At 68.0% G+C, this 102,527-nt stretch carries 99 protein-coding genes (2 of these 99 only partly in view); 52 read left to right on the forward strand and 47 right to left on the reverse strand.

The genetic code is table 11. The annotated features are described in order from the left end of the window. Positions 1-713, forward strand: partial view of an ATP-binding protein gene (locus tag OVA13_RS14815; RefSeq protein ID WP_267791231.1) — the 3' portion only. It extends 556 nt beyond the left edge of the window; the window shows 713 of its 1,269 coding nt (coding positions 557-1,269); its start codon lies off the left edge, out of view; it ends in the stop codon at positions 711-713. 28 nt (positions 714-741) lie between these two features. Here the strand turns inward: OVA13_RS14815 and OVA13_RS14820 are convergent, their stop codons facing one another. The 3 genes from OVA13_RS14820 to OVA13_RS14830 form a co-directional block, all read right to left on the reverse strand. Next, complete coding sequence (locus OVA13_RS14820; protein WP_267791232.1) at positions 742-1,491, reverse strand: DUF3011 domain-containing protein; 750 nt, start codon at positions 1,489-1,491, stop codon at positions 742-744. 29 nt (positions 1,492-1,520) lie between these two features. Further along, the gene (locus OVA13_RS14825; RefSeq protein WP_267791233.1) at positions 1,521-2,744 is read right to left on the reverse strand and encodes a multifunctional CCA addition/repair protein; all 1,224 of its coding nucleotides are present in this window, start codon (positions 2,742-2,744) and stop codon (positions 1,521-1,523) included. A 196-nt stretch (positions 2,745-2,940) separates the two neighbouring features. Then, positions 2,941-4,899 carry a transglycosylase SLT domain-containing protein gene (locus OVA13_RS14830; protein WP_267791234.1) on the reverse strand — a complete coding sequence of 653 codons (1,959 nt, stop codon included), beginning with the start codon at positions 4,897-4,899 and terminating at the stop codon, positions 2,941-2,943. A 22-nt stretch (positions 4,900-4,921) separates the two neighbouring features. On the opposite strand from OVA13_RS14830, the gene OVA13_RS14835 reads away from it, so the two are divergent. Further along, positions 4,922-5,761, forward strand: a complete 840-nt coding sequence (locus OVA13_RS14835) for a sulfite exporter TauE/SafE family protein (protein WP_267791235.1) — start codon at positions 4,922-4,924, stop codon at positions 5,759-5,761. A gap of 242 nt (positions 5,762-6,003) precedes the next feature. Further along, positions 6,004-8,844, forward strand: coding sequence for a TonB-dependent receptor plug domain-containing protein (locus tag OVA13_RS14840; protein WP_267791236.1), 2,841 nt, complete (start codon positions 6,004-6,006; stop codon positions 8,842-8,844). A gap of 74 nt (positions 8,845-8,918) precedes the next feature. Here the strand turns inward: OVA13_RS14840 and OVA13_RS14845 are convergent, their stop codons facing one another. The 4 genes from OVA13_RS14845 to OVA13_RS14860 all read right to left on the reverse strand — a co-directional run bounded on the left by OVA13_RS14845 (position 8,919) and on the right by OVA13_RS14860 (position 12,214). Next, positions 8,919-9,689, reverse strand: a complete 771-nt coding sequence (locus OVA13_RS14845; RefSeq protein WP_267791237.1) for an endonuclease/exonuclease/phosphatase family protein — start codon at positions 9,687-9,689, stop codon at positions 8,919-8,921. A gap of 23 nt (positions 9,690-9,712) precedes the next feature. Continuing rightward, on the reverse strand, positions 9,713-10,552 hold the full coding sequence (locus OVA13_RS14850; protein ID WP_267791238.1) for a thiol:disulfide interchange protein DsbA/DsbL: 840 nt from the start codon (positions 10,550-10,552) through the stop codon (positions 9,713-9,715). Positions 10,553-10,658: 106 nt separating this feature from the next. Further along, a complete protein-coding gene (locus tag OVA13_RS14855; protein ID WP_267791239.1) occupies positions 10,659-11,309 on the reverse strand; it encodes a thiol:disulfide interchange protein DsbA/DsbL in 651 nt (216 codons plus the stop codon). Positions 11,310-11,428: 119 nt separating this feature from the next. Continuing rightward, on the reverse strand, positions 11,429-12,214 hold the full coding sequence (locus tag OVA13_RS14860) for a c-type cytochrome (protein WP_267791240.1): 786 nt from the start codon (positions 12,212-12,214) through the stop codon (positions 11,429-11,431). 140 nt (positions 12,215-12,354) lie between these two features. Here OVA13_RS14860 and yihA point away from each other — a divergent pair, with 140 nt between their 5' ends. The 10 genes from yihA to OVA13_RS14910 all read left to right on the forward strand — a co-directional run bounded on the left by yihA (position 12,355) and on the right by OVA13_RS14910 (position 21,550). Continuing rightward, entirely contained in the window at positions 12,355-12,954 is a 600-nt protein-coding gene (gene yihA / locus OVA13_RS14865; RefSeq protein ID WP_267791241.1) for a ribosome biogenesis GTP-binding protein YihA/YsxC, read from the forward strand. A gap of 143 nt (positions 12,955-13,097) precedes the next feature. Then, positions 13,098-14,462: a glutamate--cysteine ligase gene (locus tag OVA13_RS14870; RefSeq protein WP_267791242.1), complete on the forward strand. Its 1,365-nt coding sequence runs from the start codon at positions 13,098-13,100 to the stop codon at positions 14,460-14,462. 110 nt (positions 14,463-14,572) lie between these two features. Then, complete coding sequence (locus tag OVA13_RS14875) at positions 14,573-15,295, forward strand: DUF3348 domain-containing protein (RefSeq protein ID WP_267791243.1); 723 nt, start codon at positions 14,573-14,575, stop codon at positions 15,293-15,295. Then, a complete protein-coding gene (locus OVA13_RS14880; RefSeq protein WP_267791244.1) occupies positions 15,276-17,372 on the forward strand; it encodes a DUF802 domain-containing protein in 2,097 nt (698 codons plus the stop codon). Before OVA13_RS14875 ends, OVA13_RS14880 begins: the two co-directional genes overlap by 20 nt. Continuing rightward, entirely contained in the window at positions 17,369-18,031 is a 663-nt protein-coding gene (locus OVA13_RS14885; RefSeq protein WP_267791245.1) for an OmpA family protein, read from the forward strand. The genes OVA13_RS14880 and OVA13_RS14885 overlap by 4 nt, the downstream gene beginning before the upstream one ends. A gap of 4 nt (positions 18,032-18,035) precedes the next feature. Further along, positions 18,036-18,674, forward strand: coding sequence for a DUF2894 domain-containing protein (locus OVA13_RS14890; protein WP_267791246.1), 639 nt, complete (start codon positions 18,036-18,038; stop codon positions 18,672-18,674). 101 nt (positions 18,675-18,775) lie between these two features. Further along, positions 18,776-19,051, forward strand: coding sequence for a formaldehyde-responsive transcriptional repressor FrmR (gene frmR / locus OVA13_RS14895; protein WP_267791247.1), 276 nt, complete (start codon positions 18,776-18,778; stop codon positions 19,049-19,051). 52 nt (positions 19,052-19,103) lie between these two features. Beyond that, on the forward strand, positions 19,104-20,213 hold the full coding sequence (locus OVA13_RS14900; protein WP_267791248.1) for an S-(hydroxymethyl)glutathione dehydrogenase/class III alcohol dehydrogenase: 1,110 nt from the start codon (positions 19,104-19,106) through the stop codon (positions 20,211-20,213). Between the two features lie 147 nt (positions 20,214-20,360). Next, the gene (gene fghA, locus OVA13_RS14905) at positions 20,361-21,197 is read left to right on the forward strand and encodes an S-formylglutathione hydrolase (protein ID WP_267791249.1); all 837 of its coding nucleotides are present in this window, start codon (positions 20,361-20,363) and stop codon (positions 21,195-21,197) included. Further along, positions 21,194-21,550 (forward strand): putative quinol monooxygenase, encoded by a 357-nt coding sequence (locus OVA13_RS14910; protein WP_267791250.1) that lies wholly within the window; start codon positions 21,194-21,196, stop codon positions 21,548-21,550. Before fghA ends, OVA13_RS14910 begins: the two co-directional genes overlap by 4 nt. Here OVA13_RS14910 and OVA13_RS14915 read toward each other — a convergent pair. From OVA13_RS14915 to OVA13_RS14925, 3 genes are read right to left on the reverse strand one after another with little or no spacing between them, the layout of a single operon-like run. Beyond that, complete coding sequence (locus tag OVA13_RS14915) at positions 21,532-22,215, reverse strand: Dph6-related ATP pyrophosphatase (RefSeq protein ID WP_267791251.1); 684 nt, start codon at positions 22,213-22,215, stop codon at positions 21,532-21,534. The genes OVA13_RS14910 and OVA13_RS14915 overlap by 19 nt on opposite strands. A 33-nt stretch (positions 22,216-22,248) precedes the next feature. Further along, positions 22,249-22,593: a hypothetical protein gene (locus OVA13_RS14920; RefSeq protein ID WP_267791252.1), complete on the reverse strand. Its 345-nt coding sequence runs from the start codon at positions 22,591-22,593 to the stop codon at positions 22,249-22,251. Positions 22,594-22,648: 55 nt separating this feature from the next. Beyond that, a complete protein-coding gene (locus OVA13_RS14925; RefSeq protein WP_267791253.1) occupies positions 22,649-23,596 on the reverse strand; it encodes a DegV family protein in 948 nt (315 codons plus the stop codon). 258 nt (positions 23,597-23,854) lie between these two features. On the opposite strand from OVA13_RS14925, the gene OVA13_RS14930 reads away from it, so the two are divergent. Continuing rightward, positions 23,855-25,534 carry a sensor domain-containing diguanylate cyclase gene (locus OVA13_RS14930; protein WP_267791254.1) on the forward strand — a complete coding sequence of 560 codons (1,680 nt, stop codon included), beginning with the start codon at positions 23,855-23,857 and terminating at the stop codon, positions 25,532-25,534. Positions 25,535-25,550: 16 nt separating this feature from the next. Here the strand turns inward: OVA13_RS14930 and OVA13_RS14935 are convergent, their stop codons facing one another. Together OVA13_RS14935 and OVA13_RS14940 are read right to left on the reverse strand one after the other, a co-directional pair. Further along, positions 25,551-26,819, reverse strand: coding sequence for an amidohydrolase family protein (locus OVA13_RS14935; protein WP_267791255.1), 1,269 nt, complete (start codon positions 26,817-26,819; stop codon positions 25,551-25,553). Continuing rightward, on the reverse strand, positions 26,816-28,237 hold the full coding sequence (locus OVA13_RS14940; RefSeq protein WP_267791256.1) for an amidohydrolase: 1,422 nt from the start codon (positions 28,235-28,237) through the stop codon (positions 26,816-26,818). The genes OVA13_RS14935 and OVA13_RS14940 overlap by 4 nt, the downstream gene beginning before the upstream one ends. A 112-nt stretch (positions 28,238-28,349) precedes the next feature. Between OVA13_RS14940 and OVA13_RS14945 the strand changes: the two genes are divergently transcribed. The 6 genes from OVA13_RS14945 (at position 28,350) to OVA13_RS14970 (ending at position 35,527) form a co-directional block, all read left to right on the forward strand. Then, positions 28,350-29,126 carry an AMP nucleosidase gene (locus OVA13_RS14945; protein WP_267791257.1) on the forward strand — a complete coding sequence of 259 codons (777 nt, stop codon included), beginning with the start codon at positions 28,350-28,352 and terminating at the stop codon, positions 29,124-29,126. 15 nt (positions 29,127-29,141) lie between these two features. Then, positions 29,142-29,633, forward strand: coding sequence for a DUF695 domain-containing protein (locus OVA13_RS14950; protein WP_267791258.1), 492 nt, complete (start codon positions 29,142-29,144; stop codon positions 29,631-29,633). Between the two features lie 126 nt (positions 29,634-29,759). Beyond that, positions 29,760-30,077 (forward strand): hypothetical protein, encoded by a 318-nt coding sequence (locus tag OVA13_RS14955; protein ID WP_267791259.1) that lies wholly within the window; start codon positions 29,760-29,762, stop codon positions 30,075-30,077. Between the two features lie 58 nt (positions 30,078-30,135). Continuing rightward, positions 30,136-30,675: a DUF924 family protein gene (locus tag OVA13_RS14960; protein ID WP_267791260.1), complete on the forward strand. Its 540-nt coding sequence runs from the start codon at positions 30,136-30,138 to the stop codon at positions 30,673-30,675. Positions 30,676-30,891: 216 nt separating this feature from the next. Further along, positions 30,892-34,410, forward strand: coding sequence for a LodA/GoxA family CTQ-dependent oxidase (locus OVA13_RS14965; RefSeq protein ID WP_267791261.1), 3,519 nt, complete (start codon positions 30,892-30,894; stop codon positions 34,408-34,410). Next, the gene (locus OVA13_RS14970) at positions 34,400-35,527 is read left to right on the forward strand and encodes an FAD-dependent monooxygenase (RefSeq protein WP_267791262.1); all 1,128 of its coding nucleotides are present in this window, start codon (positions 34,400-34,402) and stop codon (positions 35,525-35,527) included. The genes OVA13_RS14965 and OVA13_RS14970 overlap by 11 nt, the downstream gene beginning before the upstream one ends. Positions 35,528-35,605: 78 nt before the next feature. Here the strand turns inward: OVA13_RS14970 and grxD are convergent, their stop codons facing one another. Next, positions 35,606-36,535 (reverse strand): Grx4 family monothiol glutaredoxin, encoded by a 930-nt coding sequence (gene grxD / locus OVA13_RS14975; protein WP_267791263.1) that lies wholly within the window; start codon positions 36,533-36,535, stop codon positions 35,606-35,608. Between the two features lie 54 nt (positions 36,536-36,589). Here grxD and OVA13_RS14980 point away from each other — a divergent pair, with 54 nt between their 5' ends. Next, positions 36,590-37,402 carry a polysaccharide deacetylase family protein gene (locus OVA13_RS14980; protein ID WP_267791264.1) on the forward strand — a complete coding sequence of 271 codons (813 nt, stop codon included), beginning with the start codon at positions 36,590-36,592 and terminating at the stop codon, positions 37,400-37,402. Between the two features lie 199 nt (positions 37,403-37,601). Here OVA13_RS14980 and OVA13_RS14985 read toward each other — a convergent pair whose 3' ends face one another. The 3 genes from OVA13_RS14985 to OVA13_RS14995 form a co-directional block, all read right to left on the reverse strand. Continuing rightward, on the reverse strand, positions 37,602-38,249 hold the full coding sequence (locus tag OVA13_RS14985; RefSeq protein WP_267791265.1) for an SGNH/GDSL hydrolase family protein: 648 nt from the start codon (positions 38,247-38,249) through the stop codon (positions 37,602-37,604). A 165-nt stretch (positions 38,250-38,414) separates the two neighbouring features. Beyond that, positions 38,415-38,669 carry a DUF4926 domain-containing protein gene (locus OVA13_RS14990; RefSeq protein WP_267791266.1) on the reverse strand — a complete coding sequence of 85 codons (255 nt, stop codon included), beginning with the start codon at positions 38,667-38,669 and terminating at the stop codon, positions 38,415-38,417. 124 nt (positions 38,670-38,793) lie between these two features. Further along, positions 38,794-40,074, reverse strand: coding sequence for a pyridoxal phosphate-dependent aminotransferase (locus OVA13_RS14995; protein ID WP_267791267.1), 1,281 nt, complete (start codon positions 40,072-40,074; stop codon positions 38,794-38,796). Positions 40,075-40,189: 115 nt separating this feature from the next. On the opposite strand from OVA13_RS14995, the gene rsgA reads away from it, so the two are divergent. Further along, on the forward strand, positions 40,190-41,320 hold the full coding sequence (gene rsgA / locus OVA13_RS15000; RefSeq protein ID WP_267793546.1) for a ribosome small subunit-dependent GTPase A: 1,131 nt from the start codon (positions 40,190-40,192) through the stop codon (positions 41,318-41,320). A gap of 33 nt (positions 41,321-41,353) precedes the next feature. Here rsgA and OVA13_RS15005 read toward each other — a convergent pair whose 3' ends face one another. Together OVA13_RS15005 and gltS are read right to left on the reverse strand one after the other, a co-directional pair. Beyond that, positions 41,354-41,641, reverse strand: coding sequence for a DUF7684 family protein (locus OVA13_RS15005; RefSeq protein WP_267791268.1), 288 nt, complete (start codon positions 41,639-41,641; stop codon positions 41,354-41,356). 39 nt (positions 41,642-41,680) lie between these two features. Continuing rightward, positions 41,681-42,883: a sodium/glutamate symporter gene (gene gltS / locus OVA13_RS15010; RefSeq protein WP_267791269.1), complete on the reverse strand. Its 1,203-nt coding sequence runs from the start codon at positions 42,881-42,883 to the stop codon at positions 41,681-41,683. Between the two features lie 104 nt (positions 42,884-42,987). Between gltS and OVA13_RS15015 the strand changes: the two genes are divergently transcribed. Together OVA13_RS15015 and OVA13_RS15020 are read left to right on the forward strand one after the other, a co-directional pair. Then, positions 42,988-44,226 carry a flavohemoglobin expression-modulating QEGLA motif protein gene (locus tag OVA13_RS15015; RefSeq protein WP_267791270.1) on the forward strand — a complete coding sequence of 413 codons (1,239 nt, stop codon included), beginning with the start codon at positions 42,988-42,990 and terminating at the stop codon, positions 44,224-44,226. A gap of 94 nt (positions 44,227-44,320) precedes the next feature. After that, positions 44,321-46,618, forward strand: coding sequence for an NADP-dependent malic enzyme (locus OVA13_RS15020; protein ID WP_267791271.1), 2,298 nt, complete (start codon positions 44,321-44,323; stop codon positions 46,616-46,618). A gap of 154 nt (positions 46,619-46,772) precedes the next feature. Here the strand turns inward: OVA13_RS15020 and OVA13_RS15025 are convergent, their stop codons facing one another. The 4 genes from OVA13_RS15025 to OVA13_RS15040 form a co-directional block, all read right to left on the reverse strand. Beyond that, the gene (locus tag OVA13_RS15025) at positions 46,773-47,156 is read right to left on the reverse strand and encodes an STAS domain-containing protein (RefSeq protein WP_267791272.1); all 384 of its coding nucleotides are present in this window, start codon (positions 47,154-47,156) and stop codon (positions 46,773-46,775) included. 118 nt (positions 47,157-47,274) lie between these two features. Next, positions 47,275-47,661: an STAS domain-containing protein gene (locus OVA13_RS15030; RefSeq protein ID WP_267791273.1), complete on the reverse strand. Its 387-nt coding sequence runs from the start codon at positions 47,659-47,661 to the stop codon at positions 47,275-47,277. Continuing rightward, on the reverse strand, positions 47,658-48,092 hold the full coding sequence (locus OVA13_RS15035) for an ATP-binding protein (RefSeq protein ID WP_267791274.1): 435 nt from the start codon (positions 48,090-48,092) through the stop codon (positions 47,658-47,660). Before OVA13_RS15035 ends, OVA13_RS15030 begins: the two co-directional genes overlap by 4 nt. After that, complete coding sequence (locus tag OVA13_RS15040) at positions 48,064-50,064, reverse strand: SpoIIE family protein phosphatase (protein WP_267791275.1); 2,001 nt, start codon at positions 50,062-50,064, stop codon at positions 48,064-48,066. The genes OVA13_RS15035 and OVA13_RS15040 overlap by 29 nt, the downstream gene beginning before the upstream one ends. 248 nt (positions 50,065-50,312) lie before the next feature. Between OVA13_RS15040 and aceE the strand changes: the two genes are divergently transcribed. From aceE to OVA13_RS15055, 3 genes are all read left to right on the forward strand, one after another. Continuing rightward, positions 50,313-53,006 (forward strand): pyruvate dehydrogenase (acetyl-transferring), homodimeric type, encoded by a 2,694-nt coding sequence (gene aceE / locus OVA13_RS15045; protein WP_267791276.1) that lies wholly within the window; start codon positions 50,313-50,315, stop codon positions 53,004-53,006. Between the two features lie 88 nt (positions 53,007-53,094). Beyond that, positions 53,095-53,289 carry a type II toxin-antitoxin system HicA family toxin gene (locus OVA13_RS15050; protein ID WP_267791277.1) on the forward strand — a complete coding sequence of 65 codons (195 nt, stop codon included), beginning with the start codon at positions 53,095-53,097 and terminating at the stop codon, positions 53,287-53,289. A gap of 5 nt (positions 53,290-53,294) precedes the next feature. Then, on the forward strand, positions 53,295-53,507 hold the full coding sequence (locus OVA13_RS15055) for a type II toxin-antitoxin system HicB family antitoxin (RefSeq protein WP_267791278.1): 213 nt from the start codon (positions 53,295-53,297) through the stop codon (positions 53,505-53,507). An 83-nt stretch (positions 53,508-53,590) separates the two neighbouring features. On the opposite strand, the gene OVA13_RS15060 is transcribed toward OVA13_RS15055, so the two are convergent. Next, positions 53,591-54,460: a protein NO VEIN domain-containing protein gene (locus OVA13_RS15060; protein WP_267791279.1), complete on the reverse strand. Its 870-nt coding sequence runs from the start codon at positions 54,458-54,460 to the stop codon at positions 53,591-53,593. A gap of 379 nt (positions 54,461-54,839) precedes the next feature. Between OVA13_RS15060 and OVA13_RS15065 the strand changes: the two genes are divergently transcribed. Further along, positions 54,840-55,793 (forward strand): HPP family protein, encoded by a 954-nt coding sequence (locus OVA13_RS15065; RefSeq protein WP_267791280.1) that lies wholly within the window; start codon positions 54,840-54,842, stop codon positions 55,791-55,793. Between the two features lie 3 nt (positions 55,794-55,796). On the opposite strand, the gene OVA13_RS15070 is transcribed toward OVA13_RS15065, so the two are convergent. Further along, a complete protein-coding gene (locus OVA13_RS15070) occupies positions 55,797-56,177 on the reverse strand; it encodes a hypothetical protein (protein ID WP_267791281.1) in 381 nt (126 codons plus the stop codon). A gap of 400 nt (positions 56,178-56,577) precedes the next feature. Here OVA13_RS15070 and OVA13_RS15075 point away from each other — a divergent pair, with 400 nt between their 5' ends. Together OVA13_RS15075 and OVA13_RS15080 are read left to right on the forward strand one after the other, a co-directional pair. Next, positions 56,578-56,943, forward strand: a complete 366-nt coding sequence (locus OVA13_RS15075; protein WP_267791282.1) for a cupin domain-containing protein — start codon at positions 56,578-56,580, stop codon at positions 56,941-56,943. Positions 56,944-57,070: 127 nt separating this feature from the next. Next, a complete protein-coding gene (locus tag OVA13_RS15080; RefSeq protein WP_267793547.1) occupies positions 57,071-57,391 on the forward strand; it encodes a DUF3817 domain-containing protein in 321 nt (106 codons plus the stop codon). A gap of 1 nt (position 57,392) precedes the next feature. Here the strand turns inward: OVA13_RS15080 and OVA13_RS15085 are convergent, their stop codons facing one another. Continuing rightward, positions 57,393-57,896: a hypothetical protein gene (locus OVA13_RS15085; protein ID WP_267791283.1), complete on the reverse strand. Its 504-nt coding sequence runs from the start codon at positions 57,894-57,896 to the stop codon at positions 57,393-57,395. 105 nt (positions 57,897-58,001) lie between these two features. Further along, positions 58,002-59,021: a DUF2272 domain-containing protein gene (locus tag OVA13_RS15090; RefSeq protein ID WP_267791284.1), complete on the reverse strand. Its 1,020-nt coding sequence runs from the start codon at positions 59,019-59,021 to the stop codon at positions 58,002-58,004. 332 nt (positions 59,022-59,353) lie between these two features. Between OVA13_RS15090 and OVA13_RS15095 the strand changes: the two genes are divergently transcribed. From OVA13_RS15095 to OVA13_RS15105, 3 genes are all read left to right on the forward strand, one after another. Further along, positions 59,354-59,560 (forward strand): hypothetical protein, encoded by a 207-nt coding sequence (locus OVA13_RS15095; RefSeq protein WP_267791285.1) that lies wholly within the window; start codon positions 59,354-59,356, stop codon positions 59,558-59,560. 67 nt (positions 59,561-59,627) lie between these two features. Then, a complete protein-coding gene (locus tag OVA13_RS15100) occupies positions 59,628-60,596 on the forward strand; it encodes a polysaccharide deacetylase family protein (protein ID WP_267791286.1) in 969 nt (322 codons plus the stop codon). A gap of 43 nt (positions 60,597-60,639) precedes the next feature. Continuing rightward, a complete protein-coding gene (locus OVA13_RS15105) occupies positions 60,640-60,900 on the forward strand; it encodes a hypothetical protein (protein WP_267791287.1) in 261 nt (86 codons plus the stop codon). 9 nt (positions 60,901-60,909) lie between these two features. Here the strand turns inward: OVA13_RS15105 and OVA13_RS15110 are convergent, their stop codons facing one another. Beyond that, a complete protein-coding gene (locus OVA13_RS15110) occupies positions 60,910-61,689 on the reverse strand; it encodes a LytR/AlgR family response regulator transcription factor (protein WP_267791288.1) in 780 nt (259 codons plus the stop codon). Then, positions 61,686-62,795 carry a sensor histidine kinase gene (locus OVA13_RS15115; protein WP_267791289.1) on the reverse strand — a complete coding sequence of 370 codons (1,110 nt, stop codon included), beginning with the start codon at positions 62,793-62,795 and terminating at the stop codon, positions 61,686-61,688. Before OVA13_RS15115 ends, OVA13_RS15110 begins: the two co-directional genes overlap by 4 nt. Before the next feature lie 205 nt (positions 62,796-63,000). On the opposite strand from OVA13_RS15115, the gene OVA13_RS15120 reads away from it, so the two are divergent. From OVA13_RS15120 to OVA13_RS15130, 3 genes are all read left to right on the forward strand, one after another. Next, the gene (locus tag OVA13_RS15120; RefSeq protein WP_267791290.1) at positions 63,001-63,393 is read left to right on the forward strand and encodes a hypothetical protein; all 393 of its coding nucleotides are present in this window, start codon (positions 63,001-63,003) and stop codon (positions 63,391-63,393) included. A gap of 73 nt (positions 63,394-63,466) precedes the next feature. After that, positions 63,467-63,862: a DUF1801 domain-containing protein gene (locus OVA13_RS15125; RefSeq protein ID WP_267791291.1), complete on the forward strand. Its 396-nt coding sequence runs from the start codon at positions 63,467-63,469 to the stop codon at positions 63,860-63,862. Between the two features lie 135 nt (positions 63,863-63,997). Continuing rightward, positions 63,998-65,113: an alpha/beta fold hydrolase gene (locus OVA13_RS15130; RefSeq protein WP_267791292.1), complete on the forward strand. Its 1,116-nt coding sequence runs from the start codon at positions 63,998-64,000 to the stop codon at positions 65,111-65,113. Positions 65,114-65,126: 13 nt separating this feature from the next. Here the strand turns inward: OVA13_RS15130 and OVA13_RS15135 are convergent, their stop codons facing one another. Both OVA13_RS15135 and OVA13_RS15140 read right to left on the reverse strand, forming a co-directional pair. After that, positions 65,127-67,808: a bifunctional diguanylate cyclase/phosphodiesterase gene (locus OVA13_RS15135; RefSeq protein WP_267791293.1), complete on the reverse strand. Its 2,682-nt coding sequence runs from the start codon at positions 67,806-67,808 to the stop codon at positions 65,127-65,129. A 237-nt stretch (positions 67,809-68,045) separates the two neighbouring features. Next, on the reverse strand, positions 68,046-68,870 hold the full coding sequence (locus OVA13_RS15140) for a CHAD domain-containing protein (protein WP_267791294.1): 825 nt from the start codon (positions 68,868-68,870) through the stop codon (positions 68,046-68,048). A gap of 156 nt (positions 68,871-69,026) precedes the next feature. Between OVA13_RS15140 and OVA13_RS15145 the strand changes: the two genes are divergently transcribed. Next, positions 69,027-69,302, forward strand: a complete 276-nt coding sequence (locus OVA13_RS15145) for a hypothetical protein (RefSeq protein WP_267791295.1) — start codon at positions 69,027-69,029, stop codon at positions 69,300-69,302. Between the two features lie 113 nt (positions 69,303-69,415). After that, the gene (locus OVA13_RS15150) at positions 69,416-70,411 is read left to right on the forward strand and encodes an alpha/beta hydrolase family protein (protein WP_267791296.1); all 996 of its coding nucleotides are present in this window, start codon (positions 69,416-69,418) and stop codon (positions 70,409-70,411) included. Between the two features lies 1 nt (position 70,412). Here OVA13_RS15150 and OVA13_RS15155 read toward each other — a convergent pair whose 3' ends face one another. The 3 genes from OVA13_RS15155 to OVA13_RS15165 all read right to left on the reverse strand — a co-directional run bounded on the left by OVA13_RS15155 (position 70,413) and on the right by OVA13_RS15165 (position 72,523). After that, positions 70,413-70,763: a VOC family protein gene (locus tag OVA13_RS15155; protein WP_267791297.1), complete on the reverse strand. Its 351-nt coding sequence runs from the start codon at positions 70,761-70,763 to the stop codon at positions 70,413-70,415. A gap of 70 nt (positions 70,764-70,833) precedes the next feature. After that, complete coding sequence (locus OVA13_RS15160; protein ID WP_267791298.1) at positions 70,834-71,544, reverse strand: AraC family transcriptional regulator; 711 nt, start codon at positions 71,542-71,544, stop codon at positions 70,834-70,836. Positions 71,545-71,554: 10 nt separating this feature from the next. Beyond that, the gene (locus tag OVA13_RS15165) at positions 71,555-72,523 is read right to left on the reverse strand and encodes a LysR family transcriptional regulator (protein WP_267791299.1); all 969 of its coding nucleotides are present in this window, start codon (positions 72,521-72,523) and stop codon (positions 71,555-71,557) included. A gap of 111 nt (positions 72,524-72,634) precedes the next feature. Here OVA13_RS15165 and aceB point away from each other — a divergent pair, with 111 nt between their 5' ends. The 3 genes from aceB (at position 72,635) to OVA13_RS15180 (ending at position 76,212) form a co-directional block, all read left to right on the forward strand. Beyond that, on the forward strand, positions 72,635-74,281 hold the full coding sequence (gene aceB, locus OVA13_RS15170; RefSeq protein WP_267791300.1) for a malate synthase A: 1,647 nt from the start codon (positions 72,635-72,637) through the stop codon (positions 74,279-74,281). A gap of 54 nt (positions 74,282-74,335) precedes the next feature. Beyond that, positions 74,336-75,628, forward strand: coding sequence for an isocitrate lyase (gene aceA, locus OVA13_RS15175; RefSeq protein WP_267791301.1), 1,293 nt, complete (start codon positions 74,336-74,338; stop codon positions 75,626-75,628). Positions 75,629-75,744: 116 nt separating this feature from the next. Next, positions 75,745-76,212 carry a hypothetical protein gene (locus OVA13_RS15180; protein ID WP_267791302.1) on the forward strand — a complete coding sequence of 156 codons (468 nt, stop codon included), beginning with the start codon at positions 75,745-75,747 and terminating at the stop codon, positions 76,210-76,212. A gap of 7 nt (positions 76,213-76,219) precedes the next feature. Here the strand turns inward: OVA13_RS15180 and OVA13_RS15185 are convergent, their stop codons facing one another. Both OVA13_RS15185 and OVA13_RS15190 read right to left on the reverse strand, forming a co-directional pair. After that, positions 76,220-76,639 (reverse strand): GFA family protein, encoded by a 420-nt coding sequence (locus tag OVA13_RS15185; protein ID WP_267791303.1) that lies wholly within the window; start codon positions 76,637-76,639, stop codon positions 76,220-76,222. Between the two features lie 72 nt (positions 76,640-76,711). After that, on the reverse strand, positions 76,712-78,778 hold the full coding sequence (locus OVA13_RS15190) for an alpha/beta hydrolase family protein (protein WP_267791304.1): 2,067 nt from the start codon (positions 78,776-78,778) through the stop codon (positions 76,712-76,714). 213 nt (positions 78,779-78,991) lie between these two features. On the opposite strand from OVA13_RS15190, the gene OVA13_RS15195 reads away from it, so the two are divergent. Beyond that, a complete protein-coding gene (locus OVA13_RS15195; RefSeq protein ID WP_267791305.1) occupies positions 78,992-79,459 on the forward strand; it encodes a hypothetical protein in 468 nt (155 codons plus the stop codon). Between the two features lie 46 nt (positions 79,460-79,505). On the opposite strand, the gene OVA13_RS15200 is transcribed toward OVA13_RS15195, so the two are convergent. Both OVA13_RS15200 and OVA13_RS15205 read right to left on the reverse strand, forming a co-directional pair. Further along, positions 79,506-81,023 carry a YifB family Mg chelatase-like AAA ATPase gene (locus OVA13_RS15200; protein ID WP_267791306.1) on the reverse strand — a complete coding sequence of 506 codons (1,518 nt, stop codon included), beginning with the start codon at positions 81,021-81,023 and terminating at the stop codon, positions 79,506-79,508. A gap of 9 nt (positions 81,024-81,032) precedes the next feature. Further along, entirely contained in the window at positions 81,033-81,296 is a 264-nt protein-coding gene (locus OVA13_RS15205; RefSeq protein WP_267791307.1) for a ubiquinone biosynthesis accessory factor UbiK, read from the reverse strand. Between the two features lie 189 nt (positions 81,297-81,485). Here OVA13_RS15205 and OVA13_RS15210 point away from each other — a divergent pair, with 189 nt between their 5' ends. Further along, on the forward strand, positions 81,486-81,824 hold the full coding sequence (locus OVA13_RS15210; RefSeq protein WP_267791308.1) for a P-II family nitrogen regulator: 339 nt from the start codon (positions 81,486-81,488) through the stop codon (positions 81,822-81,824). Positions 81,825-81,836: 12 nt separating this feature from the next. Continuing rightward, positions 81,837-82,211 (forward strand): DUF6404 family protein, encoded by a 375-nt coding sequence (locus OVA13_RS15215; RefSeq protein ID WP_267791309.1) that lies wholly within the window; start codon positions 81,837-81,839, stop codon positions 82,209-82,211. Positions 82,212-82,258: 47 nt separating this feature from the next. Here the strand turns inward: OVA13_RS15215 and speE are convergent, their stop codons facing one another. After that, positions 82,259-83,107: a polyamine aminopropyltransferase gene (gene speE, locus OVA13_RS15220; protein ID WP_267791310.1), complete on the reverse strand. Its 849-nt coding sequence runs from the start codon at positions 83,105-83,107 to the stop codon at positions 82,259-82,261. Positions 83,108-83,209: 102 nt separating this feature from the next. Here speE and OVA13_RS15225 point away from each other — a divergent pair, with 102 nt between their 5' ends. Together OVA13_RS15225 and speA are read left to right on the forward strand one after the other, a co-directional pair. Next, entirely contained in the window at positions 83,210-85,057 is a 1,848-nt protein-coding gene (locus OVA13_RS15225) for a M48 family metalloprotease (RefSeq protein WP_267791311.1), read from the forward strand. Positions 85,058-85,117: 60 nt separating this feature from the next. Continuing rightward, a complete protein-coding gene (speA, locus tag OVA13_RS15230; RefSeq protein WP_267791312.1) occupies positions 85,118-87,010 on the forward strand; it encodes an arginine decarboxylase in 1,893 nt (630 codons plus the stop codon). 79 nt (positions 87,011-87,089) lie between these two features. On the opposite strand, the gene OVA13_RS15235 is transcribed toward speA, so the two are convergent. From OVA13_RS15235 to radC, 5 genes are all read right to left on the reverse strand, one after another. Next, positions 87,090-87,839, reverse strand: coding sequence for an SDR family NAD(P)-dependent oxidoreductase (locus tag OVA13_RS15235; RefSeq protein WP_267791313.1), 750 nt, complete (start codon positions 87,837-87,839; stop codon positions 87,090-87,092). A gap of 28 nt (positions 87,840-87,867) precedes the next feature. Further along, complete coding sequence (locus tag OVA13_RS15240) at positions 87,868-88,422, reverse strand: hypothetical protein (protein WP_267791314.1); 555 nt, start codon at positions 88,420-88,422, stop codon at positions 87,868-87,870. Further along, positions 88,419-89,231, reverse strand: a complete 813-nt coding sequence (locus tag OVA13_RS15245) for an SPOR domain-containing protein (RefSeq protein ID WP_267791315.1) — start codon at positions 89,229-89,231, stop codon at positions 88,419-88,421. The genes OVA13_RS15240 and OVA13_RS15245 overlap by 4 nt, the downstream gene beginning before the upstream one ends. Before the next feature lie 15 nt (positions 89,232-89,246). Continuing rightward, positions 89,247-90,935, reverse strand: a complete 1,689-nt coding sequence (gene argS, locus OVA13_RS15250) for an arginine--tRNA ligase (RefSeq protein ID WP_267791316.1) — start codon at positions 90,933-90,935, stop codon at positions 89,247-89,249. Between the two features lie 87 nt (positions 90,936-91,022). Beyond that, positions 91,023-91,697, reverse strand: a complete 675-nt coding sequence (gene radC / locus OVA13_RS15255; RefSeq protein ID WP_267791317.1) for a RadC family protein — start codon at positions 91,695-91,697, stop codon at positions 91,023-91,025. Between the two features lie 96 nt (positions 91,698-91,793). On the opposite strand from radC, the gene coaBC reads away from it, so the two are divergent. Genes coaBC through OVA13_RS15270 form a run of 3 tightly spaced genes read left to right on the forward strand, consistent with a single transcriptional unit; the run spans position 91,794 to position 95,855 of the window. After that, positions 91,794-93,047, forward strand: a complete 1,254-nt coding sequence (gene coaBC, locus OVA13_RS15260; RefSeq protein WP_267791318.1) for a bifunctional phosphopantothenoylcysteine decarboxylase/phosphopantothenate--cysteine ligase CoaBC — start codon at positions 91,794-91,796, stop codon at positions 93,045-93,047. After that, positions 93,044-93,508 (forward strand): dUTP diphosphatase, encoded by a 465-nt coding sequence (gene dut / locus OVA13_RS15265; RefSeq protein ID WP_267791319.1) that lies wholly within the window; start codon positions 93,044-93,046, stop codon positions 93,506-93,508. The genes coaBC and dut overlap by 4 nt, the downstream gene beginning before the upstream one ends. 13 nt (positions 93,509-93,521) lie before the next feature. Next, positions 93,522-95,855 (forward strand): phosphomannomutase/phosphoglucomutase, encoded by a 2,334-nt coding sequence (locus OVA13_RS15270; protein ID WP_267791320.1) that lies wholly within the window; start codon positions 93,522-93,524, stop codon positions 95,853-95,855. A 135-nt stretch (positions 95,856-95,990) separates the two neighbouring features. On the opposite strand, the gene OVA13_RS15275 is transcribed toward OVA13_RS15270, so the two are convergent. Then, entirely contained in the window at positions 95,991-96,722 is a 732-nt protein-coding gene (locus tag OVA13_RS15275) for a hypothetical protein (protein WP_267791321.1), read from the reverse strand. Positions 96,723-96,740: 18 nt separating this feature from the next. Beyond that, a complete protein-coding gene (gene pyrE, locus OVA13_RS15280) occupies positions 96,741-97,424 on the reverse strand; it encodes an orotate phosphoribosyltransferase (RefSeq protein ID WP_267791322.1) in 684 nt (227 codons plus the stop codon). Between the two features lie 110 nt (positions 97,425-97,534). Between pyrE and OVA13_RS15285 the strand changes: the two genes are divergently transcribed. The 3 genes from OVA13_RS15285 to OVA13_RS15295 all read left to right on the forward strand — a co-directional run bounded on the left by OVA13_RS15285 (position 97,535) and on the right by OVA13_RS15295 (position 100,006). Next, entirely contained in the window at positions 97,535-98,305 is a 771-nt protein-coding gene (locus OVA13_RS15285) for an exodeoxyribonuclease III (RefSeq protein WP_267791323.1), read from the forward strand. After that, positions 98,305-99,693: an AmpG family muropeptide MFS transporter gene (locus tag OVA13_RS15290; protein WP_267791324.1), complete on the forward strand. Its 1,389-nt coding sequence runs from the start codon at positions 98,305-98,307 to the stop codon at positions 99,691-99,693. The genes OVA13_RS15285 and OVA13_RS15290 overlap by 1 nt, the downstream gene beginning before the upstream one ends. Positions 99,694-99,778: 85 nt before the next feature. After that, on the forward strand, positions 99,779-100,006 hold the full coding sequence (locus OVA13_RS15295; protein WP_267791325.1) for a hypothetical protein: 228 nt from the start codon (positions 99,779-99,781) through the stop codon (positions 100,004-100,006). Positions 100,007-100,012: 6 nt separating this feature from the next. Here OVA13_RS15295 and OVA13_RS15300 read toward each other — a convergent pair whose 3' ends face one another. Beyond that, on the reverse strand, positions 100,013-101,152 hold the full coding sequence (locus tag OVA13_RS15300; protein ID WP_267791326.1) for an anhydro-N-acetylmuramic acid kinase: 1,140 nt from the start codon (positions 101,150-101,152) through the stop codon (positions 100,013-100,015). Between the two features lie 68 nt (positions 101,153-101,220). Then, positions 101,221-102,527 carry the 3' portion of a M23 family metallopeptidase gene (locus OVA13_RS15305; RefSeq protein WP_267791327.1) on the reverse strand. Its footprint extends 154 nt past the window's final position, so only the last 1,307 of its 1,461 coding nucleotides appear in the window; its start codon lies beyond the right edge, outside the window; its stop codon occupies positions 101,221-101,223.

A 102,527-nucleotide genomic window follows, 5' to 3' on the forward strand; every position in this document is an offset into this window, starting at 1 on the left:
CCGCCAGCTCCGAGCTGGCCGTCATCGCGGGTGCGTTGAACGACTACCTGCGACGGCACGAAGAGTTCGTCGAGCGCGAACGCGTCTTCATCGATACCGCCAGCCATGAGCTGCGTACCCCCATCGCCATCATCGCCGGCGCCAGCGAACTCGCGCTCGAGCAGCCGGAACTGTCAGCCAGCGCCCGCCACCAGATGCAGCGCGTCCTGCGCACGGCCCGCGACGTGGAGCGGCTGGTCGCTCTGCTGCTCACGCTGGCCAAGGATCCCGAGCGGCTTTCGCGCAGCAACGACATCGTGCCGCTGCACGAACTGCTGCCCGACATCATCGACGACCATCGCTACCTGATGCAGGGCAAGGACCTGACGATCGTTGCCGACGACCTGGCGCCTTGCCATGTGTCCGCGCCGCTGCACATCGTGCAGGCCGCGGTCGGCAACCTCCTGCGCAACGCCATCGAGAACAGCGACCAGGGCACCATCCATGTCCGCCTGGACCCCGACGCCACCGTCACCATCGAAGACCCCGGCCACGGCATGACACCGGAAGAGATCAGCCGCATCTACACGCAGATCGCACGCGGTGGCGGGCGCGAGGGGGGCGGGATCGGCCTGGACCTGCTGGGCCGGCTGTGCGACCACCTGGGGTGGACCCTGTCCATCCAGTCGGTGCCCGGACGCGGCACCATCAGCCGCCTGCGCCTGTCGCGTTGAACGCCCCGGCGTACGCGGGCGCGGTGGCTCAGCGCACCCGGCGGTAGCGCACCTCGTTGTCGCGATCGCCGAGCTGCGAGGTGACGAAGCCTTCGCGCGACTGGTCGATGTCGAACGTGGTATTGCCCACGTTGAGGCGTCCGTCGTTGATCCAGCCATTGACGGTCTGCCCGCGTGAACGCGCAGTCGCACGGCCATCCGATTCGATGGTCAGGGTGACGTCTGCGCCGTACAGCGAGTTGTAGCCCTCGAACGTCCCGACCATCCAGCCCGGAACGTACGAAGAGTGGCGCGCACCCTGATAGCCGTCGTCATCGTACTTGTGGTCCTTGTTGTCGGCGTTGTGCGCCATCGCGCCCAGGATCGCCGCACCGATCAGCACGCCGGCCGCCACCTTCGCATCGTGGTTGTCGCTGTCGTGGTGGCCGGAGGAACCGGTATGCACGCGGAACTGCGCCCGGCATCCGTCATCCACCCAGATCTGGTTGCGGTTGTAGTCCCACGTACGCCCCTGCTGGCACGACGTGCTGGACATCTGGCGCTCCAGGGTGACGTAGCCGGAGGTCGAGATCGGGCAGCTCTGGTAGCGGTCGTTGCGGCTCTCGCAGGTGATGTAGTCGTCGGCCAGTGCCGCGCCGCTCCACAAGGAAGCCGTGGAAACCAGCAGGCATTGCAATGCGGTCGTGCCCTTGTGCGTCATGACATGGACCTCGAGCGTGTTGGAAGGGGAACGCGAGCGCGCTGCGCTCGCCGCCGCATCTTCGCGCAGATGTGACATGGCAACAATCCCCTCAGGGGCGGCGACTTCTAGGTCTGGCGTGCGCGGTGGATCGCTTCGACGCGCGCCTTGCGCATGGCCTCGCCCACCTCCGGTCCGTTCAATCCTTCGCGCGCCACGTCGCGTGCGCTGACCGCGAGGGCGGCTTCGTGCAGACGCACCAGTTCGCGGCCCTGCGGATACTCGGCCTCGGTGCTGCCCAGCCGGCCGCGCTTGTCGGCCTCGCAGACGGTCGCCAGCTGGCTGATGCGCTCGGGCCGACGGAAGGCGTCGCAGCGCGTCAGCAGTTCCAGCACTGTGGCATCGCGCAGTTCCGGCAGGCGATGCACGTTGAGGTGCTCGCGACACGCCATTACCGCCAGCTCGCGATGCTCGGCCGGGACTTTCAGGCGTTCGCACAGCGCCAGCACGGGCTTCACGCCGGCATGCTCGTGGCCGATGTGCCTGGGCAGCACGTCGGCCGGCGTCAACGCCTTGCCCAGGTCATGCACCAGCGCGGCGAAACCGATGACGGCATCGCCCGTTGCCAGCCGCGCCGCCATGTCGCTGACCATCTGCTGGTGCAGGCCGGTATCCACCTCCGGATGGAACTCCGCGCGCTGCGGCACGCCATACAGCGCATCGACTTCCGGCAGCACCGTCGCCAGCGCACCGCATTCGTGCAGGGTGGACAGGAAGGCCGACGGCTGCGCCGAGCCCAGCGCGCGCCGCAGCTCCTGCCAGACCCGCTCCGGCACCAGCGTATCCAGTTCGCCACTGGCTACCATGGCCCGCATCAGTGCCATCGTGTCCGGCGCCACGGTGAAACCCAATGGGGCAAAGCGGGCCATGAAGCGGGCCGCACGCAGCACGCGCAACGGATCCTCGCTGAAGGCCGGGCCGACATGGCGCAGTACGCGCGCATGGGTGTCGGCCACGCCACCGTAGGGGTCGACCAGCGTCCCGTCCGGATCCTGTGCGATCGCATTGACGGTGAAGTCGCGCCGCTGCAGGTCCTCCTCCAGCGTCACCGACGGATCCGCATCCACGACGAAGCCGCGATAGCCGCGGCCGCTCTTGCGCTCGGTCCGTGCCAGCGCGTACTCCTCGTTGCTCTGCGGATGCAGGAACACGGGGAAGTCGCGGCCCACGGCGCGGAAGCCCTGCGCTTCCATCTCCGCCTGCGTGGCGCCGACCACGACCCAGTCGCGGTCACCGGGCGGCAGGCCCAGCAACCGGTCGCGTACCGCACCGCCGACGAGATAGGTCTTCATGCCGTCATGATGCCGGATCGGTGCGTCCGCCGTCTGCTTTCGTCCCCTGTAGGAGCGACGTCGGAAAGCGGAACGATGCAACGCCTCATCGGGCGACTGCCCCTGACTCGCAGCGGAGACGGCGCCATGCATCCGCATACGTCGATGCAGGGGTGGCAGTGCCGATTTACGTCGCTTCTACGGGGAGATCGTCGGGTCAGCTCTTCGGCATCTGCGCCGTGGGGCACGTGAAGGCTTTGCGCTTGGCCTGCACGCGGCCCAGCATGCGGTCGGTGACCGGCAGTGCATTGCCGTTGAGCCGCCAGTCGTAGATCACGCTGAAGGCCAGCACGCGGGCAACGTACTCGCGCGTTTCCTTGTAGCTGATCGTTTCGATCCAGACGTCCGGATCGTAGTTGGGCCGCTGCGCCTGCCAGCGTGCGGTGGGCGCGGGGCCGGCGTTATAGGCGGCGATGGCGACGTACGGCACGCCGTACTTGTCCTCCATCTCGCGCAGGTAGGCGGTACCGATGGCGATGTTGGTGTCCGAGTCGTACAGGCTGGCGGCGCCTGCGTAGGGAATGCCGAGGCGCTTGGCGACGCCGGCGCCCGTGCCCGGCAACACCTGCATCAGGCCCATCGCATTGGCGCCGGAACGTGCCTTCGGGTTGAAGATGCTCTCGGCGCGGATCTCGGCCGCGACCCAGGCCGGATCGATGCCGTGGCGGGCCGCCTCGCGCTGGATGGTGTCGCCGTGATGCAGCGGGAAGCGCAGTTCGTACAGGCGCTGTTCGTCCGGCTGCTTGCCCAGCGAGAACACGGCACGATCGAACCAGCCGTTGTCGCGCGCCACCTCCACGGCGAGGCGGCGCTGGGTGTCGTCGAATCTGGCCAGCGCTTCGTTCCACTCGCTGGTGGCCCAGCCCGGCCGATCCAGCTGCCACAGCTCCATCGCGCGGACGATGGCCGGGTCGCGTGCGACCGCCTGCCGGGCGGCAGCGCCGTCGTTCGGAATCCACGCACACAGTGCATACGGCTGCCCCAGCCTGTCGGCGGCGAGGAAGCCGTGGAAGGTGGCGGTCTTCGCGACTTCACGGAACAACCGCTGCGCGCCGGCCTCGTCCCCGGTCTTCTCGCTCATGCGCGCTTCGAAGTAACGCCAGCGCGAGTCCTCGCGCTGCTTGAGGGGCATCCTGCGCAGGGCGGCCAGCGCCGCCGGCCAGTCGCCGCGCGACATCGCTTCGCGCACGCGCCATTCGTGCAGGCGTTCGTCATAGGACACATCGGGAACGGCATTGAGCCGCCGCGCCGAATCCGGACCGTACGAGGCCACTGTCCACAGCGCGATCTGGTAGAGCACCTGGCCGCGATCCGTTTCCGTCATGCCGAGTGCGTCGGCGTACTGCGACAGTTGGCGCTCGGCGGCATCCGGATCTTTTTCGGCGAGCCGCGCCAGCCCGTGCGCCGCCATGCGGCGGCTGCGCTCGGTCTTCGGCCAGTTCAGCGCGCGCGGGTGCACGCCGTCGATGAAGGCGGCGTAGTCGTTGGCCAGCGTGGCTTCGTCCGCAGGCAGGCCACGTGCGGCACTGCGCATCACGCTGGTCTGGCGTTCGGTCGCGGCGTCGTCGATGCGTTCCCAGCGCAAGGCCGGCGTCAGCCCGCCCTGGCTGGACAGCAACGCGAACACCGGCTCGCAGCCATCAGGCAACGATTTCGCGCCCTTGCGCCAGATCTCCTGCGCCTGCTGCGTCCATTGCGCATCGGTCCTGCCGGTGGCCTGGCGTGCGTTGAGCTCGGCGCATTGCAATGCCGTGCTGGAGCTGGACTTCCATGCCGACAGGAACGTCGGCCAGTCCTGCCGGCGCGCGAGCGCGGGCAACCACAGCGCGCGGAAGCTTTCCGCCACGGCCTGGCCTTCGTAACGCTTGAGGAACGCCTGTGCCTGCGCGGTGGAAATCGCATCCGGGTCGCGGCGCAACGCGGCGAATTCCACCCAACCGTAAAGCGGGTGGCGCGACAGCGCGGCGGAGGGCGACGCAGTAAAACCGCCACTTTCGGCGGCCTGCAGTGCAGCGCGGATCTGCGGACGCTGTGCGTCCAGGGATTGGGCTTCCGCCACACCGGCATGCAGGCCGAAGGTGGCAACGAGTACGATGGCAAGGGGAAGACGGATCATGCCGGCAATATACCGAAGCCGGATGAACGTCCCTGTAGACATCATGGCCGGGAGAGCGCGTTTGGATGGGGTCTGGGTGTTTCCGCTGCTCGGCATCGTGGCCGGCATCCTCGCCGGCCTGTTGGGGATTGGCGGCGGGCTTGTGCTGGTCGCGGCACTGGCCTGGATACTGCCGCTGCATGGCATTCCGAAGGAAGCCGCAATGCACGCCGCGCTCGCGAGTTCGCTGGCGAGCATCGTGCTGACGGCGACGTCGTCGGCGTACGCGCACCACCGCCGTGGCAGCGTGCTGTGGCCGACCGTCAAGTGGATGGTGCCAGGCCTGTTGCTGGGAGGCTGGCTGGGCAGTGGACTGGCGGTCTACCTGGATGACGGCGTGCTGCGCTGGATCGTCGCCGGATACTGCTTCATCGCCGGTGCGCAGATGGCGTTCGGCGGCAATGGCGGACGCGGCGCGGAAGGCGAGGTGGCGCCACCTCGCGGCCCGTGGATGAGTGCGGCGGGTACGGTGGTCGGTGCGGTGTCCGCCGTGGTCGGCATCGGCGGCGGCAGCATGACCGTGCCCTTGCTGGTGTGGCGTGGCGTGCAGCCGGTGCGGGCCGTGGGCACGTCCAGCGCGTGCGGTGTCGCCATCGGCGTGGCCAGTGCCCTGGGCTATGCCCTACACGCGCCCGCGGGCGCATTGCCCGCGCATGCAGTGGGCTACATCTATCTCCCGGCTGCCATCGGGGTGGCGATCGCGTCGGTGCTTGCCGCGCCCTACGGCACGCGCTTGGCGCACCGCATCGGCGGCCCCGCGCTGAAGCGGGTGTTTGCGGTGTTCATGGTGGTGATGGGGACGGGCATCCTGGCGAGCGGGTGACAGGCACGGTGCCGCAAGGAGGTAGCCACATTATCTACATGCATTTACTTGTTAATGATGGTGACGGCTGTGTGTAGAAAGCATCAGGTATCCGTATTTACTCGTTGATAATGTTGGTTACGTTTCTTCGAAAGGTGACTTCCGTCTGTTGTTGCGCGTTTACGGATTCTTTACAAAGGAAGGCGAGGTCATGCCGGGTAAGCAAGGGCAAGATCCAATCCACCATCTTTTGGAGAGAGAAGATGCAAGCGCGTCGTCACAAACTGGCTTCCGCCATACAACTTGCAGTGCTGTGCGCATTACCCGTCCTGGCCGTGGCGCAGGAGGCCACCACGCTGGACACCGTCACCGTGACCGGCAGCCGCATCAAGCGGGCCGAGATGGAAGGCCGCGTGCCGGTGCAGACCCTGTCGCGCGAGGACATCGAGCGCACGGGCCTGACGTCCATCGGTGAAGTCCTGCAGGAGCTGACCGGTTCCGGTTCGGCCCTGAACACCAAGTTCAACTCCTCCGGCAACTTCGGCTTCTCGCCCAATGGCGATGGCGTGGGAGCGGGTTCGGCGCAGGTGGACCTGCGCAACCTGGGACCCAAGCGCGTGCTGGTCCTGGTGGATGGCATGCGCTGGGTCAACGAATCGTCGGCGTCGGGCGTCAGCGCGGCGGTGGACCTCAACACCATTCCGCTGGCGCTGGTGGAGCGCATCGAAGTGCTGGAAGACGGCGCGTCGTCGCTGTATGGCTCCGATGCCATCGCCGGCGTGGTCAACATCATCACCCGTCGCGACTTTGAAGGCGGCCAGGTCACGTTGAACTACGGGCAGTACGACGAAGGCGACGGCGAGATCACCGGCGCCGATGTCGCGTGGGGCTTCAAGACCGACCGCAGCAGCCTGTTCCTGAGCCTCAGCTACACCGATCAGCAGGAAGTGAGCTCGGCGGACCGTCCGATCTCCGCGATTCCCATCCAGGGCGGCAGTTCGCGCATCCTCGGCGGCCGCTATGCCTTCACGGATCCCAGCACCGTCTTCTACGACCTCTCGGTGAAGCCTGGGCAGACCAATCCGGTCTACACGCCCGGCCAGCCCGCCTGCGGCCCTGGCGTCACGCGCACCGACGGCTTCCAGTGCTTTGACTTCGGGCGCGACGCGTTCAACTACGCGCCGTACAACCTGCTCATCACGCCCTCCGAGCGCACGGGTGTGTTCGGCCAGTACCGCTTCGCGTTCACCGAGCAGCTGAGCTTCTACGCCAAGGCGTTGTACAACCGCCGCGAGTCGACCAACCAGGCCGCGCCGGAGCCGATCGATCTGGGTCCCGGCGCCGGCCCCACGTACACCGCGAATCTGGTGATCCCGGCCAACCATCCGTTCAATCCATTCGGCTTCACGCTGAGCGGTGGACCGGGCGGCAACATCACCACGATCCGTCGCCGTCCGATCGAAGGCGGTCCGCGCATCTTCGAACAGCAGGTCGATACGCAGTATTTCGCGGCCGGTCTGGAGGGTTCGTTCGGCGGTGAGCGCCAGTTCTTCTGGGACGTCAACGCGGCCTACGGCAAGAACGAAGCCGACCAGACCAACCACGGCAGCTACAACGCGCGCAACATCGCCATCGCGCTGGGCGATCCCGCCGTGTGCGCGGCCACCGCGGGCTGCACGCCGTTGGACATCTTCGGCTTCGACACCATCACGCCGGCGATGCTGGCTTACATCAGCCCGCTGTTCCGCGATCGCAGTGAGCAGGAGCTGACGCAGGTCACCGCCAACATCAGCGGCGGCCTGTTCCCGATGTGGGCGGGCGACGTGGAATTCGCGGCCGGCTACGAGTACCGCAAGTACGAAGGCAGCTACAACCCGGACCCGCAAACGATCGCGGGCGAGTACAACGGCGTGCCGTCGGGGGCCACCTCGGGTGACTACGACGTCAATGAAGCCTACGTGGAATTGAACGTGCCGCTGTACGCGCAGAAGGATGGCGCAGGCAAGATCGACCTGAGCCTGGCCGGTCGCTACTCGGACTACTCGACCTTCGGCGGCGAATTCACGCCCAAGTACGGCCTGCGCTGGCAGGTGGCCGAGGACCTGCTGCTGCGCGCGACGTATGCGGAAGGCTTCCGTGCACCGTCGATCGGCGAACTGTATGGCTCGCAGAGCCGCTTCGATGCACAACTGGTGGATCCCTGCCTGGTGCCGCCGGGCGCCCCGGCCGGCTCGGTTGCGCCCATCGCGTGCCCTGGCGTGCCGGTGGGCGCACGGCAGAACGATCCGCAGATCCCGGTCCTGACCGGCGGCAACCCGGAACTGCAACCGGAAACCGCCCGCAGCTTCAGTGCCGGACTCGTCTTCAGTCCGTCGTTTGCCGAAGCCGTGTCGTGGTCGGACAAGCTGGACTTCGAGGTCACGTACTACCGCCACAACCTGGAGGGACCGATCCAGGCGATCGATGCGCAGACACAGCTGGACCTGTGCGCGACCACGCAGGATCCGCAGTACTGCACCGGCATCACGCGCCTGGCGTCGGGCGAAATCGACACGTTCGCCAACTTCCTGGTCAACCTGGGTTCGATCAAGACCAGCGGCTGGGATGCGGACGTGTTCTGGACATTGCCGGAAAGCAATCTGGGCCGCTTCAAGTTCAGCTGGCAGAACACGTTCGTCACCCAGTACGAAGCCATCGGCGCAGGCGGGGTGGTACAGCCGCAGAGTCCCGGCATCGTGGTCAATGACAGCGCCATTCCGGAATGGACATCGACGGCGTCGTTGGACTGGAAGCTCGGCAACTGGAATGCGGCTTGGAGCATTCGCCACCTGTCTGAGATGGAGGAAGCCTGCGTGGCCGCCGATCCGTCCGAGTTCTGCAGCTCGCCGACACGCAACGTGCTGGAAGAGATCACCTACCACGACATCCAGCTGGGTTACGACTTCGACTGGCTGAAGGGGCTGCAGCTGACCGGTGGCGTCAACAACCTGTTCGACAAGGATCCGCCGGTGTGCACCTCGTGCTCGCTCAACGGCTATGAAGCCTCCACCTACGACATCCCGGGTGGCCGCTTCTTCTACGTGCGGGCGAACCTGCGCTTCTGAACCCCGCAGGCAGCTGAAAAGAAAAGCCGGCCTTCGGGCCGGCTTTTTCTTTGCCGATCATCCGGTGCGCCGGTTCAGCGCAGTGCCGCCATCGGCACGTCGATGTTCATGGCCAGCGCTAGATGGTCGGAATTGGCGGCGGGCATCGCGCGCGCATCGGCGGTGGCCATGTCTTCGCTGACGAGGATATGGTCAATGGCGCGCATGGGACGCCAGCTGGGGAACGTGGGCACGCAGAAGGCCGGCGGGCGCAGGCGCGTGTGCTTGTAGAGCACGTCCATTTCCGGCGTGTCGGGGACGCAATTGAAATCGCCCATCAGCACCGCATGCGGATGGTCGGACAGCAGCTCGGCGATGAAGGCCAGCTGCGCGCGGCGTGAGGCGGCGCCCAGCGACAGGTGCGCCACCGCCACGGTCAGGCCTTCCTTGCCATCGCCGAAGCGCGCCATCAGCACGCCGCGGCCGCTGATGCGGCCCGGCAGTGAATGATCGGAGACTTCCACCGGTTCCAGCCTGCTCAGCAGGCCGTTGGCGCTGCCGGCCACGCGCGCGACATTGCGGTTGGGCTGGTGGGTCCAGTAGTCGAACCCCGCGCGCTCGGCCAGGTAATGCGTCTGGTTGGTGAAACCCGAGCGCAGGCTGCCGGGATCGGCTTCCTGCAGGCCGACGATGTCATGCTCGCCGGCCAGCAGCGCGATCGTGTCCAGGCTGCCGCGCTTGTTGCCCGCAGGCAGCGCATGCGACCAGCTGCGAGTCACGTAGTCGCTGTAGCGGCGCGTGCTGGAGCCTGCCTGGATGTTGGCGCTCAGCACGCGCAGCCGCCGCGTGGCCGGAGTGTCGGTCATGGAAGTGGGGGCTTCCGTGGCGTTCAGCGCGAAGCGCGTTCCTGCGCGACCAGGTGGTCGACGATGCGCAGCACGTCAGCGTAGGTCTGGCCACCGGTCACGCGATACTTGCCGTTGACGATGATGGTCGGCGTGCCCTCCACGCCCGAACGCTGCGCGAACTGCATGCCGCGGCCGATCCTGGCATTGGTGGCGAAGCTGTTCATCAGCGCGGTGAATTCCTGCGCGCTGACGCCGTAGCCGGCATAGAACTTGGACAGCGTGGCGGCATCGGTCGGCGGCTTGCCTTCACCCGGCAGCGTGCCCTGCAGGTGGATGGCGCTGAAGACGGCGTCGTGGGTCTTGTCCACCAGGCCCTTGGCCTCGGCGGCGTAGTACGCCTTGGCGTAGGGTTCCCACGTCTTGCTGAAGACGACCGGCACGTAGGTCACGCGTACATCGGACGGCTGCTTCTTCTTCCACGCGCTGACTTCAGGTGCGAAGCGCGCGCAGGCGGGGCAGACGTAGCCGAACACTTCCACGACTTCGATCTGGCCGTTGAGCGGCGCGTAGGGCTGGCCGTTGGGGATTTCCACGTAGTCCTTGCCGGGAACCGGCGCCGGGCCTTCCGGCGGCAGGACGGGATTGGTGTTGGCGACAGGCGCGGCGGCCACGGCATCTTCGGCAGCGGCCGCCGGCGTGCCTGCATCCGGCGCGGCGCCGGCGGCGGTCACAGCATCAGCGGCGGGAGCGGCGCTCGCGGCATCGGAGGTGGCGGTAGCGGCGCTGTCCGCCGCCGGGGTGGTGGTGTCGACGGGCTTGGGTCCACAGGCCGCCAGCAGCGGCAGCAGCAGGGACAGCGTCAGGACGAGGCGGGATTTCATCGCTCAGGCTCCAGGTAGCAGGGGAAGTCGGGAAGGGGCGGGGTGCCAGCCGGCACCGGACATCGCATTCTGCACGGCACCGGTGGGCGGTGCCATGACGGGATCATCACTTGCGGGCGCGGCGCTCGCGGGCGACCAGCTGGTCGGTGATGCGCAGCATGTCATCGTGGTTGCGACCCCCGATGACCCGGTACTTGCCGTTCACGATGATGGAGGGCGTGCCTTCGACGCCGGCCATCTGCACCCATTCGCGGGCCTTCTGCACCCGCTGGTCCACGTCCGCGCCACGCAGCGCGGCGCTGAAACGGCCTGCATCCACGCCCTGGCTGGCGTAGAACGCCGTGATCTCGTCCGGCGACGCGTTCTGGATGGGCAGGCTGCCGGTCTTGTGCAGGGCATCGAACACCGCGGCATGCGTGCTGTCCTGCACGCCCAGCAGCTGCGCCGCGTAGAACGCACGCGCGTAGGCGACCCAGTAGCCTCCGAAGGCCGCGGGTACCGGGGTGAAGCGCACATAGCCGGGCTGCTTCTTCTTCCACTGGCTGATGCTGGGCTCAAGGTGCGCACAGTGGATGCACGTGTAGCCGAACACTTCCACCACCTCGACCTTGCCGTCGAGCGGTGCGAACGGCTTGCCTTCCGGGATCACCACGTAGTCCTTGCCTTCGACCAGCGCCGGGACGGGCTTGGCGGCCAGGGCGGTGGCAGGCAGCAGGGCCAGCAGGGTGATCAGCAGGGGCAGCAGGCGAGAGGGCATCGGCGGGTCTCCGTAAGCGGGGCCGGGGCTACAAAAAAGAAACGCCGGCCATGGTGGGGCCGGCGCAATGAACAGGAGCTGGCACTTCCGACCCGGTACGGGCGGCGGAAGTTCAACGATTACTTGGTGCGGCCGGCCTTGGCCGAGGCGAGGTCGTCGGCGCGGCTGTGCAGGCCTTGCAGGTAGCTGGCCAGGGCCTGGATTTCCTGCTCGGTCAACGGCGCGGCGACCTGCGCCATGATGTTGTGCAGGGTCGGGTCCTTCAGCGTGGTGGTGCCGGCCTTGTACTCCTGCAGGCGGCGCACGGTGTAGTCCTGGTTCTGGCCGCCGATGTGCGGATAGGCCGGGCCGGGGTTGCCGGCGCCGCTCGGGCCATGGCACGCCATGCAGGCGGGGATGCCACGCTTGGCGTCGCCGCTGCGGTACAGCTGCTGGCCCACTTCGTAGAACTTCATGCCCTTGTAGGTGCCGTCGGCCACGATGCTGTCGTCGGCCAGGCCGGCGCCGGATTTCTGGGTGGCGAAGTAGGCGCCGACGTCCCGCATGTCCTGCGCGCTGAGGGCCTGGGCGAAGGGCACCATGACGGCGGCCATGCCGGTGTTGCGCTCGCCCGAGGCGAACAGCGCCAGCTGGTGGGCGACATAGCGTTCGCTCTGGCCCGCGATGCGCGGGTACTGCGGATCGCTGGGGTTGCCGTCGGGGCCATGGCAGGCGGCACAGGCAGCGGCCTTGGTTTCGCCCGCCTTGGCGTCACCCCACGTGGTCTTGGCCAGGTTGACCTCGAGCGGGGCGGTCTGGACCGGCGCGTTGTCCGGCACCGGAACGACGGTGGTCTGTGCAAATGCGACGGCACCCACGGCCACGATGGCCAGTCCGGCAAGTCCCATAACGCGAGCGTGGCGCATGCTAAAGCTCCGAAAACCTAGACGATAGCGGCGCAGAATGCGTCCGCGAAATCGGTGAATTATCCCTGCGCGGGACCTGTCCGGTCAATTCAGCGGGCGCGCGGCATGCCCGCAAGGCCGCCGCATGCCATGCTAGCGGCATGTCGAACCCCCTGAATACCGCCAACTACCTGCTCTCCGCCCACACCCCGCGCCAACTGCCCGAGGATGGGGGGTTCGAAGTGGCTTTCGCCGGCCGCTCCAATGCGGGCAAGTCCAGCGCCCTGAATGCGCTGGTCAACCACAACCGTCTGGCACGCGTATCCAAGACCCCCGGGCGCACGCAGCAGCTGGTGTTCTTCCAGGTGCAGCCCGAGCGCTACCTGGTCGACCTTCCCGGCTATGGCTACGCCAAGGTGCCGCAGGACCTCCAGGCGCACTGGCAGGCGTTCATCGACCGCTACTTCCGCACCCGCGAGGCGCTGCGGGGGCTGGTGGTGGTGATGGACATCCGCCACCCGCTGAAGGACTACGACCGCCAGATGCTGGGCTATGCCGTCCAGCGCGGGCTGCCGGCGCACGCGCTGCTGACCAAGGCCGACAAGCTGGGCCGTGGCCAGCAGGGCAACGCGCTGCAGGCGGTGAAGAAGGAACTGTTCTCGGCCTTCGGCGACACCGTCGGCGTGCAGACCTTCTCGGCCGAATCCAAACAGGGCGTGGACGAAGCGCGGACCATCGTGGGCAACTGGCTGGAGTTGTAGCCCCGCCGCTTCGGCACCACCGATGGGATGCTGAAGCCCTTGCGTGGCGACGATCCCGTGCACCCGGTCACGTTATAGTGCCGCCCTTGCAGTGCGGGGGTGCTTCCACGCATTGCGCTTTCCCCCTCGCGCGAGCCCGCCCCTTGTCCAGCCCCAGCCACGTCGCCGACACGCTGATCACCGACCGCACGCAGTTGGTGGAATACATCGCCTCGGGCGAGAAGCCCCCGCAGGACTGGCGCATCGGCACCGAGCACGAGAAGTTCGGCTTCCGCCTGGATGACCTGCGCCCGCCGACCTTCGATGGCGATCGCGGCATCGAGGCCCTGTTGAAGGGCCTGACGCGCTTCGGCTGGGAAGCGATCGAGGAGAAGGGGCGTGTCATCGCCCTGTCCAAGGATGGCGCCTCGGTGACGCTGGAGCCGGCCGGCCAGCTGGAGCTGTCCGGTGCGGCGGTGGAAACGCTCCACCAGACCTGCGTGGAAGTGGGCACGCACCTGAAGGAAGTGAAGCAGGTCGCCGACGAGTTGCAGCTGGGTTTCCTGGGCATGGGCTTCCAGCCCAAGTGGCGGCGCGACGAGATGCCGTGGATGCCCAAGGGCCGCTACCAGATCATGAAGTCGTACATGCCCAAGGTCGGCCAGCTGGGCCTGGACATGATGACGCGCACCTGCACCGTGCAGGTGAACCTGGACTACGCCAGCGAAGCGGACATGGTGAAGAAGTTCCGCGTGTCGCTGGCGCTGCAGCCGGTGGCCACCGCGCTGTTCGCCGACTCGCCGTTCACCGAAGGCAAGCCCAACGGCTACCAGAGCTACCGCTCGCACATCTGGACCGACACCGACGGCGACCGCACCGGCATGCTCGATTTCGTGTTCGAGGCCGGTTTCGGCTACGAGCGCTACGTCGACTACCTGCTCGACGTGCCGATGTACTTCAGCTACCGCGATGGCATCTACCACGACGCCAGCGGGCAGAGTTTCCGTGACTTCCTCAAGGGCGAGCTGCCCGTGCTGTCGGGCGCGCTGCCCACGCTGCGCGACTGGTCCGACCACATGACCACCGCCTTCCCGGAAGTGCGGATGAAGAAGTTCCTGGAGATGCGCGGCGCCGACAGCGGCCCCTGGAACCGCATCTGCGCGCTGCCCGCGTTCTGGGTGGGCCTGTTGTACGACGATGCCGCCTTGGATGCGGCGTGGGACCTGGTCAAGGATTTTTCGCTGGCCGAGCGCCACGCGCTGCGCGACGGCGTGCCGAAGCATGCATTGAAGTTGCCGTTCCGCAACGGCACCGTGCGCGACCTGGCCAGCGAAGCGGTGAAGATCGCCATCGGGGGCCTGAAGCGCCGCGCACGCCTGAACGGCAAGGGCGTGGACGAGAGCGGTTTCCTGGATGCGCTGGTCGAGATCGTCGAAGCGAACGAAACGCCTGCCGAGCGAAAACTGGCCCTGTTCCACGGCGAATGGGGCGGGGATATCGACCGCGTCTTCCGCGCGTTCGCCTACTGACGGTTGTTGTGCCGGCGCCGAATCGGTGTGCCGGGGCTGAACCGGACACGCCCGCTTCCGTCATCCTGATCGACCCATCATCTGGCGGCTGCCTGTAAAATGGTCGTTTTTTGGCCATTCGCATCTTGGAAGTTCCTTACCGGGCACCGGTCAGCGGCCCGACGTTCATTCGCCTGCTCGCCCGCCTGACGACGGCCGAGGTTCCGCCCCCGCACGCCTCCCTGTCCGACCGGTTGAGCCAGTGGATTGACTGGACGCGCGCCGTCGCCCTGTCCAGGGCGCTGGATGGCACGCCACCGATGGAGGCCGGCGCAGCCACATTCGACCGCGCGGAAGATGAGGCGTGCATGCGCACGCGGGCCACGCTGACGCGCGCCGTCATTGACGGTCTGCCTGCCGCCGGATCCATTCCGCTTGCCACCGAACCGGAATACACGGCGTTCCGCCAGCACCATGTCGCCATGCAGCGCGCGATGCTGGTGGCCACCGGCCAACTGCGGGGACGCCTGCGCGACCTGCTTGCGGCGACGTCGCCGGAGCTGGCGCGCCTGGCGGCGGTGGATGCCTCGATGGAGGTCGTACTGAGCCCGCGCGAGCACGCATTGCTCGCCACCGTGCCGGCACTGCTGGAGGCGCATTTCGAACGGCTGCGGCAGGGCGCGCGCGCCGATGCGCCGCCGTCGATGGCGCCAAATGCCTGGCTGGAGGTGTTCCGCCGCGACATGCAGGGCGTATTGCTCGCCGAACTGGATGTCCGTTTTCTACCGTTGGAAAGCCTGCTTGCAGCGCTTCGTACTCACTCCCAGGGACGTCATGTTCAGACAGCTGCTTGATTCCGTTGCCTTCCTTCTCGGCCTGGCCGCGGTGTGCTTCATTGGTGCCGGTTATGTCGGGTCGAACCTGCTGGCGTTGACCGTCACGCTGTTGATCGCCATCGGCTATCTGGCCGGCGCGCTCGAACTGCTGCGCTACCGGCGTGCCACCGCCGCGCTCGCCCGCAACATCTCCGCACTGTCGGAAGCCCCGCCCCGCCTGGAAGACTGGCTGGCCCCGCTCGATCCATCGCTCCGTCCCGCGGTGCGCCAGCGCATCGAAGGACACCGCGTGCCACTGCCTGGCCCGGCACTGACGCCTTACCTGGTGGGCCTGCTCGTCCTGCTGGGCATGATGGGAACGTTGCTGGGCATGATGGCGATGCTGCGCGGAACCGGCCTGGCGCTGGAAACCGCCGCCGACCTGCAGGCGGTCCGCGATTCCCTCGCCGCACCGGTGAAGGGGCTGGGCTTCGCCTTCGGCACCTCGATCGCCGGCGTGGCGACGTCGGCCATGCTGGGCCTGCTGTCCGCGCTGTGCCGGGGCGACCGTTTGCGGGTGGTGCAGGCACTGGATACGAAGATCGCCACCACGCTCCGCGTCCACTCGCAGGCGCACCAGCGTGACGAAGCATTCAAGCTGCTGCAGCGGCAGACGGAGCTGATGCCCGCGCTGATCGAGCGGTTGCAGGCGATGATGGCCACGCTGGAGCAGCAGGGACTTTCCGCCAGCGAGCGCCACGCGGCCCAGCAGGAGGCGTTCCATGCCAGGACGGAAGCGACCTACACGCAGCTGGCAGCCTCGGTGGAGCAGTCGCTGAGGAAGAGCATCTCCGACAGCGTGAGCGCTGCCAGCGATGCCCTGCAGCCGGTGATGGCGGCAACCATGGACGCCATCGCGCAGAAGACCGCGGCGCTGCACGACATGGTGACGCTCGCCGTGGACCGGCAACTGCAGGCGCTCTCGGGGGGGCTTGAAAGCACCACGCGCGACATTTCCACCCTCTGGAACGGTGCGCTGGCCGAACAGCAGGCATCGAACCGGACGCTCGTCCACGATCTGCGCGGTGCGATGGATCAGTTCGGCGCCACGTTCGCGCAGCGTTCGACGGATCTGCTCGACGGGGTTTCCGCTCGCCTCGATGCCACGACAGGCCATGTGGCGGAAGCCTGGAACCAGGCGTTGTCGCGGCAGCAGGACGTCAACACGGCATTGTCCGAGCGCAACCAGGCCGCACTGGCCGCCGCGACAACCGCATTCGAACAGCAATCGGCATCGCTGCTGCGCACGGTGGATGCGTCGCACGCAGCCCTGCAGCAGGGCTTGGCCGAACAGGACCAGCAACGGCTCGCCGCGTGGACCGCTTCACTCGCGGCGATGGCAGCCGCACTGCGCGAGGAATGGGCGCAGGCGGGTACCGACGTCGCGCGCCGCCAGCAGGAGATCTGCGACACCCTGGCCAGGACGGCCGACGACATCGGCACGCGTGCGCAGGCACATGCCAACGCGACGATCGCCGAGATCTCCCGCCTGGTCGATACCGCATCGGAAGCCCCCAAGGCTGCCGCGGACGTGATCGCCGAGCTGCGCCAGAAGCTGTCCGACAGCATGGCCCACGACACGGCGATGCTGGAGGAACGCACGCAGTTGATGGCCACCCTGGAGACGCTGCTGTCGGCGGTGAACCACGCCTCCCGCGAACAGCGCACGGCCATCGATGCACTGGTGGCCACGTCGGCGGACCTGCTGGATCGCGTGGGCACGCGCTTCACCGAGCACATCCAGGCCGAGACCGGCAAGCTGGAAGCCGTCGCCAGCCAGGTCACGGTGGGCGCGGTGGAAGTGGCGAGCCTGGGCGAGGCGTTCGGCGCCGCCGTGCAGGTGTTCGGCGACAGCAACGACCGCTTGGCCAGCCGGCTGCATGCGATCGAGGACACGCTGGAGAAGTCGCTCGTCCGCAGTGACGAACAGCTGGCGTACTACGTCGCCCAGGCCAGGGAAGTCATCGACCTGAGCCTGCTGGCGCAGAAGCAGATCATCGAGGACATGCGCCAGCTGGCGGGCCCGGCCGCGCTGGCCGGAGCGGAAGCGGCATGAACACCGATATCGACGCGGACGTCGGCGGCGAGGACGGGGCGTCGGCACCGGTCTGGGCGGCCTTCGGCGACCTGATGTCCGTGCTGCTGGGTGCCTTCGTGCTGATCCTGGTCGGCGTCATCGCGGTGCAGGTACAGCTGGAAACCAAGCTCAATGAAGAAATCGCCCAGCGCAGGCTGGAGACGCAGCGCCGGCAGGCACTGGAGCAGGCACTGGCGGGCCCGTTGGCGGCCGGGCGCATCACGCTGGTGGACGGTCGCATCGGCATCCGGGGCAGCGTGCTGTTCGCGCTCAACTCCGACCAGTTGCAGCCCGAGGGGCGGGATGTGCTGAAGACGCTGGCGCCACCGCTCGCCACCTACCTGCGCGCACGCAACGAAGCGCTGATGGTGAGCGGCTTCACCGACGACCGGCAGGTGCGCGACAGCAACCGCGAGTTCGCCGACAACTGGGAACTGTCCGCGCAGCGCGCGCTGACCGTCACGCGTGCACTGATCGCCGAGGGCGTGCCGGCGGGTTCGGTGTTCGCCGCGGCATTCGGTGCCCAGCAGCCCGTCGCTTCCAATGCCGACGAGGCGGGGCGCGCCAGCAACCGTCGCGTCGAGATGGCGCCCGTCCCGATGCGCCGACCCGTGACCTCCGCTTCCGATGGCAGGTAATGCCTTGCCCGCCCGCGCGCAGCTTGATGCCTGGCGCGCGCAGGGTGACGACGGCTGCGATCCGATTGCGTTCCAGCGTCTGGTGGCGCTGGAACGACGCCTGGACGCGCATGAGGGTGAAGCGAGGCGGCTGCTGGAAGAGCGGTTGTCCCACCTGATCAAGGTCTATGCGGACGCGCTTGCAGGTGCGCCGTCAAAGGCCGTACAGGCGCGGTCCGCCCCTGTGCCATTGCGTGGGCCGCTGGGCGCATTGGCCGATGATCTCGCCGAACGCGCCGCGCAACAGCAAGGCGACACCGTGATGGACGGAGTGATGACCCCCGAGGCGCTGCCCGAACCGGCTGCGCTGGAGGACGTCCGCAGGATCTGGGCCGGCGTGCGCGCCGACAGCCAGATGCGGCGCTCCCTGCAGCCTTCCGCCGCCGACACCGGTCCGCTCAACTCGAGCAGCCTGGTGCACCGCTCGCTCATGCTGATGCGTGACCTGTCGCCCGGCTACCTGCAGCACTTCCTGGCCTACCTGGATGTCCTGTCCTGGCTGGAGCAGATGCGCGACGGGGGCGTTGTCGCGGCGGGTGGCCCTTCCCCACGGGACAAGGGCACGGCGCGCGTGCGCAGCAAGCCACGAAAGCGCAGCAAGTAGCACCCCTTTTCAGTGCCCGGGCGATCGCCAGCGTGCGATGCCGTCACTTGGCAGACGCTCGGGTGATACTATACCCCAGTATTGCATCAGGACCCGTCGCCATGCCCCATACCGCCCATGAGAAGAAGCGCGTGCTGACGCGCGTGCGACGCATCAAGGGCCAGGCCGATGCGCTGGAGCGCGCGCTGGAAGCCGGCGCCGATTGCGGCGCCGTGCTGCAGCAGATCGCCGCCATCCGTGGCGCCGTCAACGGCCTGATGTCCGAAGTGATGGAAGCCCACATCCGCGAAGAGTTCGGGCAGCCCGCGCACAGCGATGCCCAACGACAGGCGCGCGTGAAGGAAATGGCCGGGCTGGTCCGTTCCTACCTGAAGTGAGCATGCGCCGCATGCGACCCCCCGTTACCGAACCGTCATTGCAGGAGTCCCCATGAAAAGCCGCGCCGCCGTCGCCTTCGCCGCAGGCGAACCCCTCCGGATCGTCGAGATCGACGTCGCCCCGCCGCAGAAGGGCGAGGTGCTGGTGAAGATCACCCACACCGGCGTGTGCCACACCGATGCATTCACGCTGTCCGGCGATGATCCGGAAGGCCTGTTCCCGGTCGTGCTGGGCCACGAAGGTGCCGGCATCGTGGTCGAAGTGGGCGAAGGCGTCACCAGCGTGAAGCCGGGTGACCACGTCATTCCGCTCTACACCGCTGAATGCGGCGAGTGCCTGTTCTGCAAGAGCGGCAAGACCAACCTGTGCACCTCGGTGCGTGCGACGCAGGGCAAGGGCGTGATGCCGGACGGCACCTCGCGGTTCTCCTACGAAGGCCAGCCGCTGTACCACTACATGGGCTGCTCGACCTTCAGCGAGTACACCGTCGTCGCCGAGGTCTCGCTGGCGAAGATCAACCCCGACGCGAACCCGGAACACGTCTGCCTGCTCGGTTGCGGCGTCACCACCGGCATCGGCGCGGTGCACAACACGGCCAAGGTGCAGGAAGGCGACTCGGTCGCCGTGTTCGGCCTGGGTGGCATCGGCCTGGCGGTGATCCAGGGCGCACGCCAGGCGAAGGCCGGCCGCATCATCGCCATCGACACCAACCCGTCCAAGTTCGACATGGCGAAGCAGTTCGGCGCCACCGACTGCGTCAACCCGAAGGACTTCGACAAGCCCATCCAGCAGGTCATCGTGGAGATGACGGGCTGGGGCGTGGATCACTCGTTCGAATGCATCGGCAACGTCAACGTCATGCGTGCGGCGCTGGAATGCGCGCACCGCGGCTGGGGCCAGAGCGTGATCATCGGTGTGGCCGGCGCCGGGCAGGAGATCAGCACGCGGCCGTTCCAGCTCGTGACCGGCCGCAAGTGGATGGGCACGGCGTTCGGCGGCGTGAAGGGTCGTACGCAGCTGCCGGGCATGGTCGAGGATGCAATGAAGGGCGACATCGAACTCGCCCCGTTCGTGACCCACACCATGCCGCTGGATGGCATCAACGAAGCCTTCGATCTGATGCACGAAGGCAAGTCGATCCGGTCGGTGGTGCATTTCTGATGGCCTTGCCTTCTCCCTCCGGGAGAAGGTGCCCGCAGGGCGGATGAAGGTGCGGCGAAGTCCGCATGTCTCAGGCGGCAGCGCCTCCGCCGCACCCTCACCCCAACCCCTCTCCCGGCGGGAGAGGGGCTACAGCAGGAGCTTGTGATGACACTTGAACGCATCGAACACCGCGCCTGCTTCGGCGGCTGGCAGGACGTCTACCGCCATCGTTCCGCCGTGCTTGGCTGCGACATGACCGTGGGCGTGTACCTGCCACCGCAGGCCGCCCACGGCCCGTGCCCCGTGCTGTACTGGCTCAGCGGCCTGACCTGCACCGAGCAGAACTTCATCACCAAGGCCGGCGCGCAGCGTTACGCCGCCGAGCACGGCATCATCCTGGTCGCGCCGGATACCAGTCCGCGCGGTGACGAGGTGGCCGATGCCGAGGGCTACGACCTGGGCAAGGGCGCGGGCTTCTACGTCAACGCGACGCAGGCGCCATGGGCGTCCCACTACCGCATGTACGACTACATCGCCGACGAGCTGCCGGCGCTCGTGGAAGCGAATTTTCCCCTCACCGGTGCCCGCGCGATCAGTGGCCACTCGATGGGCGGGCATGGCGCGTTGATGCTTGCGCTGAAGAATCCCGGACGCTACCGCAGCGTGTCTGCGTTCTCGCCGATCGTCGCGCCGTCGCAGGTGCCATGGGGCCAGAAGGCGTTCGCCGCCTATCTCGGAGACGATCGCGAGGCGTGGAAAGCCTACGACACGGTCGAGCTGATCAGGCACGCAACGGAGAAGCTGCCGCTGCTGGTCGACCAGGGCGACACGGATGAATTCCTCGACGGCCAGTTGAAACCGCAGCTGCTGCAGTCCGCGGCACACGCCGCAGGCCATCCGCTGACGCTGCGCCTGCAGCCCGGGTACGACCACAGTTACTATTTCATCGCCAGCTTCATCGGCGACCATCTTGCCCATCACGCGGAGGCCTTGCATCGATGAGCCCTGATCCTGCCGGCGCGTCGCCTGGACCGCTGGTGTTCTATGTCCGTTTGCGCGTGAAGCCGGAGCGTATCGACGAATGGCTGCAGGCGGTCCGCGGCATCGTCGACGCCATGTCGAAGGAGGACACGTTCCTGTCGTGCACACTCCATCGCGACGCAAACGATCCGACGCTGTTCACGCTGTACGAGCGCTGGGCCGAGCCGGACGTCGCCACCTTCCTCGCGCGGCAGGACACGCCCTACCGTCGTGATTACGAGGCGCGGCTGCCCGATCTGCTGCAGGGGCCGCGCGAGCCGCAGGTGCTGGTGCCGTTGGCCCACTGGCCTGCGGATCACTCCGGCAAGGCGTAGTCGGTAAAGGCGAAGCGCTCGTCGCGCAGTTCGGTATCGCCCTGGGTCAACCGCAGCGACGCATCGAACATCGGGCCCGCCCACACGCAGGTGTGGAACTCGCCGTTCTCGCCGCACGGATCCACAGTCGCGGGCAGCGCTCCGAGCAGCGCACGGTCGAAGGCACGCCCGGCGAAGGCCGCGTCCAGTTGCTGCGTGTCGATGCAGCAGACGTCCGCACGCAATCCCCCCGCGATCATCTCGCGCGCCAGCGATGCCGTGTCGCTTCCGAACAGCGGCGTCATGACCTTCCACCCGAGGGGTTCGAGGTTCTGAACGCGATAGGCGCGGACATCCTCGAGGAACAGGTCACCGAAAGCCATCGTGCGCAGTGCCGGCCAGCGTTGCGCGGCGCGTGCAAGCGCCTCCGTCATCGCGCGCGCGTAGTCGTCGTTGCTGCAGGCGGCCGGGATCATCGCCTCGATCAGCGGCAAGTCGGCGGCGCGCGCCTGTGCGTGAAGTACGCTGCGGCGGATGCCCTGCATCGAGACCCGATCGTAGTCGCGCGTCACCGTGGTCAGCAGTCCCACCACCGCCACGTCGTCGCGCTGACGCAGGACATGCAGCGTCCACGCTGCATCCTTGCCGCCGCTCCACGACAGCAGTACCGGCGTGCGATGGTCCATCAGGATGCGGGAAGGTCGTGCCGGTGCGGCGCGTCAGGCGGCCGACACATCGCGCAGCTCCCAGCCGTGGCCGGCCAGCAGGCGCAGGCGATGCTTCAGTACCTGGCCGGGAATCGAGGACGTGGCGACCAGCATGATGCGCAGGTCGTCCTGCTGTCCCGAGACGGTGGCCCCGGCATCCACCACGCCCAGGCCGGGGTCCACTTCGTCCGGCTCGTCCTGGCGGTCGCGCCAGCGATCGAACAGGGTGCTGGTGCGCAGCGCGTTCTGCAGTTGGGTGGCGAATTCCTCGGCGCCGTGGGCGTCGAAACTGAAAGCCGGATCCCCGCCGCGTGCACGGCTGGGGTCCGGCAGACTGATGTAATAACGCACCGCCATGGCACCCTCGGCTCTTGTCCTGCCGATAGAGTAGCGGGCGTGCGTTAGGCCGTCGTTATGTCGCCTTGAAGGTGTGGGGTTCGGACGCGAAGCCGACCACCACCGCGCCCTTGCCCACGTTGACCATGCCGGTCAGGCTCATGACGCTCTCGAAGACTTCCACCTTGTTGTTCTCGCAGATGTCGCGCAGGCGCTGGTAGCCGGGCAACGCGCGCATCTCCGCCAGCTCGCCGCCGTAGCTCAGGCACACCGTCGGGGTCATCAGCCCCTTCATCACCTGGCTACCGGCGAACTTGAACATCTGTTCCACCGCATTGTCGAAGCCCTTGATCTTCGCCACCGGCTCGGTGACGCCGGCATGGCCGTGCAGGACCGGCTTGATGTCCAGCGCGCTGCCCAGCGCCGCACTCAACAGGCCCACGCTGCGGTCGCCCTTGGTGCGGGCGCGGGCGCGCAGGTAATAAAGGTCGCGCGGGATCATGTAGCCGTGGGTGTTGGCGGCCAGTTCCTCAAGGCGCACGCGGATCTGCTGCACGCTGGCCCCGGCGGCGCGCATGCGCACGGCTTCCACCGCGGTGATGCCCTGGGCGGCGAACAGCGTCTGCGTGTCGATCACGCGCAGCGCGAACGGCGAGTTGTGCCCTGCCGCCTGGCGCACCGGCTTGTAGTCGTTGAGGATGGCGAAGCTGGCCTGCATCGCGTTCTCGTGGATCGGACTGCGCGTCTTGGTGATGGTCATGCAGAAGACGTGGTCGTAATCGATCACCAGCTGCCCAAGGAACAGGTCGCGGATCTGGTTGACGGTGAACGGCGTGGTCTCGGCCTCGTGCCCGCGCTCGGCCACGTGCGCGTGCAGGAAGCTCAGCGTGGCCTGCTCGTCGCGGTGGTCCGCCAGCACGGCCTCGCCGATGCGTACCGTGATCGGCAGGATGACGATGTTGTTCTGTTGAAGATATTCCAGCGGCAAATCGCACGCAGAATCAATGACTATGCCTATGCGCATCTCAGCCCCTCCCGGCATCCGTCGCATTTAATCGCGCAAAGCTATCCGACAATCCGTGGTGCAGCCGTCGCCAAAGTTCAGGACTGTGCTGCCAATCACAATAACGGACCTGCCTCACAATGTCGTTGGGGTCTGCGTAGGCTTTTGCCTGCGCCCCCTATCATTTCTTAAGTGTGACTTGTATCACATAAATGGGTGAAGGAGGCTTGTCGCCCTGTGGTGGCGGACCGACACTCCGACCTCAATGCAAGGGGACGCATGAAACAGGGGTGGTGGTCGCTACTGCTCGTGCTGGCCCTGCTGCCCACGGCCCATGCGCGCGAGGGGAACATCGCGCGGATCGACCGTATCCAGTCCGTCGCACTGGAGCAGCAGGCTGGACAGCGCGCCGGACTGTTTTCCGAGCGCCGGTTCGATGCCGGTGGCGATGTCGCGCGCGTGATCGGCAACGGTGAGTGGCGGCTGCAGCCTTCCCCCGGCGTCGCCGAACCACTTCTGGTCATCCACCATCCCTACAGCGCGCGCGTGACCGTGCTGGACCGGCCCGGCGGCACGCCGCGCGTGCAGGACCTGTTCACCCGCGACCTCGACCCGCAGTACCTGCGACGCACGCTGGTCTTCCCGCTGATGGGCGACGGGCCGGTCTACGTGAAGGTGGAAGGCGCGCGCTACCCGCTGCACGTGTCGGTCGAACCGCGTGCGCGGCACATCGCCGACGACCTGGACCACCAGCGTCGCCTGCTGCCCGCACTGGGCGTGGTGCTGGGCGTGTCGCTGGCGGTGCTGCTGTTCTGGGCGATGCTGCGCGACCGCGTCTATCTGCTGTATGCGGCGACCATGCTGCTGCAGCTGCTCTTCATGCTGTGCTCGTACGGCGAGGCCTACACGCTGCCCTATCTGCGCGAGCTGGCACGCTTCGGCGCGCCGGGCATCTGGGCCATCAACACGCTGGCCACCATCGCGCTGGTCTACCTGTGGCTGGATTACGCCGACCTGCGCCGGGTCACCCCCCGGCTGAGCCTGCTGCTGCGCGTGGTGGGCGTGTATGTCAGTGCCGTGATGCTGGTGTTGCTGCTGCTGCCATGGCCGGCGGACAAGGCGTGGTTTCCGGACATCGCCAATGGCGTGTTCCTGCTGACCAACCTCATCGCGATCATCACGCTGGCGCTGGCATGGACGCGCGGGCAGCGGCATGCCGGCTACGTGCTGATCGCGTGGGTGCCTCTGGTGGTCTTCACCCTGTGGCGCGCCCTCCGTTTCAGCGGCGGTGAGCAGGTGGACCCGTGGCTGGACTACGGCCTGCCGCTGGTGCAGGCCTTCAACGCAGTGGTGCTCGCGCTCGGCCTGGCCGACCGCATGCGCACCTTCCGGCGCGAGCGCGACAGCGCCAAGCAGCACGCGGAACGCGACGTGCTGACCGGCGTGCTGAACCGCGGTGGCATCGAACACCGGCTGGACTGGGCCGTCATCGAGATGCAGCGCGAACACATCCCGGTCTCGCTGCTCTTCATCGATCTGGACCACTTCAAGAAGATCAACGACCGCCACGGCCACGCGCTGGGCGATGCCTGCCTGCGCGCTGTGACGCGCGTGGTCAGTGGCGAGTTCCAGTACGGCGACCAGCTGGGCCGGCTGGGCGGTGAGGAGTTCGTGCTGGTGCTCGCTGGTGCCGACCTCGTCACCGCCACCCACATCGCCGAACGCGTGCGCACACGCATCCAGCAGGGCTGCCGGGTGGTGGACGGCGTAACAGTGGAACTGACCGCCAGCATCGGCGTCGCGCCCGGCCTGCCGGGCGACACCGTCGCCGCGCTGATCGCGCGGGCCGACCAGGCCATGTACGCGGCCAAGCGCGCCGGCCGCAACCGGGTCATGGCGCATGGCGCGGCGCCGGTCGCGGAAACGAAAGAGGCGCCCGAAGGCGCCTCCGTCGACTGACCCGCGAATCGTCGCGTCAGCGGCTGTAGGCGCGCGGCAGTGGACCGGCCTGCTGCAGGTAGCGGTCGCGCAGTTCGGTCTGGCGCGAACGCATCGGCATGGCGCGACCACCCAGCCATACCTGCTCGGCCGTGTTGGCGATGTCCAGCGGATCGCCGCTCCACAGCACCAGGTCGGCGACCTTGCCCGGCGCGATGCTGCCGACGCGGTCGGCCACGCCGAACGCTTCCGCCGGCACCCTCGTCAGCCCGGCCAGCCCGTCTTCCCACGGCAGGCCGTTGGCGACCGCATTGCCCGCCAGCTGGCGGATCTTGCGCGCATTGTGCGAGGCGTCGCCGGCCTGGCTGAAGCCGACGCTGACGCCGGCGGCTTCGAGGCGTGCGGCGTTTTCCAGCGTTGCGCCGATCTGGTCGAAGTCGGCCGGCAGGTCGGCCAGCGCATCGACGAAGACCGGCACCTTCGCCTGCGCTAGCTGCGGCGCCAGCTTCCACGCTTCCGCACCACCGGCGATGGCGATGCGCACGTTCTCGCGTTGCGCCCAGCGCAGCAGCTGGCGGATGTCCGCGGCGCGGTTCACCGCCACCACGATGCGACCGTTGCCGGCCAGGTAGCGCGCCAGCGTCGCGCGGCCTGCCGGCGTGAGCAGGGCGTGCGGCGAATCCGCCGGCACCCGGCCACGTGCCTCGGCCACCATCTGGTCCAGCAGCATCCATTGCGCCGCACGCGACTTGCCGCTCAGGTCCGACGCCGCACTGCCCAGTCGCACGAACAGCGCACGCGGACCGATCGGGTCCACGCTGCCGTCCAGCCGCACCACGCCGCCCTGGCCGGCGATGAAGGAGCCACCGGTGGTAGCGCCCAGCAGCGTGAAGCCCAGGCCTTCCACGCGCGCCACCGGGATCAGCACCGAGGCCGGGTTGTACGCCAGCGTCACGTCGAACTCCGGGCGCATCGGCTGATTGGTCAGTGTCACGGCGGCGTCGTCGGTGGACGATTCGCCCGAGACTTCCTCGATGCCGATCTCGGTGATGCCGCCGAACAATGCCGGCGTCAGCGCCTTGCCGCCGGCGTCCACCACGCCGGCGCCGGCCGGCGCGGCAAGGCCGCTGCCCACGGCCTGGATGACGCCGTTGCGCACCAGCACATCGGCGTTCTTCAGCGTGCCCTGCGCGCCCGCGGTGTGCACGGTGGCATTGCGGATCAGCATGTCCTGCGCGAAGGCGGGGAGTGTGGCGGCGAACGCCAGCACCAGTGCGCCGCCGCAGATGAGGGAGCGACGGCTCATGGCGTCACCTCCTGGCCGAGCATGAAGTCCGAGACCGGTTGCCGGCTGCGGTCGTTGCGGTCATAGATGCGCGCGCCGTCGATGTAGACCTGCTCGGCCCGGGCGTAGACGCTGAAAGGATTCTGGTTCCACACCACCACGTCGGCCATCTTGCCGGCCTCCAGCGTGCCGGTGCGCTCGGCGATGCCCAGCGACTTGGCGGCATTGCTGGTCACCCAGCGGATGGCGCGTTCCGGTGCGATCTCGCCCATGCCGGCGCGGCGCGCGTTGGCCATCACCTTCGCCGCTTCCTGGTTCAAGCGCTGGATGCCTTCGTCCGAATCCGAATGCACGATGGCGCAGCTGTTGGCCGGGCGGTCGACCAGAGCGATGTTCTCCTGGATGCCATCGAAGGCCTCCATCTTGAAGCCCCACCAGTCCGCCCACAGCGCGCCGCAGACATTGTCCTGCGCCAGGCGGTCGGCCAGCTTGTAGGCTTCCACGCCGTGGTGGAACGCGGCCACCTTGAAGCCGAACTCCTTGGCCAGGTCCAGCATGGTGAGCATCTCGTCGGCGCGGTAGCAGTGGATGTGCACCAGGATCTCGCCATTGATCGCGCCGGCCAGCGTGTCCAGCTTCAGGTCGCGCTTGCCGCCGGTATCGCCGGAACTGTCCTCGCTGCCGTTGCCGTTGGCGCGTTCCCACCAGCGCTTCTTCTTCGGCTGCTGCGGCTTGGGCGCGTTCTTCTTCAGGTACTCGCTGGCATCGATGAACGCGGCGCGGTAACCGGCCACGTTGCCCATGCGCGTGGACGGGCCGGCCTTACCGCCGTAGACGCGCTTGGGGTTCTCGCCGCAGGCCATCTTCAGACCCCACGGTGCGCCGGGGAACTTCATGCCCTGGTAACTGGTGGAGGGCACGTTCTTCAGCGTCACCCCACGCCCGCCCACCAGATTGGCCGAGCCCGGCAGGATCTGCATCGAGGTGACGCCGCCGGCCAGCGCCGTGTGGAAGCCCGGGTCCTGGGCCCAGATCGAATGCTCGGCCCACACGTTCGCCGTCACCGGCGCGGTGGCTTCGTTGCCGTCGCTGTGCGCCTTCATGCCGGGGTTGGGGTACACGCCCAGATGGGAATGCACGTCGATCAGGCCGGGCGTGATCCACTTGCCGGTGGCATCCACGCGCGTGGTGCCTTCCGGTGCGGGCAGTCCGCGGCCCACGGCGGTGATCCTGCCGTCGGCCAGCAGCACGTCGGCGCCGTCGAGGCGCTCGCCGGTGCCGGTCAGCACGGTGGCGTTGGTCAGCAGCACCGGACCCGACGGCAGGGCGCGGTAGGTGCTGGGGTAAGGGTCCTGGGTGAAGCGGGAACCGGGCGTGGCCGCGCCGGCATCCGCGCCCAGCAGGGCCAGGGCAAGCCCGGCCAGCAAGGTCATTCGCATCGTGTATCCCCTGAAAGAGACAGGAAACCTACCCGGCCACGCCGCGCCTGCCAAGTGCGGGCGTCGCAGTCGTGCAAGAATTGCCGCAAACAACAAGAAAAAGAGGATCGCCATGAAAGACAAGAACGAGATCGTCGACAACTGGCTGCCGCGCTACACCGGCGTGCCGCTGGACCAGTTCGGCGACCACATCCTGCTGACCAACTTCGGCGGCTACCTGCACGTGTTCTCGCAGCTGACCGGCGCGCCCGTCGTCGGCCTGGACCGTCCCATGGCCAGCGCCACCGCCGACGGCATCACCATGATCAACTTCGGCATGGGCAGCCCCAACGCCGCGACGATGATGGACCTGCTGTCGGCCACCATGCCCAAGGCGGTGCTGTTCCTGGGCAAGTGCGGCGGCCTGAAGCGGAAGAACCAGCTGGGCGACCTGGTGCTGCCCATCGCCGCCATCCGTGGCGAGGGCACCAGCAACGACTACATGCTGCCGGAGGTACCGGCGTTGCCGGCGTTCGCGCTGCAGCGCGCGGTGTCCACGATGATCCGCGACCTGGGCCACGACTACTGGACCGGCACCGTCTACACCACCAACCGCCGCGTCTGGGAACACGACGAGGCGTTCAAGGAATACCTGCGCAAGTTGCGCTGCATGGCCATCGACATGGAAACCGCCACCGTGTTCGCCGCCGGCTTCGCCAACCGCATTCCCTGCGGCGCGCTGCTGCTGGTCAGCGACCAGCCGATGATCCCGGAAGGCATCAAGACCGAAGCCTCCGACGCCAAGGTCAGCTCGTCGTTCGTCGAGAACCACATCACCATCGGCATCGAAGCGCTCAAGCTGATCCGCCGCAACGGGAAGTCGGTGCGGCATCTGCGGTTTGATGAGTAACAAATGCGGAGGTCGATGCTTCCTGCTGCGATGATGGCAGCCGCACCAGTTACCGAACAGGGCCAGCGAATCTGGGCGACCGCGATCGCGAAGCACCAGACGCTCGATCGCGCCATCGTTTATCGATACATCCAGGATTTCGAACCTGGCTTCGAAAGAAATGCGCTTCCACACCGCATCGATATTCTCTGGGAGTACGCTTCGTCATCGGGCATGCCCTCTGTCGAAGAGCGCCAGCGCATGGACGCCGCGGAGGATGCCATTGCACCAAGTGTCGGGCAGGATGGTGCAGCCGTTCTGGTGTATGTCGAGACCGGAGAAGGATTGCGACGATGGAGTTTTTATGTCCGTTCAGAAGGCGAGTTTATGCAACGGCTGAACGGTGCACTTAGCTTGGCCAGCCCACTACCCATCCAGCTTGAGGCATCGAGCGACCCCGATTGGTCGTTGCATGATCAATTCCTCAATGGGTTGGAAGCACCATTGCAAGAAGTGCCTTCCGAATGACCGAGCCCAGTGGCGTAACTATCGTTTGTGCTCGTTGGATTGCCCGTGATGCGCGCTAGGCTGCTCAGCACCAACGGACCATACCTTGAGGCCATCGTTTGCGTTGAAGGGCGTGAACTGTGTCTCATGGATGAATTCAGTGTTTCGGGTGCGACGGCTCCGGCCATTGGCGACGAGTTTGATCTTGAGCTGATCAGCTTCCTGGACGACGACGAGACCTGGGAGGAGATGTTCTCCGGCAATCCTGATCGAAAGCTTGATCTTGAGTCTCTCGGTGGCTGGCGCTATCGCGCCTACGGTCAGGTCATCCAGATAGAGCCGGTGATCGTCGACTGTGGATTGACGCGCATTGAAGGCCCCGTCCAATCCAATGACGCCCGCTTGGTTGGGGAGTATCTTGCCTTCTCAGTGGCGCGCCTGAGTGGGCGTGGATACATGGCCTGACAATTCATCCAGCCGGACCCTGTCACGGATCGAGGCGACTCAAGCCAGAGGCAATGCAATGAACGAATCCAACAACGTCATTACCTTCTGGCGCAACGCCGGTTACGAGAAGTGGTTCGCCAGCGACGATGCGTTCGATGCCGAATTCGACCAGCGGTTCCGCGGGCTGCACTTCCGTGCGGCGCGGCGGGAGCTGGAAGGGTGGATGGGCGATGCGGAAGGCGCGCTGGCGCTGGTGTTGTTGCTGGACCAGTTCCCGCGCAACTGCTTCCGCGAGAGCGCCCATTCCTACGCCACCGACGGGCTGGCCCGCCATTATGCGGGCCGCGCCATCGAGGCCGGATTCGATACGCAGGTGGATCCCGCGCTGAAGATCTTCTTCTACATGCCGTTCGAACATTCCGAATCGCTCGATGACCAGCAGCGTTCGCTGGATCTGTTCCGCGCCACCGGCGACGAGAATTACGTGAAGTACGCGCAGCTGCACTACGACCTGATCGCCCGCTTCGGCCGCTTCCCGCACCGCAACGAGGCGATGGGCCGCACGTCCACGCAGGAAGAGCGCGAGTACCTCGCCGACGGCGGTTTCAAGGGCTGACCCTGCGGCAACGCCACGCGAACGTGGCGCGAGGCCGCGCAAGGACAGGGGTGCCCCGTGTCCGCTCGCCGCTCATGGCTGCGTTGCTATCGGCATGGAGCGTCGCCAGGCGCATCCATGACGACGCGATCGATGTGCTGCGCACGCGGCCATGGAAGGATCGCACCCTCCAACACAGGTCCGAGCACGGGGGAAGGACAATGAGGTCCAACAGCAATGGCCATCACAAGGATCCAGATCCATCCCGCCATCGGCATCGCGCGGCTCGGCAACAGTCCCACTGATTTCTTCATCGGTCCCGAGCGGCCCTGGGACCACCCGGATCCACCGGGCGGGTTCAAGGACGCGCAGTGCCGCGTCAAGCGCCAGGCGGCCCGCTTCCGCGTCTTCGCCTACCACGACGACGACACGGTGCAGGAGCTGACCGCCGCGGATGCGACGATCGCCTGGACGGTGCATCTTGCCAACCGCAAGGCGATCACCCGCAACCCGGGGGGTACGGCGGCGGAAAAAACCATCGATCCAGGCCCGCGCAGCCTGGGCGGAACATCCCAGCAGGCGCTGTTCGACAACGGACAGATCACGTTGCCGGGCGCCTCCGCCGTGACCGTGCCCTTGGGGGAAATGCGTACCGACAACGACGGGCGCCTGCTGGTGCTCGGCGGGTTCGGCAAGTCCGCCTCGCCGCTGGGGCGGTCCATCGGTGGCCTGTACAGCGCGGACTGGTACGACGACATCGCCGACGGCCCGGTCAACGCCACGGTGACCGTCGGCGGCGACACGTTCGAGGCCGACGGCGCATGGGTGGTCGTCGGCCCGCCGAAGTTCGCACCGCACATCGACAATGTGGTGACGATGCAGGACCGGCTGCTGGATCTGGCCGTCTCGCAGGGATGGATCGCTTCTCCGGCCACCACGCGCTACACCGAAGACGTCTACCCCATCCTGCAGCGTGCGATCGATTCGCAGTGGGTGCGCGAGGATGCCCAGTACCACCATGTCTGGACCCATCCGCTCTACGGTGCCGACGCCGTTTCGGACGGCATGCGCACGGCGATCTTCAACCGCCTGAAGCCCACCGGCAACATGCCGGCCGTGGTCGGCCAGCTGACCGCCACCCAGCTGATGCACATGGCGCGCTGGCGCGACAACGCCTTCGTGCGCGACTGGAGTGGCGTGCCGTCACCGGCGGCGGCCATCACGCCTCGCGGCCTGGACGTGGCCGCACTCGAGCACTGTGTCGGTGCCACGTTCGCGCCCGGCATCGAGGCCGGCGGCGGCAGTGGGCCGCAGCCCATCGTGGTGGCGGGCAACTTCGTGGGCGCCAGCGATCCGGGTCGCCTGGATCATGCCGCGCTGGTGCCCGGCGGCGTCACCGAATTCATGTCGTTGCCATGGCAATCCGATTTTTCGGCGTGCGGCGGCAGCTGGTGGCCGGTGCCACGACCGGGCACGGTGCTGCCGCAGGACGGCGGCGGTTACCTGGCCTGGAACCGCGACGTCACCAGCGGCGCGGAGATGGTGGAGGAGTGGCATACGCTCGGCTTCGTGGTGAAGCAGGGTGACCAGCAGGTCGAAGTCGACCGCTGCGATGCCACCGCCATCAACCTGCTCACGCCACATGTGGAATTCCAGGACGTGCCGCAGGGTCCGGCGGGCATGTCACGCAAGCTCGCCATGCCGATCGTGTTCGAAGTGAAGTCCACCGGCGCCCCCGTCACGCTGGAAGTCGTGCCGGGCAGTGGCCCTACGCACGCCAGGCTGGTGCCGGACCCGTTCTCCAATCCGGTCACCGTGGGCCCGACCAGCGGCAATGCGATGGCGACCGCGCGCCTGTGGATCGTGTACGAGACGGGTGCGGTCGGCGAAGCGGTGTCCGACCAGGTGACGGTGCGCCATGTCGCCAGCGGGCGCACCTGGACGGTCACGCTGGGCGCCACCACCGCCGCACGCCAGCGCGCGGCGGTGGCGCTGGCACTGGACCGTTCCGGCAGCATGTCGGGTGACCGCGGCGACGGACAGGCCAAGCATCTCGCGCTGCGCGAAGCGGCGAAGATCTTCGTCGACGTCATGGTCCAGGATGACGGCATCGGCCTGGTCCGCTATGACCACGACGCGCAGCCGGTGCAGGCGGTCACCGCGTTGGGTGCGGCAGGCGATCCCTACGACACGGCGCGCAACGATACGCGCAATCGCATCGACGGCCCCGACTTCGATCCGGCGGGCGCCACGTCGATCGGCGACGGTATCCACGAAGCCCGGTTGTTGCTGGACGCCGCCGCGGGCTATGCCTTCAAGTCGCTGGTGGTGATGACGGACGGGGTGGAGAACAACCCCCGCTGGATCGGCGACGCCGGCGCCGAGGTCGATGCGAGGACCTATGCCGTCGGCTTGGGTACGCCGCAGAACACCAGTGCCGCGGCGCTGCAGGCGCTGTCGGGCAACCACGGGGGCTACCTGCTGGTGACCGGCGCCATCGGCGCGCAGAACCAGTTCGTCCTGAAGAAGTATTTCCTGCAGATCCTGGCCGGCATCAGCAATGCCGAGGTGGTGCTGGATCCGGACGGCATGCTGGTGCCGGGGCGCGAGCAGGAGATCCCCTTCCAGCTGACCGAAGCGGACGCCGGGATCGATGTCATCCTGCTGACGCCGTATCCGCATTCGGTGGATTTCCGCGTGCGCACGCCGGATGGCGACATCATCGAGCCATGGATGAGCGGCCAGAGCCCGCACATCTCGTACCTCGCTTCGCAGGGCGTCGCGTACTACCGGCTGGTGCTGCCCATGGAGCTGCGTGCGATGCGACCCAACCAGGCCGGCACCTGGACGGCGCTGGTGAGCATCGGCAAACCCAGGACGCAAAGGCCCCGCGAGGGACAGGCGCCGGTGGAGGTGGCGCCGGTCGTACGCGCGAGCCGCATGGTGCTCCCCGAGGGCGCAAGCCGGGTGCCGTCGGAGGCGCCGGCGGAAGGCTTCGCCTGGGAACACGCCGCCGTCCTGGCGCACGACGCGCCGACCGCCGCGGCACGCGCGAGCGAAGGACGCAAGCGCACGCTGCCCTACAGCCTGCTGGTGCACAGCTATTCCAACCTCTCGCTGCGCGCGCGCCTGCGGCAGGACGGTTACGAGCCGGGTGCGCGGGTGGAACTGTCGGCGCGCCTGACCGAGTCGGGCATGCCGTTGCGTCCGGGCGCGCAGGTATGGGCCGAAATCACCGGCCCGGATCACGCCTCGCGGATCGACCTGCACGAGCAGGAGGATGGCCGCTTCACCGCCGTCTTCGCCACGGATGCCGCCGGCACGTACGCCTGTCGCATCCGTGCCACGGGGCGGACGCGCGCCGGCTACGCTTTCCATCGTGAGCAGACCCAGACGGCCGTGGTCTGGCGCGGGGGTGACCACGATGCGCTTCCGCCCGGTGACGATGGCCTGACCGGCTGGCTTGAAGAACGCGACCGCCGGCTGTGCGAACTGTTGCGCTGCCTGGTCGCCGATGGCCAGGCCCTTTCGCCCGAGGCCGTGAAGCGGCTGGCGGCGGCGGGTATCGACGTGCAGGCGGCGCGCAAGTGCCTGGAGAAGTACTGCGCATCCACCCGCGAACAGGCGCCGCGCGACGACAGGCCAAGGCCGGCCAACCGCCGTGCGGCGACATCGCCATTGCCACGCATCGCCGAGCCCGCGTCCCTGTCGTCTGCCAAGCGTGAAGGCGAGGGAGGTTGCGGCTGTGGAAGCTGAGACCTGCGATGTGGCGGTCGTGGGGGGTGGACCCGCCGGTGCCGCGGCGGCGCACGCGCTCGCGGGGTGGGGGCACACGGTGGTGCTGCTGGAGCGCGGTGCGCATGAAGCGCCGCGCGTGGGCGAAACCCTGGCCCCCCGTGCCAGGCCCGCGCTGCATGCGCTCGGCCTGCCTGACCCTGACCGTGTCCTGCCCGCGTTGCCCAACTACGCGGATGTCAGCTGCTGGGGCCGGGCGCGGGCCGAAGTGTCGAGTTTCATGTTCGACCCTTACGGACATGGCTGGCACCTTGACCGCGCGGCCTTCGACCGCCTGCTGTGTGAGCGCGCCGGCCATGCGGGTGCGGACGTTCGCACCCGGGCGCGCGTGCGTGGCGTCATCCGTGGCGAAGGCGGCCACCCATGGCGCCTGCAGGTGCAGCAGGGCGAAGACAGCGTGCATTCCCTTGCCGCGCGCGCGGTGATCGATGCGGGCGGGCGCAGTGGCGGGCTCTGGCGGTCGTTGGGCGCACGACGCGAGGTGCTCGACCGGCTGGTCGCCGTTTCACGGGTATTCCAGCGGCACGGAGCAGGCGACCACGGGCATACCTGGGTCGAGGCGGATGAAGGGGGGTGGTGGTACAGCGCCCCCTTGCCGGCAGCGCGTCGCATCGTCATGCGCATGACGGACGCCGACCTGTGCCACGCGGCGGGCCTGCATGCGACGGCCGCATGGGACGACGCATTCGCACGCAGCGTCGCCACCCGGCAGTACACCGAGGACGCCAGCCCCCTCTCGCCGCCCTGCGTGCACGCGGCGCACAGCTTCCTTCTGCATGCGGCGTCGCGCGGTGATGCACGCTGGCTGGCCTGCGGGGATGCCGCCATGGCGACGGATCCCCTGTCCGCTTCGGGCATCGTGCGCGCGCTGGAAGACGGCTTGTCTGCCGCCTCGGCGATGCAGGCCTGGCTGCAGGGCGACGACACGCAGGCGCGCGCGCGCGACCAGGCGCTGTTGTCGGCTTTCAGTGCCTACCGGCATGAACGCGCCACGGCCTATGCGCTGGAGAAACGCTGGCCCGACGCCCCGTTCTGGCAGCGGCGACACACGATGGCGCCGTCGCGGGCAGCGGCGTAGGCCACCGCCTGCGGGAGGACGCGGCACGAAAAAGGCGGGCCGAAGCCCGCCTTTTCCGGTGCACGCGTGCTGCCGTGTTCAGTACTTGCCGAGCGTGCCATCCACGTCGTCGGCCCAGGCGTTGATGCCGCCGGTGACGTTGAAGGTATTGGTGAAACCCAGGGCGCGGAATTCCTCGGCGGCCTGCTGGCTGCGGCCGCCGCTGCGGCACAGGAACGCGATGGCCGTGTCCTTGGGCAACGCTTCCAGCTCGGCACGGCCGTTGCCGTCGAAGGTCTTGAACGGCAGCTTCACCGAAGCGATGGCGCGCTCGTCGGCCGGACGCACATCGACCAGCAGCACTTCGCTGGCACGCACCTTCGCATCCGCCTCCATCGGCGACAGCGCCTGCACCGGCTTGGGCGCATTGGGGTTGTCGATGGCCAGGCCCTTGCCGCGGATGTCGTCCACCCAGTCGATGGTGATGCCATCGGCGCGGCGCGCGCTGGCCAGGTCGAACTGCACGCGCACGCCGTTGGATTCGCTGGCGATGGCGTTGGCGTCGAACTGCGCCAGCTGGAAGTTGGGCTGGTATTGCGCATTGATGGACAGTGCCAGCGCGGCGCCCGGGCCGGCGTCGGCCACCGCGTTCTGCAGCATCTCGGCGGCCGCGGCGGTGATGGTGATCGCCGGCGGCGTGCGGTCGGGGGCTTCCAGGCCCAGCAGCGTGGCCAGTTCGCCGGAGTTGGTCATCTGTTCGATGATGTCGCTGCCGCCGACCAGTTCGCCGTCGATGTACAGCTGCGGGATGGTCGGCCAGTCGCCGTAGACCTTGATGCCTTCGCGGATGTCCTGGTCGGCGAGCACGTTGACGTGGGCGAAATCCACGCCGAGCGCGCTCAGTGCCCCGACGGCCTTGGCCGAGAAACCGCACTGCGGCATGGAAGGCTGGCCCTTCATGAACAGCACGACGCGGTTGGACTGCAGGAGGGTTTCGATGCGCGAACGCAGGGCGGGGTCGAGGGACATGAACGGTTACCGGGAAGCGGGAAGGGGATTTTACGCCCCGTGGCATCATGGGGCATGACCACGACGGGAACACTGCATCGTCCGCCACGCCGTCCCGGCCTGATATTGGGCCTGCTGGCGCTGTCGCAAGTAGGCGTGGCCTGGCTGTGGTGGCGGTTCGGCTGGTCCCTGGGCCTGCCGGTCATGGCCGCCACGCACCTGCTGGTGGTGTGGGCCACGCTGTATCCACGTGCCACCCTGTTCTGCCCGGCGCTGTCGCGGCTGCCCACCGACGAGCGCGTGGTCTGGCTGACGATCGACGATGGCCCCTCCCGGGACACGCCCGCCCTGCTGGACCTGCTGGACCGGCATGGCGCCAAGGCCACTTTCTTCCTGGTCGGCGAGCGCGCGCTGGCGCAGCCGCTGGCCGTGCAGGCCATCCGCGACCGCGGCCACGGCATCGGCAACCATAGCGCCAGCCATCCGGACAGGCGCTTCTGGCGGCTGGGCCCGGGCGCGCTGGAAGACCAGATCGGCCGCAACCAGTCCATCCTCACCGCCATCACCGGGCAGACACCGCGCTGGTTCCGCAGCGTGGTCGGCATGACCAATCCCTTCGTCGGGCTGTCGCTCAAGCGCCATGCGCTCGCACGGGTGGCGTGGAGCGCGCGCGGCTTCGATGGCGTGGACTGCACGCCCGACCAGGTGATGGCACGCGTGACGCGCGATATCCGGCCCGGCGCCATCGTGCTGCTGCATGAAGGCGCGGCGCACGGCCACAACGTGGTGATCCTGGCGCAGCTGCTGGCATGGCTGGACGCACAGGGCTACCGCGCAGTGGTGCCGTCGACGGAGATCGCGCCCGACGCGTTGGGCATGGCCGCCTGAAATCCTTCTCCCGCCGGGAGAAGGTGGTGCGCAGCGCCGGATGAAGTTGGCGAACCGGTGAGCTGCCCGATGCTCCGACCCTCACCCCGGCCTCTGTCCCGGGGCAGAGGGAAGCACGATGCCTGGATCGCCGTGACGCAACGTTCGCCGCGCGCACGACTCATGGACCCGTCGTCGCGCTTCGTGCGCATGGCGCACGCTACGCCAGCAGGTGATGCGCGACGGGAAAGGCCAGCCGCGCCCATTCGGTGTACATCGCGGCCGACGGGTGCAGGCCGTCGTCGGCCAGCATCGCCGGTTCGGCGCCGCGCGCACGGCTGACCGGGGTGATGTCGACGAAGGCCACATCACGCAGGCTGCAGACGGCGCGCGCGGCGGCGTTGTAGGCATCCAGCTCGCGCGCGATCTGCGCCACGTCGCGGCCGGACTGCGCGGCGAACGGGGTGACCCCCCAGTCGGGAATCGACAGCACCAGCACGCGCTCCGGCCGGTTGCCGGCAAAGCCGATCGCGCGCCAAAGCAGCGCGGCGAACTGCGTGCGGTATTCCTCCACGCTGCGGCCGCGATACTGGTTGTTCACGCCGATCAGCAGGCTGACGAAATCGTGCCCGCCCAGCGGCTCGGCGGCCGTGATCGCGGCGTCCAGCTCGTCCGTGGTCCAGCCGGTGGTGGCGATGATGCGCGGATCGCCGACCAGGATGCCTTCCCTGCGCAGCAGGCGCGCCAGCTGCATCGGCCAGCGACCGGCTTCATCCACCGCTTCGCCAATGGTGTAGGAGTCGCCCAGCGCGAGGTAGCGCAGCTCGGTGGTGAGGGCGGTCGTGTGGGGGGCGGAGATCGTGGTCATGGGCGAATGATGCGCTCTTCCAGCCCCCTGTAGGAGCGACGTGAGTCGCGACCGCGAACCGGGGTCGCCAGCGAAAGATCGGTTGTCCGGGATAAAACGCCGCGTTTGACGCCGTTCGTCGCTCGATTGGAGGTCATCGGATACATCGTGGCGTGTGGTCGCGACTCACGTCGCTCCTACAGTGGACACCCGGGCAACCTCGTCGGCGAACAGCGCCGCCAGCCAGCGGGTGTGACCGTCGGGGTCGACACACTCGACCTCATACGATGTACGCGCCCCGGGCGCGGCCAAAACCATGACGCTCGTCCCCACGTCGCCAACAAGGACGTCCTTCACTCTGGGCACGCTTGCATCGACCCGCACGGAGGATATCGGCGCGATCACGCGGACGACGTCGTATATCTCCAAGATCATCCGCATTGCCCTGCGTGCCTGAGCAAAGGAGCCTGCCTGTGGGAGCGACGTAAGTCGCTATGGGCCATCCGGATACCGTCTCGCGACTTACGTCGCCCCCACAACAGCCCCGCAACAGCCGCGCGGGCGCTTACGCCGCCGCTGGCCGCGACTTGCCCTTGATCGGTACTACCTTGGTCGCCGCTTCGGCGCGACGCGACAGGGCGCGGTCGATGCGGGCGAAGACTTCGCGCATCGTGGCCGCTTCCGGCAGCAGGGTGACGCGGAAATGATGGCGGTACGGCACGTTGAAGCTGGAACCGGGCACGACCAGGACGCCTTCGGTTTCCATCAGCTCCAGCGCGAAGCCGTGGTCGTCGAAGCCCTTGGCCGCGTCGCCCACCACCGCCGGGAACGCGTACAGCGCACCGGCCGGGTTGACCAGGTCCAGGTGTTCGTTGGCTTCGCAGGCCTCGATCACCGCGCGTCGCGTTTCGTACAGGCGGCCACCCGGTGCGCACAGTTCGCTGATGGTGTCCGGGCCGTTGACGGCGGCTTCGATGGCGTACTGGCCCGGCACGTTGGCGCACAGGCGCAGCGCGCTGAGCAGGTCCATCGCATGCAGGAAATCACGCACCACGTCGCCGTGGCCCGACAGCACCGACCAGCCCACGCGCCAGCCGCAGGCACGGTGCACCTTGCTCAGGCCACTGAAGGTGATGCACGGCACGTCGCCCGCCAGCGGCGCGACCGGCACGAACGTCGCGCCGTCGTACAGCACCTGGTCGTAGATCTCGTCCACCATCAGCAGCAGGCGGTGCTTGGCCGCGATGGCGACGATGCGCTCCAGCAGCTCGCGCGGATAGGTGGCGCCGGTCGGATTGTTCGGATTGATCAGCACGATGGCGCGCGTGCGCGACGACACCAGCTGTTCGATCTCGGACGGATCGGGCAGGAAGTCGTTTTCCGGGTCGCAGCGGTAATACACCGGGCGGCCGTCGTTGAGGATGGTCGCCGCCGACCACAGCGGATAATCGGGCGACGGCACCAGCACTTCATCGCCGGGATTGAGCAGGGCACGCAGCGACAGGTCGATCAGTTCGGAAACGCCGTTGCCGACGAACACGCGGTCCGGATGCGCATCGGGCGTGTGGCGGCGCGCGTAGGCGGCGGCGATGGCTTCGCGCGCGGCCGGCAGGCCCTGCTGGTGCGTGTAGGGATCGGTGTGGTCGATGTCGCCGATGATCGACTTCTGCAGGTGCGCGGGTGCGCGGAAACCGAACGCACCCGGATTGCCGATGTTGAGCTTGATCAGCTTGTGGCCCTGCGCCTCCAGCTCCCGGGCTCGCCGTGCCAGTTCGCCCCGGATCTCGTAGCGGACTTCGGACAGGCGTTCGCGCGTGGCGAGCGGTTTGACGGGCGGCGTGGACATGGCGGTAAGCGCTGGGGCTGGCGGAAAGGGCAGACAGGGGCCAAGCTTAACGGAAATTTAGCCGTCAAGACCCGTCGGCTTCAGCCCCCGTCTAGAATCCGCAACCATGCCCGAAATGCCTGCCAATACCGTGTCCGAGATCACCCTGTTGAGGGCGATCGGCTGGCCCTATGAGGGGGAACCGGAGGACAAGGCCTGGCAGGCGGTGCTCGCCGCGCATCCCGACGCCCGGCCGGCGCGGGTGGTGGAACAGCACCGGTCCGGGTACATCGTCGCCGACGCCCCCGGCGTGGCGGTCAAGGCCGACTCGCTGCCCGAATGGCAGCGCCCGCGTTTCCCCGCGCACGAACGGCCCGCCGTGGGCGACTGGCTGCTGATGGAAGGCGGCGGCGAGCCCGGCAGCGGCGGCACCCGCCACCGCATCGTCGCCACGCTGCCGCGGCACACCGAGATCAAGCGCGGTGCCGCCGGCGAGCACTACCACCAGCAGGTGATCGCGGCGAACATCGATACGGTGTTCATCGTCTGCGGCCTGGATGCCGACTTCAATCCGCGCCGCATCGAACGCTACCTGCTGCTGGTCGGCGGTGGTGGCGCGCAACCGGTCGTGGTGCTGACCAAGGCCGACCGCACCGAGTACGCCGACGATGCGGTGGACGTGCTGGCCGATGTCACCGCGCAGGGCGTGCCGGTGTTCACCGTCAACGCGAAGGACCCCGACAGCGTGTCGCAGCTGTCGCCGTGGCTGTTGCCCGGGCGCACGGTGGTGCTGGTGGGTTCCTCCGGCGCGGGCAAGTCGACGCTGACCAACACGCTGCTGGGCAACGAGAAGATGAAGACCGGCGAAGTGCGCGAGAGCGATTCGCGCGGTCGCCATACCACCACCTATCGCGCGCTGATCCCGCTGCCGTCCGGCGCGTGCATGATCGACACGCCCGGCATGCGCGAACTGAAGCCCACCGGCGAGGAAGACCTGTCCGAGGGCGGCTTCGCCGACATCGAGGCGCTGGCGGCGCAGTGCAAGTTCCGCGACTGCTCGCATGATCGCGAGCCGGGTTGCGCCGTGCGCGCGGCGATCGAGCGCGAAGAGCTGGATGAAGGCCGCTTCCTCAACTACCTCAAGCTGCGTGATGAAGTCGCCGCCGCCGCCGACAAACTGGCCTCGCGCCTGGCCGACAAGTCGAATGCCAAGGTGCAGAACAAGGCGTTGAACAAGCGGCTGACGGACAAGTACGGCAAGCGATAGCGGCCGCCGTATCGTTACCGACCCGATGAATCGTTAGAGCTTGACCACGGCCACCGAGCCCGGAATCGTCGAGATCTGCTCGGCGAGGAAGACAGCGTCCTCCAGTGTTTCTGTGTCGTCATGCGCGGCCGTGAGCATGAAGTAGGGTTCTGTGCCATCACCTACGCACAGATCATCAATCGCGTCCTCGATCCTCGCCGCCTCGCGGCCAACGACGCCAACATACTGCACGCCGTCCCGCATCCAGTCCCTGACCATGCCTGTCAGCTCCGGACGGAAGCCTCTGAGCGAATGGATGACAATCTTGCGGGGGCGTGCCATCGAGCTCTAACTCCGGCGATGGTCGGGGGTGACGGCTGATCAATCCCACAGGTTGATGAAGCCGGTGATGATCAACGCGTTGCTGAAGTCGATGAAGAAGGCGCCCACCAGCGGCGCCACCAGGAACGCGCGCGGCGCCATGCCGTAGCGTTCCACCAGCGTGCGCATCACCGCCATCGCGTTGGCGGTGGTGCCCAGCATGAAGCCGATGAAGCCGCCGCCCATCACCGCCGCATCGTAGTCGCGGCCCATCACGCGGAAGACCACGCCGCAGAACACCGCCACCAGCGCCACTTGCAGCGTCAGGTTGACCAGCAGTGGCGCGGCCAGTCCAGCGAGTTCCCACAGCTTGAGGTTCATCAGCGCCACCGCCAGGAACAGCGACAGGCAGACGTTGCCGATCAGGTCGGTGGTGGCCACCGGCAGCCGGATCAGCCCGGTGCGGTCGTCGACATAGCGGATCAGCGCGCCCACCAGCATCGCGCCGACGTAGGCCGGCAGCGTCAGGCCGGCGGCGGACAGGCCGGCACTGACACCGGCACCGGCCCACATGGCCACCAGGATCACGACGATGCTCTTCAGCGCATCGAACTCGCGCGTCGGCAGGTCCGGCGTGTCGTGTGCGCCTGCCGGCTCGGCTGCCGACTCGTACGGTGCGCCCACGCGCACACCGCCGTGCAGCTTGTGGCGGCGGATCAGCAGCGTGGTCACCGGACCGCCGATCAGCCCGCCGCAGACGATGCCGGCCATCGCGGACGCGACCGCGATGGATTCGGCCCCGCTCACGCCGGCCTGTTCGAACAGCGGCGCGAACGCGAGCCCGGTCGCGGGGCCGCCGGTGAGCGTCGTCGACCCTGCCAGCACGCCGAACAGTGGATGCAGGCCGAAGCCCACCGCCACCGCCATGCCCAGCAGGTTCTGCACCACGGCGAACGCCGTGGCCAGCAGCAGGAACACCACCACCTGCCGCCCGCTGGCGCGCAGCAGCGCCACGCTGGCGTTGGCGCCGATGGTGGTGAAGAAAGCGATCATCAGCGGCGTCTGCAGGCTGGTGTCCAGCGTGAAGAGGGTGACGTCGTGCGAGCGCGCCGCCAGGACGGCCAGCGCCACCACCAGGCCGCCGACGACCGGTGCGGGCAGGTTGTAGCGGGCGAGCGGTGGAATGGCGCGGCAGAGCGCATAGCCGAGGAAGAGGGCCAGGCCGGCGAAGGCCAGCGTCTGTACCGCGTCGAGTTCCAGCATGCCGCCCCCGCCACCGATGCAAGAGCATCGAGCATAGTCCAGGCACCGGCGCTTGTGCCGGGTGGCACGCGCCCTGGGCTACAGTGGCGGCCCGGGAGGATTCCATGCAGGCCGACATCATCCATCACGCCGCGCTCGACGCGCGCATGGTCAAGGCGGTACGCGGCATCAAGCTGCTCAGCCTGGCCAGTTGGCCGGCCGACGCGCAGGCGCCGTTCCTGGAGGGCATCGCGCGGGGACAGCCGCAGCTGCCCGTCATCGCCTACCCCACGCTGGATTTCAGCGCGGCCCGCCGCGAGCTGGCGGCCATCTCCGCCGCGGCCGATCCGTCGCATCCGCTGGGCAGCTACCTGCGGGCATCGGTGGAGAGCTGGGACATCGCCGCGCAGCTGCTGGAGGCGCTGGGCACGCCACGGGTGACGGAGCATTCGATCGCCCTGTTCGGCACGCCGGAGGAATGCCTGCCCGGCGACGGGCCGACCACGCGCGATGCCGCGGGCCACTTCATCGCCATCGCCAACGACCTGGACCGCGAACTGCTGGCGCCGGAAGAACAGATCCCGGTGTCGGCGACGGCGCTGCAACTGCAGCTGCAGGCGGACCTGGACGATTTCTTCGACGCCCGCGTCATCACCGTGCAGCTGGACCCGGCGCTGATCGCGAAAGCCGCCGCGGGCGCCACCCGCATCCGCCTGCGCCACGGCGCGGCCTTCAGCGACTATGACCGCCGGCAGCTGCTGCAGCACGAGGCGCTGGTGCATTCGCTGACCGCATTGAACGGGCGCGAGCAGGTGTATCTGCCCAGCCTGGCGCTGTCGTCGCCGCGTGTCACCGCCACGCAGGAAGGCCTGGCGACCTTCGCCGAACAGATCACCGGCAGCATCGACATCGAGCGGATGAAACGCATCAGCCTGCGCATCGAGGCCGTGGCGATGGCGCTGGATGGCGCCGACTTCATCGAGGTGTTCCGCTATTTCACCGATGCCGGACAGAATGCGGCCGAGAGCTTCTCATCGGCACAGCGCGTGTTCCGCGGCGTGCCGACCTCCGGCGGTGCCGCGTTCACCAAGGACACGGTCTACCTGCGGGGCCTGATCGGCGTGCACACCTTCTTCCGCCGGTCCCTGCAGCAGGACCGGCTGCGCCTGTGCCGCCGCCTGTTCGCCGGCAAGATGACGCTGCAGGACGTGACCAGTTTCGATCCGCTGTTCGACAGCGGCGTGCTGGCCCCGCCACGCTGGCTGCCGCCGTGGGTGAGCCGTGCCAACGGCCTGGCCGGCGTGCTGGCGTTCTCCCTGTTCGCCAACCGCATCCGCCTGGACCGGCTGTCGGCGGACGCCTAGCCCGTGATGTAAAGCCGCAGCGCAGCAGGGCGGGTCACGGTGGGGATGGGGGATTGCCGGTAGAATCGCGGGCCTGTCCATGGATGCGTGCGCAATGTCCAACGAAGAATTCAAACAGGCCGCCCTCGAGTACCACCGCGTCTGCCCGCCGGGCAAGATCAAGGTCTCCCCGACCAAACCGATGCTGACGCAGCGCGACCTGGCGCTGGCGTATTCGCCCGGCGTGGCCTATGCCTGCGAAGCCATCGTCGAGGACCCGCGCGCGGCCAGCGAGATGACCGCCCGCGGCAACCTGGTGGCCGTGGTAACCAACGGCACCGCCGTGCTGGGCCTGGGCAACATCGGCCCGCTGGCCGGCAAGCCGGTGATGGAAGGCAAGGGCGTGCTGTTCCAGAAGTTCGCCGGCATCGACGTGTTCGACATCGAGATCGACGAGACCGACCCGGACAAGCTGGTCGACATCATCGCCTCGCTGGAGCCGACCTTCGGCGGCATCAATCTGGAAGACATCAAGGCGCCGGAGTGCTTCATCGTGGAGCGCAAGCTGCGCGAGCGCATGAAGATCCCGGTGTTCCACGACGACCAGCATGGCACCGCGATCATCGTCGGCGCGGCGGTAGTCAACGCGCTGGAAGTGGTGGGCAAGAAGATCGGCGACGTCAAGCTGGCCACCAGCGGCGCCGGCGCGGCCGGCATCGCCTGCCTGGACATGCTGGTGGCGCTGGGCCTGAAGCCGGAGAACATCCTGGCGGTGGACCGCGACGGCGTGCTCTACACCGGCCGCCCCAACCTGGACCCGGACAAGGCGCGCTACGCGCGCGACACCGCCAAGCGTTCGCTGGCCGAGATCGTCGAAGGGGCCGACATCTTCCTGGGCCTGTCCGCCGCCGGCGTGCTGAAGCCGGAGATGGTCGCCACGATGGCCGACAAGCCGATCATCCTGGCGCTGGCCAATCCCAACCCGGAGATCTCGCCGGAAGACGCCAGGCGCGTGCGCCCGGACGTCATCATCGGCACCGGCCGCAGCGACTACCCCAACCAGGTCAACAACGCGCTGTGCTTCCCCTACATCTTCCGCGGCGCGCTGGACGTGGGCGCTACCGTGATCAACGAGCCGATGAAGGTGGCCTGCGTGAAGGCCATCGCCGCGCTGGCGCGCCGCGAAGCCTCCGACCTGGGCGCCGCCTACGGCGACGAGATTCCCTGTTTCGGCCCGGAATACCTGATCCCGCGTCCGTTCGACCCGCGCCTGCTGGTGGAACTGGCCACGGCCGTGGCGCATGCCGCGATGGATTCGGGCGTGGCCCTGCGTCCGATCGAGGACATGGTGGCCTACCGCGAGAAGCTGGGCCAGTTCGTCTACCGCACCAGCCTGATGATGAAGCCGGTGTACGACCGTGCGCGCGCGGACAAGAAGCGCGTGGTGTATGCCGAAGGCGAGGAGGAGACCGTGCTGCGGGCCGTGCAGACGGTGATCGACGAAGGCCTGGCCTTCCCGATCCTGATCGGCCGGCCGGACGTGATCGATGCGCGCATCCAGCGCCTGGGCCTGCGCATGCGCGCGGGGGTGGATTTCGAGCTCACCAACCAGGACGACGATCCGCGCTTCAACGACTACTGGCAGCACTACCACGCGCTGACCTCGCGCCGTGGCGTGACGCCGGCCGCGGCCAAGAACCTGATGCGCTCGCGGCCCACGCTGATCGCCGCGGTGATGGTGGCCCGTGGCGAAGCCGATGCCATGGTCAGTGGCATCGTCGGCCGTTTCCACAAGAAGCTCGGTTACGTGCGCAGCGTGATCCCGCTGGATCCGGGCGTGCAGTCGACCTCGGCCATGACCGGCGTGATCAACAACCAGGGCGCGTACTTCTTCCTGGACACGCACGTGCAGGACAACCCGACCGCCGAGCAGATCGCCGAGGCCACGCTGCAGGCGGCGTACCGGCTGAAGCTGTTCGGCATCGAGCCACGCATCGCGTTGCTGTCGCATGCGAACTTCGGCAGCCACGAGACCGCCAGCGCGGTGAAGATGCGGCAGGTGCGCGAGCTGTTGCTCAAGCGCAAGCCGGACCTGAACGTCGATGGCGAGATGCAGGGCGACACCGCGTGGGATGAAGTGCTGCGCAACCGCATCATGCCGGGCAGCACGCTGACCGGCCGGGCGAACCTGTTCGTGCTGCCCAACCTGGATGCGGCCAACATCACCTACAACATGGTGCGCGTGGTCACCGACGGCGTGGCCATCGGGCCGATCCTGATGGGCATCTCCAAGCCGGTGCACATCCTCACCACCAGCGCCACCCCCCGCCGCGTGGTCAACATGACCGCCATCGCCGCCGTGGATGCGCAGATCCGCCAGCAGCGCGATGCCGAGCGCAATGGGCCGGGTTGATCGGCTGGCGGTTCGGTAAAAACAAAACGCCCCGCATGCGGGGCGTTTTTTGTGGATTCCATGTAGGAGCGACGTCAGTCGCGACCATGCGAATCGAGCGTCCATGGTGCCTGGCGGCATGCGGTCGCGACTGACGTCGCTCCTACAAGGGCAATCAGTCTTCTTCTTCCCCATCCAGGATCCGCCGCTGCAGGGCATCCAGGTAGGCGTCGGCGTCGGCGGTGGATTCGAAGATCTCGTCCATCGGCACCGCCTGCACGATGTCGATGACCTTGCGGATCTGTTCCTGCGGGTGCACCACCAGCAGGCGGCCCTCGTGCGGAGCCAGGGCCTTGCGGGCCTTCAGGATGCTGCGCACGCCGGCGCTGCTGATGTAGTCCAGGTGCGCCAGGTCCAGCACCAGCGCATGCGGGCGCGCCGCCAGCATCGGCGCCAGCTTTTCATCCAGCTGCACATGGCTGAGCGTGTCCAGCCGCCCGCTGAGCAGCACGTACTGGTTGCCGTTGACCGGCGGGTAGATCTCGATCTCCAGTGTCATCGAACATCTCGGTAAAGCGGAGGTGCCGGGTGGGGGCGCCCGGAAGGCAGGGGCAGCACGGGTGGATCGTAAAGCACGCGTCCCGCGACGGGCGTGACCACGGCGGCATATCGCGGGGCTAGTCGTCGTCCTGGTCGCCCTGCAGCACCTTGCGCTGCATCACGTCCAGGTAAGCGTCCGCTTCGGCGGTGGAACTGAAGATCTCGTTCAACGGCACCGCCTTGACCATGTCCAGCACTTTCTGGATCTGCGGCTGCGGGTTGACCAGCAGCACCTTGCCGCCGTGCGGCGCCAGGGTCTTGCGCGCCTTGAAGATGCAGCGGATGCCCGCGCTGCTGATGTAGTCCAGCCCGGACACGTCCAGCACCAGCGAGTGCAGCTGGCGCGTCAGCAGCGGGGCCAGTGCTTCGTCGAGGTCTTCGTAGGTGTGCGTGTCCAGCCGGCCGCTGATGGACACGCGCTGGCTGCCCTTGCCCGGGGGGTGGATCTGGATGTCCAGGCTCATGCTTCGCTCTCCGTGGGAATACGCAGGGTGACGCGCAGGATGTTGTAGTTGCCCATGCGCTGGTAATGCGTTTCTTCCGCCAGCTGCCGGATCAGGTGCACGCCCAGGCCGCCGGTGGGGCGGTCCAGGATGTGGGCATCCAGATCGGGCGCTGGCAGGGACAGCGGGTTGAAGGGAGCCCCGCTTTCGCGGAACTCCAGCGTCAGCAGATTACCGCGAATCCCGATGTCCACGCACAGCTCGTGCTCCACCGCATCGATCTGGGCCACGTCGCCATGTTCGATGGCGTTGCTGGCCAGCTCTTCCACGATCAGGCGCACGTCGCACTGCAGGGCGTGGCTGACGCCGTTGTTCTGCAGGACGGCCTCGAGGGACGCGTTCAGATCGTCCACGCGGGCATGCTCACGGGGAATGAACAGTCGCATCTGCATGCGGAGTCTCCTGTGGTGGCGTAGCTTCGGGGGAACCGGTGACGGTGTCCAGCCGGCGACGTATCGCCAGCACGGTGATGTCGTCGGACTGCGGTGCGGGTTCGGTAAACGCATGAACCTGCGCGATCAGGTGCTCGCACTGTTCGCGTGCGGTATTGCCGGCACGCAGGGCCTCGCGCAGGCGCTCCAGGCCGAACGCGACATCGGCCGGATCGAAGGCTTCCGTGACCCCGTCGGTGTAGGCCAGCAGCGTGGCGCCTGCCGGCACGCGCCCGTTCCACACGGTGAAGTCGTCGCTGACTTCGAAGCCCAGCGGCGGCCCGGGCTGGACCGGCAGCACTTCGTGGTGTCCGTCGGCATGCAGCAGCAGCGGCGCATCGTGCCCCGCGCTGGCCAGCGTGCAGTCGCCGCTCAGTACATCCACGCGGCCGCACAGCACGGTGGCGAACATGCAGGTCTCGTTGCCTTCCACCAGACGGCGCGAGGCCTCGGCCAGCACGCGTTGCGGATGACGATGGCTGCTGGCGGCCACTTCCAGCACGGTGACCGCGCGCGCCATGAACAGCGCCGCCGGCACGCCCTTGTCCGACACGTCGCCGATGGCGAACCACAGTTCGTCCGGCGTGGTCTCGATGAAGCAGTAGAAGTCGCCGCCCACGGCCTTCGCCGGCTCCAGCCGCGCGTAGGCTTCCAGGTGCGTATGCGCGCGGTCGATCACCCGGCCCGGCGGCAGCATGGCCTGCTGGATGTCGCGTGCGATGGACAGTTCGCTTTCCAGTTTCTGCCGCGCGGCGGTCATGTCCTCGATCTCGACCAGTTGCTGCTGGATCGAGTCGCGCGCGTGCTGCAGCGTGCGCGCCATCTGCCCCACTTCGTCATGCCGCGCCTGGTAGGGCACGGGCGTGTCGTAGTCACCCTGCGCCAGCTGCGCGGCCGACGCCGACAGGCCTTCCACCGGCAGGCTGATGTGCTTGGCCAGCTTGCGCACCACCAGCATGCACAGCAGCGCCAGCAGTGCACCCACCGCGGCCAGCATCAGCAATGCCTGGTTGAGCCGGGCGATGACCAGGGCGTAGGACTGTGCGACCAGCAGGCTCCAGCCGCTTTGGCCGATCGGGGCGACGACGGTGTAGCGCTGTTCGCCGGTCACCGCATCCGTGTGCGTGTGCTGCAGCGGCTGGCGCATGCGCACGGCGGTGGCCGCGCGCTGCAGGTCGCTGCGCCCTCTGCGCTGGATGTAGTCGTCCAGGGTTTCCTGGCGTTCGACGCTGACTTCCGGATTCAGCGCCAGCGTGCCCGCCGGCGCCACCAGCGTGACGCGCCAGCCGGGCAGTGCGGCGAGGGATTCCACCAGTCCGGTCACGCGGGACAGCGGCAGGTCCAGGCTGACCATGCCGCGCGTGTGCGCCCGCCGGCCGGGTTCGCGCAGCGGCATGTTGTAGGTGACCATCCAGACATCGCCGGCGGTCCGGTTGAGGTAAGGCTCGGACCACCACCCCGTCGGCGAGGCGACGGTGCGCTGGTACCAGCCCTGGTCGCGGAACGCATAGCCTTCGGCAATGAAGTCGTGGTCGCGCCCATCGGCGGCGATGTAGCGGGCGAACGGCGCATCCGTGCGCGTGCGCGGCTCCAGGATCAGCAGCCCGCCCACGCAGCCCGGCGTGGCCTTCACCATGGCGCGCAACGTGGTGGTCAGTTCGTCGGGCGAGAGGCGCGCGTTGGCGACCAGGTCGGAAATGCCGTGCGTGGTGATGGTGACTACGTGCAGCGCGTTGTCCAGGCGCTCGGCGGCTTCCTGTGCGGTGGCGTGCGTGTCGCGCCGCGCGTCATCGAAGATCAGCCGCCGCGCGAACCACGCGGTCGCCACCACCAGCAGCAGCAACAGCAGCACGTTCACCAGGCCGGCCCACAGCGCGATTCGCGTGCGCAGGCTTCGCCGCCAGTGCACCGCACCGGCGACATCCCGTGGCATTCCGTTCCGCGGTCCTGCTGCTGCCATGGCAACCCCTGATCCGCCCCCGCCGCCGATCATAAGCGCAGTGCGATGTTGCGCAGCACCATAGGTCTCATTTTGGTGTGGTCGATTGTCCCGGGACAGGCATGCAGTGTCCGTTCCATACGCCTGCGTAGCCAATCCTGGAGCGGGTGCGTGCGCTACACTTCAGGGCTCTACAAGAACGATGCCGCCGTGCCCCACGCACGGTGAAAACAGGAGTGGGAATGAACTGGTTGAACGAGATGTTGCAGAGCGATCCGGACCCGCAGGAGACCCGCGAGTGGATCGATTCCATGCAGGCGGTGATCCAGAAGAACGGCGCGCTGCGTGCACACCAGCTGCTGGAAGGCATGGTCGAAGTGACCCGCCGCGCCGGTGCCTACCTGCCGTTCTCGCCGACCACCGAATACGTCAACACCATCGCCCCCGCCAACGAGGCCAAGAGCCCCGGTGATGCGGCGCTGGAATGGCGCATCCGTTCGATCATCCGCTGGAACGCGATGGCCACCGTCGTGCGCGCCAACCGCAAGCCCGGCGACCTGGGCGGCCACATCGCCAGCTTCGCCTCCGGCGCCACGCTGTACGACGTGGGCTTCAACCACTTCTGGCGCGCGCCCAGCGACAGCCATCCGGGCGACCTGCTGTTCATCCAGGGCCACAGCGCGCCCGGCATCTACGCGCGTTCGTACCTGGAAGGCCGCATCAACGAGCAGCAGCTGGACAACTTCCGCATGGAAGTCGATGGCCAGGGCATCTCGTCGTATCCGCACCCGTGGCTGATGCCCGATTACTGGCAGACCCCGACCGTCTCGATGGGCCTGGGCCCGCTGGCGGCGATCTACCAGGCGCAGTTCATGAAGTACCTGGAGCACCGCGGCCTGATCGAGAAGTCGGACCGCAAGGTCTGGTGCTTCATCGGCGACGGCGAGAGCGACGAGCCGGAAACCCTGGGCGCCATCGCGCTGGCCGGCCGCGAAGGCCTGGACAACCTGATCTTCGTGGTCAACTGCAACCTGCAGCGCCTCGATGGCCCGGTGCGCGGCAACGGCAAGATCATCCAGGAACTCGAAGGCGTGTTCCGCGGCGGTGGCTGGAACGTCATCAAGCTGCTGTGGGGCAGTTACTGGGATCCGCTCCTCGCGCGCGACACCGACGGCGTGCTGAAGAAGCTGATGATGGAAACCGTCGACGGCGAATACCAGAACTGCAAGGCCTTCGGCGGCAAGTACACGCGCGACAATTTCTTCGGCAAGTACCCGGAGACGGCCGCGATGGTCGCCAGCCTGTCCGACGACGACATCTGGCGCCTCAACCGCGGCGGCCATGACCCGCACAAGGTGTACGCGGCCTACCACGAGGCGGTGAACACCCAGGGCATGCCCACGGTGATCCTGGCCAAGACGGTGAAGGGCTACGGCATGGGCTCGGCGGGCGAATCGCTCAACCCGACCCACCAGACCAAGAAGCTCGACGACGAAGCGATCCGCAGCTTCCGCGACCGCTTCAACATCCCGGTCACCGACAAGCAGCTGGAAGAATCGGCGCAGGTGCCGTTCTACCACCCGGGTGAGGATTCGCCGGAAGTGCAGTACCTGAAGGCGCGCCGCGCCGCGCTGGGTGGTTACCTGCCGCAGCGTCGCCGCAAGTCCAGCGAGTCGTTCGAGACGCCCAAGCTGGAAGCGTTCGACCGCCTGCTGAAGAGCACCGGCGACCGCGAGATCTCCACCACCATGGCGTTCGTGCAGGGCCTGAACATCGCGCTGCGCGACAAGCAGGTCGGCCCGCGCCTGGTGCCGATCGTCGCCGACGAAGCACGCACGTTCGGCATGGAAGGCATGTTCCGCCAGATCGGCATCTATGCGCCGTTCGGCCAGAAGTACAAGCCGGTCGACGCCGACCAGCTGATGTACTACCGCGAGGACCAGTCCGGCCAGGTGCTGCAGCAGGGCATCAGCGAGCCGGGCGCGATGTCGTCGTGGATGGCGGCGGGCACCAGCTATTCGGTCAGCAACGTGCCGATGCTGCCGTTCTATATCTACTACTCGATGTTCGGCTTCCAGCGCATAGGCGACATCGCCTGGCAGGCGGCGGACATGCGCACGCGCGGCTTCCTGCTGGGCGGCACCGCGGGCCGCACCACGCTGAACGGCGAAGGCCTGCAGCACGAGGACGGCTTCAGCCATGTCGTCGCCGGCGGCATCCCCAACGTCCGCAGCTACGACCCCACCTTCGGTTTCGAAGTCGCGGTGGTCCTGCAGCACGGCATGCAGAAGATGCTGCAGGAGCAGGTGGACGAGTACTACTACGTCACCCTGATGAACGAGAACTACACCCACCCGGACATGCCGGCAGGCGCGGCCGAGGGCATCATCAAGGGCATGTACCTGCTCACCGATGCGGGCAAGCCGAAGAAGGGCGAGCTGCGCGTGCAGCTGCTGGGCAGCGGCACCATCCTGCGCGAGGCGATCGCGGCGGCCGAGCTGCTGGACAAGGATTTCGGCGTCACCGCCGACATCTGGTCGTGCCCCAGCTTCAACGAGCTGCGTCGTGACGGTTTCGACGCCGAGCGCTGGAACCGCCTGAACCCGGAAGCCAAGTCGCCGCGCAAGGCATACGTGACCGAGCTGCTGGAAGGCCGCCAGGGCCCGGCCATCGCCGCGACGGACTACGTGCGTGCGTACGCCGACCAGATCCGCGCGTTCGTGCCGATGGCGTACACGGTGCTGGGCACGGACGGCTTTGGCCGCAGCGACACCCGCGCCAACCTGCGTCGCCACTTCGAAGTGGACCGCTACTACATCGCCCACGCCGCCATCGCCGCCCTGGCGAAGGAAGGCAAGATGACCGCCAAGGACGTATCCCGTGCGATCAAGCAGTACAAGATCGATGTGGAGAAGGCGAACCCGGTTGGGGTTTGATGGCTGATGTACCCTCTCCCGCTTTCGGGAGAGGGGCCGGGCAAGGTAATCAGGTTAGGAACAACGACATATCGCAAGGAATGCGAGCATGCCCCCGAAGATTCGTGACGTGTTGCAGCAACTCAAGGACGCGGGCTGGCAGCAGATTGGTCAGACGGGCAGCCACCGCCAGTTCAAGCATCCGACGCTTCCGGGTCGGGTGACAGTCGCCGGCAAGCCGGGTGATGATGTGGCGCCCGGCACGCTGGGCAGTATCCTGAAACAGGCCGGGATCAAGAGGTGACTTCCATGCGCTACGCCATCGTCATCGAGCAAGCGGGCGGCAACTATTCCGCCTATGTGCCTGACCTGCCCGGCTGCGTGGCGACCGGCGCGACCAAGGCCGAAGTGGAATCGTTGATCCATGACGCCATCGCGCTGCATATTGCCGGATTGCGCGAGGATGGTGCAGCGATTCCGTTGCCTTCGAGCCAGGTGGAGTACATCGACGTCGCGGCATGAGTGCGTGGGGATGATGCGGTGATGGGCCGCGCCGCATGATGCTGACCCTCGACCATCTGCGGCGCTATACGTCGCTGCCCTGTTCAATTGCCTAAGAGCGTTGCGCGGTAGCTCACCGGATCGAGCAGGCAACTTGCCGCAATCGGACCGTTGAGCGAAAACATGCGCGGGCTCTTGCGGAAGTCGAATAGCCGGTAGAGGTGGAACTGATCAATCGCTTCTTCCGAGAAGCCAACCTCATTTGCGCTGACGAAGAAGGGCGTCTCCGCGTCATAGGATGTGGTCTTTACCTCGATGAACCTTTCGCGGCCATCGGCGTTGTAAGAAAGTGTGTCGTAGCCGAATCCATCGCCTTTCAGTTGGGATGTGTGCTCAATGCGGTCGACGAGTTGCTTGGCGCCCTCATTGAACAGCCTGCGAGCTTCGAATTCCATGACAACCAGTTCGCCCGCATGTCCAAGCGAACGATTTCGTGCTTCTCGCTCCAAGTAGTCACGTTTGATGGCGATGCGATGAATGGCGTCAGCCGCTGCATCGTTGACCCGATACTTCGGCGCGGGCATTTCAACCACGAAATCCGTGAAATCGGTGATCAGGGGAGGTTCCGCAGCGGTCTCGACGCTTCGAATGGCTGCCTGATCGAGCGCTGCATCCCTTTGCAATAGATCACCGACAACATCGATCAGAAGCTTCTGGACGTTCGCAAGCGGCTTGTATCCCGACACCGATTGCACGCCAAGAGCATGGAGTACGGCACTGATGTTGCGGAACTTATACTCGATCGCGCCCGTATTCCGCGCCGGGATCTGGCTGGCAAGTTGTCGGATAACGTGGGCCTTGACGAAGGTCTGCCCAAGTTCCTGCATTCGAAGCATGCGCAGGTAGGCGAGGACCGTGGCTTCGACCTCAGCCGCTGACCACGACTCTCCTGCTACCCCGTCCTCGATCGCCATGAGTCCACTCCCGTCGATGCTTTCCAGGATAGTAGATCTGTTTGTACCCGTCATTTACTGGGCACTGCATCGATCGCGAGCGACGATTTTTTGGGTAGCTCCGTGGTGTCGCATGAGTTCAGTGCCGTGCCACCGCTGGTGGCCGTGCCGCTGGATATGTGGGTCCTCCGGATCGGACTGTTAAGCGCGCAGGGTGACCACAGGCTCACCGATTTCGCGGCTCCCTCAAGGCGGGCTTTGGCCCCCCTACGGTGTCCACTGCGTCTTGCGCCATGACTCGGGAAGATGGTCGAACGCAAGCATGTGGCGCGCGGTGGAATCCGCCGCGCCAGGCGATTCGCATAGACTTCCCCGTCCCGTGCCCGCGCGCCCATTGCCAATGAACCCCCATCCAGCTCTCACCGAACTCCGCCTGCTGCTGGGCATCGAGCGCAACACCACGCGCCATAGCGAGAAATGGATCTCGGGGCTGGGCGCGTTGCTGGGCATCCTGGCGGTGTATGCCATCACCCATGCCGCGTTCCCGCAGCTGGGTGCAGGGTCGGTCACCGGGTTGCTGATGGTCACCTCGATGGGCGCCTCGGCCGTGCTGCTCTTCGCCGTGCCGCAGGGCGCACTGTCGCAACCCTGGGCCGTGATCGGGGGCCACCTGGTTTCCGCCTTCATCGGCGTCAGCTGCCAGAAACTGTTCCCCGGCCACGCCTGGACCGCCGCCCTCGCTGTCGGCCTGTCCGTGCTGGCCATGCACTACCTGCGCTGCATCCACCCGCCCGGTGGCGCGACCGCCCTGGCGGCGGTGATCGGCGGCGCCGACCTGCACGCACTGGGCTACCTGTACCTGCTGACGCCCGTGCTGATCAACGTGGTCGCCATCCTGTCGATGGCCATCGCCTTCAACGCCCTGTTCCCCTGGCGCCGCTATCCCGCACACCTGCACAAGCGCCGGGCCGAAGCCGACGCCACGCGGCCAGCGATGCGCCAGTTCGAACTGACCCAGGAGGATTTCGCCGCCGCCATGGAGCAGCTGAACTCCTACGTGGACATCACCACCGACAACCTCATCGAACTGATCGAACTGGCCAAGCAACACGCCGAGAAGAACATCACCCATCCGGACCAGATCATCGCCGAGCGTTTCTACAGCAACGGCAAGCTCGGGAAACTCTGGAGCGTGCGTCAGGTGGACACCGCCGGCGATGGCCGCGTGCACTACCGCGTGCTGGCAGGCGAACACGACGGGCAGTCCGGCGTGTGCGGGCAGGATGAATTCCGCCAGTGGGCGCGGTTCGAAGTGGTGCCCCAGGGCACGGGACGCTGGTTGAAAGCGTCCTGAGGGTCATCCGCGACGTTGCAGGCGATGCTCCGGCAGCGCGCACACCACCATCTCGTTGCTGCCGGTGACCTCGCCGATCGCCTGCACCACGTCGCCCGCCTTCAGCGAGGCCACGTCATCCGGCGGCGGCGCCTTGCACAGGTTCCAGCGCGCGGGCAGTTGCACGTTGACGTCGCCCGCCGACGTGGCGATGGTCACCACCGCGCTGCCGTCGTAGGTCCACGGCGTGGTATCGACCTTCACCACCTTGCCTTCAAGCGTGGCCTGCTGCCCGACCACCAGTGCGGTGGCGGTGGGTGAGGTCGAACAGGCACCGAGGGCAGCGAGCGCGAACACGCTGCCGACAAGGCACGACACGGATCGGGTAGGGACGCGAAGACGCATGGACAACTCCTGCAATGTGGGAAGAGGGCGCGCCAGCGGACAGCACATGATTTCCGCACGCGAGGCCGCCGCGATAAGCCAGCTTACCGTTTGCGGTGCCCGCGTAATGCAAAAGACAGCACGGTACCGGTGTCCGCATTGGTCGCACCCCCGCGTTGACCGGCTGTGAGCGGATGCGGTTCGGCGCGAAGTGCGGTTGCAGGTGGAGCAGCGGAACAGTCGAGCCTGGCAGGAGCCTGCCGCGGTGGGTGTGGCAGAAGCGGGGCGGCATCACCCTGCGGCAACCGGCGTGCGCGCCGGCCCGTGGCGCGATGCGTGCCTTCCGCGGACGCCCGCCCTGTCGCAACCCTTGCAGGGTGGTGCAGCGGCGCATTTGGCCGGCCCACCGGAGAACAACACCATGAAGCACGCCACGTTACGGGTCGTGGGCCTGTTGGCCGCGGCCGCCGCACTTCCATGCTTGGCGCAGGACCTGGCGATGACCGCCGGCAAAGGCGCCAAGGTCATCCTGGACAACGACAAGGTCAGGGTTATCGAGCTCACCGTTGCGCCGGAGGGCTCGACCGGACTGCATTCACACGGCGACCACATCGTCTACTTCCTGACGGCGGGCGAAGCAAAACAGACCACGGACGGAAAGACCACCATCACCCCGCGCAAGCCGGGCGAGATCCTGTGGAGCGGGCCGGTGATGCATGAAACGGTGAATGGCGGCAAGGCCGAGACACGCACGCTGATCATCGAGCTGAAATCTCCCGCGCGGTAACGCACCGTGGGCATGCGCGCGCGGGCAACGCACGCATGCTCCACGCTAGAATGCACACGCCAGCGAGCGTCGCCGCCGCCATCGCGTCGCGGCAATCCCTCACTGGAGTCCGTGCATGTCCCTTGCCATGTCGCCCGCCGGGCGCCTGTTTGCTGTCGCTGCCTTCGTGGAAGGCTTCACCTGGGCTGGCCTGCTGCTGGGCATGCTGCTGAAGTACGGCACGCAGACCACCGAGCTGGGCGTGAAGCTGTTCGGCCCGCTGCATGGCGTGGCCTTCCTGTTCTATGTCGCGGTCACCCTGCTGGCGGCAATGCGCCTGCGCTGGCCGTGGTGGGCGTGGCTGCTGGCGTTGCTGGCCGCGGTGCCGCCGCTGGTGACGGTGCCGCTGGAAGTGGTGTTCCGCCGCATCGGTCTGCTGGGCCGCCCCGAAGACCGCGCCGCGCGCTGAGCTAGCGCGCCCGCAACGCGATCCGCGCCGCCAGCGCGCACGGCACGCCGACCAGCAGCATGTGCGCGGCGATGTTGGCCCACAGCGCCCACGGCCACGGCGGCGACTGTCCCGACGGTGCGGCCGACAGCGGCACGATCACATGGATCATCGCGATGTACAGCAGCACGCCGTACAGCGCGCCATGGCGCCATGGATGGCGGACCAGCGCGGGCACGCGCCGCGCCACCAGGTAGTACGCGTAGGCCATGGCCACGGTGATGCCGAAGTGGGACACGGCGCCGAGCAGCGCGGTGGCGTAGCCCCCGGCCACCGCCGCGTCGTTGCCCAGCCAGCCGGAGGCCACCGCCTGGAAGATGCGTGTCGGCGTGACCCCCAGCGTGCCCCACAGGGTGCAGACCCACACCATGTCCAGCGCACCGGCGATCAGGCCGCCGGCCACCACCGCGCGGTGCGGGGTGGCGGCGGAGGCGGGGGAATCGGCCAAGAAGCGGGTCGTTGTCATCGGAGCATCCAGGGCGTGCGATGCCTGCGATTGGAACGGCGGTGGTGGCCCCTTGGCGAGCACCAGTTGTCCCCGGCCGCGCGGAGCCAATTCATGCACCGCCGGTCAGGGTGTTCCCGCTGGCGGGCAGCGCGGCACGCCCGAGCCGACAACGCAGTTCACGCAGCAGCGGGAGGGCTGGCGCGGCGGGAACGGGTCGGAGGGTGGCAGCCCGCCCGGCAGCCGGGCCAGGGCGTCGGCCGGCTTCAGTTGCAGCAGGACGGCCCAGTCCTGGCGGTTGTGGTTGCAGCCGGCCTCGTTGTCCGGCGTGCAGGGCGCTTCGCCACCGCTGCGCTGGGGCAGGTTCCAGAATTCGCCATTGCGGTTCAACGGCAGCAGCCGCATCGTCACGCTCTGCTGCACGTTGCCGCCGATCAGGTAGGCGGTGCTGTCGTTGCCCGGATTGACGGCCACCACCAGGTCGCAATGCATGTCCAGGCCGTCACCGGTCGCCGCTACCGCCCGCAGCCCGTCGTGGCCGTAGACACGGCCATCGTGCCGCACGTAGCACAGCAGGTCGCCGGTCGCGGGTTTCGTCCTGCGCGGATCGGTGAAGCGGTAGGCGCTGGTGTCGGGGCGCTGGTAGGCATCGCGCACGTAGCCGATGTGGCTGGCCGACGACCTGAAACCGGGAAGCCTCGCCTGCCGCATGACCCATGACAGGAACGCCGCCGACCAGGCGTGGTCGATCACGAAGCTGCGGCACATGGCCGCCGCCAGCCCTTCGTTCACGGGCGCCACGCAGTCCTGCGCACCGGGCAGCTGCGACATCTGGCCCAGCAGTCCTGCGTCGCGCCAGAAGCGTGCGACCCGCTGCCATGCGGGGGTGTAGCCATCGTCGACGGGTCGCGCCTCGCCCTCCGTCATCACACCGCTTGCCATGCGACCGTTGCGGTCGATGAACGGCCGGTACCAGAGTGCATGTTCGTTGCAGGCGATCGCCGCCATGCGGGTGGCGGCATCCGCAGCGTTCACCTGCGAACGCAAGACGGGGCAGGCATCGCCCGCCTGTGCGGTGGCGGCGGCGGCCAACAACAGCCAGGGCAGCCATGCCCGGGCATGCGACAACGCTTTCCTTCTCGGCATCTTGTTCCCCGTCATCTCCCGATGTTGACAACGCACGCACCGACCGGCGACGGCCTGCGGCGTCGCCGTCTGTCCGCGCGTGGCGGCAGGCCGTCAGGATGCAACGCGCCATGTGTCCGCCTTGCGAAGACGCCCGCGTTCTCTCCAATGAAGGCGCCGGGTGCGGCTGGCAGGCGGTCCGACAGGGGGCGGCACCGCCCCGCATCCGGCGGGAAGGGGACAACGCCCCGGGTCTGCGCGGCCATCGTCCGTGCCTTGCCTGCGCAGGTTGCCGGGGTCCACCGCAGGCGCGTTGAAGCGCGCGCTGCTTTCCCGTCCTGGCAGGTGCAACCATGAAACACGATGTCGGTACCGCTGTCGGTGAGCCGGCCTTCGGGCCGTTGGCGTTCCTGTCGTTGCAGCACCCCCTGCGCGACGGCACGCCGGATGCGCCCAGCAACGAAGAACGCATCCGCGCCTACCGCAACACGCTGCCGGTGACGCCCGGCAACAACTACGAGTGGGCATTCCGCAGCGCACTGCCTGACGCGGGCAGGTAACGCCACCGGCGCATCCGCAATCAGGTGGCCGTATGCTGGGGGCATCGAAACGGATGCCCCGGTTGCCATGTCCCTGTTGCTGCGTGTCGTGCTGCTGTTCGCCATGGCCCTGTCCGCGCACGCGGCCGAACCCGATCGCCGCATCGCCATCACCATCGACGACCTGCCGTGGCAGCGGATGGACAAGACGCCGGACGCGGAACTGCCGCGCCGGCATGCGCAGTTGATGGCGCAGTTGAAGCAGGCCGGCGTGCCCGTGGTGGGGTTCGTCAACGAAGGCAAGCTGGAGGTCGACGGGCGCACCCAGCCGCAACGCGTGGCGATGCTGCGCGACTGGCTGCAGGCCGGCTACGAGCTGGGCAACCACACACATGGCCACCTGGACGTGCATGCCGTCGGCGTGCCCGCGTTCCAGCAGGACATCCTGCGTGGCGAACGCGTGCTGCGGCCGTTGCTGGCGGAATACGGCACCGCGCCGCGCTGGTTCCGGCATCCCTACCTGCGGGCCGGGCGCACGCCCGAGGACCGCGCCACGCTGTCGGCCTTCCTGGCGCAGCACGGCTACCGCATCGCACCGGTCACCGTCGACAACGGCGAGTGGGTGTGGGCGTTCGCTTACGCCAACGTGCTGGACGGGCAGCCCGACACGCCTGCGCGTGCGGCCACGCTGGAGCGCCTGCGCCGTGGCTATCTGCCCTACATGCTCAACAAGGTGGACTACTACGAGCGCCAGTCGCAGGCCTTGCTTGGCCATGCGCTGCCACAGGTGTGGCTGCTGCACGCCAACGAACTGAACGCGGTCGCCTACGCCGACCTGGTGGCGGGCGTGCAGCGCCGTGGTTACCGCGTCGTCACCCTGGAGGAAGCGCTGCGCGACCCGGCGTACCAGCGTGGCGAAGCGGGCTACAACGGCCGCTATGGCCCCAGCTGGCTGCACCGCTGGGCGATGGCCGAACAGAAACCGAAGACGTTCTACGCCGGCGAGCCCACGGTGCCCCAGTGGGTGCTGGACCTGGCGGGCGTGGCGTCCGAATGACGCGGCGATCGCCGTTTTCACGCAGGCCAGCCGACGGTGCCCCATGCAGAAGAAGATCGACATCTCGACCCACGGCGACCACCTGATCCAGGTCGCCATCCAGCGCCCCGACGAACACTCGGCATGGGCGCTGACCGTGCTCGTGCGTCCATCGGCGGCGGCCGCGTGGAGCGACCCCTGGGTGGACACGCAGCGCACGTACTTCACCTGTTTCGATGCCCTGGCCGCGGGCAAGCAGCAGGGCGCCCGGATGATCGAGGCGCGCCGCGCGGCGACCGTGCCCGGCGACGACGAAACGCCCTGAACTGCCGTCTCACCCGTCCTGGCGCGTCGTCGCCAGGCGCAGGAAGGTCTCGTGCTGGTAGCGGCTCATGCGCAGCTGCTGGCCGGTGTCCATGGTCACCACGTGGTGGCCGTTGAACCACGGGTGGATGCTCTTCACGCGGCGCACGTTGATGATGGCCGAGCGGTGCACGCGCGCGAAGTGGCGCGGGTCCAGCCGGCTGGCGAGGGCGGCCATCGTCTCGCGTACTTCATGCGTGCCGCTGGCCAGGTGGATCAGCACGGTGTTGCGGTTGGCGCGGATCCACACGATGTCGGCGACGTCGACGAAGCTGATCTGTTCGTCCACGCGCACCGGGATGCGTTCCAGGTAATCGTCGCGTTGGCGCAGGGAGTCCAGCGCCTGCATGATGCGCGCCGTCGTCGCCGCATCGGTGCCGCGTGCAGCGGACAACCGCTGCTTGGCGCGGCGCAGGGTCTCGGCGAAGCGTTCGCGGCTGAACGGCTTGACCAGGTAGTCCACCGCATTGGCTTCGAACGCGCGCACGGCGTACTGCTCGTAGGCGGTGACGAAGATGGTGGCGGGCATCCGCGCCGCGCCGATGGTCGCCACCACGTCCAGGCCGGTGATGGCCGGCATCTGGATGTCCAGGAACACCAGGTCCGGCGACCGGCTGCGGATCGCCTCCACCGCCGACACGCCGTCGCCGCATTCGGCCAGCAGTTCGATGTCGGGGTCGTCGCGCAGCAGCCGCACGATGGCATGCCGCGCGATCGGTTCGTCATCCACCACCAGCGCGGTCAGGCTCATGCGGGCAGGTGCTCCGGCAGGTCGTCGTCGGCCTCCAGTTCGCGGAACGGCAGGCGGATGCGGCAGGCCACGCCGTTGGGCACCATCGCATCCAGCCGCAGCTCGGCGGCATCGCCATACAGTTCCTTCAGCCGCAGTCGCGTGTTCGACAGGCCGATGCCGTGGCCCGCCACCCGCCGTGGGCCGTCCAGCGTGCTGTTGCGGTTGCGCACGTCGATGCACAGGGCATCGCCCTCGCGACGGCAATCCACCTCGATGCAGTCCTCGCCCACGTGCTCGCCGATGCCGTGGCGGATCGCGTTCTCGACGATCGGCTGCAGCACCAGGCTGGGCACCGCGGCCTGCATGGCCTCGGGCGACACGTAGATGCGCGTGGTCAGCCGGTCCTTGAAGCGCCGCTGCTGGATGCCGAGATACAGGTCCAGCAGTTCCAGTTCGCGGCGCAGCGGGATCTCCTGGCCGTCGTAGTCTTCCAGGAACGCGCGCAGCAGCTCGCTCAACTTCAGCAGCATGTCCTCGGCCGACAGGGTGTCCTCGTCCAGCAGGGTGATGATGGCGTGCAGCGTGTTGAACAGGAAATGCGGCTGCAGCTGCGTCTTCAGCACCTGCAGCCGCGACTGCGCCAGTTCGGTGGCCAGCTGGCTGGCTTCCAGTTCGCGCCGCGCCTTTTCCGCCTGGAAGTACAGCAGGTGCTGGATCGCCAGGAGTCCCCAGTAGGTGAGCAGGCCGGTGGCGGTGTGCTTGCTGAAGAACTGCCAGAACTGGGTCCAGAAGGTGCTGTTCTCGAACGGTGCGGATACCACCGCGCCCATGAAGATGGCCAGCAGCGTCACGCCCGCGCTGGCCACCACATGCTGGCCCAGCGAACGCAGCCGCAACGGGAACTGGATGGGGTGGCGTTCGCCCAGGCGGAACACCAGTGGCGCCAGCGCGGCCCACGTCAGCCACTGGATCATCGACCAGCGCAGGTACGTCGTGGCCGGCCACAGGTGTCCGTTGACGGCGTCGTTCAACCAGCCCTGCACCGCGAACACGACCACCACCAGCGACCACAGGCCGAGGTAGCGGGACAGCGGGATTTCCAGGCGGCCAAGACGGATGTGCATGCGCGTGGTTCGGGTGGCGACGCTGGCATCGTAGGCGGCGTGCCGTGCGCTGCAAAGCGCCGTGTGGCCTCACTACGATTCGCAACCCGCCCACGACGATTGGTCCCGGACCGGTGGTCCGCGCGGGTTGGCAGGCGCGAGATGCGGGCACGGCATGCGCGATCCGCGCTGGGCCGTCCCGCCATCCCCTACCGGAGAGCCTGTCATGCAATCGTCCCTTCCTGCCCTGCTCGCCCTGCTGCTGATCACCCCCTGCGTCTCCCATGCCATCGCCGGCGAACCGACCCGCTATCTGGAACTGGTCAACCGTGCCCACGACACCGTGACCGCGGTGTCCGCGGCGCCCGCCGGCAGCGGTGCCTTCCAGCCGATGCCGTTGCCTGCGCCGCTGCGGGGTGGCGGTGATGCCACCACATTGAGCGTGGCGGGTGAGCACTGCCGCCATGACCTGCAGTTCACCTTCCGTGATGGACGCTCGGTGGTCTACCCGCAGGTCGACCTGTGCCGCCACCGCGGCCTGCGCATCCAGCCGCTGCCGCGCGCCTCCACCGGGGGCGACGCACGCGTGGCGACATCCGAGGCCGCGCCCACCCCCTGACGCGGCGCGGCATCACGCCGCGCCATGGCCGCTGCGTTATCTTCCTGCGAGACTCATAGTGACCGGAGGCGTGATGCCCGCCAGGCGACCCGCGAAAGCCGTGCCCGATGTCGATGCCTTCATCGCAGCGCTCGATCATCCGCTCGTGCCGGTGGTGGTGGCGCTGCGCCAGGCCATCCTCGGCGCGGATGCCTCCATCGGTGAGGCGGTGAAGTGGAATGCCCCCAGCTTCCATACCACCGGGCATTTCGCGACCATGCACCTGCGCAATCCCGCCGCGGTGCAGTTGATCCTGCACCTGGGCGCGAAGAAGCGCCCGCTGCCGAAGCCGCGCATCGACGATCCCGGGCACCTGCTCACCTGGCTGGGCGAGGACAGGGCCACGGTGAGTTTCACGTCGCTGCAGGCGCTGGAGGAGCGGCGCGATGCACTGCAGGCCATCATCCATCAATGGATCACGCATGTCTGACCGGCGCGTGTGCTTCCCGCGCGTACCGCGCGTGGCCTGAACCGTGACGTCGATGTTGCCGACCACGACGACAGGCACAGGTCTGCGGCCAGGGCGACACTGAAAATCGCAGGCATCCCCGCACGGAAATCGCCGATGAAAGCGCCACTCTTCGCTTTTGCCCTGCTGCTCCTGATCCCGCCCCGCGCGCAGGCACAGGACGCATGCCCGGACCGCTCCAGCTACGCACCCGCCCGCGAGATCATCCAGGACCTGGGGCGCATCGTCAGCCCGGACGGCGTGCAGGAAGCGTATGCCACGCGCATCGGCGGAATCGACCAGTGGATCAACGTGCGCGGACAGGATCGCGCGAATCCGATGGTGCTTTTCATCCATGGCGGCCCGGCATCGCCCATCACGCCGAGCCAATGGCAGTTCCAGCGGCCGCTTGAGGAATACTTCACCATCGTCAACTACGATCAGCGCGGTGCCGGCAAGACCTACGGCAGCGTGCCGCCGGACCGCATTGCCGACACCCTGCACGTCCAGCAGTACGTGGACGATGCCATCGAGATCGCCGAGCACCTGCGCACGCGTTATGGCAAGCGGAAACTGGTGCTGATGGGGCACAGCTGGGGCACGGTGGTAGGCATGCACGCGGCACTGAAGCGGCCGGACCTGTTCCATGCCTATGTCGGCATCGGCCAGGTGATCAGCACGCGCGAGAACGAACGCCTCAGTTTCGAATACGGACTGCGGACGGCACGCGAACGCGGCAACCAGCAGGCGATCCGCGAGATGGAGGCGATCGCGCCGTATCCCGGCGATACGCCGATCACGCGCGAACGCATCATCGTCGCGCGCAAATGGCCGCAGTTCTACGGCGGACTGACCGCCTACCGCGAAACGTCGGATTACTTCTACCGTGCGGCACGGCTGTCACCCGAGTACGACGACCGCGACCGCTGCGCGATCAACGCCGGCAGCGTGTTCACGCTCGGGAAGCTGCTGGACGAATTCCTGCAGGTGGATTTCACCGGGGTGAAGGAATTTCCGATACCGGTGGTCATGTTCATGGGACGCCACGACTACACGACGCCGTCCCAGCCTACCGCGCAGTGGATCGACGCAGTGAAGGCGCCGTACAAGCGCGGCGTCTGGTTCGAGCATTCCGCGCACATGATGCCGTGGGAAGAGCCCGGCAAGACGCTGGTCAGCCTGCTTGAGCACGTGCGACCGCTGGCCAGCGAAAACGCGGGCCCGTCCCGCTGACGCCGGGCACGCGTCAGCGCACCACGGCCAGCCGGCGCGGCGGTTCGGGGCGCTGGAACACCACGCGCTCCGGCCGGTGCAGCGCGAAGCCCTGGCCGTAGTCGACGCCCAGTGAACGCAGGGCGTCGGACAGGTGCTGGCTGCTGACCCATTCGGCCACCACTTTCAGGCCACGCTGGTGGCCGATCTGGGCGATGGCGCTGACGATGGTGCGGCTCATCGGATCGGTTTCCAGGTCGCGGATGAAGCTGCCGTCGATCTTGATCATGTCCACCGGAAGATTCTTCAGATAGCCAAACGACGACATGCCGGCGCCGAAGTCGTCCAGCGCGATCAGGCAGCCCGCGCGGCGCAGGCGCTCGATCACGTGCACCACCTTCAGCAGGTTGCGCACGGCGACGGTTTCGGTGATCTCGAAGCACAGCTTGTGCGCGGGCACCGCGTACTCGGTGATGCGCGCCAGGATGAAATCCGCGAGCCCTTCGTCCTCGATGCTGGCGCCGGACAGGTTGATGGCGCACGTGCCAAGTTTCTGCCCGGTGTCGTGCAGGCGCGAGAAATGCGCCAGCGCGGTGCGGATCACCCAGCGGTCGATCGCCGGCATCAGGCCATAGCGTTCGGCGGCGGGCAGGAAGGCGCCCGGCAGCACGATGCCGCCGTCCTCGTCGCGCAGGCGCAGCAGCAGTTCCACGCTCGGTGCGGCGTCGCCGCCGTCCAGCGGCACGATTTCCTGGTAGTCCAGCAGCAGGCGGTCCTGTTCCACCGCCCAGCGCAGCCGGCTGGCCCATTCCATCTCGCCGTGGCGGCGCGTGGTCTCGTTGTCCTCGCGGTAGACGTGCACGCGGTTGCGCCCGTTCTCCTTGGCCAGGTAGCAGGCGGTGTCCGCCCAGGCCAGCAGGTCCTTCAGCGTGGGGCCGTTCTGGTCCACCACCACCACGCCGATGCTGGCGCTGACGGTGTAGGTACGGTCCTGCCAGACGAACATCAGGCTCTCGATGCACTCGCGCAGGCGTTCGGCCAGCGCGCGCGCGCCTTCGGCATCCACGTGGAAGGCCATCAGGCCGAACTCGTCGCCGCCCAGCCGCGCCAGCACGTCGCCGCCGCGCAGTTGCTGGCGCATCGCCAGCGCGAGTTGCGCGAGCAGCTGGTCGCCGGCCATGTGGCCGGAGATGTCGTTGATCAGCTTGAACTGGTCAAGGTCGATGTACAGCAGCGCGCACGCTTCCGGGTCCGGCCGCGCCTTGCGCTCGGTCAGCGCCTGCTCGATGCGCCGCTCGAACTCGCGGCGGTTGCACAGTTCGGTCAGCGCGTCATGCGTGGCCTGGTAGCTGAGGCGTTCGGTCAGTTCGCGCTGTTCGGAGATATCGGTGGCCACCATCAGCAGGTGGGCGTCGCCCTCCATGTCGACCTGCGCGATGGACGCGTTGGCCCAGAACGCATCGCCGATGGGGCTGAGCAGCACGGCTTCCAGGTTGCCCCAGTCGTTGCCCACCGTGGCCGGGTCGCTGGCGCGGTGCTGCAGCAGCGGGTCGGAGAACAAAGCGGCCAGCGGCAGCCCGGTCGGGTCGCCCAGGCGCAGGCGCGCGGCCTGGTTGGCGTACACGATGCGCCCGTCGCGCGCGCTGGCCAGCAGCACCAGCGCCGGCAGCAGTTCGTTCAAGGTACGGAAGCGCATTTCGCTTTCGCGGAAGCGGGTGCTCATCTGCTGGCCCAGTGCCAGCGCCCGGCGCCGCGTGCTGGTCAGCGACCACGCCAGCGCGGACAGCAGCAGGCTGATGATCAGGCCGCCGGTGAGCACGGCTTCCAGTCGGCCCAGATCCAGGGGCATCGGGCGCGGCTGAAGTTCCATCCGCCACTGGCGCCCGCCGAACGCCAGCACGCGCGTCTGCATGCGCGCGTCGGTAGCGACCGGGGTGCCCGAATCGTAGAACGGCACGGAGGTGGTGGCGCCGGCGTCGTACAGGCGTACACGGAAGCCGTCCAGCACGGGGCCGGCAAGGGCGGTTTCCACCAGGGGCTGGAGGCGCATGCCGATGGCCAGCGCGCCGATCTCGCGCGCGCGCCGCTGGTTGGACGTGGTCGGGGTGGGCCCGCGGGAATACACCGGCAGGCGCAGGGTGATGCCCAGCGGGTTCTGGCCTTCGGGCGTGGTCTGGCGCAGCGCGAACGGCGCGGACATCACCACCGTGTCGGTGTCGCGCGCCTGCAGCAGCGCCGCGAGGTTCGCCCTCTGCGACACCATGTCGAACCCGATCAGCGCGGTGTTGGCGCGGTAGGGCGTGACGAACTCGTAGCGGTACGACACCTGGTCCGCCAGCGGCTGGCCGGCGGGCGCGCGGCGGGCGAAGGCCACCGAGGTATAGGCGCGCTCCGGAAGCGGGCTGCGCAGGTTAGCGTGGTACTGGGCGAACGTCGCCTGGTCCATTGCATCGTTGGACAGGAACACGGTCTGCATCGCCCGCAGCAGCGAGGCCGCCTGTTCCAGTGGCACGCGCAGGCGCGCGGCACCGGTGTTGGCGAGCACTTGCTGGGCGTGGTGCGCCCGTTCGTTCAGGTCGCGCCATTCGCGGTGCGCGACCCAGCCGGTGAACACCAGGCCGCCCACCAACACGGCCACCGCCCACGCCATGGGCGGCAGGCCCGGTCGTCGGGGCGGTTGGTCCGGCAGCGGCGCGGGGCCGGCCGCCGGAGGCATGGAATGTGCTGCGTCCACCTGCTTTGCCTGGTGTCCTTGGGTACGGGTGGTGTCGGTCCCCTCCCGGAAGGAAGGGGGCGTCCCATGGCTCCTGCATGGTTCATGCCAAGGGAGCGGCCATGTACGAGCCCGAGGCAAGGCCCTTGGCCGGAGGCGCAGGAGGTGACCGGCGGACCAGGCGGGCCTTGAGTGTCACTATCGGCCCGGCTGCGTCGTTCTTGACGCGTGGCCGGGCCATCACGCCAGCGGCAGGATCCGTTCGCGCGATGCCGTGCGGCGGCGACGCGGGGCTACATCGCTTGAGGCATGTTGACGCTCCAGCGAACGCAGGGCCTTCTGCAGCAGCGCCAGGTCCTGCAGTGCGCCCAGCTGGTCCACCAGGGCGGAAATCTCCTTGCCGGGGGCGGGCAGGTGGCGCATGGCGTGGGCATCCAGGCGTACCTCGAGCTTCCTCATGGCGTGGAACTGCATGCGCAGGCGGCGCGAGCGTCGCCGCCAGTCGTGCAGGTCGTCCACCCGCCCACTGGCCAGCGCGACCTGCTGCGCGCGTTGTTGGCGCTGCGCGGATTTCTCCAGCGCATGGCGAAGGCAGCCGCCATGCACCTGGTGCCACGGCAACTGCTGCAACTGCTCGGCATGGCGATGCGCCTGTGCCTGGCGGCGCGCGAACCCGGGATCTTTCTGCAGCGTGTCGTGCAGCAGGGACGCGTGGCGTTGCGCCAGTGCGTCGCGGATGCGTTGCCAGGCCTCGACTTCGTCCGTGTCGTCGCTTTCGTCCGCCATCAGGGCCGCGGTTTCCACCACCACCTGGGCGTCGCGCAGGGCGGACAGGCCCTTGGCCAGTGCACGCAATGCTCGATCCAGGGGACGGACCTCCTTGCCGCGCGCGTCGTGCCCCAGCGCCAACAGCGAGCGCAGCCGACGCACCGCCTTGCGCGCTTCGTGCACGCCGCGCGGATCCCGCGGTGCCTGCACCAGCGACGCCGCGAGCACGGCGGCGTCCTCGGCAGCGAGGGCTGCCATCCGTTCGCCCAAGGGGGAAGCAGCGGTGCGACGAGGCATCGGAGGCATCCGGGGTGCGGGCGGCCAGTCTAATGCCCGGTGGCCACGGGGCGCGGTCAACCCGCGCTTAACGCCTGCCGTTCGTCGGAGGTGGCGGCACTTGGACGCGGGCATGATAAATTGTATAAATCATTTATACGATTCAAGACCGCGCCGATGCCCAAGCCCCCCAAGTCCACGGCCGATGCGGCCAGCACCGCCGGCAAGGCGGGCAAGCCGGAGAAGCCGGTGCGCGACAGCTTCACCATGCCGGCCGCGGATTTCGCGCTGGTGGCGGTGCTGAAGGGGCGTGCGCTGGAAGCCCGGCGGCCCGCCAAGAAAAGCGAACTGCTACGTGCCGGCCTGCATGCCCTGCATGGCCTGTCGCCCGCGGCGCTTGCGAAGGCCCTGGATGCTCTGGCGCCGGTCAAGGCCGGCCGCCCGAAGAAGTAATAAGCACGCGCACGCCCTGCGTGCGTTGCCGGTGACCGCCGGCCCTGTTTTCGTCTGCCGCGCGCGTCGGTTCGCGTGGCCTGTGGTGTTGTCGCTGCTGCCGGATCCTGTCGATGAATGTTCCCGCTTTCCTTCGCCGCCGTCGCTGGCTGGCCTTGTCGTCCCTGCTGTTGCTGGCCCCGGTGCTGGTGGCGTCTTCGCGCGTGCCGGATGCGCCGATGGCGGTCGTCGAACGGCATGCGGGCTACGACGTGCGCGACCTCGACTGGCAGGACGGTGCGCGCGGCCGTGCGGTGCCGGTGAAGCTGTTCATGCCGACCGGCGCCCACCGCGGCAAGGTACCGCTGGTGGTCTTCTCGCATGGCATCGGCAGTGCGCGTGATGGCTACACCTACCTGGGCCATTACTGGGCGCGGCACGGCGTTGCCAGCCTGCACGTGCAGCACGTGGGCAGCGACCGCGCGCTGTGGCGCGGCAATCCGCTGCAGCTGGTGTCGCGCTTCCAGCGTGCCGCCGGGGAGGCGGAAGCCATCGCCCGCGTCGGCGACCAGCGTTTCGCCCTGGACCAGGTGCTGCAAGGCGAGTGGGGCGCGCACATCGACCGCGCGCGCATCGTCGCCGCCGGCCATTCGTATGGCGCCAACACCACGCTGATGTCCGCCGGCGCGCGCGTGGTGCGCCATGGCAGGCCCATCTGGCTGCGTGATCCGCGCATCAGCGCCGCGATCGTCATCTCCGCGCCGCCGTTCTACGGCGACGAGGATTTCCGTCCGATCCTGCGCGGCATCACCATCCCCACGCTGCATGTGACCACCGCCGACGACATCATCCGCATCCCGGGCTTCGGCTCCGGCGTGGACGACCGCTTGAAAGTGTTCGACGCCGTCGGCGGCGCGCGCAAGGTACTGGCCGTCTACAAGCACGGCACCCACAACGTGTTCACCGATCACCGCTACTTCGATTCACGCGCCGTCAGCGAGCAGGTCAAGCAGGCGACCGAGGAACTGTCACTTGCTTTCATCGATACGGCGTATGGCGCCAACCCGCAGGAAATGCGCGACTGGAGCACGCGCCACCATGATCTGGTGGCCCGCTACGTGGCGCCGTGAATCAGGCGTCCGTCCAGACGGCCAGTTCGTAGCCGTCGGGATCGGCGAACTGGAAGCGCCGGCCACCGGGGAAGGCGAAGATCGGCCGGGTGACGCGGGCGCCCGCGGCTTCCACCTTCGCCAGGCTGTCTTCCAGCGCCGTCGAATACAGCACGACCAGCGCGCCACCCGGCTGTGGCGTGCCATGGGTGAAGCCGCCGGTCAGCCGCCCATCGCGGAACTCGCAGTAATCCGGCCCGTAGTCCTGGAAGGTCCAGCCGAAGGCGCCGCCGTAGAACGCCTTCGAAGCGGCGATGGAGGCGACGGTGAACTCGAGGTAGTCGATGCGGTGGTGGTGTTCGGCAGCGCTCATGGCAGGGGTCCGTGGAAGAGGTCGCCAGTCTGCGACCATCCGGCGGCCTTGTCTTGGCGAAATCGGACAGTCAGGCCGCGACCTGCGCTACCAGTGCGGTCGGCGTCAGGCCGGTGAGTCGCCGCGTGTCGCCTGCAAGCTGGGCGGCGTCGTAGTAGCCGGCGTCCAGCGCGGCGTCCAGCAGCGACGCGTGCACGCGCTGCAGGTCCAGGAAGCGCTGCAGCCGCAGGATCCGCGCCAGGCGCTTCGGCCCGTAGCCGAAGGCGTCGTCGCACTGGCGCAGCAGCGTCCGTTCGGTCAGGCCCAGGTCGGCGGCGAGGTGGGTGATCGATGGGGGGCGCGCCGCCGATAGCCGCGCATGCACCTGCACCATCGCATCGCTGCCGCGCGTTGCTTCCGACAGCACTTGCTGGGCCAGCCAAGCCATCGCGCCGTCGCCCTGGTCCGCCATCCGGTCCGCCAATCGCGCCAGGCGCGGAATCCCGAGGTCGTGCAGGGCCACGCGCTGGTCGGCGAGCACATGCAGCGGCATGTCCAGCCAGCAGGTGGCGACTGCGGGCGCGAAGCGCAATCCCTGCAGCCGGCTACGCGGTGCGAGTCGGGCGTACTGGGCGCGTGTGTCCGGCCCTGCGATGCTCAACACCCTGCCGTCCCACAACAGATCGACGCAGGCATCCGGCAGCACGAGTGCGGGCGTCGCCTGCGTGCCTTGCACGTAGTCCCAGTGGCACAGCAGCGGCCAGCCGGGCGCGAGATCGTGTTGTCGGTAGCGGCCGCTCATCGGGGGAGGCCTAGCGTTCGGAATGTCCGCTCTCATCGTAATCGCGCCGCTCGAACAGATGCGGCTGGATCAGCTCGATGAAATCGCGTGCCTGCGGTGACAGGTACTTGCCCTTGCGAACGACCACGCCGTAGCTTCGCGCCGGGAACCACTGCGCCAGCGAACGCGCGGTCAGCCGGTCGCGGTCGGCGTCGGTCAGGCAGATCGAGCTGACGATGGAGATGCCCATGCCCATGGCCACGTACTGCTTGATCACTTCCCAGCCCCCCACTTCCAGCGCCACCGTGTACGGCACGCGGTTCTGCTGGAACACCAGGTCGACCAGACGGTAGGTGATCAGCCGTTTCGGCGGCAGGATCAGCCCGTAGGGCGACAGGTCCTCGAGCCGCAGGTCCGCCTTCTTCGCCAGCGGATGGTTGGGCGGGGTGATCAGCAGCGGTTCGAAGCGGTACACCGGGGCATAGCTCAGGTCGGCCGGGACATCCAGCACCGAGCCGATCGCCAGGTCCACCGCATCCGAGCGCAGCAGGTCGGTACCGTCGGCAGTGACCGCGTTGTGCAGGGTCAGGCGCACTTCCGGGTGCTGGCGACGGAAGTTCTCCACGATCTTGGGCAGCAGGTACAGGATGGTGGAACTGTTGGCGGCGATGTTGAGTTCGCCCACGTCCAGGCCGCTGACCTTCTGTCGGAAGACCGCATCCAGCCCGTCGATCCCCTCGACCAGCGGTTGCGCCAGCTCATAGAGGACCTGGCCTTCCGGGCTGGGCGCCAGCCGGCGGCCGATGCGCTCGAACAGGGTGACGCCCAGCTCCCGCTCGAGTGCCTGCAGCTGCAGGGTGATGGCCGGCTGGCTGACGAACAGGGCCTCGGCCGCCCGCGACACCGACCCCAGCCGCACCGTCTGGCAGAACGCCCGCAAGGGCTTGAGCCGGTCGGATTTGTAGGGAAATCGCGGGGTTGGGATACTCGCGTCGGACATTTTTCCATCAACTATAAGCAGAACTTATTTAATGCATTGACAAAACTGCTTTGTCAAATATTTGGTTGCGGCGCAGCGTAACGGTCCAGCAGGATCCCAGGAGCCCGACCCATGCATGCCATCGCTTTCGCCCCGCCACCGCGGGATATCGCCGCCGACCGCGCCACCCCGGGCATTGCCCTGACCACCCAGGTCGTGGGCCAGGATGCGCTGCTTCCGCCCGCCCTGCTGGCGCTGCTGGTCTCGCTGCACCGTGCGATCGAACCCGAGCGGCAGGCGCGGCTGGCGGCCCGTCGCCAGCGTCAGGCCTACTTCGACGCAGGCGGCCTGCCCGATTTCCGTGAAGACACCCGCGCCATCCGCGAGAGCGAATGGACGGTCGCCCCGCTGCCGGCCGCGCTGCAGGACCGGCGCGTGGAGATCACCGGCCCGGTCGACCCCAAGATGGTCATCAACGCGCTGAATTCAGGCGCGAAGGTGTTCATGGCCGACTTCGAGGATTCCACCTCGCCGACCTGGCAGAACCTGTTGACCGGCCAGCGCGCGCTGATCGGGGCGGTCAAGGGCGACCTGTCCTTCACTGCGCCCGCCGTCGACGGAACCCCCGGCAAGCACTACACGCTCAAGCCACGCGACGAGCAGGCCGTGTTGCTGGTGCGTCCGCGCGGCTGGCACCTGGACGAGAAGCATGTGCGCGTGGACGGCGCGCCGATCGCCGGCGGCCTGTTCGACGTCGCGGTGTTCGCCTTCCACAACGCCCGTGCGCTGATGTCGCAGGAACGCGGCCCGTTCTTCTACCTGCCCAAGCTGCAGAGCATGGAAGAAGCGGCGCTGTGGGAAACCGCGCTGTCGCACATCGAGGCCGCGCTGGGCCTGCCGCACGGGCAGATGAAGGTCACCGTGCTGATCGAGACGCTGCCGGCGGTGTTCGAGATGCACGAGATCCTGCATGCGCTGCGCGAGCGCATCGTCGGCCTGAACTGCGGGCGCTGGGACTACATCTTTTCGTACCTGAAGACCTTCCGCCGCCATCCCGACAAGGTGTTGCCGGAGCGCGGTCAGGTGACGATGACGCAGCCGTTCCTGAAGTCCTATTCCGAACTGCTGATCCAGACCTGCCACCAGCGCGGCGCGCATGCGATGGGCGGCATGGCCGCGCAGATCCCCATCAGCCACGACGAAGCCGCCAACGAGCAGGCCCTGGCCCGCGTGCGCGCCGACAAGCTGCGCGAAGTCACCGCCGGCCATGACGGCACGTGGGTGGCGCATCCGGCGCTGATCCCCATCGCCCGCGCGATCTTCGACGAGCACATGCCGCAGCCGCACCAGCACGCGGTGCTGCGCGAGGACGTGCTGGTCACCCGCGACGACCTGATCAGGCCTTCGTTCGGCACCATCACGCGCGCCGGCTTCGAGGGCAACGTGGAAGTCTGCGTGCGCTACTTGGCCGCCTGGCTGGACGGCAACGGCTGCGTGCCGATCCACTGGCTGATGGAGGACGCCGCCACCGCCGAGATTTCGCGCACGCAGATCTGGCAGTGGCTGCACACGCACGACGTGCACCTGTGCGACGGCACGCTGATCGACAACGTCCTGCTGCAGCGCACGCTGGCCGCGTTGCCGGCCCGCCTGGGCGACCACGCGAAGCTGCCCGGCGGCGCGCGCATCCCCGAAGCCATCGCCCTGCTCGACGAGCTGAGCCGCGCCGACGAACTGGTGGAGTTCCTGACCCTGCCTGCGTACGAACGCATCGACTGACACCGCACCGCTTCCCTTTCCCTTCTTTCGCTCCACCACTACGGAACCACCACCATGAGCAAGCTGCCGACCGCCGAACAGATCCAGCACGACTGGGACACCAACCCGCGCTGGGCGGGCATCACCCGCAACTACACCGCCGCCGACGTGGTGCGCCTGCGCGGGACCGTGCCGGTGGAGCATTCCATCGCGAAGATCGGTGCGGAAAAACTGTGGAACTACCTGCAGACCGAGGATTTCGTGAACGCCCTGGGCGCGCTGACCGGCAACCAGGCCATGCAGCAGGTGAAGGCCGGCCTGAAGGCCATCTACCTGTCCGGCTGGCAGGTCGCCGCCGACGCCAACCTGGCCGGCCAGATGTATCCGGACCAGTCGCTGTATCCGGCCGACTCGGTGCCTGCGGTGGTCAAGCGCATCAACAACACGCTGCTGCGCGCCGACCAGCTGCATCATGCGGAAGGCGACGACAGCATCGATTTCCTGCAGCCCATCGTGGCCGATGCCGAGGCCGGCTTCGGCGGCGTGCTGAATGCCTTCGAGCTGATGAAGGGGATGATCGAGGCCGGTGCGTCGGGCGTGCATTTCGAAGACCAGCTGGCCAGCGTGAAGAAGTGCGGCCACATGGGCGGCAAGGTGCTGGTGCCCACGCGCGAAGCGGTCGAGAAACTGAATGCCGCGCGGCTGGCCGCCGACGTGATGGGCGTGCCCACGCTGCTGGTGGCGCGTACCGATGCGGAGGCCGCCGACCTGCTGACCAGCGATGTGGACGACAACGACAGGCCCTTCATCGTCGGCGAGCGCACGGTGGAAGGCTTCTACAAGACCCGGAACGGCCTGGACCAGGCGATCAGCCGTGGACTGGCCTACGCGCCGTACGCCGACCTGGTGTGGTGCGAGACCGGCAAGCCGGACCTGGAGTTCGCGCGCAAGTTCGCCGAGGCCATCCATGCCAAGTACCCGGGCAAGCTGCTGGCGTACAACTGCTCGCCGAGCTTCAACTGGAAGAAGAACCTGGACGACGTGACCATCGCGAAATTCCAGACCGAGATCGCCAAGTACGGCTACAAGTTCCAGTTCATCACCCTGGCCGGCTTCCATGCGCTGAACTATTCGATGTTCAACCTGGCGCACGGTTATGCACGCCGCCAGATGAGTGCCTTCGTCGAATTGCAGGAAGCCGAATTCGCCGCCGCCGACCGCGGTTTCACCGCCGTGAAGCACCAGCGCGAAGTGGGCACGGGTTACTTCGATGCAGTGACCCAGGCGATCCAGCAGGGCCAGTCCTCGACGACGGCGCTGAAGGGTTCGACCGAGGAAGAGCAGTTCCAGGCGGAAAAAGCCGCCTGATCCCTCGTACGACCATGGGCCGGCCAGCGCGCCGGCCCATGGCGTCGCGGGCATGCACTCGACAGCGGGCCGGCGGCGGCAGTAACGTCGCCTACTCCCTTTCAGGAATGCCCGCCATGCGATTGAACGCTGCGCTCGTGCTGTTCGCTGCCCTGCTTGCCCTGCCCGTCGCGCGTGCCAACGACACCGCACCTGCCGACCTGCCCGCCATCCGCGCCCAGCAGGTGGAATTCCGCCAGGAAGCCCTCGCCAAGCAGGGGCGCTTCAAGGACGTAGACGAAAAGCAGCGCCAGGAACTGGTCGCCAAGCAGACCCGCTTCATCGACCTGACCGAAGGCAAGCAGGCATTCGCCGACCTGTCGCCGGCCGATCAGGTGGAAACGGTCAACACGCTGGAATGGATCAAGGCCGCCATCACCCGCGCCGAAGACGAGCGCCTGGTGTGCGAGCGGACGAAGGTCGTGGGCAGCAACCGTTCCACGCGCGTCTGCCGCACGGTGGCAGAGCGGCGCGCGGAGCGTGCCGAGGCCGAGAAGGCGATGGAAGAACGCAAGATGTGCGGCGCGGCCTGCAAGGGCAACTGAGGCCGCACTAGCCGGGCGGCTTGCGGGGCAGGCCGTCCAGCGGATCGACCGCCGCCCAGGGCACATGCTCGTTCCAGTAGGCGTGCATCTGCGGCAGCCGGTCCAACGGCGTGGTGAAGTGCGCCATGGCGATATGAAGCTCGCCCGGCCAACGGGTGCCGCGGAACAGCATCATGGCGCCGCAATGCCGGCAGAATCCGCGTTCCCCCTGCGGCGATGACGCATACCACTGCAGATGCTCGCCCGCATCGTGGATGCGGCAGCGTGCCTCCCGCATGCCCACCCAGGTGACGAAGGCCGCGCCGTGCGCGCGACGGCACAGCGTGCAATGGCAGTGCGCCGCCCACAGGCTGGGCAGCGTCGCGTCCACGGCGACCTGGCCACACAGGCACTGCGCGTGTGCGACCTGCGAACGGGTATCGGTCATGTCGCGGCCTCGCTTCGTCATGCGATGCCCGGGGAGAGGTGGGCGACCTGTCTCCCCGGGGTCTGCGGGAACTTACTTGCGCACGTCCTGGGTGTGGCCCTTGAGGGCCGGCGCCAGCCCGGGGACGTGCTCCGCGCCGGTCGGCACACTGATGCTGGAACCCGCGAAGTCGCCGCCGATGGGCTGGGCACGCCCGCCAAGGCACTGCGACAGGAAGCCTTCGGTCACGGCGTTGAACGCCTTGTTGTTCTGCGGTCGCGCGAAGCCGTGGCCTTCATCCGGGAACAGCACGTAGGTGACCGGGATGTTCTTCGCGGTCATCGCCTTGACGATCTGGTCGCTCTCGTCCTGTTTCACGCGCGGGTCGTTCGCGCCCTGGCCGATCAGCAGCGGCTTCCTGATCTGGTCGGCGCGCGTCAACGGCGAGCGTTCGGCCAGCCAGGCCTTGCCGGCATCGGTGCGCGGATCGCCCATGCGCTTGGCCAGTTGCTCGAAGAAGCTGGCCCAGTAAGGCGGTACCGTGCTGAGCAGGGTGTTGAGGTTGGAGGGGCCGACGATGTCCACCCCGCAGGCGAAGGTGTCCGGCGTGAACGTCAGGCCCGCCAGCGTGGCATAGCCGCCATAGCTGCCGCCCATGATCGCCACCTGCTCCGGCGTGGTGACGCCCTGCTTCACCGCCCATTGCACGGCGTCGATCAGGTCGTCATGCATCTTGCCCGCCCATTCGCCATTGCCGGCATTGGTGAATGCCTTGCCGAACCCGGTGGAGCCGCGGAAATTGACCGCGAGTACCGCATACCCGCGGTTGGCCAGCCACTGGTTGTAGCCGCTGAATCCGTACGAATCGCGCGCCCACGGGCCGCCATGCACCAGCAGCACCAGCGGCACGGCGGCATCGGCCTTGCCGTCGCCATTGGCGTCGGCGCTGCGCGGCAGCGTCAGGTAGCTGACCAGCGTCTTGCTGTCGCGGGAGGTGATCTCGACCGGCCATTGCGGGACCAGCGGCTTGCCTTCCAGGGCCGGGCGGGCGGAGAACAGCTTGGTCAGTGCGCCGGTCGGGCGGTCGTAGCGGTAGTAGACCAGCGGCTGCTCCGCCGCCGAGTACACGACGATCCAGGTCTTGTCGTCCTGCGTGCGCGTATTGACCGACACGTCACCGGGGCCGAGCGCTTCCAGCTTCTCCAGGTCGGCGCGGATGGACGGATCGACCACCTTCCACTCGTCGCGCAGGTAGTCCACCGACACCGCCTGCACCTGCCCGGTAGCGGGATGGGCAAGCGTGCCGCCGACGTCGGCACGTGCGTCTTCCAGCACCAGCGTGCGCTTGCCGCTGGCCACGTCCACCGCGAACAGCGCGGCGGTGTTGCGGCCGCGCGAGTCGGTGAAGTACAACGTCTTGCCGTCCAGTGTCAGGCCGCCGGGGTTGGTGGTCAGCACGTCCTCGAACGGGATGTCGTCGAACTTCTCCCACGCGCCGCTGGCACCACGCTTCAGCACATCCGCACCACCGTCCGGGCGCGAACGCGTGGCGTACTTGAGTGTGTAGTCCGCGTCGGCGATGTAGCCGGCGATCTGGGCGTCGTTCTTCTCCAGCAGCGTGCGCGCGCCACTGGCAAGGTCGACCTTGTACAGGTCGTGCCACTGCGCGTCGCGGTCGTTCATGCCGACAAGCAGCGTGCCGGGGTGTTTCGGGCTGAGGCCGGCGACCTGCGCGGTGGTCTTCGGGAACGGCGTCAGGTCCTTCGCCTGCCCGGTCTTCAGGTCCACGGCGTACAGATGGAAGTCCTCGTCGCCACCGCTGTCGCGCAGGTACAGCAGCGTGTCGGGGTTGTACGACCAGAAATAGCTGCGGATGCCGCGCGCCTTGTCCTGGGTGACCGCCTTGGCCTGCGCGGGGTTGTCTGCCGGGGCGACCCAGACGTTGAGCACGCCATCGACGGCGGCGACCCAGCTGAGGTACTTGCCATCGGGGCTGATCTGCACGTTGGCGCGCTCGGGATTGCCGAACAGGGCCTCACGGGGGATCAGTTCGGTGTCCTTGATGCGATCGGCCGCCGTCGGCGCGGCGGAGGCGGCCAGGCAGGTCGAGATGGACAGGGACAACAGCAGGCCGGTGGCGGACAGCGCGGTTTTTCGCATGGCAGGTTCCTTTGGCGACGGTGAAAGCGGCGATGCGGATCCAGACGACGGCGGGGCCCACATGTGACGGTCGAGTAGAGCACAGTCTCCTGCGCGGGCGTGAGCGACGGGGGGCGGTCCCGGGCCGCGGCACGGGGGCGTGCCGCGAGTGCCACTTGCATCGGGTCCGTCACGGGCGTAGAAATTCCGTCAGCCTCCACCCGGAGTTGTGCCATGGCATTCGGTCGCTGGATTCTGCTTGGATTTTTCCTGATGCTCGCGGTGCCGCTGCGCGCAGCTTCGCCCGCTTCCCTGCCGGATATCGTCCAGCAGCAACAGCAGATCCGCGATGAGCTCGCCAGCGGTGCGTTGCCGCTCAATCCCCGCCAGAAGCGCATCGTGGGGGAGCAGCAGGCGATCGTCTTCGCCGTGACCGAAGGCAAGACGTCGCTGGCGGATCTCAATGCGGACGAACAGGTGCGGTTGCGCAATGCCCTGGAAGTGATCAATGCGCAGGTGTCCACCCGGGTGACGGCGGAAGACGAGCGTGAAGTCTGCTGGCGCGAGAAGCGCACGGGCAGCAAGCTGGTCACCACGGTCTGCGGCACGGAGAAAGAGCGGCGCGAAGCCCGGGAAGGTGCGCGCGACTACATGTCCAGGCCGAGCATCTGCCAGCCGCCGGGGTGCGGTGCATCTCCCTGACGCAGCGAGCCGTTCGTGGTGACACGGTGTGCGCTTCGGACAGGCGTTAGCGGGTAGCCGTCGGCATATCGTTCTTGTCCGCCCGGCGATACCCGAGTGTCTCGGTGAGATGGGCCGTGACGATGTCGTCGCTGCCCGCGAGGTCGGCAATGGTGCGCGCTACGCGCAGGATGCGATGCATGCTGCGGGCGGACAGCTGCAGGCGTTCGATGGCGCGTTCCAGCAAGGCCTGGTCGCGCGATGCCAGGCGACAATGCGCCATGGTGTCCGACTGGCTGATCTGTGCGTTGGGCTTGCCGCTGCGGGCCAGTTGCCGCGCCCGCGCCCTCACCACGCGGGCCTGTACCTGCGCGGAGGATTCTCCCTGGATCGCATCCGGGCGCAGTTCATGAGGCGGCAGGCGTGGCACTTCCACGTGCAGGTCGATGCGGTCCATCAGCGGACCCGAGATGCGGCCGCGGTAGCGCCTTATCAGCTCGGGATTGCAGCGGCAGCGGCCGCTCGGGTCGCCTGCCCAGCCGCAGGGGCAGGGATTCATGGCGGCGACCAACTGGAAACGCGCCGGGAACTCCGCGCTGCGCGCCGCGCGTGAAACGGTGACGGTGCCGGATTCGAGCGGTTCGCGCAGTACTTCCAGTGCGCGCCGGTCCCACTCGGGCAACTCGTCGAGGAAGAGCACGCCGTGGTGCGCGAGGGAAATCTCACCCGGGCGGGGCTGCGCGCCACCGCCGACCAGGGCGACGGCGCTGGCGGTGTGGTGGGGTGACCTGTACGGACGCTGCCGCCAGCGCGAGGGATCGAGTCCGCGTCCGCTGACGGAAGCGATGGCGGCGCTTTCGAGGGCTTCTTCCTCGCTGGCTTCCGGCAGCAGGCCGGGCAGGCGCGAAGCCAGCAGCGTCTTGCCGCACCCCGGTGGCCCGATCAGCAGCAGGTGATGGTTGCCGGCGGCTGCCACTTCCAGCGCGCGGCGCGCGTGGGCCTGCCCACGGACATCGGCCAGGTCGGGGATGGTGCTCGGCTGCGGCGGCGGGGCCAGCGCGGGCGGCAGTTCCTTGCGGCCGTCCAGCGCAGCGCAGACTTCCAGCAGCGTACGGGCGGTGTATGCCTCGCCGCGCTGTGCCAGTGCGGCTTCGGGGCCGCTGCCGACCGGCACGATCAGCTTGCGCCCGGCCGCCGCGACGGCGAGCGCTGCAGGCAATACGCCATCGACCGTGCGGAGCTCGCCGGTCAGGCCGAGTTCGCCCAGGAATTCATACTCCGCCAGCGCCTCGCGCCGGATCTGCCCGCTGGCGGCCAGGATGCCCAGTGCGATGGGAAGGTCGAAACGCCCGCCGTCCTTCGGCAGATCGGCGGGCGCCAGGTTGACGGTGATGCGACGGGCGGGAAATTCGAACTGCGCGCAGAGGATCGCGGCACGCACGCGGTCACGCGATTCGCGTACGGCGGCTTCCGGCAGGCCGACGATATGGGTCTGCGGCAGGCCACCGGACAGTTGCACTTCCACCCGGACCGGCGGCGCAGCCACACCCGCCCGTGCACGGCTGTGCACCAGCGCCAGGCTCATGGCGGTGGCTCAGGGCTGGGTGGGCTTGCCGGAAAGCTGCGCTTCCAGCGCGGCGACCGTGCGTTCCAGGCCTTCGAGTTTTTCGCGCGTGCGCAGCAGCACCGCCTGCTGCACGTCGAATTCCTCGCGCGTCACCAGGTCCAGTTTCGACAGACCGGCCTGCAATGCGGACTTGAAGGTCTGCTGCAGCTCTTCCTGCGATTCGCGCAGGCCGGGGGGCACCATCTGGCTCAGGCGGCGGGCGAGGTCGTCGATGTGGTTGAGGTCGATCATGTCAGTTCTCCGGCAGGGCCCCGAGCTTGCGGCCGCGGCCCGCTGGGGCGCCATCGGCGTCGGCTGCGTTGCGCTGTCGGAAAAGTCCGAGCGGCGGGGCCTCCATTGAACCCGCAAAGCCGCCCGTACCGCAACCGCGGCCGTGCCAACCGCGTTATCCTGCATGCAGCATTCACGGGAGACGCCTGCATGAAAATGGTCATGGCCATCATCAAGCCGTTCAAGCTGGACGATGTGCGCGAAGCGCTTGCCGAAGCCGGCATCGCCGGCATCACGGTCACCGAGGTGAAGGGATTCGGGCGGCAGAAAGGCCATACCGAGCTGTACCGCGGCGCGGAGTACGTGGTCGATTTCCTGCCCAAGGTGAAGCTGGAAGTCGCGGTCACCGACGACCAGGCCGAGCGCGTGGTGGAGGCCATCGTCAAGGCCGCCGGCACGGGCAAGATCGGCGACGGCAAGGTGTTCGTCTATGACCTGGAACGCGTCGTGCGCATCCGCACGGGCGAACTCGACGGCGACGCCCTGTAGGAAGAACACGCCATGGCGAATCGGCACGACCGCACCGCATTCGATGCACGCCTCCAGCAGGCATTGGCCCTGCTGGACAGCAAGGGCCTGGGCAAGAGCACCTATGCGCCGCCACTGTTCCGGTTGCTGTGGCGGCTGGGCATGCAGGTGCCGCCGCCGCATATGGCCACCTTCGCGTTCAACAGCCTGTTGATGGGCGGTTTTTTCGGCGTGTTCTGGGGGGCGGTGATGTGGCTGCTGCTGTGGGGCCGCCAGGGCATGCCGCTGGCCGTCGGTGCGGGTGTGGCGTTGCTGGCCGGTGCGCTGTTCGGTCTGACGATGGCCTGGTATCTCCGCCACAGTGCGGCCAGGCGCGCGATCCCGCGCTGGCAGGATGTCAATCCCTGAAAAAAAGCCCCGCATCGCGGGGCTTTTCTTTTCCGTAGTGCGGTGGGTTATTCGCCCAGTGCCTTCGCCACGAACGGCGGTGCCACCAGCACGCCTGTGTGCAGGTGCGCGGTGTAATAGAGCGTCTCGAACGGCTTGCCGGCCGCGTCGGCCTGGCGGAAGTCGAACGTGCCGCCCTTGCGCGCCATCGTCACGCTCCACCAGCCAGTGGGATAGCACGGCTGCGGGAATGGCAGCGTCTTGAAGGTGGTGAAGCCGGCCTTGCCCATCTCGGCGCGCATTTCCTTGATCAGCTCCAGCAGGGCCAGCGGCGATTCGGACTGCTGCACCAGGATGCCGTCGTCCTTCAGCGCGCGGAAGCAGCTCTCGTAGAACGCCTTGTTGAACAGGCCTTCGGCCGGGCCGACGGGATCGGTGGAGTCCACGATGACCACGTCCACGCTGCCCGCGGGGCAGTTGGCCATGTAGGCCACGCCGTCGTCGAACAGCAGTTCGGCGCGCGGATCGTTGTTGGCGTCGCAGAGTTCCGGGAAGTACTTCTCGGACATCCGCGTGACCTGTTCGTCGATGTCGCACTGGGTGGCGCTTTCCACGCCCGGGTGCTTCAGCACTTCGCGCAGGGTGCCGCAGTCGCCGCCGCCAATGATCACCACGCGCCTGGGCGCGGCGTGCGTGAACAGCGCGGGATGGCTGATCATCTCGTGGTAGAAGAAGTTGTCGCGCGTGGTCAGCATCACCGCGCCGTCGATGATCATCAACTTGCCCCAGTCGGTGGTGTCGTAGATCTCGATCTTCTGGAACGGCGACTGCACTTCGTCCAGCTTGCCGGTGATGCGGTAGCCGATGGCCGAGCCGGTGGGCTGGAAGTGTTCGATGTACCAGTTGTCGTTCGTCATTGCGGCGGTTCGGCAGGCGGGAAGGCCGCAGATTGTACCGGAACGGGTGTGATGGGCCGGCGCCGTTGATTTAGCATCGCGCTGTCGGACAAGGGGAAAGGCATGGAGTCGGATCACATTCGCCGCGCGCGGATGGCGCGCCTCGAGCAGGCTTACGACGCCGCGCCGGGGCGGTACCAGCTGCGGTTGGCGCTGCTGGCCGCGCTGGGTTACCTGGTGATGGGGGCCGCGCTGCTGCTGACGGCAGGCGTGGCGCTCGTGCTGGTGTTCCACCTGCTGTTCCGACCCGTGGACGACGGCTGGATCCTGGTCCCCATCCTGCTGCTCGGGTTGACCGGCGCGGTGCTGGCGCGCGCGCTGTGGATCCGCTTCGTGCCGCCCGAGGGTCATATGCTGGCCGACGGCGAAGCCCCGGCGCTGCGAGCGGAGGTCGAACGCATCCGCGAGGCGGTGGGCGCGCAGCGCCTGCACGGCCTCGTCATCGATGCGCAACTCAACGCCGCCGCGGCCCATGTGCCGGCAGGTTTCGGGTTGTGGCGCCAACGGCACTACCTGGTCCTGGGGCTGCCGCTGTTGCAGCTGCTCGACCGCGAAGAGCTGGCCTCGGTGATCGCGCACGAATTCGGCCACTTCCACGATGGGCGGCGACGCTTTTCCAGCTGGATCTACCGGTCACGCGTGGGCTGGCACCGCGTGCTGGACGGGCTGTCGCGGCAGGCGCTGGGGTCGCAGGTGCTGTTGCTGCTGTTCTTCCGCTGGTACGCACGCTGTTTCGACGAGCACAGCTTCGTGCTGGCGCGGCGGCAGGAGTACGCCGCCGACGCCGCGGCGCAGGCCGTGGCAGGCACGACCCCCACCGCCACGGCGCTGGTGCGCGTCGCCCTGGCATCGGACTGGCTGGCACGCGAGTTCTGGCCGGACATCGAGCGCACTGCGCATGCGCAGGCTTATCCGCCCGTGCATGTGGGCGCCAGCCAGGCGCGCGGGCTGGCCGACCAGCGACGCCAGCAGACTCGGCTACCTGCGTGGCTCCTGGCCCATGTGCCGGACCCCTACGACACCCATCCAGGTCTGGCGCAGCGGCTGGCGGCACTGGACGCCGGCCACGATCTTCGCCTCGACAGTGCGCTGCCGCCCGCCGCGGCAGGGCTGCTGGGTGTCGAGCTGGTCGACCGGCTGGAACAGCGTTTCAGCCGCGAGTGGCAGGCGGGGGCAAAGCCGGAGTGGGAAGCGCGCCACCGGCGCCTGCAGGCGGAACGGCAACGGCTGGAGGCGCTGGAGGCTGATCCTCGCCGTTTGCCAGCCGAGTGGATCGAGTACGCGGCCTTGATGGAGGAGCACCGCCCCGCCACCGATGCCGCGCCGCTGTACCGGGAGGCGTTGCGCCACTCGCCCGCGCACGCGGTGGCGCACGGGCGTCTTGGCATGCTGCTGCTGCGGCGGGGCGACGACGAGGAAGGCGTTGAACACCTGCAGCGCGCGATGCGGCTGGACGCCGGTCTCGTGCCCGTGCTGCTGCGCGACCTGGACGACCACGTGCGCACGCTGGCGCCGGAGGCGCCGCTGCATGCCCTTGCGGTGCGGTTGCGCGAGGCGTTCGAGGCCGGCCCCACGGCCGCGCACGGCGACGGGGTGGCGGAAGAAGCCTATTCACCGCACGGCCTGGACGCCTCGCAGCTGCAGGCCATCCGCCGCGTGATGGCGGGTTACGAGCGCATCGCCGCCGCCTGGATCGTGCGCCGGAAGGCGCCGGGCCTGTCGGTGGAACCGCACTTCGTGGTGCTGCTGGAGTGGGCGGGTTCGGTGGCCAGTGAAATCGCCGCCGTCCCCCGCCTCACCGCCCAGTTGGCGCTGCCGGGCACCTTCAGCGTCCTCACCACCACCCGGCGCACGCCCGAGCTGCGCCAGCTCAGGCCACGGGTGGGCGAACCGGTCCACCAGCGGCGGTAACCGGCCGGCCACGGCAGGGGCGTTAGAATGCACGCCCTTTCGTTTTCCCGAGCTGCCTCAATGAGCGACTGGTCCACCGACCGAGCCCGCAAGACCTACTCCATCCCGCACTGGGCGGAGGGGTACTTCGACGTGGACAGCGCCGGCCGCATCGTGGTCTCGCCGAAGGGCGCGCAGGGTCCGCTCATTCCGTTGCCCGAGGTGGTGGATGCCGCGCGCGCGCAGGGCGCGCAGCTGCCGCTGCTGGTGCGGTTCCCGGACATCCTGGGCGACCGCCTGGCCAAGCTGCAGTCGGCCTTCGCGCAGGCGCAGGCCGACTGGGAATACAAGGGCGGCTACACGGCGGTCTATCCGATCAAGGTCAACCAGCACCGTGGCGTCGCCGGCACGCTGGCTTCGCATGCCGGCGAAGGCTTCGGCCTGGAAGCCGGCAGCAAACCCGAACTGATGGCCGTGCTGGCGCTGTCGCGCCCCGGCGGCCTGATCGTCTGCAACGGCTACAAGGACCGCGAGTACATCCGCCTGGCGCTGATCGGCCGCAAGCTGGGCCTGCAGACCTTCATCGTCATCGAGAAGCCGTCCGAGCTGGCGCTGGTCATCGAGGAATCGCACAAGCTGGGCGTGAAGCCCGGCCTGGGCGTGCGCATGCGGCTGGCCACGCTGGGTGCGGGCAAGTGGCAGAACAGCGGCGGCGACAAGGCCAAGTTCGGCCTGTCCCCGCGCCAGGTGCTGGACCTGTGGAAGCAGCTGCGCGACGCCGGCCTGCAGGACACGCTGGGCCTGCTGCACTTCCACATGGGCTCGCAGATCAGCAACGTGCGCGACATCGCCAACGGCATGCGCGAGGCGACCCGTTATTTCGTCGAACTGTCGAAGCTGGGCGCGACCATCAGCCACGTCGATGTCGGCGGCGGCCTGGGAATCGATTACGAAGGCACGCGTTCGCGCAGCTACTGCTCGATCAACTACGGCCTTGGCCAGTACGCCAGCAACATCGTGCAGCCGCTGGCCGAGGCCTGCGAGCAGCATGCCCTCACGCCGCCGCGCATCGTCACCGAATGCGGCCGCGCAATGACGGCGCACCACGCCGTGCTGGTGGTCAACGTGTCCGAAGTCGAGCAGGCGCCGGAGGGCCGCGTGCCGCCGTCGCACGACGACGAGCCGGCGGTGATCCGCCACCTGCGCGAGATCCATGGCGAACTGGACACGCGGCCGGCGGTCGAACTGTTCCACGAAGCGCAGCACCACCACAGTGAGGGCCTGTCGCTGTACGCACTGGGCCAGATCGACCTGGTGCACCGCGCGCGCATCGACGACCTGTTCTACGCCATCGCGCATGCCGTGCGCGCGCGGCTGAGCAGCGACGAGCGCAGCCACCGTGACCTGCTGGATGAGCTGAACGAGCGCCTGGTCGACAAGTACTTCGTCAACTTCAGCGTGTTCGAATCGATCCCGGATGTCTGGGCGATCGACCAGGTGTTCCCGATCGTGCCCATTGAACGGCTGGACGAAGCGCCGACGCGCCGCGGCATCATCGCCGACATGACCTGCGACTCGGACGGCATGGTGAAGACCTACGTCGAGAACGAAGGCCTGGATTCCTCGCTGCCGCTGCATGCGATGAAGCACGGCGAGAGCTACCGGCTGGGCATCTTCCTGGTCGGCGCGTACCAGGAGATCCTGGGCGACATCCACAATCTGTTCGGCGACACCGACGCGGTGGAAGTCAGCGCCGATGCCGGCACCGGTTACCTGCTCACCCAGCAGCGCCGCGGCGATACCACCGACGTGATGCTCGACTACGTGGGCTACCAGCTCGCCGACCTGCGCGCGGTGTATCGCCAGCGCGTGGAAGAGGCCGGGTTGTCGGCCGACGAATCGAAACTGCTGTCTGACGCGCTGGAAGCGGGGCTTACCGGTTACACCTACCTCTCGGACGAACCGCTGGCGTAGTGTGCGCTCTGCGCACGGCCTCGCGATGCCGGATGTCCCGTGACGTGCGCGTGGCGCACGCTACGGGAGTGCGAAGCAACTACGCGCGCGCGACTTGGAAGCCCGCCACCGACTGCGACACCGGCATGATCTCCAGCCGGTTGATATTGAGGTGCGGCGGCAGGGTGGCGACGTAGAAGATGGTGTCGGCGATGTCCTCGGCCGTCATCGGCGCGGCGCCGGTGTACAGCTTGTCCGATGCCTGCCGGTCGCCATGCGTGCGCACCAGGGTGAATTCGGTTTCGGCCATGCCAGGTTCGATGGTCGTCACGCGCACGCCGGTGCCATGCAGGTCGCTGCGCAGCCCCAGCGAGAACTGGCTGACGAACGCCTTGCTGCCACCGTAGGTGTTGCCGCCCGGGTAGGGATACACGCCCGCCACCGAGCTGATGTTGATGATCGCGCCCTTGCGCTCCACCAGCAGCGGCAGCAAGCGGTGCGTCAGTGTGACCAGTGCGGTGATGTTGGTGTCGATCATCGTGCGCCAGTCGGACAGCAGCGCGCTCTGCGCTGGTGCGGTGCCCTGCGCCAGGCCTGCGTTGTTCACCAGCAGGTTGATGCCGCGAAAGTCTTGCGGCAATGCCGCCAGCGCGACATCCATCGCGGCTTCGTCACGGATATCGAACGCGGCGGCGTGCACGTGGTCGGCACCCAGTTCATCCACCAGCGCCTGCAGGCGTTCGGCCCGGCGGCCGGTGGCGATCACGCGCCAGCCCGCGGCCACGAAGCGGCGGGTGGCGGCGGCGCCGAAGCCGGAGGTGGCGCCAGTGATGAGAGCGGTACGGGTCATGAGTGGTTCGCCGGGAGTGGGTAACGCATCAGGGGGTACGGGGCCGTGCGCGGGCTTCGTCATGCAGTCGCATCAGTTCGTCGTGCGTCACCAAGTGGCGACCGGTGATCCGCCCCGCGTCCACACGCAGCAGCAGGTAACGCGGATAGGTCGTGGAATAGCCCATGTGCACATTCGTGCCCGGCTCGCCCTGCGCTACGGCCAGGTCGCCACTGAACCAGCTCGCCGCGAGCGGACCTTGCTGTCCAGGAAACAGTGCATCGATGGCCAAGGGTTCTTCCGGCTGCCGACAGGCGTGGGCGACCATTGATTCGAGGTACAACATGTCCTCGCGCACTGACCAACGTGCCATGTAGCCGCGCCAGTTGGCAGTGCAGCTCCCCATGGCGGGTCCGAGTGCGTTGGTGAGCCGGCGCCAGGTGGCGGCATCATTCAGTACGGGCGCCAGCGGCTCGGCCGGCAATACGTAGTCCTGTCCGGCGATCCGGATGCGGTCGGGAATCTGTTCCGTGGCAGCGCTGATGCCGGACAAGGCCAGCAGCACGACAGCCCAGACCCCCTGCCTCAGCCGGCGCGACTTCACTGCGCCTTGATCGCCATGGCCGGCAGACCACCGCTGGCGAGCTTCTGCTTCGCTTCGGCCAGTTCGCCAGCGGTGCCGTAAGGGCCCATGCGCACGCGGTACACCGTCTTGCCGTTGATCTGGGCGGATTCGACGCGGGCGCTCAGGCCGAGCAGGGCGATCTTCGCCTTGGTCGCTTCGGCATCGCCCGAGGCGCCGAAGGCCCCGGCCTGCAGGATGTAGCGCGCGTTGTTGTCCGCGCTGGCGACGGTGGCCGGTTTGGGCGGGGCGTTGTTGGAGGACGGCGTTGCGGGCGGTGTGGTTGCCGTCGTGGTGGTCGCAGCCGTCTCGTTGATGGGCGTCGGCTGCGGCGCCGTTGCAGCGGTGCCGGGCGTGTTCGTGGATGCCGCGGGGACCGGCGCATTGCCGGCCAGTGCGGCGCGCGCCTTGCGGGCTTCTTCCTCGCGTGCGCTGGCGGCCAGTTCGGCGTCGGACATCTGCACTTCCTTGCCTGGCAGCAGGGTGTAGAAGTCGTACTGCGTTTCCTTCGCCGTGGCGTCATCGGCCGGCGTGGCCGTGGCGGGACCCTCGGCGTCGGTGGCCGGGGTTTCCGGCACCACCGCATCCACGTCCGCGCTGTCGATCGGCGCCGGCTGTGCGTCGGGGTTCGGCTGAGGACGGAAGAAGCCGTCGCCGTCCTTCTTCATCAGGCCGGGGGCGATGAAATAGATCGCCAGGCCGATCAGCAGGCCGAGGATCAGCCACACCCATGCGGGGGTGGCCTGGCTGGAATTACGGGTGGCCTGACTCTTGCCGCGCCTTGCTGCCATCTACTGCGTCTCCACTTACATCTTTTCGGGGGCGCTGACGCCCAACAGGTCCAGACCGTTCGCCAGTGCCTGGCGCACCGCCAGCGCCAGCGCCAGTCGTGCATCACGCAGCGCGGCGTCTTCCACCAGCACCGGCGTGCCGGCGTACCACGTGTGGAAAGCATAGGCCAAGTCGCGCAGGTATTGCGCGACGGTATGCGGCTCCAGCGATTCGCCGGCGGCTTCCACCACTTCCGGATATCGCGACAGTTCCACCATCAGGGACAGCGAGGTGTCGTCGTCCAGCAGGGAAAGGTTGGCCAAGGCCTGCGCCTGGTCGTAGGCGTAGCCCTTTTCGGCCGCCTGGCGCAGCAGGCTGCAGACGCGCGCATGCGCGTACTGCACGTAGAACACCGGATTGTCGTTGCTCTGCTGCCGGGCCAGGTCGATGTCGAACGTCAGCTGCGAATCCGGCTTGCGCGCGATCAGGAACCAGCGGGTGGCATCGGCGCTGGTCTCCTCGATCAGGTCGCGCAGGGTGAAGTAGCTGCCGGCACGCTTGGAGAGCTTCACTTCCTCGCCGCCGCGCATCACCGTGACCATCTGGTGCAGCACGTACTCCGGATAGCCCACGGGAATGCCTTCGTTCAGCGCCTGCAGACCGGCCTTCACGCGCGCCAGCGAGCCGTGGTGGTCGGCGCCCAGTTCGGTGATGGCGCGCTGGTAGCCGCGCTGCCACTTGCTGAGGTGGTAGGCCACGTCGGGCACGAAGTAGGTGTACGTGCCGTCGGACTTGCGCATCACGCGGTCCTTGTCGTCGCCGAAGTCGGTGGACTTCAGCCACAGTGCGCCGCCTTCCTCATAGGTGTGGCCGGAGGCGATGAGCTTGCGCACGGTTTCCTCGACCTTCCGGTCGGCGTACAGCGAGCTTTCCAGGAAGTACGTGTCGAACGACACGCCGAACGCCTCCAGGTCCAGGTTCTGCTCGCGGCGCAGGTAGGCCACGGCGAAACGGCGGATGGCATCGAGGTCGTGCGGATCCTTGCCGCCGGTCACGGCATGGCCTTCGACCTCGACGGTATCGCCGGCCAGGTAGGCCTTCGCCACGTCGGCGATGTAATCGCCGCGGTAGCCGTCTTCGGGCCAGCCCTCGCCGTCGGGCGACTTGCCCAGCGCGCGTGCCTGGGTCGACTTGGCCAGGTTGTCGATCTGCACGCCGGCGTCGTTGTAGTAGAACTCGCGCCGGGTGTTCCAGCCGTTGGCCTGCAGCACGCGCGCGATGCAGTCGCCGATGGCGCCCGCGCGGCCGTGGCCGACGTGCAGCGGACCGGTCGGGTTGGCGGAGACATATTCCACGCCCACCGTGCGGCCGGCACCGCTATCGTTGCGGCCGTACGCGGCGCCCTGCGCCAGCGTGGTCGCGACTTCGCGCTGGTAGGCGCCGGGCGACAGGTGGAAGTTGATGAAGCCAGGCCCCGCGATCTCGACCTTCGCCACGTCATCACTGGGCGGCAAGGCGGCTACCAGGGCGGTGGCGATGGCGCGGGGATTGCTGCGCGCGGCCTTGGCCAGCTGCATGGCGGCGTTGGTGGCGAAATCGCCGTGCTCGCGCGTCTTGGGGCGTTCGACCACGAAGTCCGGCGTGGCGGTGTCGGCCGGCAGGGTGCCGGCGGTGCGCAGGGCGTCGATGCCCCGGGTGATCAGGGCGCGGAGGGAGGCTTTCACGGAGGGCCGTCGTGTTGCGTGGGAACCCCGTATTCTAGTTTTTCCGCGGGCTCCGGTGGGGTTCCGGGCATTCAGCCCGGGTCGGCCTCATACCCAGCCGCGTGCCGCCATCGACTGCGGCGGTCCGTCGCCGACGACGAAGTGGTCCAGCAGCCGCACGTCCACCAGCGCCAGGGCCTGCTTCAGCTTCGCGGTGACGGTGCGGTCGGCGGCCGAAGGCTCGGCACACCCGGAGGGATGGTTGTGGCCCACGATCAATGCCGCCGCGTTGTGGGCCAGCGCCCGTCGGGCCACTTCGCGCGGATAGACCTCGGCGCTGTCCACCGAGCCCTGGAACAACTCCTCGAAGGCCAGCGCCCGGTGCCGCGTGTCCAGGAACAGGGCGGCGAACACCTCCTGGGGCCTGCCGCGCAGGCGCTGGGCGAAGTAGCTCCCGGCGGCCTGGGGGTCGCTGATGGCGTCACCCCGTTCCAGCGACGCCTGCAGGAAGCGCGTGCCCAGTTCCAGCGCACCGGCCAGCGCGCAGGCCCGGGCCGGCCCCAGCCCGGGCAGCGTGGTCAGCTCGGTGGGGGGACGTTCCAGCAGCAGGCGCAGTGGGCCATGGATCGCCAGCAGGTCGCGTGCGGTCGCCACTGCATCACGCCCCTGCAGGCCCGAGCCGAGGAAGATCGCCAGCAGCTCGGCATCGCTGAGGCTGGCGGGGCCGCGGGCCAACAGCTTTTCTCGGGGGCGTTCGGTGTGGGGCCAGTCGCGGATATGCATGGCGCCAGCGTCGGCGAACAACGATCAGCCGGCCATCGGGGTTGCCGGGGCGTTCGGGTAAGCTAATCGCCTGTATGGATGTGGGAAACGGCCGACGTGAGCGGATCGAACAAGGCGCAGGGGCTGGCAGGACGTCGTCTCCTGTTGTGCGTGGGGGGCGGCATTGCCGCCTACAAGTCGCTGGAGCTGGTGCGCCGGCTCAAGGACGCCGGGGCCGACGTGCAGGTGGCCATGACCGCCGGCGCGCAGCAGTTCGTCACGCCGCTCAGCTTCCAGGCCCTGTCCGGCCAGCCCACCCGCACCACGCTGTGGGACAGTGCGGCCGAACAGGCCATGGGCCACATCGAACTGGCCCGCTGGGCCGAGCGCATCGTCATCGCCCCCGCCACGGCCGACCTGCTGGCACGCCTCACCCACGGCCTGGCCGATGACCTGGTCACCACGCTCTGCCTGGCCACCACGGCGCCCCTGACCGTGGCCCCGGCCATGAACCACCGCATGTGGCAGCACCCGGCGACCCAGGCCAACCTGGCCACGCTCCGCAGCCGCGGCGTGCACGTGGTGGGACCCAACGACGGCCCGCTGGCCGAAGGCGAATCCGGCCCCGGCCGGCTGGCCGAGCCTGACGAGATCGTCGCCGCGCTGGCACAGGCGATGGGCGCGCCCACCGCCACCACCGCCACCGCCACCACCACCGCCCGGCAGGAGCTGGCCGGCCTGAAGATCGTCGTCAGCGCCGGCCCCACCTACGAAGACCTCGACCCGGTGCGTTACCTGGGCAACCGCAGCAGCGGCAAGATGGGATTCGCCGTGGCCGCCAGCGCTGCCCGCCGTGGCGCGCAGGTCACGCTGGTCGCCGGTCCGGTCAGCCTGCCCACGCCACCGGGCGTAACCCGGGTGGACGTGCGTTCTGCCGCGCAGATGCACGACGCGGTGTTCGCCGCGTTGCCGGCGGATGTCTACATCGGCGCCGCTGCCGTCGCCGACTACACCCCGCGCGAACCGGCCGCCAACAAGATCAAGAAATCCAGCGAATCGTTGGCGCTGGACTTGGTGCGCACGCCGGACATCCTCGCCAAGGTCGCCGGGCAGACGCAGGCATTGAAGCTGGTCGTCGGGTTCGCCGCCGAAACCAACAACGTGGCCGAATACGCCCGCGGCAAGCTGGTCGCCAAGCGGCTGGACATGATCGTCGCCAACCGCGTGGGCATCGCCGACGGCGGTTTCGAGAGCGACCAGAACGCGATGACCGCGTACTGGAAGGATGGCGAGCGCGCTTTTGCGTCCGCCCCCAAGACGCAGCTGGCCGATGAACTGATCGACCTGATCGTGGAGCGCCTGGACGCATGAGCACGTCGCACGCCGTGGAAGTGAAACTGCTGGACCCGCGCTTCGGTGACGAGTGGCCATTACCGGCCTACGCCACCGAGGCCAGCGCCGGCATGGACCTGCGTGCCGCCATTGACGCTCCGCTGGTGCTGCAGCCCGGCGATACCGCGCTGGTGCCCAGCGGCATCGCCCTGCACCTGGGTGATCCGCAGCTGTGCGCGGTGGTGCTGCCGCGCTCCGGGCTGGGCCATCGCCACGGCATCGTGCTGGGCAACGGCACCGGCCTGATCGACGCCGATTACCAGGGCCCGCTGCTGATCAGCGTATGGAACCGGGGCCACGAGACCTTCACCATCCAGCCCGGCGACCGCATCGCCCAGGTCATGGTGTTGCCGGTAGTGCGCGTGAGCCTGCAGGTAGTGGATACTTTCGCCGACAGCGCACGGGGGACGGGTGGCTTTGGCCACACCGGCGTGCGGTGACAGGGGACAATCGATGAAGACGACGAACGAGAGCCGCGCACGGATTCCCGTGGGTGACCTGCGCCGCGCGCTGCCGTTGGCCAGCGTGCTGCTGGTGCTGGTGGCCGGTCTGCTGGCCTGGAGTGGCGTGCGCCAGTGGCGCGACGCGCGACTGACCGAAGAGGTGGAGCGTGCCCGCGACACCGCCGCGACCGCCGTGCAGTCGACCTACGCCGCACAGACCCAGCAGCTGGCCAAGCGCCTGGCAGCCGCACCGGTCAAGGCCGCGCTGGCGTCCGGCGACACCGCCGCTGCCGTCGCCGCGCTGCGGGAGGGCTGGGCGGGTGTCGAGCATGTCGAAATACTCGACGGCAGCCTGGAAGCCCACTATCAGGACCCGGCCACCTACGGTTTCAGCAAGCTGGCCCTGCTTGAAGCGGGCATGCAGGGTGATGCCGTCGCCGCGCGCGTGGTGAAGGACGGCAAGGCCACGGTATTCGGCCTGGCCGCAGCCGTGCCGCAGGGTGTGGTCTATGTCCGCCTGCCGCTGGCCCGGCTGACCAGCGGCTTCGACGCCGTGGCGGTATCGGGCGACGGCTACCTAGCGCTGCGCCAGGGCGCTTTCAGCGTGCGCGAGCGCGGCAATGCCAGCCTGTCCGAGGGCGCGGAAGTCATGGCGCACGCGGTGGGCAAGACCGGCCTGCGTGTTGCGGCCGCGGTGCCCGACAGTGAATCCGGCCCGCTGGGGCTGGGCGCCATCGCCAGCCTGATCGCCGCCGGCGTGCTGGGCCTGCTGGCGCTGCTGGCCCTGCTGGTGCTGCGCGGTGGCATCCGCCTGCCGACATTCGGGAAACAGAAAGGAGCAATGGTGGAAGACACGGACGAACCGACCCTGGGCGAAGCGCTGCTGCGCGAACCCCCGCCGCCGCCGGCTGGCGGCACGCGCACCGCGCCGAAGGACGAATACACCCAGGCGGAAGCCAAGACCGTGGAAGTCGATCCCGGCATCTTCCGCGCCTATGACATCCGCGGCATCGTCGGGCAGTCCCTCAGCATCGAGGTCGCCGAACTGATCGGCCTGGCCATCGGTTCGGTGATGCGCGACGAGGACCTCAACGACATCGTGGTGGGCCGCGACGGCCGCCTTTCCGGCCCCGATCTGATCGGTGGGTTGATCGAAGGCCTGCGCAAGGCCGGCCGCAACGTCATCGACATCGGCCTGGCGCCTACTCCGGTGGCGTACTTCGGTGCCTACCACCTGCGTACCGGCAGCAGCGTGGCGGTGACCGGCAGCCACAACCCCCCGGACTACAACGGCTTCAAGATCGTCGTCGGCGGGCAGACGCTGTCTGGCGACGCCATCACCGACCTGTACGAGCGCATCCGCGACAACCGCCTGTTCATCGCCAACGTGCGCGGCGACCTGCAGCAGCGTGACGTGTCGGCCGACTACATCCAGCGCATCGCCGACGACGTGCAACTGGAGCGTCCGCTGAAGGTCGTGGTGGACGCCGGTAACGGCGTGGCCGGCGACATCGCGCCTCAGCTGCTGGAAGCGATCGGCGCGGAAGTCATCCCGCTGTACTGCGACGTCGACGGCACCTTCCCCAACCACCATCCCGATCCCAGCGAACCGCACAACCTGGAAGACCTCATCCAGACCGTGAAGCGTTTCGACGCCGACATCGGCCTGGCGTTCGACGGTGACGGCGACCGCCTGGGCGTGGTGACCAAGGAAGGCGCCATCATCTTCCCGGACCGCCTGCTGATGCTGTTCGCCGCCGACGTGCTGGAGCGCAACCCCGGCGCGCTGATCATCTACGACGTGAAGTGCACCGGAAAACTGCAGGGCTGGGTGCTGCGCCACGGCGGCACGCCGATGATGTGGAAGACCGGGCATTCGCTGATCAAGGCCAAGATGCGCGAAACCGGTGCCGAACTGGCGGGCGAGATGAGCGGCCATTTCTTCTTCCAGGAACGCTGGTACGGCTTCGACGACGGGCTGTACTCCGCCGCGCGCCTGCTGGAGATCCTGGCCAACCGCGCCGAAACGCCGTCCGAAGTGCTGGCCGAGCTGCCCGATGGCGTGTCCACGCCGGAGATCAAGGTGGCGGTGGACGAAGGCACGCCGCATGCCATCGTCGAGCGCTTCGTCGAAGGCGCCAGCTTCGAAGGCGCCCGCCTGTCCACCATCGACGGCCTGCGTGCCGACTGGGATGACGGCTGGGGCCTGGTGCGCGCGTCCAACACCACGCCGATCCTGGTGCTGCGCTTCGAAGCCGACAACACCGAAGCGCTGGAACGCATCAAGACCGAGTTCCGCACCCGCCTGCAGGCGCTGGCGCCGGAACTGACCATGACGTTCTGAGGGCAGGGGCCACCACACTTGGCCCCGCACCCTGCAGACATCCACGACGCCGGGCATGCCCGGCGTCGTCGTTTTCTGATTGCCAGTGCGTGCCCGGCGGAGGAATGACAGGGGCCCGCACGGCGGGCCGACCCGTCAGTTGCGCGCCGGTGCCTGCGCCTGCGTTGCCGGCGGCGTGTCGGTGGCGGCGGGTGCATCGGGTGCCGTTGCCGTGCCTTCCGCCGGGGCGATGCCCATCGCGGTGCGGTAGCGCTGCATGATGTCGGCGATTTCCACGTCCAGTTCCGCGCGCTGGGTCTCGAAGCTCTGCTGCAGGCGGCGCGTGCGGATCAGGTCGGCATGGCGCTGGCGGATGCTGGCGGCCATCTCCGGCGAGACCGGGCGGCCGGCCAGTTCGCGGTCGCCAGCGGTCTGCAGCAGGGTGACCAGGCCTTCGCGCAGGCTGATGACGTTGTAGCGCGCGGTGCGCACGTTGTTGTCGACGATGGCGGTGCGTTCGGTGAACACCCGGCGCAGGTCTTCCTCCGTGCGGTACGACAGCAGCATGGCGGCGTCGGTGCGGCGACGGGTTTCTTCTGCAGCCTTGTCCATCTGCAGCTGCTGGGCGGCGACGGCGGCCTGGGCGCGCTCCTCTTCGGTCAACGCGCGGGCCACTTCACCGGTGCGCAGGCCGCTGGCGGCGCTGATTTCCTGGCGCGCGGCGTTCACCGCCTCGGGCGGCAGCGCATCGCTGCACACTCGCGTGCCCTTGTCGTCCCAGCAGAAGAGTTTCTTGGGTGCCTTGCCATCCGCGGATTTCTGCGCGCCGGCCACGGGAGCCAGCGCCAGCAGGACGGCGGTCATCAGGAACGTCGATCGGATCGTCATGGCAGCCCCCTGCTGCATTCAACCCTGGAGCGCGCTGCCGTAGCGGGCCCGGTAGGCCAGCAGACGGTCGCGATGCTGCACAAGGTCGGCGCTTTCGCCGGCAAAAGCAAGCAGGTCGTGCAGGCTGGCCACGGCGATGACCGGCACCCCGGTTTCCTCGGCCACGGACTGCGCGGCGGACGGGCGGGGCGTGCCTTCGGCATCGCCTTGTCCGCCGTCATTCAGCGTTTCCTGGCGATCCAGCGCCACCACGATGCCGGCGGGGACGCCGCCGCCGGCGCGGATCAGGCCCAGCGCCTCACGGATGGCGGTGCCGGCGGTGATCACGTCATCCACGATCAGCACGCGCCGGTCTTCCAGCGGCGCGCCGATCAGCAGGCCGCCTTCGCCGTGGTCCTTGGCTTCCTTGCGGTTGAACGCCACCGGCAGGTCGCGGCCGCGGCGGGCGAACTCGCAGCCCAGCGCGGTGGCCAGCGGGATGCCCTTGTAGGCCGGGCCGAACAGCAGGTCGAACGACACGCCCGATGCCTCCACCGCGTCGGCGTAGCACGCGGCCAGGTCCGCCAGCCGCGCACCGCTGTCGAAGCGGCCGGCATTGAAGAAATACGGGCTGAGGCGACCGGACTTCAGGGTGAACTCGCCGAAGCGCAGAGCCTGCGCGTGCAGGGCGAGCTGGAGGAAGCGGGAGCGATGGTCGGACATGGGCGTGGGGGCCAACGTGTGTTCAACAGGAGGACAAAGGATAGCCCGTCGTGGCGGAATCGCGCCCGCCCTTGGGGTACGCTTTGCCGATTCCGATCACCGGTCATTCCATGCGCATCATCAGCTTCAATGCCAACGGCCTGCGTTCCGCTGCCAACAAGGGATTCTTCGACTGGTTCACCGCACAGAACGCCGACGTGCTCTGCGTGCAGGAAACCAAGGCCCAGGAACACCAGCTGGCCGGCCCCGCGTTCCTGCCCGCCGGCTACAAGGCCTGGTTCCGTGACGCCAGCACCAAGAAGGGCTACAGCGGCGTGGCGATCTATGCCCGGCGTGAGCCCGACGAGGTGCGCACGGCGCTGGGCTGGCCCGATTTCGACGAGGAAGGCCGTTACATCGAGGCGCGCTTCGGCGACCTGAGCGTGGTGTCGTTCTACATTCCCTCCGGCTCGTCCGGCGAGGAACGGCAGGGCTACAAGTTCAAGGTGATGGACTGGCTGGCGCCCACGCTGGACGAATGGCGCCGCAGCGGTCGCCACTACGTGCTGTGCGGCGACTGGAACATCGTGCGCAGCCGGCTGGACATCAAGAACTGGACCAGCAACCAGAAGAATTCCGGCTGCCTGCCGCCGGAGCGCGACTGGTTGAACGGGATGTGCGCGGACGAGGGCGGCTGGGTGGATGCGTACCGCGCGCTGCATCCGGACGGCCAGGATTACACCTGGTGGAGCAACCGCGGCGCGGCGCGCGCCAACAACGTCGGGTGGCGCATCGACTACCAGTTCGTCACGCCGTCGCTGCGTGACCGGCTGAAGGCGTGTGCGATCTACCGTGAACAGCGCTTCTCCGACCATGCGCCATTCACGGTGGACTACACCTGATGGGTACGCCTGCCGCATCCACGCCCGCCCGCAAGCTGAAGCCATGGCAGGAGGTCCTGCTGAACCTGCGCCAGCGCAAGGTGCTGGTGATGTTGCTGCTGGGCTTCAGTTCGGGCCTTCCCATCTACCTGGTGGGCAACACGCTGGGCTTCTGGATGCGCGAGAACGGCATCGAGCTGTCCACGATCGGCTTCCTGTCATGGGTGGGCCTGGCGTATTCCCTGAAGTTCCTGTGGGCGCCGTTGGTGGACAAGCTGGATGCGCCGCTGGTGGGTCGCTGGCTGGGGCGTCGGCGCGGCTGGATGCTGTGGTCGCAGATCGTCGCGGGTGCGGCGCTGGTGGGAATGGCGCTCATCGAGCCACGCGAAGGCCAACTGCTGTTGGCGGGACTGGCGCCGGACCACCTGCTGGTGTTCGGCGCGATGGCGCTGGTGGTCGCGTTTGCATCCTCCACACAGGACATCGTGATCGATGCCTGGCGCATCGAAGTGGCCGAAAGCAACGAGCAGCAGGGCTTGCTGACGTCGACGTCGGCGCTGGGTTACCGCGCCGCGCTGCTGGTCACCGACTCGCTGATCCTGATCTTCGCGGCCGGCATCGGCTGGTCGATGTCGTACCACGTGATGGGCGCCTTGATGGCGGTGGGCGTGGTGGCCACGTTCATGGCGCGGGAGCCGGAGGCCACCCGGCTTGCCGCCGCGGCGGAGCCGAAGCTGTTCACCGCACGCGGCCTGTTCGATGCGCTGATCGGGCCCTTCGTCGCCTTTTTCACCCACCACGGCAAATGGGCCGTGCTGATGCTGCTGGCGATAAGCCTGTACCGGTTGCCCGATTTCGTGATGGGGCCGATGGCCAACCCGTTCTATGCGGACCTGGGCATCGCCAAGGAAACCGTCGGCGCGGTGCGCGGCTCGGTGGGGCTGGTGGCCACCATCCTGGGCATCGCGGCGGCAGGGCTGAGTGCCGTGCGCTTCGGGTTCATCCCCACGTTGCTGGCCGGTGCGGTGCTGGGTCCGGGGTCCAACCTGGCGTTCGCCTATCTGGCGCTCCACGGCGCCGATCCCGGGGTGTTCAGCGCGGTCATGATCATCGACAACTTCTGCAGCGGCTTTGCGGGCGTCGCGTTGATCGGTTACATGTCCAGCCTGACCAGCATCGGCTACACCGCGACGCAATACGCATTGCTGAGTTCGTTCTACGCGTTGCTGGGCAAGGTGCTGAAAGGCCTCTCCGGCGTAAGTGTCGAGTATCTCGCGCAGGGGCGCACGTTGCTGGAGGGCTACAGCCTGTTCTTCACCGGCACCGCGCTGCTTGGCATTCCCGTCCTGATCCTGTGCCTGCTGCTGGTGTGGCGGCACCGCGTGCCCGCACCCGCCAGCACGACGTGACTTGCCGAACAGGCGGCGGCCGCGTATCTAGTCACAAGCGAGGCGGCCAGGGGGCATCGCCTTCCGCCAGACTGCAGGGGAGCCCATGACCGACATCGTGCTGAAGGACATCGATCCGATCCTGGCAGACCGCATCCGGCGGGTCTCCGAGGCGCGCGGATGGGATGTGCACCACACCCTCATGAACCTGCTGGAGCAGGGGCTGTTCGTCTGCGAGGCGGAAGTGCGCGGCGGCTTCAACGATACCGAGGTCAACGTGTTGTCCGACGCGATCAACGCGCTGAAGGACGTACCGCCCGGCAAGGGCTTCTGAACGCGCCTACGCCGGGTACACGGCGCCCAGCACGCGCAGGCCGCGCGCGCCGGTGACGGCGGGCAGGTTGCCGGGTCGCCCGGCCAGGGTCTCGCGTGCCAGCCACGCAAAGCCCATCGCCTCCACGTAGTCCGGGTCCAGCCCGTGGGCTGCGGTGGATTCCACCACGGCCTGTGGCAGGTGCGCACAGAGGCGCGCCATCAACGCCGGGTTGCGTACGCCGCCACCGCAGACCAGCACGCGGCGGGTCGTGGGCTGGGTCATCTGCAGCGCATCGGCCACGGTGCGCGCGGTCAGTTCCAGCAGGGTGGCCTGCACGTCGGCCGGTGCCAGCGGTGTGCTGCCCAGACGGGCTTCCAGCCAGTCCAGGTGGAACTGTTCGCGCCCAGTGCTTTTCGGCGGCGGCAGCGCGAACCACGGCTCGGACAGCAGGCGTGCCAGCAGTGCCGCGTCGATCTGGCCGCTGGCGGCGAACGCCCCCGACGCATCGTAGGCCTGGCCGGTGTGGCGTTCGCACCAGCCATCCATCAGCGCGTTGGCCGGGCCGGTATCGAAGCCGCGCACGTCCCCCGCAACCGGCAGCAGGGTGAAATTGCCGATCCCGCCCAGATTGAGCACTGCGCGGTCCTCGTGCGGCGAGCCGAGCAGGGCGGCGTGGAATGCGGGCATCAACGGCGCCCCGTGCCCGCCGGCGGCCACGTCGCGGCGGCGGAAGTCGGCCACGGTGGTGATGCCGCTGCGTTCGGCAATGACGTTGCCGTCGCCCAGTTGCCAGGTGAACGGCGGCTCGGCATGCGGGCGATGGCGGATGGTCTGCCCGTGCGAGCCGATCGCGCGCACGCGGCCGCGCGGGATGCCGGCGTCTTCCAGCACGCTCAGGGCGGCATCAGCGAATGCCATCGCGGCACGGCTGTCCAACGCACCCAGTTCGTCGAGCGACACGCTGTCGGCCCCTTGCCCCAGCGCGATCAGCGCGCTGCGCAGCGCTGCATCCCACGGCAGCGTGCGGGCATGCACCAGCTCGCAGCGCAGCGCCGTGCCGCTGCCTTCGAATCGCACCAAGGCCGCGTCGATGCCATCGGCGCTGGTGCCCGACATCAGGCCCAGGAACAGCTCGGAAACGGCGACGTCGGTGGCGTGGGTCATGCGGGACCAGGCAAAGAAAAAGGCGGGACAGTGTCCCGCCTTTTCCGGTTTATCGCCATGCGTGCGGATCAGCCCTTGCCGCTGCCCTTCTTGGTGGCGGCGGGCTTGGCCGAGGCGGTGACCTTGGCCTTTTCGGGTTCGGCCGGACCGACATCGGCGTAGATGATGTCTTCGACGGTGCGGATGCGGGCCAGCGCATTGGCGGTGTAGGTGCGGAACGAGGCCAGCTGCGGGCCGGACAGTGGTTCCGGCGGCGGCATGGTCACCGACAGCGGATTGCGGTGCACACCGTTGATGCGGAATTCGTAATGCAGGTGCGGGCCGGTTGAGAGACCGGTGGTGCCGACGTAACCGATCACGGTGCCCTGCGGGATGCGCTGGCCCTGCTTGATCTTGCCCAGTCGCGACATGTGCCCGTACAGCGTGGTGTGGCCGCGGCCGTGGTCGAGGATGACGGTGCGGCCATAGCCGCCCTGCCAGCCGGCGAACTGCACGCGCGCATCGCCGGCGGCCATGATCGGCGTGCCGGTGGAAGCGGCGTAATCCACGCCCTTGTGCATGCGCATCGTGCCCAGCACCGGATGACGGCGGGCACCGAACTTGGAGCTCAGCCGCGCATACGGAATGGGCATGCGGATGAAGTTCTTCTTGAGCGGCCGGCCCGCGGCGGTGAAGTACTCGGGCTTGCCGCCCGGACGGCTGTAACGGAAGCCGGAGTGCAGCTTGTCGTCGACCGTGAAGGTGGCGGCCTGCACGGGCCCGGTGCTGATCAGTTCGCCTTCGCGCCAGGTCTGCTCGACCACCACGCTGAAGCGGTCTTCCGGCCCCAGGTCGGAATTGAAGTCGATGTCGTACTTGAAGATTTCGTCGGTCAGCGAGTTGATGTTGGCGGCGGTCAGGCCGGCCTTGCGCGCCGACCGGTTCAACGAACGCCCCACCTTGCCGCTCAACACCACCGTGCGGGTGGTGGTTTCGCGCGGGATCACGCGCTCGGTGACCTTGTCGGGGCCGACGGTCAGTTCCACCCGGCTGGTGGAGTCGCGGTCATAGCGCAGGGTGCGCAGGTTGCCGGTGACCGGCAGGTCGAAGGCGACCTCGGTACCCGGCTTCAACCGCGTCAATGCCTGCTTGGCACCGGCGTTGTTTAGGACGCGGTGCAGGGTGGCGGCCGGGATGCCAAGCTCTTCGAAGATCTCACCCATCGTCTGGCCAGGCTTCACGCGGACTACCTGCCAGCTGTCGCCGGCAATGCCGCTCTGGCGGGCTTCCGACAGCGCCGGCAGGTCCAGGGTGAAGGTCGCGCGCGGCGTCGAGGCCGGGGCCTGGATGGCGTTGGAGAAGCCGGGCACGATGGTCGCCATCAGCACGCCGATGG

The sequence above is a fragment of the Pseudoxanthomonas sp. SL93 genome (assembly GCF_026625825.1).
In the GTDB taxonomy this organism is placed as follows: Bacteria; Pseudomonadota; Gammaproteobacteria; order Xanthomonadales; family Xanthomonadaceae; genus Pseudoxanthomonas_A.

What these genes read in the sequence shown, in the direction of transcription:
- OVA13_RS14820 (WP_267791232.1), bottom strand. Translation starts at nt 1,491, where the DNA reads ATGTCACATCTGCGCGAAGATGCGGCGGCGAGCGCAGCGCGCTCGCGT.
- OVA13_RS14825 (WP_267791233.1), bottom strand. Translation starts at nt 2,744, where the DNA reads ATGAAGACCTATCTCGTCGGCGGTGCGGTACGCGACCGGTTGCTGGGC.
- OVA13_RS14830 (WP_267791234.1), bottom strand. Translation starts at nt 4,899, where the DNA reads ATGATCCGTCTTCCCCTTGCCATCGTACTCGTTGCCACCTTCGGCCTG.
- OVA13_RS14835 (WP_267791235.1), top strand. Translation starts at nt 4,922, where the DNA reads ATGAACGTCCCTGTAGACATCATGGCCGGGAGAGCGCGTTTGGATGGG.
- OVA13_RS14840 (WP_267791236.1), top strand. Translation starts at nt 6,004, where the DNA reads ATGCAAGCGCGTCGTCACAAACTGGCTTCCGCCATACAACTTGCAGTG.
- OVA13_RS14845 (WP_267791237.1), bottom strand. Translation starts at nt 9,689, where the DNA reads ATGACCGACACTCCGGCCACGCGGCGGCTGCGCGTGCTGAGCGCCAAC.
- OVA13_RS14850 (WP_267791238.1), bottom strand. Translation starts at nt 10,552, where the DNA reads ATGAAATCCCGCCTCGTCCTGACGCTGTCCCTGCTGCTGCCGCTGCTG.
- OVA13_RS14855 (WP_267791239.1), bottom strand. Translation starts at nt 11,309, where the DNA reads ATGCCCTCTCGCCTGCTGCCCCTGCTGATCACCCTGCTGGCCCTGCTG.
- OVA13_RS14860 (WP_267791240.1), bottom strand. Translation starts at nt 12,214, where the DNA reads ATGCGCCACGCTCGCGTTATGGGACTTGCCGGACTGGCCATCGTGGCC.
- yihA (WP_267791241.1), top strand. Translation starts at nt 12,355, where the DNA reads ATGTCGAACCCCCTGAATACCGCCAACTACCTGCTCTCCGCCCACACC.
- OVA13_RS14880 (WP_267791244.1), top strand. Translation starts at nt 15,276, where the DNA reads ATGTTCAGACAGCTGCTTGATTCCGTTGCCTTCCTTCTCGGCCTGGCC.
- OVA13_RS14885 (WP_267791245.1), top strand. Translation starts at nt 17,369, where the DNA reads ATGAACACCGATATCGACGCGGACGTCGGCGGCGAGGACGGGGCGTCG.
- frmR (WP_267791247.1), top strand. Translation starts at nt 18,776, where the DNA reads ATGCCCCATACCGCCCATGAGAAGAAGCGCGTGCTGACGCGCGTGCGA.
- OVA13_RS14900 (WP_267791248.1), top strand. Translation starts at nt 19,104, where the DNA reads ATGAAAAGCCGCGCCGCCGTCGCCTTCGCCGCAGGCGAACCCCTCCGG.
- fghA (WP_267791249.1), top strand. Translation starts at nt 20,361, where the DNA reads ATGACACTTGAACGCATCGAACACCGCGCCTGCTTCGGCGGCTGGCAG.
- OVA13_RS14910 (WP_267791250.1), top strand. Translation starts at nt 21,194, where the DNA reads ATGAGCCCTGATCCTGCCGGCGCGTCGCCTGGACCGCTGGTGTTCTAT.
- OVA13_RS14915 (WP_267791251.1), bottom strand. Translation starts at nt 22,215, where the DNA reads ATGGACCATCGCACGCCGGTACTGCTGTCGTGGAGCGGCGGCAAGGAT.
- OVA13_RS14920 (WP_267791252.1), bottom strand. Translation starts at nt 22,593, where the DNA reads ATGGCGGTGCGTTATTACATCAGTCTGCCGGACCCCAGCCGTGCACGC.
- OVA13_RS14925 (WP_267791253.1), bottom strand. Translation starts at nt 23,596, where the DNA reads ATGCGCATAGGCATAGTCATTGATTCTGCGTGCGATTTGCCGCTGGAA.
- OVA13_RS14930 (WP_267791254.1), top strand. Translation starts at nt 23,855, where the DNA reads ATGAAACAGGGGTGGTGGTCGCTACTGCTCGTGCTGGCCCTGCTGCCC.
- OVA13_RS14935 (WP_267791255.1), bottom strand. Translation starts at nt 26,819, where the DNA reads ATGAGCCGTCGCTCCCTCATCTGCGGCGGCGCACTGGTGCTGGCGTTC.
- OVA13_RS14940 (WP_267791256.1), bottom strand. Translation starts at nt 28,237, where the DNA reads ATGCGAATGACCTTGCTGGCCGGGCTTGCCCTGGCCCTGCTGGGCGCG.
- OVA13_RS14945 (WP_267791257.1), top strand. Translation starts at nt 28,350, where the DNA reads ATGAAAGACAAGAACGAGATCGTCGACAACTGGCTGCCGCGCTACACC.
- OVA13_RS14950 (WP_267791258.1), top strand. Translation starts at nt 29,142, where the DNA reads ATGCTTCCTGCTGCGATGATGGCAGCCGCACCAGTTACCGAACAGGGC.
- OVA13_RS14955 (WP_267791259.1), top strand. Translation starts at nt 29,760, where the DNA reads ATGGATGAATTCAGTGTTTCGGGTGCGACGGCTCCGGCCATTGGCGAC.
- OVA13_RS14960 (WP_267791260.1), top strand. Translation starts at nt 30,136, where the DNA reads ATGAACGAATCCAACAACGTCATTACCTTCTGGCGCAACGCCGGTTAC.
- OVA13_RS14965 (WP_267791261.1), top strand. Translation starts at nt 30,892, where the DNA reads ATGGCCATCACAAGGATCCAGATCCATCCCGCCATCGGCATCGCGCGG.
- grxD (WP_267791263.1), bottom strand. Translation starts at nt 36,535, where the DNA reads ATGTCCCTCGACCCCGCCCTGCGTTCGCGCATCGAAACCCTCCTGCAG.
- OVA13_RS14980 (WP_267791264.1), top strand. Translation starts at nt 36,590, where the DNA reads ATGACCACGACGGGAACACTGCATCGTCCGCCACGCCGTCCCGGCCTG.
- OVA13_RS14985 (WP_267791265.1), bottom strand. Translation starts at nt 38,249, where the DNA reads ATGACCACGATCTCCGCCCCCCACACGACCGCCCTCACCACCGAGCTG.
- OVA13_RS14990 (WP_267791266.1), bottom strand. Translation starts at nt 38,669, where the DNA reads ATGCGGATGATCTTGGAGATATACGACGTCGTCCGCGTGATCGCGCCG.
- OVA13_RS14995 (WP_267791267.1), bottom strand. Translation starts at nt 40,074, where the DNA reads ATGTCCACGCCGCCCGTCAAACCGCTCGCCACGCGCGAACGCCTGTCC.
- rsgA (WP_267793546.1), top strand. Translation starts at nt 40,190, where the DNA reads ATGCCTGCCAATACCGTGTCCGAGATCACCCTGTTGAGGGCGATCGGC.
- OVA13_RS15005 (WP_267791268.1), bottom strand. Translation starts at nt 41,641, where the DNA reads ATGGCACGCCCCCGCAAGATTGTCATCCATTCGCTCAGAGGCTTCCGT.
- gltS (WP_267791269.1), bottom strand. Translation starts at nt 42,883, where the DNA reads ATGCTGGAACTCGACGCGGTACAGACGCTGGCCTTCGCCGGCCTGGCC.
- OVA13_RS15015 (WP_267791270.1), top strand. Translation starts at nt 42,988, where the DNA reads ATGCAGGCCGACATCATCCATCACGCCGCGCTCGACGCGCGCATGGTC.
- OVA13_RS15020 (WP_267791271.1), top strand. Translation starts at nt 44,321, where the DNA reads ATGTCCAACGAAGAATTCAAACAGGCCGCCCTCGAGTACCACCGCGTC.
- OVA13_RS15025 (WP_267791272.1), bottom strand. Translation starts at nt 47,156, where the DNA reads ATGACACTGGAGATCGAGATCTACCCGCCGGTCAACGGCAACCAGTAC.
- OVA13_RS15030 (WP_267791273.1), bottom strand. Translation starts at nt 47,661, where the DNA reads ATGAGCCTGGACATCCAGATCCACCCCCCGGGCAAGGGCAGCCAGCGC.
- OVA13_RS15035 (WP_267791274.1), bottom strand. Translation starts at nt 48,092, where the DNA reads ATGCAGATGCGACTGTTCATTCCCCGTGAGCATGCCCGCGTGGACGAT.
- OVA13_RS15040 (WP_267791275.1), bottom strand. Translation starts at nt 50,064, where the DNA reads ATGCCACGGGATGTCGCCGGTGCGGTGCACTGGCGGCGAAGCCTGCGC.
- aceE (WP_267791276.1), top strand. Translation starts at nt 50,313, where the DNA reads ATGAACTGGTTGAACGAGATGTTGCAGAGCGATCCGGACCCGCAGGAG.
- OVA13_RS15050 (WP_267791277.1), top strand. Translation starts at nt 53,095, where the DNA reads ATGCCCCCGAAGATTCGTGACGTGTTGCAGCAACTCAAGGACGCGGGC.
- OVA13_RS15055 (WP_267791278.1), top strand. Translation starts at nt 53,295, where the DNA reads ATGCGCTACGCCATCGTCATCGAGCAAGCGGGCGGCAACTATTCCGCC.
- OVA13_RS15060 (WP_267791279.1), bottom strand. Translation starts at nt 54,460, where the DNA reads ATGGCGATCGAGGACGGGGTAGCAGGAGAGTCGTGGTCAGCGGCTGAG.
- OVA13_RS15065 (WP_267791280.1), top strand. Translation starts at nt 54,840, where the DNA reads ATGAACCCCCATCCAGCTCTCACCGAACTCCGCCTGCTGCTGGGCATC.
- OVA13_RS15070 (WP_267791281.1), bottom strand. Translation starts at nt 56,177, where the DNA reads ATGCGTCTTCGCGTCCCTACCCGATCCGTGTCGTGCCTTGTCGGCAGC.
- OVA13_RS15075 (WP_267791282.1), top strand. Translation starts at nt 56,578, where the DNA reads ATGAAGCACGCCACGTTACGGGTCGTGGGCCTGTTGGCCGCGGCCGCC.
- OVA13_RS15080 (WP_267793547.1), top strand. Translation starts at nt 57,071, where the DNA reads ATGTCGCCCGCCGGGCGCCTGTTTGCTGTCGCTGCCTTCGTGGAAGGC.
- OVA13_RS15085 (WP_267791283.1), bottom strand. Translation starts at nt 57,896, where the DNA reads ATGACAACGACCCGCTTCTTGGCCGATTCCCCCGCCTCCGCCGCCACC.
- OVA13_RS15090 (WP_267791284.1), bottom strand. Translation starts at nt 59,021, where the DNA reads ATGCCGAGAAGGAAAGCGTTGTCGCATGCCCGGGCATGGCTGCCCTGG.
- OVA13_RS15095 (WP_267791285.1), top strand. Translation starts at nt 59,354, where the DNA reads ATGAAACACGATGTCGGTACCGCTGTCGGTGAGCCGGCCTTCGGGCCG.
- OVA13_RS15100 (WP_267791286.1), top strand. Translation starts at nt 59,628, where the DNA reads ATGTCCCTGTTGCTGCGTGTCGTGCTGCTGTTCGCCATGGCCCTGTCC.
- OVA13_RS15105 (WP_267791287.1), top strand. Translation starts at nt 60,640, where the DNA reads ATGCAGAAGAAGATCGACATCTCGACCCACGGCGACCACCTGATCCAG.
- OVA13_RS15110 (WP_267791288.1), bottom strand. Translation starts at nt 61,689, where the DNA reads ATGAGCCTGACCGCGCTGGTGGTGGATGACGAACCGATCGCGCGGCAT.
- OVA13_RS15115 (WP_267791289.1), bottom strand. Translation starts at nt 62,795, where the DNA reads ATGCACATCCGTCTTGGCCGCCTGGAAATCCCGCTGTCCCGCTACCTC.
- OVA13_RS15120 (WP_267791290.1), top strand. Translation starts at nt 63,001, where the DNA reads ATGCAATCGTCCCTTCCTGCCCTGCTCGCCCTGCTGCTGATCACCCCC.
- OVA13_RS15125 (WP_267791291.1), top strand. Translation starts at nt 63,467, where the DNA reads ATGCCCGCCAGGCGACCCGCGAAAGCCGTGCCCGATGTCGATGCCTTC.
- OVA13_RS15130 (WP_267791292.1), top strand. Translation starts at nt 63,998, where the DNA reads ATGAAAGCGCCACTCTTCGCTTTTGCCCTGCTGCTCCTGATCCCGCCC.
- OVA13_RS15135 (WP_267791293.1), bottom strand. Translation starts at nt 67,808, where the DNA reads ATGCCTCCGGCGGCCGGCCCCGCGCCGCTGCCGGACCAACCGCCCCGA.
- OVA13_RS15140 (WP_267791294.1), bottom strand. Translation starts at nt 68,870, where the DNA reads ATGCCTCGTCGCACCGCTGCTTCCCCCTTGGGCGAACGGATGGCAGCC.
- OVA13_RS15145 (WP_267791295.1), top strand. Translation starts at nt 69,027, where the DNA reads ATGCCCAAGCCCCCCAAGTCCACGGCCGATGCGGCCAGCACCGCCGGC.
- OVA13_RS15150 (WP_267791296.1), top strand. Translation starts at nt 69,416, where the DNA reads ATGAATGTTCCCGCTTTCCTTCGCCGCCGTCGCTGGCTGGCCTTGTCG.
- OVA13_RS15155 (WP_267791297.1), bottom strand. Translation starts at nt 70,763, where the DNA reads ATGAGCGCTGCCGAACACCACCACCGCATCGACTACCTCGAGTTCACC.
- OVA13_RS15160 (WP_267791298.1), bottom strand. Translation starts at nt 71,544, where the DNA reads ATGAGCGGCCGCTACCGACAACACGATCTCGCGCCCGGCTGGCCGCTG.
- OVA13_RS15165 (WP_267791299.1), bottom strand. Translation starts at nt 72,523, where the DNA reads ATGTCCGACGCGAGTATCCCAACCCCGCGATTTCCCTACAAATCCGAC.
- aceB (WP_267791300.1), top strand. Translation starts at nt 72,635, where the DNA reads ATGCATGCCATCGCTTTCGCCCCGCCACCGCGGGATATCGCCGCCGAC.
- aceA (WP_267791301.1), top strand. Translation starts at nt 74,336, where the DNA reads ATGAGCAAGCTGCCGACCGCCGAACAGATCCAGCACGACTGGGACACC.
- OVA13_RS15180 (WP_267791302.1), top strand. Translation starts at nt 75,745, where the DNA reads ATGCGATTGAACGCTGCGCTCGTGCTGTTCGCTGCCCTGCTTGCCCTG.
- OVA13_RS15185 (WP_267791303.1), bottom strand. Translation starts at nt 76,639, where the DNA reads ATGACCGATACCCGTTCGCAGGTCGCACACGCGCAGTGCCTGTGTGGC.
- OVA13_RS15190 (WP_267791304.1), bottom strand. Translation starts at nt 78,778, where the DNA reads ATGCGAAAAACCGCGCTGTCCGCCACCGGCCTGCTGTTGTCCCTGTCC.
- OVA13_RS15195 (WP_267791305.1), top strand. Translation starts at nt 78,992, where the DNA reads ATGGCATTCGGTCGCTGGATTCTGCTTGGATTTTTCCTGATGCTCGCG.
- OVA13_RS15200 (WP_267791306.1), bottom strand. Translation starts at nt 81,023, where the DNA reads ATGAGCCTGGCGCTGGTGCACAGCCGTGCACGGGCGGGTGTGGCTGCG.
- OVA13_RS15205 (WP_267791307.1), bottom strand. Translation starts at nt 81,296, where the DNA reads ATGATCGACCTCAACCACATCGACGACCTCGCCCGCCGCCTGAGCCAG.
- OVA13_RS15210 (WP_267791308.1), top strand. Translation starts at nt 81,486, where the DNA reads ATGAAAATGGTCATGGCCATCATCAAGCCGTTCAAGCTGGACGATGTG.
- OVA13_RS15215 (WP_267791309.1), top strand. Translation starts at nt 81,837, where the DNA reads ATGGCGAATCGGCACGACCGCACCGCATTCGATGCACGCCTCCAGCAG.
- speE (WP_267791310.1), bottom strand. Translation starts at nt 83,107, where the DNA reads ATGACGAACGACAACTGGTACATCGAACACTTCCAGCCCACCGGCTCG.
- OVA13_RS15225 (WP_267791311.1), top strand. Translation starts at nt 83,210, where the DNA reads ATGGAGTCGGATCACATTCGCCGCGCGCGGATGGCGCGCCTCGAGCAG.
- speA (WP_267791312.1), top strand. Translation starts at nt 85,118, where the DNA reads ATGAGCGACTGGTCCACCGACCGAGCCCGCAAGACCTACTCCATCCCG.
- OVA13_RS15235 (WP_267791313.1), bottom strand. Translation starts at nt 87,839, where the DNA reads ATGACCCGTACCGCTCTCATCACTGGCGCCACCTCCGGCTTCGGCGCC.
- OVA13_RS15245 (WP_267791315.1), bottom strand. Translation starts at nt 89,231, where the DNA reads ATGGCAGCAAGGCGCGGCAAGAGTCAGGCCACCCGTAATTCCAGCCAG.
- radC (WP_267791317.1), bottom strand. Translation starts at nt 91,697, where the DNA reads ATGCATATCCGCGACTGGCCCCACACCGAACGCCCCCGAGAAAAGCTG.
- dut (WP_267791319.1), top strand. Translation starts at nt 93,044, where the DNA reads ATGAGCACGTCGCACGCCGTGGAAGTGAAACTGCTGGACCCGCGCTTC.
- OVA13_RS15270 (WP_267791320.1), top strand. Translation starts at nt 93,522, where the DNA reads ATGAAGACGACGAACGAGAGCCGCGCACGGATTCCCGTGGGTGACCTG.
- OVA13_RS15275 (WP_267791321.1), bottom strand. Translation starts at nt 96,722, where the DNA reads ATGACGATCCGATCGACGTTCCTGATGACCGCCGTCCTGCTGGCGCTG.
- pyrE (WP_267791322.1), bottom strand. Translation starts at nt 97,424, where the DNA reads ATGTCCGACCATCGCTCCCGCTTCCTCCAGCTCGCCCTGCACGCGCAG.
- OVA13_RS15285 (WP_267791323.1), top strand. Translation starts at nt 97,535, where the DNA reads ATGCGCATCATCAGCTTCAATGCCAACGGCCTGCGTTCCGCTGCCAAC.
- OVA13_RS15290 (WP_267791324.1), top strand. Translation starts at nt 98,305, where the DNA reads ATGGGTACGCCTGCCGCATCCACGCCCGCCCGCAAGCTGAAGCCATGG.
- OVA13_RS15295 (WP_267791325.1), top strand. Translation starts at nt 99,779, where the DNA reads ATGACCGACATCGTGCTGAAGGACATCGATCCGATCCTGGCAGACCGC.
- OVA13_RS15300 (WP_267791326.1), bottom strand. Translation starts at nt 101,152, where the DNA reads ATGACCCACGCCACCGACGTCGCCGTTTCCGAGCTGTTCCTGGGCCTG.